The organism is Phytohabitans aurantiacus (genome assembly GCF_027923225.1).
Lineage (GTDB): Bacteria > Actinomycetota > Actinomycetes > Mycobacteriales > Micromonosporaceae > Phytohabitans > Phytohabitans aurantiacus.
On sequence record NZ_BSDI01000004.1, the window covers coordinates 285,636 to 371,275 of the forward strand.

An 85,640-nucleotide genomic window follows, 5' to 3' on the forward strand; every position below is an offset into this window, starting at 1 on the left:
GCAAACTCCATGATTACAAATGAGCCAGCAAGGGCCCGGTGCGCGCCCACACTGAACGGCAGCACCTGTACTGTGATCATCTTGCGGTCATTTGCTTCGACAAGTCGACCCAACTGACGCCGCATGACATCTTCACCACCGACCTGACGCCTCAGGACAGCCTCGTCAAGAACGACGACCAACTGTGGGGACGGGTTCCGCGTCAGCACCGCTTGCCGCGCCATCCGAACAGCGACCCGCTGGCTGTGGACCTCCTCATCCTGGTAAACACCATCGGCGGCTATGACCGCGCTGGCGTACTCAGCGGTTTGCAGCAGGCCAGGAACGATCTGTGCTTCGTAGTTGTAGATGCTGGTGGCTTCGGCTTCGAACCCGATGTAGGTCTCATAGGCGTTCGGTAGCACATCACCGTACGCCTCCCACCAGGCGCGCTGGCGGGCTTGACCGGCCAGCGCTTGGATGCGCGCCCGGGCATCCTGGGCAAGCGCGTAGACGTCGAGCAGCCGGTCCAGATCTTTGGGCCGGATGCCCGTATGGGCGGTCTCGATGCGGCTCAGCTTTGATTCTGACCACCCGAGCCCGGCAGCTACGTCCGCGACCGTGCGATCGCCACGCAGACGCCGCAGTTCGGCGCCGAGTTGACGCCGCAGAGTCGGTGGACTGGGCTTCACTGCCATCATGGACACGGTAACGCAAGCCCGTGCCTCTAAGTGCAACAGACAGGCCACAGATGCACTTGCATCTTCGGTTCGCAAGATGCACCCTGAAGGGGAGTTAAGGCGACAACGGAGTCGAGGCACAGCCACACCAGTCCACGACCGACGGAGGCAGCCTTGCTGGACGAACGTACCTTCGCCGCAGACCCGTCCGAGCTTCCCTGGCAACTGGACACCGGCCTGGTCTTCGTCGACGAGCGCCCCATCGTTTTCGCCCTCTACCGCCGAGGCGACCGTGACACCGCGGGTCAAGTGGTCGCCTGGCTGCTCGTACTGCCGGACGGCAACGCGATACTGCAGCCGACCGAAGGCACGCCGGCTCGGCCCATCCTCACCACGCTGCACAGCGTCCGTCGCCGGTGGATCCGCCTGCTGGACGCCGAGTTGGTACAGGTCGTCGGCAGGCAGGCGCAGCACATGCTCTGACACGGGATTCCGGAGCCGGACGGCGGGCCAGGTGGCGGCAACCACCGGCCCGCCGCCCCTTGTGCGGATCTCCGTCTACTGTTGCCGGGTGAAGGCCTTCATCCCGTGGCTCACCGTGCTGGCGGTGATCTTCCTGCTCACGATGCTGAAGCTGCGCCCGCTGGCCACCGCTGTGGCGGTGGGCTGGCTCGCGTACTGCGTGTGGACCTGGGTGCGGCCCAGAAAGCACGATCGGGCCGGGTAAAGACCCGACCCGATCGCTCAGTACTGGTATCGCTCAGTACAGGTGTCGCTCAGTAGCGGTAGTGGTCCGACTTGAACGGACCCTCGACCGGAATGCCCAGGTAGGACGCCTGCTCCTTGGTGAGCGTGGTCAGCTTCGCGCCGAGGGCGTCGAGGTGCAGCCGGGCCACCTTCTCGTCGAGGTGCTTGGGCAGCGTGTAGACGCCCACCGGGTACTGGTCGAGCTTGGTGAAGAGCTCGATCTGCGCGATCGTCTGGTTGGCGAACGAGTTCGACATGACGAACGACGGGTGGCCGGTGGCGTTGCCGAGGTTCAGCAGGCGCCCCTCCGACAGCACGATGATCGAGTGACCGTCATCGAAACGCCACTCGTCGACCTGCGGCTTGATGTTGATCCGCGTGACGTCGTCGCGCTTCGCGAGACCAGCCATGTCGATCTCGTTGTCGAAGTGGCCGATGTTGCCCACGATCGCCTGGTGCTTCATCCGCGCCATGTGCTCGGCGGTGATGACGTCGAAGCAGCCGGTGGCGGTGATGAAGATGTCGGCCGTCTCGACGACGTCTTCCATCGTGGCGACCTGGTAGCCGTCCATCGCCGCCTGCAGGGCGCAGATCGGGTCGACCTCGGTCACGATGACCCGGGCGCCCTGGCCGCGCAGTGACTCGGCGCAGCCCTTGCCCACGTCGCCGTAGCCGAACACGACCGCGACCTTGCCGCCGATCAGCACGTCGGTGGCCCGGTTGATGCCGTCGATGAGCGAGTGGCGGCAGCCGTACTTGTTGTCGAACTTGCTCTTCGTCACGGAGTCGTTGACGTTGATCGCCGGGAAGAGCAGGGTGCCGGCCGACTGCATCTCGTACAGCCGGTGCACGCCCGTGGTGGTCTCCTCGGTGACACCCTTGATGCCCTGGGCGACCCGGGTCCACCGCTGGTTGTCCTCGGTGAGCGAGCGGCGCAGCACGTCGAGGATGACGGCGTACTCCTCGCTGTCGGACGCCTCGGTCGACGGCACGGCGCCCGCGTTTTCGAACTCGGCGCCCTTGTGCACCAGCAGCGTCGCGTCGCCACCGTCGTCAAGGATCATGTTGGGGCCGTCGCCGTCGGGCCAGATGAGCACCTGCTCGGTGCACCACCAGTACTCTTCGAGCGTCTCGCCCTTCCAGGCGTACACCGGGACACCGGACGGCGCGTCGGCGGTGCCCTCGGGGCCCACCACGATCGCCGCGGCGGCGTGGTCCTGAGTGGAGAAGATGTTGCACGACGCCCAGCGGACCTGCGCGCCCAGCGCGACCAGAGTCTCGATCAGCACAGCGGTCTGGATCGTCATGTGCAGGGAGCCGGTGATCCGCGCGCCACGCAGCGGCTGCTCCGCTGCGAACTCACGGCGGATCGACATCAGCCCGGGCATTTCGTGCTCTGCGAGCTGGATCTCCTTGCGGCCAAAGGCAGCCAGGGAAAGGTCAGCGACCTTGTAGTCGCCCTCGGCGACGGTGCGCGGACGGGACTCGGCCGACGCGCCGGGCGCCGGAAGAGTGCTGGTCATGAAAGCTCCTGTCGTACGCGTCTACTGCACGACCCACTACCTTACGCGGACGGCATTCGGACCCGTACAGCGCGCGGGGCGATGGGTCTTGAGCGGCCTTTCCGCCCAGCTCCCACCGCCCCGCGCATCCCCCCGGTTTGGTTCCCCGCGCGTGACTCGGACCTTGATCCCGATAACACTGCGTACTCATAGAGTCACACTAAGCAACGTCGGTGTCAAGCTAAAACGCGAAATTTCGGCATACGCCCTATCTTCAGATGACCGCGCTGCGTGAGTTTTAGAGCGGGACCGACGCGACGAAGGCTTCGCCCGCGCCCGCCACTACCACCGGTCCGGCATCGGCAGCACCGAACGCCGCGAGTCCCGCCGGCAGCTTCACGCTCGCGGCGCCGTCGTCGGCGACGAGCTCACCGGCTACGGACAGGACCACGCGCGGCCCGGACACGTCGAGCGTCACCGGCCCACCGGCCTCCGCCGGCCGCACCCGGTGCAGCGCGAACTCGGCGACCGGCGTCTGCCACGTCACCACACCCGGTGCCACCGGGACCGCCGGCACGACCGGGTCGGCCAGTACCTCGAACCGCAGCACGTCGAGCAGCTCGGGCACGTCGACGTGCTTGGGGGTGAGCCCGCCGCGCAACACGTTGTCGCTGGCCGCCATGATCTCCACGCCGGTGCCCTGGAGGTAGGCGTGCAGGTTGCCGGCCGGCATCCAGATCGCCTCGCCGGGCGCCAGCGTGACGTGGTTGAGCAGGAGCGCCACCAGGACACCGGGATCGCCGGGGTAGTGGGCGGCGAGTCGGCGTACCAGATCAGGAGCGTCGGGTGCCGCCACCGCCGCCTCGACGAGCGATGGGCGATCGACCTCGGGCCACTCCAGCAACGCGCGCAGCGCGGTGCGCAGGTCGCCAGCGCGCAGCGCGGCGACCACCGGCTCCAACGTGGACACACCGAGTGCCGCGAGGCTCTCGGCCGCCACCGCGGGATCGCGGAAGCCGCACAGCGCCTCGAAATCCGAGATCGCCACGAGCATCTCGGGCTTGTGGTGAGCGTCCACATAGCTCGGATGCCCGGCCGCGAAGCGGGCCTGTGCCCGGGCCTCGTCGGGATGCGCCTGCAACGACAGCGGCGCGGCGGCCGCCAGGATCTTCATGAGGTACGGCAGGCGCGCGCCGAACCGGGCCGCGATGGCCGGACCGAGCAACCGGTCCGGCTCGGCGGCGATCCGGTCGGCGAGGCTCACCCCGTCGACAGTGGACGGATCACCCGGGTGGGCGCCGATCCACAGCTCCGCCTCCGGCCCGTCACTCGGCACCGGCCGCCCCTGGATTCCCGCGATGGCGGTGCGGGAACCCCAGGCGTACGGCCGGATCGGGCTGGCGAGCGCGTCCACGGTTCAGCCCGCCGCTGGCGCCGGCTCCGCGGCCGGTGGTGCCGGTACCCGGTAGATGTCGGGCTCCAGGTAGATGGCCCGAGCGATCGGCACCGCAGCGCGGATGCGGCCCTCGGCCGCGTTGATGTGGTCTGCGATCTCGTCGGCGGTCTCGCTCTCACGCACCGCGATCTTCGCGGCGACGAGCAGCTCCTCCGGGCCGAGGTGCAGCGTCTTCATGTGGATGATCCGGTCGACCTCGGGGCCGGCGAGGATCGCCTGCTCGATCTTGGCGACGTCTTCCGGCGTGCCGCCCTCGCCGAGCAGGAGGCTCTTGGTCTCGATCGCCAGGATGATCGCGATGGTGACCAGCAGGAGGCCGATCGCCGCGGTGCCAAGCGCGTCCCACAGGCTGCTGCCGGTGATCAGCGTCAGCGAGACGCCGATCAGGGCGAAGACAAGACCGACCAGCGCGCCGAGGTCTTCCAGCAACACGACGGGCAGCTCAGGGGCGCGCGCCCGGCGGACGAACTGGACCCAGGTCGCCTTGCCCCGCACGTGGTTGGACTCGACGATCGCGGTGCGGAACGAGAACGACTCCAGCACGATCGCCACCGACAGCACGACCACCGGCACCCAGTGCCACGAGGTGATGCCCTCGTCGTGGCCGCCGTGCCAGTGCTCGTACTTGTGGTACGCCTCGTACAGCGCGAACAGGCCACCGACGCTGAACAGCACGATCGACACGATGAACGCGTAGATGTAGCGCTCGCGGCCGTACCCGAAGGGGTGCTGCGGCGTGGCCTTGCGCTGCGCCCGGCGGCCGCCCAGGAGCAGCAGCGCCTGGTTGCCCGAGTCGGCGACCGAGTGGATCGACTCGGCCAGCATCGACGACGACTGGGTGAGGAGCCAAGCCACGAACTTCGTGACCGCGATACCGAGGTTGGCCAGCAGGGCCGCGACGATCGCCTTGGTGCCCCCGGAGGCGCTCATGGGTTGGAAAGCTCCTTCATCTCGGTGACGGCAGGCACCGCCATCGGGTCCAGCTCGTGGGCCAGCGCCAGGTAAACGGATGCGAAGTCAGGGATCGCGACGAGTGAGGCGAGCCGCTCCAGCGACGAGCCGCCCTCGGCGGTGACCACGTCGCAGCGCACGCCGCGCCGCTCGGCCAGGGTCTGCACGGCGTCGGCGCGCCGCTCCTCCACGGCCACCGGCTCGTCGGCGTCTTCTTCGGTGCCGAGGCCGCCGTCGCGCAGCAGTACCACGCGCAGCCGGGTGGCCTCGACCTCGTCGCCCGGGTCGGCGAAGATGTCGCGGGCCGACTCGACCAGCCCGCCGAAGACGCCGTCGAGCAGGCCGACCCGGCCCCGTCCGGCCTCGCCGAGGGCGCCCGCCACGACGGGGTACCGGGCGTTGGCCGACAGCGTATCGGCGAAGCGCCGCGCGGCCACGGTGGCCAGCGGCGACGAGCCCCACACGATCGGCACCGAGCCCGCGAGGCCCAGCGCGAGCGACTTCGCCGGGTTGACGAACGACTCGGCGGTCGGGCGGGACCGGTCGGCGTCGGCGTCCAGCCGGGTCGCGGTCTCGGCGAGGTCGGCCTCGTTGACCTTGACCAGGCCGAGTGCGCGAGCCGCCATCAGTACCGGAACGGTCAACGCCCACAGGCTCGCGCGGGCCGGCGCGCGCCGCGGCACCGCGATGAACGGCGCCCTGGCCCGCTCGGCAACCGACTGGAGCTCCGAGTCGGGCGCGCCCACGGCCACCAGCCGGGCGCCGCGCCGCGCTGCGGCGTCGGCGGCGCCGAGCGCCTCCGGGCTGCGGCCAGACGCGCTGACCGCGATGACGACGTCTGCGGCGCCGACCCAGCCGGGCACGCCCGCGCTGCGGTGCGCGATCACCGGCACGGGACAGCGCGGTCCCGCGACCGTGGCCAGCACGTCTCCGGTACGCCCAGCGGTGCCGACGCCCGCGATCACGACCGCGCGGGGGCGACCCTCGTCGATCAGCGTCGTCAGGTTGGCCTCAGCGGCCAGCGCCGCCGACTCGCGCACCTGCGCACCCGCCGAGGCGGTGGCCCGCAGCATGCCGCCCGGGTCGTTCTCCTGAAGGGCGGCGGCGTCGTCGAGAAGAGCCTCGTCGACCGTGCGCCGGCCACGAACGCTAGCGCCCACCGTCAGCTCCGTTTCGTGCCTCGTCGAGCAACAGCACCGGGATGCCGTCGCGTACTTCGAAGATCCGCTTGCACTCGGTGCAGGTCAGAGTCTGTGCGGCCGCGTCGAACTCAAGCGGAGCGTGATGCGTGTCCGGACACGCGAGGATCTCCAGCAACTGCGGGTCCAGGGACACCGAACTGCTCCTTCCAGGGCTCGATCGACCCATGATCTTACGGCAGCTGGGCAGCGGCCAATGACGGCAGCAAGCGCTCCACGTAGTCCGCGGTGTCCTGCCAACGGGTCACGGCCACGCAGGGAATCCCCATCGCCTTGACGGGGTAGTCGTTGCCACCCTCATCGAGCCTGTCACCGATGAAGAGCACCTCGTCACGGGCCACGCCGACGCGTTCGATCAGCCTCCGCATACCGTACGCCTTGTCGACACCCTTCTTGGTGACGTCGACGGACGTGGAGCCGCCGCTGCGCACCTCGAGGTCCGGCAGGCGCTCCGCGGCGTACGCCCGCAGGCGCTCCTTCTTCGAGCCGTCGGGGTCCCACGCGTACTTGGCGTCCGGCGGGGCTTTCTGGCCCAGCGCCGAGAACGTGATCTGGCTGCCGCGATCTTCGATGATGTCGCCCCACGGCTCGGGCTCCCAGAGCCCCAGCGCCTTGGCGCCCTCGGTGAGCACCTCGATGACCCGCGCCTTGGCGTCTTCGGTGAGGTCCTCCACGTACACGGTGCCCCAACCTCCGTCGAGCCACCGGTAGTAGCGGGTGCCGCAGGTGGGCATCAGGTGCAGGTGGGTACGCGCCTCGTCGTCGAGCTTCAGGTGTCGCAGGACCTGCGACTCGAACTGCTCGAAGCGGCCGCCGGAGATGATGCAGACGTCGACGCGGGCGACGAGCTGGGCGAGAAGGTCAGCCATCCGCTCGTCGATCTGGGACTTCGACACCGCCAGCGTGTCATCCAGGTCGAACGCCACGATCCGAACGCCCGTCAAGAGGTCCTCCAGTAGAAAGAGTGCGTGCCCGCCCCACACGGTAACGGCGCGCCACCCGCGCCCGCCGCGCGCCCTCGACCGCTGCTCCACTACTGTTTCCCGCAGGAGGTTCGACCGTGACGCATCCTCGCGCGGGCCAGCGTGCCGCCGCCGCCGACCTGATCGACGTTCCGCGCCTCGTGGCCAGCTACTACACCGCTCATCCCGACCCTTCGGTCGCCAGTCAGCGGGTGGCCTTCGGCACCTCGGGGCACCGCGGGTCGAGCACCCGGCTCAGCTTCAACGAAGACCACGTGCTGGCGATCAGCCAGGCGATCTGCGAGTACCGGGCCGGTCAGGGCATCGATGGGCCGCTGTTCGTCGGGCGTGACACGCACGCGCTCTCCGAGCCGGCCATGATCAGCGCGCTGGAGGTGTTCGCGGCCAACGGGGTACAGGTGCTGCGGGACAGCCGCGACGGATACACCCCGACGCCCGCCCTGTCGCACGCGATCCTCACCTACAACCGGGGCCGCTCGTCCGGGCTCGCCGACGGCGTGGTGATCACCCCGTCGCACAACCCGCCGTCCGACGGTGGTTTCAAGTACAACCCGCCCAACGGGGGGCCCGCCGGCTCCGACGCCACGAAGGTGATCGAGCAGAGGGCCAACGCGCTCCTCGAAGGGGGCCTCAAAGAGGTACGCCGGGTGCCTTACGCGCGTGCCGTCTCGCAGAGCGGCAAGTACGACTTCCTCGACGCGTACGTCGGCGACCTGCCCAACGTCGTCGACCTCGACGCGATCCGGGGGTCCGGGGTGCGGCTCGGCGCCGACCCGCTCGGTGGCGCCAGCGTCGCGTACTGGGGCGAGATCGCGTCCCGGTACGGGCTGGACATGACCGTGGTCAACCCCGACGTCGACCCCGCGTGGCGGTTCATGACGCTCGACTGGGACGGCAAGATCCGCATGGACTGCTCGTCGCCGTACGCGATGGCCTCGCTCATCGCGGCCCGCGCCGACTACCAGGTCACCACCGCCAACGACGCCGACGCCGACCGGCACGGCATCGTCACCGCCGACGCCGGCCTGATGAACCCCAACCACTACCTCGCGGTGGCGATCGACTACCTCTACAACCACCGGTATGACTGGCCCGCCGGCACGGCGGTCGGCAAGACGCTGGTCTCCTCCTCCATGATCGACCGCGTGGCCGCCGACCTCGGCCGCCCGCTGATGGAGGTGCCGGTCGGCTTCAAGTGGTTCGTCGACGGGCTGCTCGACGGCTCGATCGGCTTCGGCGGTGAGGAGAGCGCGGGGGCGTCGTTCCTCCGGCACGACGGCGGCGTGTGGACCACCGACAAGGACGGCATCGTGCTGTGCCTGCTGGCCGCCGAGATCACCGCCGTCACCGGCGAGACCCCGAGCGAGCACTACGCCGGGCTGACCTCACGCTTCGGCGCGCCGGCGTACGAGCGGATCGACGCGCCGGCAAGCCGCGAGGAGAAGGCCGTGCTCGCCGGCCTGTCCCCCGACCAGGTCACCGCGACCGAGTTGGCCGGTGAGCCGATCACCGCCCTGCTGACAGCGGCTCCCGGCAACGGCGCCGCGATCGGCGGCCTCAAGATCGTGACCGAGTCCGGCTGGCTGGCCGCCCGCCCTTCGGGCACGGAAGACGTCTACAAGCTCTACGCGGAGAGCTTCCGCGGCGAGGACCACCTGCACGAGCTCCAGGCCGAAGGCCGCGCCCTGATCACCGAAGCCCTCCGCACGTAGCCCCTCCGCGCCGCCAAGCTCCCCCACCCTGAAGTGATCAGGGCGTCCCTGAAGTCGTTAGAGCGACTTGAGGGACGCCCTGATCATGAGGGCGTGGGGCGGGAGCGGCGGAGGACCGCCACGAGCAGGGCGCTGCCGACGCCCACCAGGCCCAGGCCCGCCACCATGAACGCCGTACCGATGCCGGCCGAGTCGTCACCCGCGGTCGCCGCCGCGGGAGTGGTCGTCAGCTCCGCGCTGGGCTCGGCGTCCAGCGAGGGAGACGCCGACGGCGAAGGGGACGGCGACGGGGTGGTCGGCGACGGAGACGGTGATCGGGACGGCGATCGCGAGGGTGACGGCGACGGCGACTTGGTGGCAGGGCCGCCGGCCACGCCCAGGGCGCCGGTCGACTGGCCGATGGAGATCCCGGCCGCGCTGGTCGCGGTGCCCGTGACGTTCGCGGTGCCGCCCGGAACGCTCGCCCTGAACGCGACCCGGTACCGGACCGTGACGCTCTCGTCCCTGCACAGGGTCGGGTCGTCGGGCGAGCTGCGCGCGGTGGTGACGAGGCCCCCGCCGCCCGAGACGGACACCGACCGCCACTCGCCTGCGCTGAAGACTTCGGCGGCCAGCTGCTCGGCGGTCAGGCCGGGGAGGCTGATGGCGAGGCTGGTGCGCACGATCAGGCAGCCCCGGGTGCGCTTGACCACCGCGATGCTCACGGCGCCCGGCGATCCGCCGGCCCGCACGCTGGCCGGCAGCCGAAGGGTGACGCTGTCGTCCTTCGCCGGCGCTGCGAGGGCAACACCCGGCGCACCGATCACGGCAAGAACGAGCAGGGCGGGAGCCAGTCGCAGGAACCTCATTACTCCCACACGCTACAAGTCCAGGCCGGTCAAGACCATTACACGCGGCTCCGTGTAGTCGTCCATCGCGCTGCGTAGACCCTCGCGCCCGACCCCGCTCCCCTTCACGCCGCCGTATGGCATCTGGTCCGCACGGTACGACGGCACGTCCCCGATGATCACGCCGCCGACCTGCAGCGTGCGGTGCGCGGTGAACGCGGTCTGGAGGTTTCGGGTAAACACGCCGGCCTGCAGCCCGAACGCCGAGTCGTTGATCGCCGCGAACCCGGCCGCGTCGTCGGTGACCCGCTCGACCACCAGCACCGGCCCGAACACCTCCTCGGCCAGCACCTTCGCGCCAGCGGGCACGCCGGTCAGCACGGTCGGCGGGTACGTGGCGCCTTCCCGCCGGCCACCCACCGCGATGGTCGCGCCGCTCGCTACCGCCTCGTCGACCCAGCTCTCCACCCGCCGGGCGGCGTCTTCGCTGATCAGCGGCCCGACGTCGACGCCCTCGTCGGCCGGGTCGCCGGTCTTGAGCCCCTCGACCGCCGCGATGAGCCGGGGCAGGAACGCGTCTTCGAGCCACTCGTGCACGTACACCCGCTGCACCGCGATGCAGCTCTGCCCCGCCTGGTAGTTCGAGAACGTCGCGATGCGCTGCGCGGCCCAGTCGAGGTCTTCCAGCGCCGACCAGTCCGAGCACAGCAGCGCCGCCGCGTTGCCGCCGAGTTCGAGCGTGACGTGCTTGTGCGGCACCGCCTCGCGGATCCCGAACCCGACCGGCCCCGACCCGGTGAACGAGACGACCGGCAGCCGCGGGTCGGCCACCAGGGCGGCGGCGCGGTCGTTCGGCACCGGCAGCACCGAGAACATCCCCGGTGGAAGGTCGGTCTCGGCCAGGATCGAACCGAGCAGCAGCGCGCTCAGCGGGGTGGCCGGCGCCGGCTTGACAACGATCGGCGCGCCCACGGCGAGCGCCGGCGCGACCTTGTGCGCGACCAGGTTCAGCGGGAAGTTGAACGGGCTGATGCCCAGCACCGGCCCGCGTGGAAACCGGCGCACGACCGCCATCCGCCCGGCCGCCGCCGGATCGGTGTCGAGGCGCTGCAGCTCACCCGAGAAGCGCCGTGCCTCCTCGGCGGCCCAGCGAAACGTCGATACCGCGCGCGCCGCCTCCGCGCGCGCCCATTTGAGCGGTTTGCCGTTCTCCGCCGTGATCAGGCGCGCGACCTCATCGGCCCGCTCGGCCAGCGTCCGCGAGACGTGGTCGAGCGCCGCCGCCCGCGCGGCGGCGGGCAGCGCCGCCGCTTCGGCGGCCACCGACGAAGCGGCCGCCACGGCCCGTTCCACCTGGTCGGGAGTGGCATATGAGGTACGCCCAACCGCCGCACCATCAAAGGGATGGCGGATGTCCACCACCTCGTCGCTGACGTCCTGCCGACCGGCCACGTAGAACGGCGTTGGCTCCATAGTCGGCAACTGTAAACCACACGAAAACAGTGGCCGAGTACCTTGTATGCCTCGGATTTAGTAGCGAAGATGGCGAGTGGGATGCGATTACCGCCGTCAACCGGGAGCCCTCGATGACTGACAAGCCCGTGCTGCGCAACTTCGTCAACGGCGAGTACACCGATCCCGTCGACGGCCAGTACAGCGACCTGGTCGACCCCTGTACCGGAGAGGTCTTCGCGCAGGCCCCGCTGTCGTCGGAGCGCGACGTCGACGCGGCCATGAGCGCGGCGGCGACCGCGTTCGAGTCCTGGCGTGACTCGACGCCGGCCGAGCGGCAGCGCGCGCTGCTCAGGTTCGCCGACGCGGTGGAGTCCCGCGCGGCCGACCTGGTCGACGCCGAGGTGCGCAACACCGGCAAGCCCCGGCAGCTCACCACCGACGAGGAGCTCCCGCCCTCCGTCGACCAGCTGCGCTTCTTCGCCGGGGCGGCTCGCATCCTGGAGGGCCGGTCGGCCGGCGAGTACATGGCGGGGCACACGTCATATGTCCGGCGCGAGCCGATCGGGGTATGTGCCCAGGTCACGCCGTGGAACTACCCCCTCATGATGGCCATCTGGAAGATCGCTCCCGCGCTCGCGGCCGGCAACACCGTCGTCCTCAAGCCGTCCGACACGACGCCGGTCTCCACGCTGCTGCTGGCCGAGATCGCCTCGGAGTGCCTGCCGCCGGGCGTCTTCAACGTCGTCTGCGGCGACCGGGACACGGGCCGGGCTCTCGTCTCCCACCCGACGCCGCAGTTCGTGTCGATCACCGGCTCGACCCGCGCGGGTAAGGAGGTGGCCGCGGCCGCGGCGCCGGACCTGAAGCGCACCCACCTGGAGTTGGGTGGCAAGGCGCCGGTGGTGGTCTTCGACGATGCCGACCTGGCCGCGGCGGCGGAGGCGATCGCAGTGGGCGGGTACTTCAACGCGGGCCAGGACTGCACCGCCGCCACCCGCGTGCTCGCCGGCCCGGGCGTGTACGACGACGTCGTGGCCGCCCTGGTCGAGCAGGCGCGCGGCACGAAGACCGGCGCGCCCGACGACGAGGACGTGCTGTACGGCCCGCTCAACAACGCCAACCAGATGGCGCGGGTCAGCGGCTTCGTCGACCGGCTCCCGGACCACGCGGCACTGGGAATCGGCGGCTCGCGGGTGGGCGAGCGCGGCTTCTTCTACTCCCCCACCGTCGTCTCCGGGGTCCGGCAGCAGGACGAGATCATCCAGGACGAGGTGTTCGGCCCGGTCATCACCGTGCAGCGGTTCACCGACGAAGACGAGGCGGTGCGCTGGGCGAACGGCGTCGAGTACGGCCTGTCCGCGTCGGTCTGGACGTCAGACCACGGTCGGGCGATGAGAATGACGCGGCGACTGGACTTCGGGTGCGTGTGGGTCAACACGCACATCCCGTTCGTGTCGGAGATGCCGCATGGTGGCTTCAAGCACTCCGGTCACGGCAAGGACCTGTCCATGTACAGCCTGGAGGACTACACCCGGATCAAGCACGTCATGCACAACTGGGGCTGACCGTGGCATCGTCGGAAGAGCTGCACAAGCGGCGGGCGGCGGCCGTGGCTCGCGGCATCGGCAGCGTCGTCTCCTCCTATGTGGACCACGCGAGCGGCGCCATGCTGACCGACGTGGACGGTCGAGAGTGGATCGACTTCGCCTCGGGCATCGCGGTCACGTCGGTCGGCAACTCGGCGCCCCGGGTCGTCGAGGCCGTCCAACGGCAGGTCGAGCGCTTCACCCACACCTGCTTCATGGTCGCGCCCTACGAGTCCTATGTGGCCGTGTGCGAGATGCTCAACGCGCTGACGCCCGGCGACCACGAGAAGCGCTCGGCGCTGTTCAACTCCGGCGCCGAAGCCGTGGAGAACGCCGTCAAGATCGCGCGCCACGCCACCGGCCGGCCCGCGATCATCGCTTTCGACCACGCCTACCACGGCCGCACGAACCTGACGATGGCGCTGACCGCCAAGAACATGCCGTACAAGCACCGCTTCGGCCCGTTCGCCCCCGAGGTGTACCGGGTGCCGGCCTCCTACCCCTTCCGCGATGCTCTGCCCGGCACCGAAGCGGCCGCCCGCGCCATCGACCTCATCGAGAAGCAGGTCGGCGCCGACAACGTGGCCGCCGTGCTGGTCGAGCCGATCCAGGGCGAGGGCGGCTTCGTCGTACCCGCCGACGGCTTCCTGCCGGCGGTGGCCGCGTGGGCGCGCGGTACCGGCGCGGTCTTCATCGCCGACGAGATCCAGACCGGGTTCTGCCGCACCGGCACGTGGTTCGCCAGTGAGCACGAGGGCGTCGTGCCCGACCTGGTCACGACCGCCAAGGGCATCGCCGGTGGCCTGCCACTCGCCGGGGTGACCGGGCGTGCCGACCTCATGGACGCGGTCCACGTGGGTGGCCTCGGCGGCACGTACGGCGGCAACCCGATCGCCTGCGCGGCGGCGCTGGCCAGCATCGAAACCATGCGCGAGCTGGACCTGTGCGCCGCGGCCCGCTGGGTCGGCGCGACGGTGCTGCCCTGGCTGCACGACCTGGCCGGGCGGCACCCGCTGATCGGCGACGTACGCGGGCGCGGCGCCATGCTCGCCATCGAGATAGTGGTGCCCGGCTCGTCGACACCGGACCCGGCCGCCACCGCCGCGATCTCGGCCGCCTGCCACCGCGGCGGCCTGCTCACGCTGACCTGCGGCACGTACGGCAACGTGCTCCGGTTCCTTCCACCCCTGGTGATCGACGAGCCCACCCTGTATCGCGCCCTGAACATCCTGCAAGCCGCGCTACAGGGAGCGGAGGCCGGCTAGGACTGCCTCCAGAAGCTCCTCCGAAGGCCCGGTCGATGCCATCACCGGCTCGCGGGTCTCGATCAGGTTGGCGTTCAGCAGGTCGCCGAGCAGCACCCGCACCGTGCCGGCCGGCAGGTCGAGGTACGCGGCGATCTCGGCGACCGACAGTGGACGCTGGCACATCCGCAGGATCCTGGCCTGCTCGGGCGTCACGTTGCTGGGGACGACGCTGCCCCGCCCCACCACCAGCGTGATCAGGTCGAAGCTGCCACGCACCGGCTCGGTCCGGCCGCGCGTCATCGCGTACGGCCGCACGACGGGCCCAGCCGCCTCGTCGTACCAGACGTCGGGAGGGAACGGTGTCATGTCACGGTCGCCAGCCTCGTGAACGCCGGCAGGTGCCGGTCGGCGCGCCCGGCGAAGAGCGCCATCTCGTAGGCGATCACACCGACGTCTGAGCCGGCTCCGAAGATCACCGCGAGGATCGCCCCGCCCTTCGCCGCCGTCACGAACAGGAAGCTCCGTCTCATCTCGACAGTCACTTGCCGGACGCTGCCGTGTTCGGAGAACTGGCCCGCCGCCACCGACAGCGCGTAAAGGCCCGCGACCACGGTGGAGATCTGGTTCGCCACCGCGTCGGTCGTGCCGCGCGAGGCGGCGAGGAGCAGCCCGTCGGGAGACATCGCAACCGCGTTCTCCGCCGGGGCGACGCGGTCGATGACGTCGTCCAGGAGCATGGCGAGGTCGCCGGTCGTGACTGCGGGGTGAGCCACCTTGTCCCCTCTCGTGGTTTGTGATCGCCTATTCGCTCGGCCGCCGTGGCCAGGGGGCACGCCGCAATGGCTCACCGCCGGGACGGTCAGCGGTCATGGCCCGGAGCCGCGCCAGCAGGTCGCTGCGGCTGGTGCATCCCAGCCGTTGGCGCATCCGGGCAACATGGTGCTCAACCGTCTTTGCCGAGATGAAGAGCCGGTCGCCGATCTGCTTGTATGTCAGACCGGTCAGCACCAGCTCAGCCACCTCCTGCTCGCGCTCGCTGAGCCGGGTCTGCACCGGCTGCGCCGTTGCGTCCGGCATGTGCTCCGCGGCCGACGAGCGCGTCCCCTGCGGTCTCCCCTGGAACAGCCTCGCACAATCGAGCAGCGTCGTCATCGCCTTGCGGTCAGATGTGCGGATCGCGGCCTGGCCGGCGAGCCGGGCGGCGTCCCAGCACAGGCCAGCGCCGTGCAACCCACGGGCGGCCGCTTCGACCTTCGGCGTGTCGACGATCCCGCGCAGCACCTCGATCCAGCTCAGGGCCGCGGCGGCCACCACCGACCCGTACCGGGAGTGGTCGGCACCGTCGACGAGGGCCGCGACATGATCATCAGCAGCGGCCGGCTCCTCGGCCAGGATCGCCGCGTGCAGGCCGCTCCACCGCATCGGCGCGGTCCAGAGTGGAGGGTTTTCGAGCCGCTCCAGCAGCGCGTACGCGTCGTGCACGTGAGCGGCGAGCCGCGCCTGCTCGCCGAGGCGGGCCGCGGCCACGGCCAGCTCGCCGAGCGGCAGCAGCGTGAACAGGTCGACAGGGTGCCGCATGACCGCCTCGCGGGCACGTCCCCAGCCCCGATGCAGCGCCGCCAGGTCGCTGTTGCGCCGCGCGATCCCCACCTCTAGAGCCGCGGCGAAGAGCAGGTCGCGCGGTTCGAGCCGGGCCGCTCCGAGCGAGGCGAGCCGCTCCTCGGCAGCGGTGGTGCAGCCGCGCACCATGAGGATCCATGCCTGCAGCAGCCGGTGCCGGCGCGACATCAGCGTGGCGCCCATGTCGACGGCGACGGCACGGTCGAGCACCGACTCGCCGATGTCGAGTTCGCCACTGTGGAGTGCGACGAGCGCGGCCAGCGCGGCGGGGCTGTCGGGCAGCAGTACGGCCTGTCCGGCCGGCTCGAGGAGCGCGGACGCCTGCACCAATGTGGACAGTGCGCCGGTCGCCGAGCCGGTGAGCGACTCCCGGACACCGGCCGCCATCAGCGCGGCGGCGCCGGCGAGCAGGGTCGGTGGGCCATCGGGTGCCACCTGCGAGGCGCGACCCGGCTGGCCGGTACCAAGGAATCCAACCGCCGCGAAGGCCGCGGATGACGGCGTGCCCGACCAGCCGTACAGCTCCGCACTGCGGCCGAGCTGGCCGCGGTGCGCGAGTGCGGTCGCGGCGACGGCTGCGCCGGCGGCTCGGTCGGGCGAACTCTCGACGGCGACGAGCTGGTCGGCGATGCGCAGGCCGGCGTCCAGATCCCCGGCGAGCGCCGCGGCCAGCGCGCGGCGCGCGGCCGTCGGGCGCCCGGCGGCGGACGCGTGCGCGAACAGCTCCGCGGCCAGTGCCGGCTCGTCGGCCAGCGCCTCGTCAGCGGCGGCCTCGAACGCCGCGGCCAGGCCAGCACCGCCGACGCCGGCGGCCAGGACCGATCGTGCCAGCGGCAGTACCGTGCCGCCGCGCGCCAACTGCAGCTCCGCGAGCCGCTGCCACACGGCGGTGCGCTGTGCCGCCGGGCTGAGCAGGGCGACAGCGCGACGAGCCACGGGTACCGGCCGGCCGTCCGCACCGAGCAAACCGGTGGCTCGGGCCGCCTCCAGCAGCTCGTCGACCCTCACCAGGTCGGTGTCGAGCAGCGCGCCCAGCAGGTCGGCGGGCAGCTCCAGCCCGGTGGCGAAGGCGAGCAGCAGCCCGCGTACCTCGGCGGGGAGCCCATCGAGGTCGGCGCGGAACTGCACCAGCGCGGCCGGCGGCACCTCGCCGCCCGGCTGCTCCACGGCGACCGCGAGCCGTTCGACGAAGCGCGGCACCCCGCCGGCCTGCGTGTGGAGGTACCGGGCGAGCGCGGTGGTGGCGCCTGAGCCGAGGTACTGCGCGGTCTGCCGCTCGCTGAACGGCGCGAGCACGAACGGCCGGAGCCGCGTCACCAGGTCGCCGAGCGCCGGTGGCCGGGGCCACGGGCGGTACGCCAGCACGAGCCCGCCGCGCTGTCCGGCCACGTGTTCGGCCAGCTCGCGCAGCCGCTCCTCGGGCAGCAGGTGCGCGTCGTCGACGAAGAGCACGCCGCGGTCGCTGCCGGCGCGCTGGACCGCCTCGGCCAGCTCGCGCAGCAGCGTGCTCTTGCCGTAGCCGGCGGGCGACTGTATGGCGAGCCAGAGTGGACCGTCGTGCGCGGAGGCGAGCAGGGCGCGCGCCCGCTCGTCCGCGACGAATAGCGCCGCGGTCGTCATGCGGGCACTCACGGACGGCCTCCGACCAGGCCACGGATGCGCTGGCCCGAGCGCATGCGCGGCAGCTTCAACGGGGTGATCGAAAGGGGCGGCCGGGGCGGGGGCGCCGCGCCCATCTCACCCTCGTTCACGTATGAGGACGGCTCAGGGTTCGACATCCGGAGCGCCGGCGGCTCCGCGGTCCACACTGGATCTTGGTATTCCGTCACGGGCGGCGCCAGGATCTGCGCGGCGGCGAGCGCGGCACCAGCGGCGGCGGTGGATTGCGGGTCGGCGTCGACCACCACCGGCACCGGCAGCTCCGTGGCGATCAGCTCCGCGACCAGCGGCATCCGCACGGCACCGCCCGCCAGCACGACCGCGTCGACCTGTCCGGCGTCGACCCCGGCGGCGTGGATCGTGCGCACGAGCGTGTCGACGGTGTGCCGCACCGCCGGCCGGATCGCGCCTTCCAGTTCGGAACGCGTCACCGGCACCCGCAGATGACCGCGCGGCAGGTGCACCGGAACGTCCGTCTCCGGCTCGACGCTGAGCCGCTCCTTGGCTCGCGTGCACTCGCGCCGCAGCCCGTAGAGCGCCAGCCGGACCTGCGGGCCGTCGAGCTCGCGCAGCTCCCGGCCCAGCTTGCCCCGTACCAGGGCCGCGAGCGCGTCGTCGATGTCGTCGCCGCCGAACCGGTCGACGGGCGCCGTGCTGCCGAGCAACCGGAAGCCGACCGGATCGGCCCAGCCCACCACGGACGCCTCGTATCCGTTGCCGCCGAGGGAGTACACGCAGAGCGTGCCGCCCAGTACGCCGCGTGCCGCGTGCCGCTCCGCGGCCAGCACCGGCTCGGGCAGCAGCGTGACGTTGGCGAGCCCGATCTCCCAGAGGGCGCGGTGCAGCAGCTCGCGCCGGTACTTGCCCCAGCCCGCCGGGTGGCTGATCACGACCTGCTCGGCGACCTCGCCCTCGCTGGCCAGCACCCGTTCGACCACCCACATCGCGAGCACGGCGGTCAGTGCCTGCGGGGTGCACGGTTCGTTGCCGACCAGGAGCGGAACGTCGTCACCGATGCGCCGGCTGAAGCCCCGGGCGAGCCGGGTGGCGTCGGGGCGGGCCGGCTCTCCCACGGTGAGGGTGCCGTCACCCCCCATATGCAGCGCGGATGGCACGGCGTTGCCCCGATCCCCCAGCCGCACGACTTCGGGCTCCCCCCAGCCGTTCGCGTGCAGGCGGGAGACAGCGGCGGTCGTGCTCGTGCCACCGATGTCGATCCCCAGCACGTACGGCATACGCAATCTCCTCCCGAACGGTCCCTGACGTTCGTACCAGAGATGTCCGTGCCACTGGACCACCAATTTTGCCCCAACAGATCCCCTAATCCCCTAACGGTCGAGTACGGGGATGCCCTAACGGGGGCCCGGGACGACCCGGCGCCGTCCCCGATGCCCGGCAGGTCCCCCGGCCCATAGCGTTCTGCCCATGGATTCGTCTCAAACGCTGCACGACTTCGTGCTGAACCTGCTCACCAACGCGGAGGCGCGTTCCGCCTTCGAACTCGACCCCGAGGGTGTGCTGAACGACGCTGGCCTGGGCGACATCACGGCCGCTGACGTGCAGGACGTGGTGCCGCTGGTGGTCGACTACGCCCCCGTGCAGGGCATCACGTCGCTCGCACCGGTGCAGGATCTGGGCATCGGCGCCATCGACAGTGACCCCGCGAACGTGATCGGCCAGCTCCAGGCCGTGACCAGCCAGCTCACCGCGGGCGTGCAGTCGACCAGCGCGGACGCCAACGTCGCCGCGATCGGCGCGATCGCGGTCGACTCGACCGGGCTCGACGCGGTCACCACCAGCGTCCTGCCGGGCCTGGGCCTGACGGCGAACACCTCCGGCGCGGCCGTCGACCTGTCGGGTGTGCACGACGTGGCCGACACCCTGGACGCCGACGTCGTCAGCCCTGTCACCGCTGATGCCACCGGCACCGTCGACACGACGCTCGGCACCGCCGACGGCCTGCTGAGCGGCTCGCCGGTCGACGGCGTACTCGGCACCACCGACGCCACCCTCGGCACCGTCACCGGCACGCTCGACCACGCCACCGGCCTGGTCGACGGGCTGGGTCTCCCGGTCGACGTGCCGGACGTCTCCTCCGTCACCGGCGACTCCTCCTCGCTGGTGAGCGGCGCCACCGGCACCGTGACCGGCGCGCTCGACGGCGTCGGCGTTGGCGGGCTGCTCAGCGGCGACGCCAGCGTGCACGGCTCGGCCGACGCGAGCGCCCACGCCGACACGGGTCTGCTCGGCGCCACCGACATTCTCTTCTGAGCCGCCCTCCTCTGAGCTGCTCTCTTCTGAGGGGAAAGAAGCGGGGGAGGCCGAATCGGGTCCGGCCTCTCCCGCCCCTCTTGATAAATGAGGGGAAATCCGCACACTTGGTCCGGTGGCGAACGCACCGACGTGGCTCACCGTCCTCGACGAGACGGCCCGAGTGTGCGCTGCGCACGGCCGCACCGATCTGATCCAGTGGGTCAAGCAGAAGCGGGCCCAACTGGTCGACCCGAAGCTCCGGGTGCTCGTGGTCGGCGAGCCGAAGCAGGGCAAGAGCCAACTGGTCAACGCACTCATCAACGCGCCCGTCTGCCCCGTCGGAGACGGCCTGACAACCGCGATCCCCACGGTGGTCCGGCACGCTGAGGAGCCCATCTCGACGGTGGTCGAGGGCTCTGGCCGCGACACGACGTACGCGGAGATCGGGGTGCCGCGCGGGCTGCTCGCCGACGGTCTGGTCCTCATCGACACGCCCGGGGCCGACGGCGACGACCTTCGCGCGGCCGGCAACTCCGTCGCCGCACCCGCTCGCGCCGACGTTGTGATCATGGTCACAGACGCCACTCGCGAACTCTCGGTAACCGAGGTCAACCTGCTGCTCCACGTCGTGCGGTCACATCCCCAGGTCGTCGTCGCGCTGACCAAGACAGACATCGCGCCGCACTGGCGGCTGGTGGCGGAGCGCAACCGTCAACACCTCGCCAGCGCGGGCATCGCGGCTCCCCTGGTGCCGGTCTCCGCGACGCTGCGACTGGCCGCGGCGCGCACCAACGACAAGGCCATCAACGCCGAGTCAGGCTTTCCCGATCTGGTGGCACGGCTGAAGCAGTACCTGACCGCCAAGAACGACGTGCTCGCGCCCAGCGCTGTCGGCGTACTCACCGCCACCGTCATCGAGCAGCTCGCCGCGCCCCTGCGCGCGGAACTGTCCGCTAAGGACTCCGAGGAGCCGATGGCCAGGCTCTACGAGGCGCAGCGCACGCTCGACGAGCTGCGGCGCTGCTCGACCCGGTGGCAGAACACGCTGAACGACGAGATGACCGACCTGATGTCCGACATCGAGTACGACCTGCGCGAGCGGACCCGGCAGATCATGCGCAAGGTCGACGACGCCTTCGACGCGGCCGACCCGCTGCGCACATGGGAGGACTACCAGCAGTGGCTGGAGACGAGCCTCACCGAGGTCGCCGAGTCGAACTTCGCGTGGCTGCTCCAGCGCTGCGACTGGATCAGCGGCCGGGTGGCCGACCACTTCGTGCGGTACGAGGCCGACGTCGTCCCTGAGTGGCGGGTCAACATGCCGGACCTCACCCGCCACATCGGCACGATCGACCAGCCGAACATCGAGCGGTTCAGCGCGGTGCAGAAGGTGTTCACGGGGTTGCGCGGCTCCTACGGCGGGCTGCTCATGTTCGGTCTCGCCACGACGCTGGCCGGAATGCCGCTCATCAACCCCATCTCGCTCGGCGCGGGCGCGCTCTTCGGCGGCAAGACCATCCGCGACGAGGGCAAGTCGCTGCTGCGGCGCCGCCAGGCGCTCGCCAAGACCGCTTCGCAGCGGCACATCGACGACTTCTTTCTGAGGCTCAACAAGGAGTGCAAGGACACGGCGCGCTGGGTACAGCGCATCCTGCGCGACCACTACACCTCGGTGACCGAGCAGTTGCACGACGCGATCGTGCATTCACTGCGCAACGCCAAGCAGGCCGCCGACGCCGACGCCGCCGAACGCAACAAACGGCAGATGGAGCTGCAGCAGCAGATGCGCCGCCTGGCGACGCTCTACGAGCAGGCGCGGGAGCTGACGGTACGGCCGGAGGGTCACGCGGTGCTGGAGCCCGTCGCATGAGGGACGCACCGCTTTCCGAGTCGGTGTGGACCTTGCTGAACGACGCCCTGGAGCTGTACCGGGACAGCCGGCCGGCGACCGATCGGCTGCGGCACCACATGAACCGCTTCGGTGAGCCGCTCCGGATCGCGGTCGCCGGGCCGTGGCAGTCCGGCAAGTCCACATTGGTCAACGCGCTCGTCGGTGACGAGGTCGCCCCGATCGAAGCCCCCGGCGGGCAGGCGGTCTTCGCCTGGTACCAGGACGGCACCGAGCCGCACGCGGTGGCGTACCCGGCCGGCGCGGAGCTGCCGGTGACCCGGTCGACGCAAGGGCTGCGCGTCGACGTCGGCCGGTGGGATCCGGCGCCGGTCAACGACCTCGTGGTCACCTGGCCGAGCCGGGCCCTGCGGCACGCGACGGTCATCGACACGCCACCCGTGCCGTCCGCCTGCGACAAGATCCTTCGAGACGCCGACGCCGTGCTGTACCTGACCAGGGACGGCCGCGGCACCGACCTGCACGTCCTGGAGTGGCTGCAGGACGGCATGGTCGCCAAGGCGGCGCCGGTCAACGCGCTGATGGTCCTCTCCCGGGCGGACGAGACCGGCGGCGGGCGCATCGACGCGCTGCTCGCGGCCCGCCAGGTGGCCCGGCGGCACCAGCGCGACCCGCGGATCAGCGGGCTGTGCCTCGGCGTGGTGGCGGTGGGCGGCCTTGTCGCGCTCGCCGGGCGGGTGCTGACCGATACCGACTTCGCGGCGCTCGCCGCGCTCGCCGGCGCGCCCCGCACCGAGGTGGAGAACCATCTACTGTCGACAGACCGGTTCACGGTCGCGGAATTCCCCGCGCCGGTCAGCGTCGAGGTCCGCCGCGCGCTGCTCGACCGGCTAGGCATCTTCGGGGTACGGCTGGCGACGACGCTGATCCGCACCGGCACCGATACCCGAGCCAAGCTCGCCGCCGAGCTGGTACGCCGCAGCGGGCTCGCCGAACTGCGCGAGGCGGTCAGCCGGTGCTTCATCGACCGGCGCGACGCGCTACGGGCCCGGTCAGCGCTCGCCGCCCTCGAATCCGTGGTACTGGCCGAGCCCCGTCCGGGCTCCGACGCGCTGCTCGCCGAGCTGGAGCGGGTACTGGCCGGCGCGCACGACTTCCGCGAGCTGCGGCTGCTGGCGTCGTTGCAAGGCCAGCGGGTCGCGTTCGAAAAGGAGCTGACCGGCGAGGCCCGGCGGCTGATCGGCGAGAACGGCACCGGGCTCGCCGCACGGCTCGGCGTCGACCAGCGCGCCACCGCGTCCGAGCTGTGGCGGCTCAGCTCAGCGGCGCTCGGCCGCTGGCAGGAGCACAGCGAGGATCCGCTGTTCGATGCCGACCAGCGCCGAGCCGCCGAGGTAGTGGTGCGAACCTGCGAGGGCCTCCTCTACTCCCTCTCCTGACGCCCCGCCGCCCTGGTGATGGCGGTTTCGACGCCGGCCACGCGGTCGGCCAGCAGGCCCATCGCGCCGACCGCGCGGGTCAGCGGGTCGTCTTCCGCACCGCCCAGGGCCCGCTGCTTCAGGTACGCCGCCTTCACCTCGGCCCACCGCTGCTCCTGCTCCGGTGTCATCCGGCCCCGCAGCTCGGCGAGCTTCAGCAGGTTGGCCTCGGCGCCGGTGGTGAGCGTCTGCGCCTCGCCCACGTAGTGGTCGTCGATGACGGCTTCGAGCTCGTCGTCGTTCATGACCGGCACGATCCGCTCGGCGAGCTTGTTCATGTTCCGGTACGAGCCCTGGAGCTGGAACGGTGGCTCGACACGGGAAGCGTCGGCTTGTGCCGCCGAGGCGATGTACGCCTGGTTGTTGGCCAGTACGACGCGCTGAACCCGCAGCAGCTTGCGCAGTACCGAGAGGATCTGGTCCAGCTCCACCGCCGAGTACGGGTGGCTGAGCTGGTCCGGGCGCACCGACTCGTCGCCCTTCGCGAGCCGCACCAACAGCTCCACATCACCACGGTCGCGAGTGGACAGTGGCGACAGGACGGTGTTCGAGGTGAGCGAGTTCTCGATGTAGCTCAGGGCGAAGACGTCTTCCTTGCCCGACAGCACGTCACCGAGATTCCACACGTCGGCCCGGTTGGCGAGCATGTCCGGCACCCGGAAGCGCTGCCCCGACTCCGTGTACGGGTTACCCGCCATGCACACCGCGAACCGCTTGCCACGCAGGTCGTACGTGCGCGTGCGCCCCCGCCACACGCCCTCCATCCGGCGCTGGGCGTCACAGAGCGAGATGAACTTCTGCAGCAGCTCCGGCGAGGTGTGCTGGATGTCGTCGAGGTAGAGCAGCACGTTGTTGCCCGTCTCCAGGGCGAACGTGATCTTCTCGACCTCTTGCCGGGCGGTCGCGTTGGGCGCCTCCGCCGGGTCGACCGAGGTCACGTTGTGGCCGAGCGACGGCCCGTTCACCTTGACGAACATGAGGCCCAGCCGGCTCGCCACGTACTCCATCAGTGTGGTCTTGCCGTAACCGGGCGGGGAGATGAGCAGCAGCAGGCCCATCTGGTCGGTGCGCTTGGCGTCCCCGACGGCACCGAGCTGGCGGGCCAGGTTGGTGCCGATCAGTGGCAGGTACACCTCGTCGAGCAGCCTGTTGCGCACGAAAGCACTCATCACCTTCGGCTGGTGCTCCTCCAGCCGCAGCCGGGTGCGCTCGCCGGCGACCAGCTCGTTGCGCTGCCGCTGGTACGCCCGGAAGGCGGGCACCCGTTCGGCGCGGTACCGCCGGGTGCGGGACAGCACCTCGTCGAGGCGCAGCTCGATGCGGCGGTCCACCACGCGGGTGTGCGTGCCGAGCAGACCCTCCACAGTGGCCATCAGCTCGGCCGACGAGTCGTACCGGGGCACGTCCCTGTCGCACAGCTCAACGGCGACCGCCTCGGCAAGCTCGTGGTCGGTCAGGTCGGCGGCACTGTCCACGAAGGAGCGCAGCCACGCCGTGACGAGCTGCCGCCGGGCCGCGAGATCGTCGCCGAGCGCGCGCAGGTCCCGCTCGAACTCGCCGTCCGACGGGCTACCGAGCGCCCGGTGGAACCGGTCGAGCAGAGTGCGGGCGCCGGCGCTGGTGACGAAGCCGAACGGCGCGGTCGACAGCTCCTCGAAGAGGTACTCCCCCGCGAGGCCCGCGTCTGGCTCGTCGGGCAGGAACTCGTGGATCGCCTTGGACAGCTCACCGCACAGTTCACCGATCGCGTCGACCCGGCCGAACGCCTTGCGGGCACGGGCGAGCGAGGTGGCTCGCGTCGACCACGCGGCTCGCGCCTCGTCGCTCGTGCCGTACGCCCAGAAGAGCTGCGCGGCGGCTCGTGCGTCCGGCGGGTACCGGAGCAGGCCGGCGCCCGCGTGCAGGCGAAGCAGCGCGGCGAGGATCGCGGCGGCGTCGTGGTCGTGCACGCCGCGCTCGTACCCCTCGTCGTACCGGGACTCGGCGACCCGGCGTACCGAGTCGCGCAGGCCAGTCTCGGTGACGGCCGCCTCGTGCAGCGCGTCCAAAGAGGAGGCTTCGATCAGGATCGACGCCGCCAGGTACTCCGCCCGGTACATCTGCGGAGTCTCGGAGACCAGCAGCTGCTCCCAGAACGGCCGGGTGGCCGCGAATCCCTCATCCTCGACCGGGGACCGGTAGTCGGTGCCGGTGACGGCGAACGCCATCTCGCCGGCGTGCGGCACGAGCGTGAGGTCGATCGCCTGGGTGTTGACGGCGAAGCGGTGCCGGCCGAGCTGGATGGTCTCGCCGCCGTCCTGGTACAGGTCGAGCCGGTCACGCAGGCTCCGGCCGGCCTCCTGGCGGGCCGCCTTGATGCGACCCTCCAGCTCCTCACCGCGCACCTGATCGCCCAGCTCGCGCAGGTCACCGGCCACGCTGCGCAGCTTTGTGATCATGGGGTCGGAGGCGAAGTACGTGTTGACCTCGTCGATCGACTTGAGCGTGGCGACCCGGCGGGCGACGCTCGTGAGGATGCGTTCGGCCGAGTCGACAAGCCGGTCCGAACGGCGTGCCCGCTCGTCGAGCAGCGCCTGCTTGCGCGACGAGAACGCCTCGTACACGTCGGTGCGCTTCGCCGAGAGCTCGGTCAGGAAGTCGTCGAACTCGCTGAACCGCGACTCCAGGTTTTCCAGCTGCAGCAGCAGCCGGCCGAGCTGCTCGTCGCACCGCTCCGGCGTATCCGCAACAGCGAGCGCGCCGGTGACCGCCTGACCGAGAAGCGCGAACTCGGCCGCGAACTCGGCCCGCCCCTCGGTGGCGAGCAGCGCCTTGCGCCGACCGTCCAGTGTGGCCCGTGCCCGGTTGATGCCGGCGAGCACCTCGCCGATCCGCTCCAGGATCCCGGTGCGCACGGTCGCGTCGGCGATGTCGAGCGTGCCGACCACCTCGGTGAGCACCTGCAGGCCGTCGGACTGTGTGGACAGCCGCGTGGCGACGGGCTCGGCCTCCGCCACGGTCGCGATGGCCTCCGCGTCGGTGACCAGCCGCTCGATGTCGGCGTGGTAGCCGCCGAACGCGTCTTCCTGCTGGAGGAACCGCACCGCGCGCTCCGCCGCGGAGGCCAGCTCCTCCTTCAGCACCCTGTCTTGCTCGTCGATCCGCGCACCGTCCACATAGCGCAGTTCGCGGAGTGTGACCAGGCGCCCCTGCGCGGCGCGCAACTCGGCGAGCTGCCCCACCCACGCGTCGGCGCTCAACGGCGTCTCGCCGCGGGCCCGGCGTACCAGCGCCGTGATCTGGCCGGTGGCCTCCTCCAGCGCCGCGGCGGCCTGATCGGTGAGCGCCTGCACCTTTTCGAACTCGTCGAGCACCTGCTCGGCGGTCGCGCGCACCTCGGCGAGCGGCGCGCGCAGGTCGCCCAGCTCGCGCTCACCCAACCAGTGGTAGTGGTCGAAGATGCGGGCGCAGGCGGAGATCAGCCCTTCGAACACGCCCGTGGACGGGCTCATCTCGTCGACCATCCGGGCCACCGAGAGGCAGTCCGAGATCCCGCGTACCAGGTCGGCGTTGCCCACCCGCTCCAGCGGGCCGGTGCCCACCGGCTGCTTCGCCGCGTAGGTGTCTGACAGGTACGGCGTCTGCCACACCTGCATCGGGTGCACCCGGGTCGGCTCGTCCGAGGTGGCCCGGAAGACCACCAGCGTGCCGTCGTCGAAGATGGAGTAGCCGTGGCACGGTACCGGGTTCGCGACCTCTTTGCGGATCACGTTGTACGGCAACAGGAGCGAGCGGCCCTCGGCGCGGGCGTGGAAGACGTACAGGACGTCTTCGCCGTTGGTGGAGCGGATGACCCGCTCGAACTCCAGGCTCGTCACGTCGGTGTCGAAGGTGCGACTGACCCCGGTCGCCAGGTAGTACCCGCCCGGGAAGATGAGCCCGTGGTCTTCGGGCAGCCGCTGGCACGCCTGCCCGATGCCGTCGAGCCGCACGACGCCCTTGGTCCTGGTGTTGAACACCAGGTACCGCCAAGTGGTCTCCTTGTACGGCCGGATGCGCAGCAGGATCAGCGACCCCACCCGGGCATAGTGGATGTCGGCGTCGGCGAGGCTCTGCAACGGCTCTTCGACCGGCTCGCTGTAGATGCCCTCGCCGGTCTCGGTGTTGTTTTCCACCTTGACGGTCAGCGTGCCACCCACGGTCTCCACGAAGACGTCGCCGTCGATGGAGATGTGCGGGTGCCGGCCGGTCACGTGCTGCTCGCGGGTGGTCTCCACCCACTCGAAGTCGTGCGACGGCGGGAAGACGTGGTCGCGGTCGCCTCGACTGTCCATGTAGGACATCGAGCCGTCAGGATCGATCCGCCACCGCAGCACCCGGATGTCTTCGGGCTGCGGACCGGTCTGGAAGATGGCCAGCAGCCGCCCCTCCAGCCGGCGCAGCTGCATGAGCCGGGTCTCCCGGTAGTACCGGTACAGCTCGCCGAAGTCCCGCAGGAACTGCGGGTCGCGCAGGAAGGCACCGTCGCCGGGCTCGTCGAACCTGAACGCCTCGCCGTCACGGCTGAACGCGTGCAGCGAGAACACGTCGTCGACCGTGGTCTCCGGCTTCAGTCCAATGAAGACGTTGTAGCCGAAAAGCATCAGTCCACCGATCGACACGATGTCGCGCGGTACACAGTTGTTTTCGGTGCGGATGCGCTCGGTGCCGATCAGGCGAAGCTCGGCGTTGCCGAAGACCTTGAGGCGCTCGGCGTTGAGCGCCTCCGCCCGCCGGGCCAGCTCGGCGGCGCGCTCGCCGAGCCGGCCGCGCAGCACCTCGTAGGTGCCGGCGTCCAGATCGGCGCGCGCCGCCTCCTGCGTGACAGTCACTTCGAGTTGAGCTCAGCGATCGGCGCGTCGGCGAGGCCGAGGCGCTTGGCCGTGTTGAGCAGTTCCTTCAGCTTGTCGGCGTCGGCGCCGCCGCCCTTGATCTGCTGGGCCAGGAACGCCGACAGCGTGAGGTTCTGCACGTCGGCGGTGCTGAGCGAGCCGAGCACCTTGGCCAGATCCTGCGTGAAGTTGGCCGAGCCGTCCAGGTACGGCCGGGCCAGGCCCTGCGCCACATCGGAGTGCTGCACGAAGCCGTCGACGCTCTTGCCCGCCGAGATCGAGCTCATCAGCCGGTCGAAGAACACCGTTTCGCCACCGACGATGTCGATGTTCGCCCGCTCCAGGCCCTTGCCGACAACGGTCGCCTGTGCCTCGGCCACCTGCCGCTGCACGTCGATACTGGCGAGACGGATCTCCTTCTCCGCCTCCAGCCGCAGCCGGTACTCCTCGTGCTCGCGGCTCGCCTCGTCGAGTGCGGCCATCGCGGCGGCCTTCTCGGTGAGACCCTCGGCCTCGCCCTTCAGCTTCTCGCGTACCGCGTCGGCCATCGCGAGCGCCTTCTCCCGCTCGACGGCGGCCTCGGCCATGCCCATCTTCTCCGCACCCGCGGCCACCGCGAGGGCCTTCTCCCGCTCGACCAGGGCTTCGGCCAGGCCGACCTTCTCCTTGCCCTCAGCGGCCGCGAGCGCCTTCTGCCGCTCCACCGACGCCTCGACCAGACCGACCTTCTCGGCACCCTCGGCCGCTGCCAGCGCCTTCTCGCGCTCGACGGCCGCCTGCGCGCGGCCCAGCTTCTCGATGGCCACGGCGTCCCGCTCGCGCACCTGCACCTGGGCGAGGCCCTCGGCGGCCGCCTCGGCCTGCACGCCTTCGGCAAGCCGGATCTTCGCGCGGGTTTCCAGCTCGGCGGCCTGCTGCCGGGCCTCGGCCAGCACCAGCGACTCGCGGGCCTTGTGCTTCGCGGCCGCCTCGGCGGCCTCGGCGGCCTTGATGTCCTTGACCAGAGCCTCCTGCGCCTCGGCCTCGGCGTGGATCACGGTCGCCTGGCGGGCCCGCTCGGCCTCCTCGACGACCCGGAGGCGCTTGATGATCTCCTCCTGCTCGGCAACCGTCTTCTCTACCGCGATGCGCTCACGGATCACCTCGGCGATCGCCCGCTTCTCGGCCTCGACCTCCTTGTCCTTGGAGATCGTGGTGAGCTCGGTCTCGCGCTGCCGAGAGATGACCTCGAGCATGCGGTCCTTCTCGATCTTCTCGGTCTCGATCGCGATGACCCGCTCGCGGTTCTTCGCGGCGACCGCGATCTCGCGCGCCTTGTTCTCCTGCTGGATGCCCAGCTGCTCCTCGGTGCGCAGGCTCGCGCCCTCGGCCCGCTGCCGCTCCTGCGCGTGGGCCATGGAGATCTCGGCCTCTTCGCGCGCCCGCAGCGTCTCGATCTCGCGCCGTTGCTTGATCTCCGCCTCGGCCTGCTGCCGCTCCAGCTCCAGGATCGTCTGGCGCGCGTCGACGTTCTGGCGGGTGATCTCCTTCTGTTCCTTCTTCTGGAACTCGTTCGTCTTGACGTGCTCGATCGCGGTCAGCTCGGTGATCTTTCGGATGCCTTGCGCGTCAAGGATGTTGGCCGGGTCCAGTTTGGACATCGGCGTCTGCTCCAGGAAGTCGATCGCCGCGTCCTCCAGGCTGTACCCGTTGAGGTCGGTGCCGATCACCGCGATGATCTGGTCGCGGAACTCGTCGCGCTTGGTGTACAGGTCGACGAAGTCGAGCTGCTTGCCCACCGTCTTCAGCGCCTCGGAGAACTTCGCGTTGAAGAGCTCCTGCAACGTGTCCTGGTCGCTGGCCCGGGCCGTGCCGATGGCCTGCGCCACCTTGATGACGTCTTCGGTCGTCTTGTTGACCCGTACGAAGAATGAGATGCGGATGTCCGCGCGGATGTTGTCGCGGCAGATGAGGCCTTCGTTACCGGTGCGCTCGATCTCGATCGTCTTGACCGAGATATCCATGATCTCGGCCTTGTGTAGCACGGGCATGACGACCGCGCCGGTGAACGTGACGTCGACCTTCCGCACCTTCGAGACGATCAGGGCCTTGCCCTGCTCCACCTTCCGGAAGAGCCGGCCCACCATGAAGAGAAGGCCGATGAAGACGAGCAGCAGGACGGCGATGAGCACGCCGAACCCGGTGGTGATGACATCCATCAGTTGTTCCTTCTAACTGTGAGGGGCGACCGGCGTGACCCAGAAGAATTCGCCGTCGACGTCGTAGTCGTAGATGAGGGCCTGGCTGCCCGAGCGCAACGGGTCTTCGCCCGCCTGCCGGACCTGCACGATGGCTGAGGAGCCGTCGGCGGCGGTCACTTCCGCCTGACCGAAGCTGGCGCTGACCCGACCGGTACGGATCACGCAGAGCGCGCCGACGAAGTCGTTGCGAGACGCCTCCGGGCCGGCACGGAAGATTTTGCGCAGCGGCACCATCAACAGGCGGGTGCACAGCCACGCGAGGGCGAGAGCGATCACGAGTGTCACGGCGGCGAGCGCCAAGCCGCTGAAAAGGACGCCGCCGACAAGGCTGGCGAACCAGGCGAGCGCGATCAGTACGGACCCGACCACGGCGACGGGCGCGCCGCCGAGGCCCAAACCCCCGAGGAAGTCACCGAAGCCGTCGGCGTCTTCGATATCGGTTGTGCCGGCGAGAACCAGCACCCAGTACACGATGACGATCAGGAGGAGGATGCTGAAAAGGACGGTCGGAAACTCGAGCGTCGCCTCGACAAAGCCGCCCATCGCCTCGCGCCGCCCCCCGTTCTTCATCCAGCGGTACCCAGGATGATTGCATGCCTTGTCAACAGGCACATAGGGCGGTATACAAGGCGGCGCCCGAGGGAGCGCTGGGGGTCGCTCGCCTCAGGCGCCGCTGCTCGCGGGACCCTCTAGCGCGGGCCGTCCGGACGGGCCGATGTCGTGCTCTCCGGCCGGGGGTCGCGGTCGCCGGTCGGACCATCATCCTGGCCGCCCGGCCGATCCCCATCCGGACGGTCGGTGGAGCGCGGCGACGGGGTGCCGCTGGGCGTACCGCTCGGCCGGTCCTTCGGAGAAGCGCTGGGCCACCTGCGGAGCAGGTCGTCGCAGAACCTGTCCGCCCTGTCGCGGTCCTTCCCACCCGCGCGGTCGGCGAGTTCGTTGAACCGCTTGTCGTCGAGCGCGGCCTTGCGGTGGTCGCGGTCCCGCCCGATGTACTCGTGGCACAGCCTGACCAGACCCTCGGGACGAGCGGCGTGATCGGGACGCGGCGACGGCGTACCGGTCGGCTTGGTGGTCGGGCGCGGGCTTTCCGTACGAGGGCCGCCGAAGCCGGCGAACCCGAGCGGGCCCGAGCCACTCGTGGACGTGGCCGCGACGGCGACGCCGCCCACGCCCAGAACCGCGGCGCACACCGCGGCGACCTTCACGGTGACGATCTTTGCCAGTGCTGTCTTGAACATCGATTGCCTCTGCGCTTGGGAGTCAGGGTCGACCTGAGCCGCCCGGAACGCGGCCATCGCGGCCGCCTCCCCGATCACCGGTCCACCGGAATGCGGCGCGGCCGCTGCCGCCAGCAGGTCGGCGAGCCGGCGATGGCCGGTTTCTCGCGCGTCCCCACCACCGCGGAGCAGCCGTTCGGCGCTCGCGCGGTCAATCCGGTTTCCTCGGTTCGTGCTCATGTCACCTCCTTCAGCGTCGGCGGTTCGTTTTCTGTCACATCGGGTCCGAGCAGCTCAGCCAGGCGCTTCAAACCTCGGTACGTGGCGGTGCGCACGGCGCCCGATCGCTTGCCCAGTACGCGGCCGGCGGCTTGCGCGTCGAGCCCCAGTACCGCCCGCAGCAGCACCGCCTCCGCTTGGTCGCGCGGCAGTTGGGCGATGAGCGCGACAGCGTCACCGGTGGCCACCGAATCGAGCGCCTCTGCCGCGGTGTCGTGGTCGCTGGTCAGCTCGGCGAAATGCTCGGCCGGCGCGGCCACCGAGGGGCGCCGGCGCGCACTGCGAAGGTGGTCCATCGCACGGTGCCGCGCGATCGTGACCGCCCAACCCCGAAACTTGTCCCAGTCACCGCGGAACCGGCCGAGGTCGCGCGCGATCTGCAACCACGCTTCGGAGGCGACGTCCTCGGCGTCGTCGTTCACCAGCACGCGCAGGTATCGCAGCAGTACGGGCTGCAGTGTCCGGTACACGGTCTGGAACGCCGACTCGTCGCCGCGCTGGGCGGCGACGACGAGCGCGTTCAGGTCACGCGCGGCATGGAGGTCCGCCTCCAGCACATCCATCAGGCGCGACCTCCACGACGTAGCCCTCCTCCTACAGCGCCACCGCCCCCAAAAACGTCACACCCTCGACGCTGTGAACGTTTCGGGTGGCTATGGCAGCCCAAAACGTTCACAGCTCGGCCACTTCAAGTGCGGCGCGGATCTGCGCCGCGACAACATCGGGGCGGTTGCGCACCTCGAAAGCGGCAAACCGCAGAATACGGTCACCCGCAATCCACACGTCGTTCTGCCGGCGCATATCCGCCGCCCAATGCCGCACGTCCATGTGATGGGCGCCGTCCACCTCGACGTGGACTCGCCGCTCACGCCAATACGCGTCGAGGTAGCGGATCCGACCGCTGGCGTCCGTGCGGCGTTCTTGGAGATCCGGTATCGGAAGCCCATAGCGCCGACACAACCTCACGAGGTCGATCTCCGACAGCGCTTCAGCGCCGCCCTCAAGATCAGATATGGTCGCCGCCATCAAGCTGCGGCGGCGCACATTGCACATCGCGTCCAGGGCTTCGCGAAGCTCCGCCGGCGTGACGCGGCGTTGCTGGTACGCGGCAGCGAGCACCGATTGCGCGTCGGCGTCGAAGCGCATCCACTGCGCCGCGTCGACCGTATGGGACCAGCACGTCCACCGGGTCATACCGCCACTTGCCCCGCAAACCGCCCGCCCAGGCCGCCGCTAGACCCGCGAGGAGGGCCCCCTCACCCGCGGCGAGCACCGCCACCCACCACTGCTGTTCCCGGGTGACCGGCCCGGCCCCGGATATCAACACACCGCGGCACACGCGCCGCCATCGGCCGGTCGCGAGCAGGTGACGTACGCGGGCGCGCCCCAGTTCGGCCAGCGCCTGCCGTGTTGTGATTACGCCGGATTGGTGGAACAGGAGCCAGTCCAGGGTGCTGGCGTCGTCCTTGGGTAATCCCACACCGCAATCTCACTCGGCTGGGAGCGGCGCCGCTGCCCCGTCAGCGGCCGTCGAGCAAGGGCTGGTGCGGGTCCCAGGGGATACCGGTGCGGCGGCGGGCGATCGCGGAGAGGGCTTCGAGTACCACGCGGTTGCCCAGGTACGCGGTCACGTCTGCCTGGTCGTACGGCGGTGCCACCTCGACGATGTCGACGCCCACGATCGGCAGTTCGTAGCAGCAGCGGCGGACGGCGTCGAGCAGCTGCCGGCCCGTGAACCCGCCCGGCTCGGGGGTGCCGGTGCCGGGCGCCATGCCGGGGTCGACCACGTCGATGTCGACGGACAGGAACACGCCGTCGCAGTCGTCGACGGCGATGGCGTACGCCTCGGTCAGGCACTCGTCGAGGCCGCGCGCCACGATCTCGGTCATCTCGTACGAGCGCATGCGCTGCTCGGCCATCCAGGACAGCGTCTCGGGCTCTGGCCAGTACCCGCGCAGGCCGATCTGGAGGAACCGGTCGCCGCGTACCGCGCCGGATTCGATGAGCCGCCGCATCGGCTGGCCGTGGCCGTACAGCGAGCCGAAGGCGGTGTGGCCGGTGTCGGCGTGCGCGTCGAAGTGCACCATCGACACCCGGCCGAACCCGAGGTGCCGGGCCACCCCGGTCGCGTCCGGCAGCGCGATGGAGTGGTCGCCGCCGAGGATGACGGGGATCGCCCCGCTGGTGGCAACCGCCGCGACGGCCTCCTCCAGCGCGTGGAGCGACCGCTCGATGTCGCCGGCGAACATCTCGACGTCGCCCGCGTCGTACACGCGCAGGTCGCGCAGGGCGTCGACGCGCAGGGCGAGAGACGGGCGGGAGCCGTCGTGGGGCAGATAGCACGCCTGCCGGAGAGCCGATGGGCCGAAGCGGGTGCCGGGGCGGTGCGAGGTGCCGCCGTCGAAGGGCGCGCCCACGATGACGACGTCGGCGTCGGCGTACGACGCGGTGTCGGTGAGGTCGCAACGGTCGACGCCCAGGAACGTCAGGTCCGGCCCGTACATGGCTCCGTATCGGCTCACCGCTCCTGCATACCCCATGGGGAGCCGTATTCGGTGAGCAGATCCAGAAATGGGCGCGGCTCGAAAGCCTCGGGGCCGAGCACACCGGCGCCGGACCAGGTGCCCGAAGCGAGCAACTCGAGGGCGATCACCGGGTTGACGGCGGTCTGCCACACGACCGCCTGGTGGCCGTACTCCGCCATCGACCACTCGTTGTCGACGACGTGGTACAGGTACACCTCGCGCGGGGTGCCAGCCGGTGAGGTGCCGCGCACCCACGTACCGGCGCAGGTCTTGCCGCGCATGCGGTCGCCGAGCGTCGCCGGGTCGGGCAGGCAGGCGGCCACGACGTCGCGCGGCGCGACCGAAACGCCACCCACGCGCACCGGCTCGGTGCCGTCGAGGCCGAGCTTGTGCAGGGTACGCAGGACGTCGATGAACTCTGTGCCAAGGCCGTACTTGAACGTGACCCGGCTGGCCTTGACCCAGCGCGGGATCAGCAGCACCTCTTCGTGCTCGACGTTGACGCACTCGACCGGCCCGATGCCCTCGGGAAAGTCGAACACCTCGGGCTCGGAGAACGGCTCGGTGGTGTGCCAGCCACGCACGGCGTCCCAGATGACGGGCGGGTTCAGGCACTCCTCGATGGTCGTCCAGATCGAAAATGACGGTGCGAAGTCGTAGCCGTCGACGACGAGGTTGGCACCGTCGCGCACCCCGATCTCGTCGATGGTGGCGAAGAGTTCGTCGGCGGCGTACCGGGCGAAGACGTCGGACAGGCCCGGCTCGACGCCGATGCCTACGAGCGCCAGCCGTCCGGCGGTTTCCCATGCTTCCGCCTGGGCGAACTGCGCGTCGCCCAGCTTGACGCCGCACTCCTCGTGGGGGCGGTCGGGGTGCGGGCGGGACAGCGACATCGCCATGTCGAGGTAGTGCGCACCCGCTTGGAAAGCGCCCTCGAAGATGGGCATGACGAACCGCGGGTCGACCGCGTTGAGCACGTGCGTGATCCGGTGCTCCCGGCACAGTGCCGCCACCGCACCGGCCGACGAGGCGTCGACCTGCGCCGGGATGAACCGGTCGTCCACTGTGGAAGCGGCACGGCCGGCGCGAGCCGGATCGTAGTCGGCCACGACGACCGACTCGAAGAACGACCGCCTCGCGGCGATCGATACCACCGCCGAACCGACCCCGCCGGCGCCGAGCACGAGGATGCGCATCAGACGGCCACCGCCCGGCGCCGCCGGACCATCGTGCCGAGCACGAGCAGCAGCGATACCAGGAACATGGCGGTGCCGACCACGTTCACCTGCGGCGGGATGCCCCGCTGGGAGGCGCCCCACACGTACATGGGGAACGTGACCGTGGTGCCCGAGTTGAAGTTCGTGATGATGAAGTCGTCGAACGAGAGCGAGAACGCCAGCAGCGCGCCCGCCACGATCCCCGGAAACGCCAGCGGCAGCGTGACGCGGCGGAACGTCTGCCACTCGCTGGCGTACAGGTCCATCGCCGCCTCCTCCAGCCGGGTGTCCAAACCGGACAGCCGCGCCTTGACGGTCACCACGACGAACGAGACGCAGAACATGACGTGGGCGATGACGACGGTCCAGAAGCCCAGCGGCACGCCCCCGGCCACGAAAAGGGCGAGCAGCGACGAGCCCATCACCACCTCGGGCGTAGCCATCGGCAGGAAGATGAGCAGGTTGGTGGCGCCCCGGCCACGGAAGCGGTGCCGCACCATGGCGAACGCCATCAGCGTGCCCAGCAGGGTCGCCACGACGGTGGCCACGAATCCAATCTGGACGCTGCGCACGACCGCGTCGCACATGTCGCCGGGACCGCACGGGTTCTTCCAGTTGTCCAGGGTGAACTCGTTGAAGTCGTACGAGAGGCGGCTCGACGGCCGGTTGAACGACAGCCCGACCACAACGGCGATCGGCAGAAAAAGGTATCCGAGGACGAAGACCCCGGTGGCGAGAATCCAGTGGTCGGCGATCCAGCGCCCGAGCCGCTGCAGGGTACGGTGCATCAGACCACCTCGTCCGTGCCGGCTCGTTTGATGTAGACGAAGACGATCGCCAGGATCGCGGCCATCAGGATGAACGACAGCGCGGCCGCCTGCGGATAGTCGAGGCGTACGAGGAACGCCGAGTCGATGACGTTGCCGATCATGTACTCGTTGGGTGTGCCGAGCAGCTCGGCGTTGATGTAGTCGCCGGCCGCGGGAATGAACGTCAGCAGCGTGCCGGCGACCAGGCCGGGCATCGACAGCGGCAGGGTCACCTTGGCGAAGGCGCGGGCCGGGCTCGCGTACAGGTCGTTCGCCGCCTCCAGCAGCCGGCCGTCGAGCCGGTCCAGATTCGCGTACAGCGGCAGCACCATGAACGGCAGGAAGTTGTACGTGAGGCCGAGCACCACCGCGATCGGGGTGGCCAGCAACCGGCCGCTGGCGTCGAGCAGGTGCACGTCACGCAGGAAGCCAACCAGCGCACCGTTGTCCGACAGGATCGTCTTCCACGCCAGCGTGCGCACGAGGAAGCTGGTGAAGAACGGCGCGATGACGCAGACGAGCATGAGGTTCTTCCAGCGGCCGGACTTCTGCGCGATCGCGTACGCCAGCGGGTAGCCCAGAAGCAGGCACAGCACGGTGGCGATGCCGGCGTACACGAGCGAGCGCACGAAGTGTGGCCAGTACTGGGAAAGGGCGTCGGCGTAATTGCCGAACGCCCACGTCATCGCGTAGCCCTGTTCGAGGGAGCCGCTCGGGTCGTAGAGGCTGGTGACACCCAGCTGGAAGATGGGCACCGCGAAGAAGAGCAGCAACCAGAGGCCGCCGGGAAGGATCAGCAGGTACGGCGAGAGCCGGCCGCGTCGACGGGAGAGCGTGCTCATGGCACCGGCTCCAGCAGCGGCTGGGTCGCGTCACCCGCACCGGGCTCGCGGCGCAGCAGGAAGGCGTGGCGGGGGTGCCAGTACGCGGCCACGTCGGCGCCGAGCGGGATCTGCTCGGTCACCCCGCTGTTGGGCGCGAATACCGACAGCTCGGTGCCCCAGGCGGTTCGCACGAGGTACTGCGTGCTGACGCCCACATAGGACGAATCCGTGACCACGCCGGTGACGTATTGATGGCCAGCCGGAACCTCGTCCACCAACGCCGCCAGGCGGAGCTTCTCTGGGCGTACTCCTAAATAGACGGACCCCGCGTCGGCCCGGCAGCGGCCGGCGGGCAGCGAGAAACGACTGCCGTATGCCGTCACTTCCACGTCGTCGCCGGCCTTTCCGGCGACGTCTCCCGCGAGCAGGTTGGACTGCCCGAGGAAGTTGGCGACGAACGGACTCGCCGGGTATTCGTACAGCTCGGCCGGCGCGCCGAGCTGCTCGATCCTGCCGGCGTTCATCACCGCGACCGTGTCAGCCATCGTCATGGCCTCTTCCTGGTCGTGGGTGACGTGCACGAACGTGAGCCCCACCTCGGTCTGGATGCGTTTGAGCTCGATCTGCATCTGCCGGCGCAGCTTGAGGTCGAGCGCGCCGAGCGGCTCGTCGAGCAGGAGCACCTGCGGCTCGTTGATGAGCGCGCGGGCCAGCGCTACCCGCTGCTGCTGGCCGCCGGAGAGCTGGGCGGGGCGGCGCTTGCCGTACCCGTCGAGCTGCACCAGAGACAGCATGCGCGCGACGCGCCCCGCCACGTCGCGGACGCCGCGCCGCCGCAGTCCAAATGCGACGTTCTCGAAGATGTCGAGGTGCGGAAAGAGCGCGTAGCTCTGGAAGACCGTGTTGACCGGCCGTTTGTAGGGTCGCAGGCGGCTGATGTCTTGGCCGTCGAGCAGCACCTGGCCGGTCGTCGGCTCTTCCAGGCCGGCCACCATGCGCAGTGTCGTGGTCTTGCCGCAGCCGGAAGCGCCGAGCAGGGCGAAGAACGAGCCCTGCGGCACGGTGAGGCTGAGGTCGTCGACCGCTGTGAAGATGCCGAACTGCTTGGTCAGATTGACCAGCCGAAGGTCGCCCATGCCTACGACCCGATGGCTTGCTGGAACTTCTGCGTGTACGTGCGTTCCTGTGCCTCGTCAAGGGCCATGAATGCCTTGGTGCGGCCGAGCGTGGCGGCGTCCGGGAAGATGAGCGGGTTCGTCGCCAGCTCCGGGTCGATCTTGGTGATCTCTTCCTGGGCACCCTGGACCGGACAGATGTAGTTGACGTACGCGGCCAGTTCGGCCGCCACCGCCGGCTCGTAGTAATAGTTCATGAGCTTTTCGGCGTTTGCCTTGTGGGTGGCCTTGTTGGGCACCAACATGTTGTCGGACCAGAGCATGACGCCCGAGTCCGGCGCCACAAACTGGATTTTCTCGTTTTCGGCGGTCAGCTGGAGCACGTCGCCGGACCAGGCGATGCACGCCGCGATGTCGCCCTTGGCCAGGTCGGGCGCGTAGTCGTTGCCCGTGAACCGGCGGATCTGCCCGGACGCCACCGCGCGCTTCAGCTTCTCCAGGGCGTCGTCGAACTGCGCCTCGGTGAACTTGTTGGGATCGTGCCCGTTCGACAGTAGGAGCAGGCCCATCGTGTCGCGCATCTCGGTCAGGCAGGTCACCTTACCCTTGAGGTCGGCGCGGGTGAGCAGCTCGTCGACGGTGCGCACCTCGCCGGTCACGGCGCCGTTGTACGCGATGCCGCTCAGCCCGGACTGCCACGGCACGGCGTGCTCGTCGCCTGAGTCGAACGACCGGCCGCGCAGCGACGGGAGCAGGTTGGCCTGGACGTTGGGGATCGCGGCCTTGTCGAGCTTCTGGATCCAGCCGAGCCGGATCACGCGCCCGGCCATCCAGTCGGTCAGCACGAAGATGTCGCGGCCCGTCGACTGGCAGTTGGCGAGCTGGTTCCGGACCTTGCCGAAGAACTCGTCGTTGTCGTTGACGTCTTCGGTGTAGGTGACCTGGATGCCCGTGCTGCTCTGGAATGCTTCGAGGGTGGGTCGCTTGGACTCGTCTTTCTCGTCGACGTCCATGTACTGCGGCCAGTTGGAGAACGCGAGCTTCTTCTCGGTGCTGGAGAGGTCGTCGCTGACGCAGCTAGCCTCTGACTGCTTGGTGCCCTCGGTGCCGCAGGCGGCGAGCGTGCCCCCGGCGGCGACGGCGAGGGCACCTTTCATCAGGGTGCGCCGCCTGACGGCGGCGAGTAAGGAGGCGACTTCTGGTGACGGAGAGCGATGGTGGGGGTAGCGCATCGACGGCTCCCATGGTTGCGCGGTGAGACGCCGATCCTGACATGGTGACCATCGCCTCACAAGGGATTCCGTCGTAGATCTATGATTCTGCAACGAAATACGTTAGTAACATCGACCCCACGGAAAGGTGCGGCATGGTTCGCGAGGGAGCCAGCCACGCGCTGCTCGACGACATCGCCAAGCAGATCATCGAGCAGCTTCAGGAGGACGGGCGGCGCCCGTACGCCACGATCGGCAAGGCGGTCGGCCTGTCCGAGGCGGCGGTCCGGCAGCGGGTGCAGCGGCTGCTCGACGCCGGCGTCATGCAGATCGTGGCGGTCACCGACCCGCTCCAGCTCGGCTTTCCGCGACAGGCCATGATCGGCCTGCGCACCACGGGCGACCTGGAGACCATCGCCGACCGGCTCGCGGAGATCGACGAGGTGGACTACGTGGTGATCACGGCCGGCTCGTTCGACCTGCTCACCGAGGTGGTCTGCCGCAACGACGACCACCTGCTGGAGATCATCAGCCGGCTCCGCGAGGTGGAGGGCGTGGTCGCGACGGAGGCCTTCGTGTATCTGAAGCTACGCAAACAGACATATACGTGGGGAACCGCCTGACTGCGGATTTCGTTGCGTGTTTGTGCTTGAGCGACGAGATCCCTTGCCTCTCCCGCTTGAGGTATGCGGTAATCGTTGGCATGGGGAACGCCACTGATCACCTCTGGATGCACTTCACCCGGATGGCGAGCTACCGCGACGGGGAGGTGCCCACGATCGTCCGCGGCGAGGGCGCCTACGTCTGGGACGCCCAGGGTCGCCGGTACCTCGACGGGCTCGCCGGGCTCTTCGTGGTCAACGCCGGCCACGGGCGCACCGAGCTCGCCGAGGCGGCCGCCAAACAGGCCGCCGAGCTGGCGTTCTTCCCCCTCTGGTCGTACGCGCACCCGTCCGCGATCGAGCTGGCCGAGCGCATCGCCACGCTGGCACCGGGCGATCTCAACCGGGTCTTCTTCACCACCGGCGGCTCGGAAGCCGTCGAGGCGGCATGGAAGCTGGCCCGCGCCTACTACAAGCGGGTCGGCAAGCCCACCAAACACAAGGTGGTCAGCCGGTTCATCGCGTACCACGGGACGTCGATGGGCGCGCTGTCGATCACCGGGTTGCCGGGCATCAAGAGCGACTTCGAGCCCCTGGTACCGGGCGGGATCAAGGTGCCGAACACGAACTTCTACCGGGCACCGGAGCACGGCGACGACCTGGAGGCGTTCGGTCGCTGGGCGGCCGACGAGATCGCCCGCGCCATCGAGCGCGAGGGGGCGGACACGGTCGCGGCGGTCTTTCTGGAGCCGGTCCAGAACTCTGGGGGCTGCTTCCCGCCGCCGCCCGGGTACTTCCAGCGGGTACGCGAGATCTGCGACGAGTACGACGTACTGCTCGTCTCCGACGAGGTGATCTGCTCGTGGGGGCGGCTCGGCGCGTACTTCGGCGCGGAGCGGTACGGGTACCAGCCAGACATCATCACCACCGCCAAGGCGCTCACGTCGGGGTACTCGCCGCTCGGCGCGATGATCGCCTCCGACCGGCTGATCGAGCCGTTCCTCGCCGAACAGGGCATGTTCGCGCACGGGGTGACGTTTGGCGGGCACCCCGTCTCGTGCGCGGTCGCCCTGGCGAACCTCGACATCTTCGCTCGCGAAGACCTCGTGGGCCACGTCCGCTCCAATGAGGACGCGTTCCGATCCACATTGTCCCGTCTGAGCGACCTGCCGATCGTCGGGGACATCCGGGGCGATGGGTACTTCTACGGGATCGAACTGGTCAAGGACAAGGCGACCCGGGAGACGTTCGACGACGCCGAGTCCGAGCGGTTGCTGCGCGGCTTCCTCTCCACCGCGCTCTTCCAGGCCGGCCTGTACTGCCGTGCGGACGACCGCGGCGACCCCGTCGTGCAGCTCGCGCCGCCACTCATCGCCGAGCAGCCGCAGTTCGACGAGATGGAGCAGATCCTGCGGGCCGTGCTGACGGAGGCGTGGCAACGACTGTGAACCTCTGGCTGTCCACAGTGGGCTCTCTGGAGCCCCGGCCATCGCTGCCGGGGCCGATCGTCGCCGACGTCGCGATCGTCGGCGCCGGATACACGGGGCTGTGGACGGCGTACTACCTGGCGCGCGCCGAGCCGTCGCTGCGGATCGCCGTACTGGAGAAGGAGTACGCCGGGTTCGGGGCGTCCGGGCGCAACGGGGGCTGGTGCTCCGCGCTCTTCCCCACGCCCGCGTCACTGCTCGCTCGCCAGCACGGCAGGGCGGGCGTCGTGGCGATGAGGCGGGCGATGGAAGCCACTGTGGACGAAGTGGGGCGGGTGGCGGTCGCCGAAGACATCGACTGCGACTGGGCCAAGGGCGGCACGGTGACGCTGGCCCGGACGCCCGCACAGCTGCGCCGCGCCGAGGCTGCCGTACAGGAAGCCGACGACCTGGTGCTCCTCAGCGCCGACGAAGCCGCGAAGCGGTGCGGCGCCACGCGGGTGCTCGGCGGCACGTACACGCCCAACTGCGCGGCCATCCACCCGGCTCGGCTGGTGCGCGGTCTCGCACGGGCGGTCGAGGACCGTGGCGTCACGATCTATGAGGGCACGCCGGCACTGCGGCTGCGCAAGGGCGCCGTCGACACGCCCGCCGGCACGGTACGGGCACCCGTCGTCATCCGCGCCACGGAGGCGTACACGCCGGAGCTGCCCGGGATGCGGCGGGCGATCGCGCCGATCTACTCGCTGATCGTGGCGACACCGCCGTTGCCGGACTCGTTCTGGGCGGACGCGGGACTGGCCGAGCGGGAGACGTTCTCCGACTTCCGGCGGCTGATCATCTACGGGCAGCGGACCGCCGACAACCGGCTTGTCTTCGGCGGGCGCGGGGCGCCGTACCACTTCGGGTCGCGGACACGGCCGGCGTACGACCGGGAGCCGCGCGTCTTCGCGGGACTGCGCCGCACGCTGGCGGAGCTGTTTCCGGCGCTCGGCACCGTGCCCATCACGCACGCGTGGGGCGGTGCGGTGGGCATCCCCGCGGACTGGTCGGCCTCGGTGGGGCTCGACCGCACCACCGGGCTCGGCTGGGCGGGTGGGTACGTCGGCGACGGTGTCGGCACCGCCAACCTCGCTGGGCGTACCCTCGCCGACCTGGTCCTCGACGTCGACAGCGAGCTAACCGCGCTGCCCTGGGTGGGGCACCGGTCGCCGCGCTGGGCGCCCGAGCCGCTGCGCTGGGTCGGCGTCAACGCCGTCCGCAAGCTCGTCACCTGGGCCGACGCCGCCCGTCTTTAGGCGACTCGCTTGAAGGCGGTGAGCTTCGAGGCCAGGTCGCGCAGGGTCGGGGCGAACGCGGCCCACGTCGACGGGGTCTCCGGGTTCCAGGCCAACGCCTGGTTGGCCTTGATCGCCGGCAGGCTGGCCACCGTCGGGTACCTGGCCAGGTCGGTGGTGAAGTACGAGGCGTTGCGGGAGTCGTAGAGCAGCACGTCGATCGGGTACTTGCCGGCCTGCTCCCAGGACAGCACCTCCCAGTGGGGCTCAGCCGCCGGCACGGACGGCTGGACGAACGGGACGCCCTGGTTCTGGAGGTACGCGAGATCCGAGAAAATCTTGGCGTTGCCGAGGTAGAGGTTGTCCTTGTTGCCGCTGACGAACGCGACCCTCAGGTCGGGCCTCGCCTTCGCGGCGTCCGCCAGCGCCTTGCTCGCCGCCTCGAACTCCGCCTTCGCCGCCTGCGATGCCGTGAGATCGGCCCCGAGCGAGACAGCCAGATCGGCGAACCGGTTGATCACCTTATCGACCGGCACCTCGTACTGGTTGATCCCGACCGTCGGGCAGAGCGGCTCGATCTTGCTGACCGCCTCGTCTGGCACGTACCAGAGCTGGCCCTTGGTCTGCATCGGCGCCACCAGCAGGTCGGGCTGGAGCGCCGCGAGCTTTTCGATGTTGAAGTCGCCCCAGGTCTGGCCGACCCAGGTGAGCGAAGCCGTGTCGACGTTGCCCTTGAGGATCTCCGACGCGTTCGTCTCGCCGAAGGTGCCCACCGGCCGCAGGCCGAAGTCCCAGAGCGTCGCGGCGGCGCTGATCTGAGCGACGATCTTGGTGGGGCGGCTGTCCTTGGTGGCCTTGGTGCCGCGGTCGTCGGTGAACTCCCACGGCCCACCGCCCTGCGCGCCGCTCCCGCTGCCGCCCTCATCCTCCGAGCCGCAACCAGCGAGCACGAATAGCGCCGCGCTCCCGACCAGCAGACCTCGCCGACTCAGTCCAGTCATTAGGGCAGGCTAAGCTAAGTCGCCACCACGTGTCGAGGAGGGATCTTGTGACCGGGACCGCAGCTCGCCGGCTCCTCCTCGGGATGGTCGGCGCTGTGGTGGCGCTAGCGGCCGTCACCGCCACGTCGATCGCCGTCGGCTCCAAGTCCATCCCGCTCGGCACCGTCGTGACGGCCATGACCAGCTACAACGGCACCCTCGACGACCACGTGATCGTGCACGACCTGCGGCTGCCGCGCACGCTGCTCGGGCTCGCCGTCGGCGCCGCGCTCGGCCTCGCCGGCACGCTCATCCAGGCCCTCACCCGCAACCCGCTCGCCGACCCGGGCATCCTCGGCATCAACGAGGGCGCGGCGCTCGGCGTGGTCGTTTCGGTCGCGGTCACGGGCCTCACAAGCCCTCTCGGGTACATCTGGTTCGCGTTCGCCGGCGCGGCGGTGAGCGCTGTCATGGTGTACGCCGTCGGCGCGCGCGGTCGAGAAGGCGCCAGCCCCGTGCGGCTGGTACTGGCCGGCATCGCGTTCACGTACGTGTTGCACGGAATCACGTTCGCGATCCTGCTGACCGACACCGCCGCGTTCGACCGGTGGCGCAACTGGTCGGCCGGATCGCTGGCCGCCGCCGACCCCGACGCGCTGATGGGTGTACTGCCGTTCCTCGCCGTCGGGGCGCTGCTGGCCCTTGCCCTCTCCCGCTCACTCAACGCGCTCGCCCTCGGTGACGAGGCAGGGCAGGCGCTCGGTGTGCACCGTGGACGCACGCGGCTCCTGGGCGCCGTCGCGGTGACCCTGCTGTGTGGGGCGGCCACCGCAGCCGCTGGCCCCATCGGATTCGTGGGCCTCATGGTGCCGTACCTCGCCCGCATGATCACTGGACCCGACTACCGCTGGCTGTTGCCGTACTCCCTCGTCCTCGCCCCGATCCTCGTGCTCGGTGCCGACATCCTCGGCCGCGTGCTCGCGCGCCCCAGCGAGATCGGCGTCGGCGTGATCACCGCGTTCGTCGGTGCGCCCCTGCTCATCGCCATGGTCCGCCGCCGGGGAAGGTTGCCCCAGTTATGAGGACACGGCTATGAGGACTGTCCGCCCAGCCGTCGTAGGCGGCATCCTGCTGGCGCTCTGCGCGGCCGTCGCGGTGGTCGCCCTCGGCACCGGCGACTACCCCATCTCGCCCGGCGGAGTACTGCGGACGCTGGTCGGCGCCGGCACCCCGGCGACCGACTACATCGTGCTCGACCTGCGGCTGCCCCGCGTACTGACCGCACTCGCCGTCGGAGCCGCGCTGGGCGCCAGCGGGGCGCTCTTCCAGAGCCTGACCCGCAACCCGCTGGGCAGCCCTGACGTGGTCGGCTTCACGACCGGCGCCAGCACCGGCGCGCTCGTGATGATCATCCTGGTCGGTGGCGGCCTGGCGCAGGTGGCGCTCGGCGCGATCGTGGGCGGTACCCTCGCCGCCGCGGCGGTCTACGTCCTCGCGTACCGGGGCGAAGCGCACGGCGACCGCCTGGTGATCATTGGGGTGGGCGTACAGGCGCTGCTCAGCGCCGCGATCACGTACCTGCTGGTGCGCGCCGACATCGTCGACGCGCAGCGGGCCGCGCTGTGGCTGATGGGCAGCCTCAACGCCCGCTCCTGGGGGCACGTGGTGATCGCCGGCAGCGCCGTCGTGGTGCTCCTGCCCGTGGCGCTGCTGCTCGCCCAGCGCGCCCTGATCCTCGAAATGGGAGACGAGACCGCGCGAGCCCTGGGCGTACCGGTGGAGCGCGCACGGCTGGCGCTGATCGCCACCGCCGTCGGGCTGGCCGCCGCCGGTACCGCGGCCGCTGGTCCGGTCGCGTTCGTGGCGCTCGCCGCACCCCAGCTCGCCCGGCGCCTGACCCGCGCGTCCGGCCCGAACACCGTGCCGTCGGCGGTGACGGGCGCGGCGCTGCTGCTGGTGAGCGACTTGGTCGCACAGCGCGCCCTGGCTCCCACGCAGCTCCCGGTCGGCGTCGTGACGGCTTGCCTGGGCGGCGCGTACCTGATCTGGCTACTGGGCTGGCGCCGCCGCGTCCGCGCGACCACTGCGTGACCCTCTCTCGTGATCAGGGCGTCCCTCAAGTCGCTCTAACGACTTCAGGGACGCCCTGATCACGAAGGAAGGGGGTTAGTGAGCTGGGGGGATCACGCGGAGGTGGCCGCGGCGGCCCTGCTGGTGGGGGTGCGGGTGCGGATCGGGGAGTTCCTCGTCGTGCCGCTGTACTGGGCGAGCGGCCTCACGCACGGCCTCGGCCAGCGCGACCAGGTCGTCGGTGGTCGGGGGCGGGGGCGCGAACTCGCCGTCGTGCCGCACCAGCTCCCATCCGCGCGGGGCGGTCAGGCTGCGGGCATGCTGCTCACATAGGTCGTATGTGTGCGGCTCCGCAAATGCCGCCAAAGGCCCCACAACAGCCGTGCTGTCGTTGTAGACATAGGTCAACGTGGCGACGGCTTGGCGGGGGCAGCCGTTTCGGGAGCAGCGCCGTGGTGACCTCACGGCGGCACGTTATCTCTCCTACCCGCTTCAGCGCTCAGGATGGCGCTGCGACACGCCGGCCGCGTGAGTTGGTCGGCGCCGAGTGCGACTACATTCTTGACGTGAGCAGTCCCGAACCTCGGCGCCCGGGCGCCGGTCGCCGCACCCATCGTGACCGGCACGGGCGCGGCCTGCGTGGCCGCCTGGTGCCGGCGACCGTGCCGCTGGCCCGCACCAAGGCGGAGATCTTTGACGATCTTGTGCTCGACACGGTCGAGAGCCTGGAACGGCGGTTCGCCAAAGAGCTGGCCGGTGTCGAGTTCGCGGTCGAAGATGTGCCGCCAGATCTGAACGTCTACGACTCTGACGTGCTCGAAGACGGCGAGGTGCCGCTGGCCAGGCTGCTGCCGGCGCGTCCCGGGCGGCAGGAGGTGCCGCCCCGGATCGTGCTCTACCGCCGTCCGCTGGAGTTCCGGGCCATGGATCGTGACGACCTGGCCGATTTGGTGCATGACGTGATCATCGAACAGGTCGCGAACCTGCTCGGTGTGGACCCTGACGAACTAACCTGAGCCGGAATTCGGGTCGTTCGCCGTCGTTGGTCGCCACGGGTCCCTTACCGACACAAAGGTCACCTCCCACGCCCCCCGCGGGGTCTCAGGCCACCCGTCGCTTGAGCTTGCGGCGCTCCCGTTCGGAGAGTCCGCCCCAGATGCCAAACCGCTCGTCGTGCCCCAGCGCGTACTCCAGGCACTCGGCCTTGACCTCGCACCGCGAGCAGATGCGCTTCGCTTCGCGGGTCGATCCGCCCTTTTCCGGGAAAAACGCCTCCGGGTCGGTCTGCGAGCACAGCGCGCGCTCCTGCCATTCCGGCGCGTCCCCGATCAGGTCGGCCGCCTCCAGTGGGCCGTCCATCAGCATGCCTCCTTCTTGCGCACCGGCCGCGTTGCCGGCGCAACCCCCCACGCGGAAGGCGTGTCATTTGTCCGAACAGTGCTGGTTTACCCTATCTTATTCGTACAACCGCAGCTCTATTCGAACAACCCCAGTGAAATTACACGCGTGTAATGCGTGCGTCGTCAAGCGGAACCTGATAAATAGGGTCCGCTTTCCGGCGCGCCGCGGAAGACTCGCGGTACGCCTACCGATTCACCCCCCGCCGGGGTAACGCCCCGAGCCGGTATCACCGGGAGAGATACGCCGTGGTTCGCTCGCGCGCGGGACGGCCGGCGGCCGCGGCGATCGCGCGCAGTTGCGCGACCGTGCGGGCGGAGCCGTTGTCGGAACCGGCCATCCTGGAGATCGTCTCCTCCATCAGCGTGCCGCCCAGATCGTTGCAGCCACCCTTGAGCATCGCCACGGTGCCCTCGTCTCCGAGCTTCACCCAGGAGCACTGGATGTTGGCGATCCGGCCGTGCAGCAGGATCCGCGCCATCGCGTGGACGGCACGGTTCTCCCGCCAGGTGGGGCCCGGACGGGCGATGCCGGCGAGATAGATCGGCGCGTTGGTGTGCACGAACGGCAGCGCCACGAACTCGGTGAAGCCACCGGTGCGGTCCTGCACGTCGGCCAGTACCCGGAAGTGGCCGAGCCACTGACGCGGGTGGTCGACGTGGCCGTACATCATCGTGGAGCTGGACCGGATGCCCAACTCGTGCGCGGTGCTGATCACCTCAACCCAGGTGGCCGCCGGAAGCTTGCCCTTGGTCAGTACCCAACGCACGTCGTCGTCGAGGATCTCCGCGGCGGTACCCGGAATCGTGTCGAGCCCTGCCTCGCGCAGCATCGTCAGCCAGTCCCTAATGGACATACCGGCCTTCGACGCGGCGGTCACGATCTCCATCGGCGAGAACGCGTGCACGTGCATCCCCGGCACCCGCTCCTTGACCCCCCGCACGAGGTCGGCGTACGCGGTGACCGGCAGCTTCGGGTCGATGCCGCCCTGCATGCACACCTCGGTCGCGCCCGCTCGCCACGCTTCCTCGGCCCGGTCGGCGACCTGCTCGACGGAGAGGCGGTACGCGTCGGCGTCGCGCTCGCGCTGGGCGAACGCGCAGAACCGGCACCCGACGTAGCAGACGTTGGAGAAGTTGATGTTCCGGTTCACCACGTACGTGACATCGTCGCCGACCGCCGCCTGGCGCAACTCGTCGGCGATCCGGCACAGCTCGTCGAGGGCGGCGCCGTCGGCGTTGAACAGCGCCACGGCCGCGTCTTCGTGCGCGGGCAGCAGCAGGGCCGCCGGGTCGGTGGCCGCCAGCTTGAGCCCCGCGAGCACATCCGAATCCGTGGACGGTGTATCGGGCGCCGTCACGTGGCCGGCCACCGCGGCCCAGTCGCCGTATACGTTGTCGAAGTCGCCCCGGCGGTCGCCCGTGCGGCCGGTGGTGTCGATCGTTTCGTGCAGGTCGGTGCGGCCGGTGGGCACCGAGTCATCCGGCTCCTGCCAGGGGCGGCCCACCAGCGCCGCATCGGGGTTCGCCAGGCCGTCGGGCAGGGCCAGCGCCGACACGTGCGGCATGATCCGAGGGTCGAGCCACGGGTCGCCGCGCTGGACGTACTCGGGATAGATGGCCAGGCGCTCGCTCAGTGCGAATCCCGCGGCGGCCGACCGCTCCCTCAGCTCGTCGATCTGCGGCCATGGCCGCTCCGGGCTGACGTGGTCGGGGGTGACCGGCGAGACGCCGCCCCAGTCGTCGATGCCCGCGCGCAGCAGGAGGTCGTACTCGCCGGCGATGAGGTTCGGCGGCGCCTGGATGCGGGCGCGGGGGCCGAGCAGGATCCGCGCGACGGCGACCGTCGCGGCGAGATCGGTGAGCTCGGCGTCGGGCATGCCGCGCATGGCGGTATCGGGCTTGGCGCGGAAGTTCTGGACGATGACTTCCTGGATGTGCCCGTACTCGCGGGTGACGCGGCGGATCGCGAAGAGCGAGTCGGCGCGCTCGGGGAGCGTCTCGCCGATGCCGATCAGGATGCCCGTGGTGAACGGCACTCCGACCCGGCCGGCGTCTTCGAGCACCCGTAGCCGCACCGCCGGCTCCTTGTCGGGCGAGCCGTAGTGCGGTCCGCCCGGCTCGCTCCACAGTCGCGTCGCGGTGGTCTCCAGCATCATGCCCATGCTGGCGGCGACCGGCTTCAGCCGCTGGAGGTCCGCCCACGAAAGGACGCCGGGGTTGAGGTGCGGAAGAAGGCCGGTCTCTTCGAGTACCGCGATGGCGCACGCCCGCACGTAGTCCAGTGTGGACTCGTAGCCGCGCTCGTCGAGCCACTTGCGGGCGGCGGGCCACCGCTCCTCGGGCCGGTCGCCGAGCGTGAAGAGCGCTTCCTTGCAGCCCTGCTCGGCTCCCGCACGGGCGATGTCGAGGACCTCGTCGCGCTCCAGGAAGGCCGCCGGCAGCCGGTGCGGCACCGTCGCGAACGTGCAGTAGTGGCAGCGGTCGCGGCAAAGGCGGGTGAGCGGGATGAAGACGTTCTTGGAGAACGTGATGACGCCGGGGCGGCCGGCGTCGCGCAACCCCGCGTCGCGGATGCCTCCCGCTATGGCGAGCAACTCGTCGAGGGCATCGTTTCGAGCTGCCAGCAAGGTGGCGGCCTCGTCGACGTCGAGCGCCTTGCCGTCGGTGGCCCGGCGCAACGCCCGGCGCAAGCTGTGATCCACCACCCGTGTGAGCCTAGCCCTCGCGGTGCCCCAGGCCGCCCAGACGGCCTGAGGCACCGGTCACAGCCCCACCGTGATCAGGGCGTCCCTCAAGTCGCTCCAACGACTTGAGGGACGCCCTGATCATGGGAAAGGCGGGCTAGCGCTGCTGGTAGATCTGGGTCGGAGGCTCGTCGTCGCCGTGGCCCTGCGCGGAGGGCGGCGGGGCGTAACCGGCGGACGGCTGCTGGCTCGCCGGGTTGATGAGCTGGGTGTGACCCTCCTCCGGCTGGCCGGGCGGAGGCGGCGGGGCGGGCGTGGCCGGCGGCGGCGTGGGCACAGCCGGAGGTGCCGACGTCGGGTACGCCTGGGGTGCCGGGGGCGCCGACGTGGGGTACGCCTGCGGGGCCGGCTGGTGCGGGTAGGGCTGCTGGTACTGCGGCTGCTGAGGCTGCTGCGGGTACTGCGCGGTGGGCTGGGCGTACTGCGGGTAGCCCTGCTGCTGCGGGTAGCCGTACTGGCCAGGCTGCGCCGGGTAGCCCGGCTGCTGGGGGTAGCCGTACTGGCCGGGCTGCGGCTTGGGCTTCGGGATGAAGTACAGGCCGCGACCGACCCGCACCAGCGCGTACGCCGCGACGCCCAGCACCGCCACCCAAGCCACCCGGAGCAGGAACGCCTCGAAGCCGGCCCGCGCGGTGATCTCAGTGATGATGACCACCACACCGACCAGCAGGCCGAAGATCACACCGAAGAACGCCGCCACGGCGTACTCGATCAGCGCCACCAGCGTGATCAGCTTGGCCCGCGCGACCGGCGGGTTGATGTGGTTGGCGAGCAGCACCGCGAGCAGCGGCAGGCCAACCGTCGTCAGGTTGATGAACCCGCTGAAGCTATTGGCCGACCGCATCGTGAAGTCGTTGTTGTCGAAGTCGACCGGGATCAACAGGTCGAGCAGCGCGACGAAAAGAAACACCGCCGTGGCGCCCAGGAGCACCAGGGCGGCAAGCTCGCGCAAGGGCTTTGTCAACTTGCTGGCCGGCGTCCCGTCGGTCGGTGCGGCCGCTGGTTCGGTGGTCAAGACTCCCCCAGGGGGCGGGTGGCGGACATATCGGTATGCGCCCGTGAGCCTAGCGGCCCGGGGGTAGCGGCGCGTGACATGAGGGCGTTAGGCGAGGATGTCGACATGCGGATCGTGGTACTGGCCGGCGGCATAGGCGGCGCGCGCTTCCTCACCGGCGTGCGAGCGTACGCCCGGCAGAACGGCGCCGAGGTCACCGCCATCGTCAACGTCGGCGACGACGTCATCATGCACGGGCTGCGCATCTGCCCCGACCTCGACAGCGTCATGTATACGCTCGGCGGTGGCGCCGATCCGGAGCGTGGCTGGGGCAGGGTCGGCGAGACCTGGACCGTCAAGGAGGAGCTGGCCGCCTACCAGGCCGAGCCCACCTGGTTCGGGCTCGGCGACAAGGACATCGCCACGCACCTCGTGCGCACCACCATGCTCAACGCCGGTTACCCGCTGTCCGCGGTCACCGAGGCGCTGTGCGCGCGGTGGCAGCCCGGCGTCCGCATGCTGCCGGCGACCGACGACCGCCTGGAGACCCACGCGGTGGTCACCCTGGACGGCACGCAACGCGCCATCCACTTCCAGGAGTGGTGGGTACGCCATCGCGGCGGCGTCCCCACCGAGAGGTTCGTCTTCGTCGGTGCGGAGTCCGCCAAACCCGCGGCCGGCGTGCTCGACGCGCTAGCCTCGGCCGACCTGGTGCTTGTCGCGCCGAGCAACCCGGTGGTCAGCATCGCGCCGATCCTCGCGGTGGGCGCCCTGCGCGAGGCGGTCACCACCGGCACCGCGCCCGTCATCGGGTTCTCGCCCATCATCGGTGGCGCCCCGGTGCGCGGCATGGCCGACAAGTGCCTCGCGGTAGTGGGTGTGGAGTGCAGCGCGGCCGGTGTCGGCGGGCTGTACGGCGCGCGCTCGGCGGGCGGCCTGCTCGACGGGTGGCTGGTCGACTCGACCGACTCCACGGCGGAGGTACCCGATGTGCGGGTCCGCGCCATTCCACTGTGGATGTCCGATGAGGACGCGACCGCCGAGATGGTGCGGGCGGCGGTGGAGCTGGCATGAGGCTGGAGATCCTGCCGGTGACGGGGATCGGAGACGTCTCCCCCGGCGCCGACCTGGCCGCCCTGATAAGCGAAGCGGCGCCGTGGCTGCGAGACGGCGACGTACTCGTCGTCACGAGCAAGATCGTGTCCAAAGCGGAGGGTCAGCTCGTCGACATCCCGGTCGACGGGCCGGCTCGGCAGGCCGCGCGTGACGAGATCCTCGCCGCGGAGACCGCGCGAGCCGTGGCCCAGCGCGGCCAGACGCGCATCGTGCAGACCCACCACGGCTTCGTCATGGCGTCCGCCGGCATCGACGCGTCCAACGTGGACCGTTCTCAGGTCGTCCTGCTCCCCAAGGATCCAGACGCCTCCGCGCGCTCGCTGCGGGCGGCACTGCGCGAGCGGTACGGGATCGACGTCGCCATCATCGTGTCCGACACGATGGGGCGGCCGTGGCGCAACGGGCTCACCGATGTGGCGCTCGGCGCCGCCGGCATCGACCCGATCCGCGACCACCGCGGCGAGACCGACCCGTACGGCAACGAGCTGCACATCACGCAGATGGCGGTGGTCGACGAGCTGGCGGCGGCGGGCGAACTGGTCAAGGGCAAGGTTGGCCAGGTACCGGTGGCGGTGGTCCGCGGCTACCTGGAGCGGCCCGGCGACGACGGGCCCGGTGCCGTGGCACTCGTGCGGGACGCCGCGGCAGACCTGTTCTCCCTCGGCACCGCGGAGGCGCGTGCGGCGGGGCTTCGCGAGGCCGCGACCCTGGCACCGGGCGACTCCGACGGTGACCCGGAAGCCGTCGCGCGGGCCATCGCGACCGTCGCGGCGGTGGTCGCGCCCGGCACCGTCTTCACCCACGTGCCTGGCGAAGGCGTCCACGCCACGCCACCCGGCGAGGCGCCCGAGGCTCTGATCCGCTTCGGCGAGGACATCCAGCGGCTCCGAGCCGCCCTGGCGGCGGAGGACGGACCCGTCCGGATCGTCCTCACTCATCCGTAGGCGCGCTACAGCACCCAGCGGTTGTGAGTACTCGCGGTGCTCACTACCGGGCTCCCCGGCGCCGCACATGATGGCCAGGCAATCCACATCCAGCGCCGGGTAAGTCCCGGCGTGACCGGAGGAGGAGCCTGTGAAACGGATCCTGTCAGTCATGGTCGCGGCAGCCGTCGTCGCGATCTCAGGTCTCGTCGCGGCGCCGCCCGCGCAGGCGGCGCCGGTGGGCCCGGGCGTGACGCCGCTGGCCAGTACCTGGCAAAACGTCCAGCTGGTCAACGTCCGGTACAACGAGTGCCTCGACCAGGTCGGCGGCGGCCAGACCGAGGACACCCCGATCGGCCACTACCCCTGTGGCAGCGCCGACAACCGGCAGCGCTGGGCCGTCGTCTACATCGGCGACAAGCGCATCTGCTCGTACAAGAACTGGCTCAACCAGTGCACCGAGACGATTCTGGTGAGCCTCTTCCAGCTGCGCAGCCACCAGAGCGGCATGTGCGCGCACCCCAAGGGTGGGGGCACCGGCAGCGGCACGATCATCGTGCAGCGGTGGTGCATCTTCGACAGCCTGCGCGACATGTGGGTGCTCGATCCGGGGCCGAACGGCGGCTACTTCTTCCACAGCGCCAAGGCGTTCGACGACGGCCAGCACATCCGGGCCATCGACGCCCCGCCGTTCTTCCAGGACTACCGGGTCCGGCTGTGGACCCACGACAGCGCCACCGCGCCGAACACCGCGCAAGAGTGGCTGCTGCGGCCCTGACCGCCCACTAGTTGATCAGGGCGTCCCTCAAGTCGTTAGGGCGACTTCGGGGACGCCCTGATCACGGCGGGGTGAGGAGGGCGCGGCCCAGCGGGGTCAGCGTGTGGCGGACGGTGTTGCGGTCGCGCCGGCTGAGGATGAGGCCGGCGTTGCGGAGCACCGTGGTGTGCTGGCTGGCCGCGGCGGGTGAGATGCCGAGCCGGCGGGCCACCTCGGTCGTCAGGGCACCGTCGCCGACCACATCGAGCACCTGTGCCCGGGTGCGCCCGACCAGAGCGGCGAGCGCCGCCTCACCCGAGGCGCGGCCGGCCAGCCCACCCAACCTGTCGACGGGGTAGACCAGTACCGGCGGGAGGGTCGGGTCGACAAGGGTGATCGCGGCGCCGCAGCAGAAGAACGACGGCACCAGGAGTATCCCGCGCCCGTCGAGGCGCAACTCGCGCTCGGACGGGTAGTTGGACACCTCCAGTACGCCGTCGCTCCACTGGATACCCGGGTGGAGCCCGGCGAGCAGCCCTTCGGCTCCGGAGTCGAGCATCGTGCGGGCCCGGTGCGCCCGGTCGGCCTCGACCGCCGCCCGGATCTGCGGCAGGTAGGGCGTGATGGCGACGTCCTGGTACCGCTTCATCACGCCGGTGAGCTGCACGAGCGCCGGAATCTCGCCGCGCGGCAGCCCTGGCGGCGGGCTCGTCATCAGGCTGAGCTCGCGGCGAAGCCGCCGCTTTGGCGTGGAGCGGACCGCGTCCAGGCCGGCGTCGAGCCCTTCGATGCCGTCGTGGGGCGTCAGGAAGTCTGGAAAGTACCCATGTGAGGGGTTGACCGCGGCGAAGCTCCGGATCTCCGCGACGCCACGGAGCCCTTCGCGCACGCCACCCCGCCAGCCGGCCAACACCGGGTCGAGCGAGGGGCGGCGGAGCAGGTGCAGGCTCAGGACCAGTTCCCACAGCGGATCGGCGCCCGGCGCTACGCGCGTCCGGGCGACGTCGTCGCGAGAGAACACGATCCGAAGCAAGCCGTTACTGTACCCACAGTAAATGACCTGCATGTTTCAGCTACGGGTGAAAGTTCTCGACGGTGGGCGTCACCGACCGGCATGCTCATTCATGGCCCGGGACGGTTGGTTACCACGAGGGTCCGCGGCCCACATCCGTCCGCGGAGGTGCCGCCGCCCGGGCCGTCCAGAGGGCGACCCGATGATCCTCATCGGTGACGTAGAAGCCCTCGGCCAGCCCTTCCACGTTGTGAAACGGTGCCAGGTCGGCGACCAGCTTGGCCGGTACCCGGATGTTGTCTGGCCGGTCGAAGCGGATGTGCCGGCTGGTCACGTCGCCGCCGGACGGGTGGTCGTCTAGCAGCACCGAGCCCTTGCCGAGCGCGTCGATCGACCCGATGATGGCGTCGTAGGTGCCGTCCGGGCCGGTCGTGAGAGCGCGGAAACCCGTCAACTGGTCGGGCGGCGTGGCACCCGTGACGGCGTACGCGCGCACCACCTCGGGCCAGGTGCGGGCGTCAGCGTCGAACATGCCCTCGACATCCGCGATCTCCACGATGATCGGCTCACCCGCCGCCGTCACCGGAAACCGCAGGCCCAGCAGCAGCGTGCCGGCCGGGGTGAACACCGCGCCTTCCACGTTGACCGGCAGGTCGCCCGGCGCGAGGCGGGTCACCCAGCTCTTCTCCCGCTCGGTCCCGCGGTTGATGCTCTCGACGATGAACCGGTCCTGCACCCGGTCGCCCGGCGGTAGCGGCTCGATGTCGGCCGCCGCCAGCGCGTCGTTGATCGCCCGGTGCAGGCGGAACTGGTTTCGCACGATCTCCAGCCGGGCCGCACCGGGGTGGCCCGCGTCGGCCTCGCGGAAGCGCGCGAAGAAGGCGCGCTTGGGGCGCAGCGGGCCGCCCTTCGACCCGAAGTGCGAGCCCACGACGTACACCCAGCCGTCGCGCCGGGCCAGCGCCTCGCCGTCTTCGGTGCGGCCGGTCTCGATGCCGGCGTCGAAAGCCGCGTGGTGCGCGGTCCACTCGCCGTCGTGCTTCTGCACGAGCAGTGCCAGGCACTGCTCGACAGACCCTTCGTCGAGCACCGTCCAAAACGCCCGGCGTGCGCCGTGCGCGGCCAGCACTTCGGGCGCCTGTACCGGAAGCAGATCACTAGCCTCGTTACACCCGACCATCAGTTCAGTGCTTACTAGTTCGCTCATTCCGCGCCGCCCTTAGGCGGCGTCTGGACCGGCCCGACCTGGTCGACCCAGTCGGTGGGCGCGGAGGCCGGTCCAAACGCCGCCGCGGCGCTCCACTCGCTCACTTGTCGCTCACCGGAACTCGTCGGCGAGTCTGGAGACGATCTGCTTGATGTCTTGGGCGCGGTCGCGGGGGCAGACCAGTACGGCGTCGGGGGTGTCTACCACGACCACGTCGTGCAGGCCGAGCGTGGCGATCAGCCGCCCGGACTGTGGCACCACCACGAGCCCGGTGGAGTCGTGCAGCAGTACACCCGGCTTGTTCTCCGCCGGCTCGGCACCCACCACCACGTTGCCGTCCGGGTCGGCCGGAAGCACCTCGCCGAGCGTGTCGAAGTCGCCAACGTCGTTCCAGCCGAAGTCACCCGGCACGGTGCCGACCAGTCCGGCGGCGGCCGCGCCCTCCATCACCGCGTAGTCGACCGAGATCTTCGGCAGCGTCGGCCAGACCTCGCCGAGCACGTCACCGCGCGCCGGGGTGTCCCACGCCGCGGCGATCCTGATCAGCCCGGCGTGCAACTCGGGCTGCTGCCGCGCCAGCTCGGCGAGGAAGACGTCGACCCGCCAGACGAACATGCTGGCGTTCCAGAAGTACCGCCCGGAGTCGACATAGGACACCGCGACGTCGTACGCCGGCTTCTCCTTGAACTCCTCGACCATCCGCATCGGGCCACCGTCGATGGACCCGCCGCACTGCAGGTATCCGTATCCCGTCTCCGGGCTGGTCGGCGTGATGCCCACGGTCATCAGCAGACCGCGCTCGGCGCCGGCGACCGCCTGCCGCACCGCCTCGACGTATCGGTCCGGGTCACCGATCAGGTGGTCGGCGGCGAACGAGCCCATCACCGCGCGGGGCTCGCGCCGGGCGATGACGGCCGCGGCGAGCGCGATGGCCGCGCACGAGTCGCGTGGCGAGGGCTCGACCAGGATGTTGTCTTCGGGTACCCGAGCCAGCTGCCGCGCCACGGCCGCGGCGTGTGACGCTCCGGTGACCACCAGTGTCCGCTCCGGGGTGGTGAGCGGCGCCAGCCGCGCCACCGTCGCCTGCAGCAGTGACGCCGAGGAGCCCGTGAGCGGATGCAGAAACTTGGGGTGACCGGAGCGGGACAGCGGCCACAGCCGAGTGCCACTGCCACCCGCCGGAATGACGGCGAAGAGCATCAGCCCATCATGCCCTCCCCGCCGTGAGCGGCGCGTGAGGGCCAGCGGGTGAGGATCAGCCGGCGGCGCGGCGCCAGGCCGCTACGTGCACCTCGGCGCTCGACTCCCAGGTGAACTCCTTGGCCCGGTCGAAACCGGCCTTGGCCAGCGCGAGCCGGCGCGCCTCGTCGTCGAGCAGCGCGCCCAGGTCGTCTGCGATCTGCGAGGGATCTTCGCTCGTGTAGGCCACCGCGTCGCCACCGACCTCGGGCAGGGACAGCCGCGGCGTGGTGAGCACCGGGGTGGCGCAGGCCATCGCCTCGAGGATCGGCAGGCCGAAGCCCTCGCCGTATGACGGGTAGGCGGCCACCATGGCACCGCCGAGGAACCCGGGCAGGTCGGCGTATCGCAGGTAGCCGGGGCGGAGCAGGCGCAGGTGCGCGGGCACCTCGGCCACCGCACGGTCGATGTCGTCGTCGTGCCCCTGCCCACCCGCGATGACGAGCGCAGGCGGCTCGGTGCGGTCACGCACCGCCTGCGCCCAGCCGCGGATCAGGTTGGGCACGTTCTTGCGCGGCTCCTTGGCGCCCAGGAACGCGACGTATTCGCTGCTGCCCAGCCCCAGACGGGCCCGGACGCGAGCCTTCTCCTCGTCGGTCGGCGGGTGGAACGCCGCGTGGTCGACGCCGTGGTATGCCACGTCGATGCGGGTCGGGTCGGCGTCGAGAAGCCGGATCAGCTCGTCGCGGGTGGCCTTGCTGGGCACGATCACCCGGTCGGCGCGGCGCAGCGCGGTCTTGATGGCGCTGCGGAAGAACGTGCGGCGCGACTTGTCGTAGTGCTCCGGCTCCGTGAAGAAGGTCGCGTCGTGCACGGTGACCGTGACCGGACACCCGGCCCGCAACGGGCAGGTGTAGAAGGGCGAGTGCAGCACCTGCGCGCCGGTCTGCTGGGCGAGCAGCGGCAGGCCGGTCTGCTCCCAGGCCAGGCGCGCCGGACGGTGTGTCACCGCGGCGGGAGCGGGGATGACCTCGGCCGCGGGCAGCATCCGCCCGTATCGCTCGACGTCGGTGCGCAGAGCCACGACGGCCAGCTCGATCCCCGTGCCAATCATCTTGCCCAGCGAGCCGAGCAGGCCGTCGACGTATCTACCGACGCCACCCCTGTCGGCGGGGACGCTTGTGGCGTCGACGAGCACGCGGGGCGGGCTACCGGCGGTCACTGGACGACTCCTCAGCTGTAAGTCCTCGGTCGTAAAGCTGTGTCTAACAACACTTACGTAGAGCCTACGCCGAACGGATCGGCCATCGTTGTCTACGACGCGACGGTAAGGCGTTTCCTGAGGGGGTATTGAGCATGCTCGTCAAGGACCCGACACGCCCTGTCGTCACGTGGTACGACGACGCGACCGGTGAACGCGTCGAGTTGTCGGGCGCCACGCTCGACAACTGGGTCGCGAAGACCGCCAATCTTCTCGTCGATGGGCTGGGGCTCGGCGCGGGCGACCGGGCCGCTGTGCTCCTGCCGCCGCACTGGCAGACCGCCGCCGTGCTGCTCGGCTGCTGGGCGGCGCGGCTCACCGTCGATACGGACAGGCCGATCGACGTTCTGTTCGCCGCCGCCGACCGGGTCCATGAGGTCGGCGAGCTGCCGGCGGGTGACCGGTACGTGCTCGGCTTCGCGCCACTCGGTATGCCGATGCGCTCGGTGCCGGACGGGTTCGTGGACTATGTCGCCGACGTGCGCGGCTACGGCGACCGGTTCGCCCCGTACCCGTCGGAGTGGCCGGGCGACGACCCGCTGCGCCGCGCCGTCGAGCTGGGAATCACCGAGGGTGACCGGGTACTTGTCGACGCGGCGGCACACCCCGATCCGCTCGACTGGCTGTACGCCCCGCTCGCCGCCGGCGCGTCGGTGGTGCTGTGCGGAAACCTCGACCCTGCCAAGGTGGCCGACCGGGAAACCGCGGAGCAGATCACAGTTCAGCTGGTATGACCTCACGCAGCGTGTCGCCGGCGTCCACCACATAGAAGGCCGCCCGGTCGCTCAGCCACGGCTTGCCGTCCGCCTCGTGATCGGAGAGCACCTTCTCCTGGATGCCGAGGATCACGTAGCGCGAGCCGTCCGGGTTCCCTTCCCGCCAGTCCTGCCCATAGATCGCGTCGACCAGCCGGTCAAGCCGCCCCGCCACCAGCGCGTCGCCCGAAACCCAGTCCCCCGGAAGCCGGTACCAGAAGGTGCGGGTCACCTTCGCCAAGGGGTTGACGGCATGGTTGCCGTCGATCCAGACGCCTAGCGTGTCGGTGATCGTCAACCGGAGGTACTCGTACACGTCGGTGAGACGCGCCAGCGGCCACTTTCGGATGTCGGCCGACCCGTCAGCGCTTTCTGACGAAAGGCTCGAACGCGGTCAGCGACTCGGGGTTCGCGAGGGCACCCGTCGATGCCGCTTCCGGCACAGGCGTCCCCGTAAGGATCTTCTTCACCGGTACTTCCAGCTTTTTCGCGCTGAGCGTCCGCGGCACCGCCTTGACCTGGTGGATCTCGTCGGGCACGTGCCGGGGTGACAGGGCGGTGCGCAGCTCTCTGGCGATCTTGGCACGCAGCTCGCCATCCAGCTCCCGGCCGTCGGCCAGTACGACGAAGAGCAGCAGCTCACCCGGGCCGCCCGCCGGGTCCTCCAGGTGTACGACCACCGAGTCGGTGACCTCGGAGAGGCCCTCGACCACCGAGTAGAACTCGGACGTGCCAAGCCGGACGCCGCCACGGTTGAGGGTGGCGTCGGAGCGACCGGTGATCACGCAGCTGCCCCGCTCGCTGATGGTGATCCAGTCGCCGTGCCGCCACACGCCGGGGTACACGTCGAAGTACGCCTCGCGGTAGCGGCGGCCATCCGGGTCGCCCCAGAAGCTCACCGGCATGCTGGGCATCGGGCGGGTGATCACCAGCTCGCCGAGCTGCCCGATGACCGGCTGCCCCTGCGCGTCGAACGCCTCTACCCGCGCGCCCAGGCAGCGGCAGGACAGTTCCCCCTCGTAGACCGGCACCAGCGGGACACCGCCGACGAATCCGGTGCACACATCGGTGCCGCCGGACAGCGACTGGAGCTGCACCGTCGGGCTGACCGCCTCGTACACCCAGGCGAAGCCCTCCGGCGGCAGCGGCGCGCCCGTCGAGCCGATGCCCCGCAGCCGCGGGTCTGCGGCTGGTCTCAGCTCCGCCTTGCGGCAGGCGAGCAGGAACGGCGCGCTCGTGCCGAAGTAGGTGACCTCGGCTTCCTCGGCGAGCCGCCACAGCGTGCCCAGGTCGGGGTGGGCCGGGTCGCCGTCGAAGAGCACGATCGCCGCGCCGGCGGCCGGACCGGACGCGAGGAAGTTCCACATCATCCAGCCGGTGGTGGTGAACCAGAAGAACCGGTCACCCGGGCCGAGGTCGTGGTGCAGCGCGAGCATCTTCAGGTGCTCGACCAGGATGCCGCCGTGCCCGTGCACGATCGGCTTCGGCAGGCCGGTGGTGCCTGAGGAGTAGAGCACGTACAGCGGATGGTCGAACGGCACCGGCTCGTACGCCATCTCCTCGACGGTGCCGGGCGTGGTGTCGGCCCATTCCCAGGCGCCGCCGGCCAGGTACGGGATGGTCACGGTGTGCCGCAGCGAGGGCAGGGCCGACCGGATCGCCGCCACCTCGGCGCTCCGGTCGATGGTCTTCGCGCCGTACCGGTACCCGTCGACCGCGACCAGTACGGTCGGCTCGATCTGCTGCCAGCGGTCGACCACGCTGCGGGTGCCGAACTCGGGTGCGCACGACGAGAACACCGCGCCGAGGCTGGCGGTGGCCAGCATCAGCACGTATGTCTCCGGGATGTTCGGCGCGTACGCGGCCACCCGGTCACCCCGGCCGACGCCCAGTTCGCGCAGCGCGGCCCGCGCCCGGCGGACCTGCTCGCGCAGGCCGGCCGCTGTCAGCGTGACCGGGTCGCGGGTCTGCGAGTACCCGAGCACGATCACGTCATCGTCGGCGACGCCGGGCATCCGCAGCACGTGCTCGGCGTAGTTCAGCGTGGCGCCGGGAAACCAGCGGGCGCCCGGCATGACCGGATCGACGAGCGTAGCGGTCGGCTGATCGTACGCGATCACGTCGAAGTAGTCCCAGATCGATCGCCAGAACGCCGGAAGATCGTCGACCGACCACTGCCACAGCGCCTGGTAGTCGGCGAACGCCAACCCGCGGTGTTCCCGCAGCCAGCGCAGGTAGTCACCGATCCGAGCCCGGTCCAGGACGTCGGCCGGCGGGGTCCACAGCACCGTGCCCGCACTCATTCCGCCATCTTGCCCTGGGTGCCGGCACACGCCGGAACCGGTACGGTGCGCGCATGCGACATCTATGGAGTCTGTTGGCCGGCGTCGTGGCGGCGCCGCTCACGTGGGTGCTCGTCTCGCTGGGCCAGGGCGGCTCGACGCGTACCGTCGCGGGCTGGGTCGAGGCCCGCACGTTCGACACCGTCGACCTGATCGAGCCCGCCGCGTACCTCGCCGTCGCGGGCATCCTGCTCGGACTGCTCGGCACACTTCGGTGGTCACCGGTGGGGCCGGTCGTCGCCGGACTGCTGCTCATCGCGCCGTACGGCGGCATGTTCGCCGACCCGCTGGCGGTACGCGACGCGGTGCCGGACACCTGGAAGATCCTCGGCGACCCGATCCCGCTGCGGCTCCCGCTCGACAACGGCACCCTGCTGCTGATCGGTGCGCTGCTGGTGATGGCGGCGTTCAGCGCGCAGCGGTGGCGGCGGTGGCCCGTGCCGGCACCGGCACCGGCACCCGAACCGCTCGTCGAAGAACCGGCCGACGCGCCCACTCTCGAGTCGCCCCCGGTCATACCCGATCCCGTGCCCGCTGGCTCGATGAGCTCCACTTCCACGGATTCCACCAAGCGGAACGGCGATTCGCCCTGGAACACCCCGCCGAGCAGGGCAGGTAGCGAGAAACCCGAGTCGTAGCAGGCCAGAGGTTTGCCGGACCGGGGTACGGTGCCACTCGCATCCAACATCAAGGAGGGCAGATGCGGCACGTCGGGTCACTGCTCCTGGCCCTGGTCCTGGCACCCCTGGCATGGGTGCTGACCGGCGTCGGGCTCCTCAAGTACAACGATGTCCGGGTGCAGTTCGAAGACGGGCTGAGCGTGGACATCCTGCTCGGCCTGCTCGCTCTGCTCGGCGCCGGCGCGCTGTACGCGGTACTCGTGCTGGCGCGCCTGTCGCCGATCGGGCCCGCGCTGGCAGGTGCCGCTTATCTCGGCGCGGCTGTCTGGTACGCCGTCGAGCCGGCGTCGTTCCTCGACGTGTTCCCGTACGAGGTGGGTGACGTCGACCTCGGGCTGCCCATCCCGGCGGCCGGGCTCTCGGCGGTGCTCGCCGTGCCACTGCTCGCCACGCTGGTGAGCCCGCGGCGCTGGCGGCGGTACGACCGGCCGCCCGCGGCACACGCCGGCGCCGGCCCGTACCCGGTGCCGCCTGGCGCGCCGTACGGACAGCCCGGTGCCCCCTACGGCGCCCCACCCGGCTACCCGGCGCCGCCTCCGCAGGGCGACTACCCGGGCGTGGGCGTCCCGGTGCCGGCCGGCGGCCTCGGCATGTCGAGCCCGGTGCCCACGCCGCCGGCGCCACCCGGCTACGGCCCGCCCGCCACGACCGCGTTCCCAGCGGCTGGTTTCCCGCCGGCCAGTTCCCCGCCGGCTGGTTTTCCGGCGACCGCGTACCCGCCGGCCGGCTCTCCGGCCGCCCCGACGACCGCGTTTCCGCCAGTCCCAACCCCGGACTATGCAAGGCCGCCGGCCGCGTACCCGCCAGCCGGCTCTCCAGCCGCCCCAACGACCGCGTTCTCGCAGGTCCCGACGCTCGCACCACAGCCGGCCGATCCGGCGCTCGCCTCGACCCAGCCGGTGTCGCCGCCAGCCCCCGCTGCCCCAGCCCCGCCGGCTCCGGCGCCGGCCTCCGCCCCGCCCGCGCCGCCTACACCCGCGCCGGGGCCGGACGCCGCCGAGCCGACGACGACCGTCCTGCCCAGCGGAGCCGGCGGCGGCTTCGGCGTCAGCGACGACCGGCCGACCAAGCGCCTCGACACCGACGCGACGCAGCTGGTCAAGGGCCCGCCCCCGCCGGACGCCTACCCGCGCCCGGCCTGGTCGGCACCGACCCCGCCGCCGATCACCCCACCCAAGCCACCGAGCGCCGAGCCCGACGACGACCCGGAAGCCACCCAGCGGCACCAGTAACCCCCTTCGTGATCAGGGCGTCCCTGAAGTCGTTAGAACGACTTGAGGGACGCCCTGATCACGAAACGAAGAGAGCGGTCAGCGGAGGATGGAGCGGGCCATCACGATGCGCTGGACCTGGTTGGTGCCCTCGTAGATCTGGGTGATCTTGGCGTCTCGCATCATCCGCTCGACCGGGAAGTCGCGGGTGTAGCCGTACCCGCCGAGGAGCTGGACGGCGTCGGTGGTGATCTCCATCGCGGCGTCGGAGGCGAAGCACTTCGCAGCCGCGCCGAAGAAGGTCAGGTCGGCGTCGCCGCGCTCGGACTTGCCGGCGGCCGCGTAGGTGAGCTGCCGGGCGGCCTCCAGCTTCATGGCCATGTCGGCGATCATGAACTGGATGCCCTGGAAGTCGCCCACCGGCTTGCCGAACTGGGTGCGCTCCTGCACGTACTTCGCCGCGAAGTCGAGCGCGCCCTGCGCGATGCCCACCGCTTGGGCGGCGATCGTGACGCGGGTGTGGTCGAGCGTCCGCATCGCGGTGGCGAACCCGGTGCCCGGCTCGCCGATCATCCGGTCGGCCGGGATGCGCACGCCGTCGAGGTACACCTCGCGGGTCGGCGAGCCCTTGATGCCGAGCTTCTTCTCGGGCGCGCCGAAGCTGACACCCGGGTCGTCCTTGTCCACCACGAACGCCGAGATGCCGCGCGACCGCGCACCCGGCTCCGTCACGGCGAAGACGGTGTAGAAGCGCGACTCACCGGCGTTGGTGATCCATCGCTTGACGCCGTCGAGCACGTAGTGGTCGCCGTCCCGCACCGCCCGGGTCGTCATGGAAACGGCGTCGCTGCCCGCTTCGGGCTCGGACAGGCAGTACGAGAACATCGCCTCGCCGCGCGCCACCGGCGGCAGGAAGCGGCTCTTGAGCTCCTCGGAGCCGGCCAGGATCAGCGGCATCGTGCCGAGCTTGTTGACGGCGGGGATCAGCGACGAGGAGGCGCACGCCCGGGCGACCTCTTCGATCACGATCGCGGTGGCCAGCGCGTCCGCGCCCGCGCCGCCGTACTGCTCGGGGATGTGCGGCGCGTGGAAGTCGGCCGCGCGCAGGGCCTCGTAGGACGCCTTGGGAAATTCTCCCGTTTCGTCGGCTTCTGCCGCGTTCGGCGCGACCTTGGCGTCGCAAACCGCGCGAACCGCCTCGCGTACCGCCTCGTGCTCCTCGCTCAAGCTGTACGCGTCGAAGGGTTCTTGTGTCGTCATTCCGGCTCCCCTTTGGCGATCTTCCTACGCGGGTGTGAGGATACCGACGAACGTTCAGATGCTCTTTACCGGCGCGTAGGCTCCTCCACTATCGTCGCTGTGCACCCGGAAAGCCTGAGATACTTGTCGCATAGCTTCCTATATGCCCAATAAGCCGGCGCCGACTCAGGCGTCCCCACCCACACCGCGACGCGAAGCGCCGCCAGTGCGAGCGGAGAACAAAGGCGTGACGATCCCGTACCCGAGCTCACAACCCCTCCCGGCGATCGGCGCGGTCACCCCGCCGTCCGGTGGGGCGCGTCCCCGGCTCGCCTTCCTCGGCACCGGCTACCTCGGCGCGACCTACGCCATCTGCTTCGCGGAACTGGGCTACGAGGTGCTGGGCTTCGACGTCGACGAAGCGAAGATCGCCAAGCTCGCCGGTGGGGCCGTGCCGTTCCACGAGCCCGGGCTCGACGAGCTGCTGCGCCGCAACCTGGCCGCCGGCCGGCTCCGCTTCACGACCAGCTACAAGGAGACCGCCGACTTCGCCGACGTGCACTTCATCTGCGTCGGCACCCCGCAGCGCGCCGACGGCATGGGCGCCGACCTGGTCTACGTCGAGGCGGCCGTCACCGGGCTGGCCCAGCACCTGACCCGCAAGGCGCTGATCGTGGGCAAGTCGACGGTACCGGTGGGCACCGCCGAGTGGATCGAGCAGCTCGTCGGCAAGCACGCCCCCGCCGACCTGGGCGTCGAGGTCGCGTGGAGCCCGGAGTTCCTCCAGGAGGGCTTCGCGGTCGAAGACGTGCTCCGCCCCAACCGGATCGTCATCGGCGTGAAGACCGAGTGGGCGAACGCCATGCTCTACGCCGCGCACAAGGGCGTCTTCGACCTGGCGGCCACCGAAGACCGCGAGGTGCCCCTGGTGGTCACCGACTTCGCGACCGCCGAGCTGGTCAAGGTGGCGGCCAACGCGTTCCTCGCCACCAAGATCTCGTTCATCAACGCGATGGCGGAGGTCTGCGAGGTGGCCGGCGGCGACGTGACGCAGCTCGCGCGCGCGATCGGATACGACCCCCGGATCGGCAACCGGTTCCTCCAGGCGGGCGTCGGCTTCGGCGGCGGCTGCCTGCCCAAGGACATCCGCGCCTTCCAGGCCCGCGCGCAGGAGCTGGGCGCGGGCGAGGCCCTCCGCTTCCTGCACGAGGTCGACCTCATCAACCTGCGCCGCCGCACCCGGGTCCTCACGCTCGCCGCCGAGCTGCTCGACCGCCGCTCCGGCCCCGCCGGGCCCGACCTGTCCGGCACCCGCATCGCCGTACTGGGCGCCACGTTCAAGCCCAACTCCGACGACGTACGCGACGCGCCGTCGCTCGCCGTCGCCGGGCTGCTCGCCAAGGCCGGCGCCGACGTCCGCGTGTACGACCCGGAAGGCATGGAGAACGCGCGCATCGCCCAGCCGGACCTCACGTACGAGCCGTCGATGGCCGACGCCGTGCGCGGCGCGGATCTGGTGTGCGTGCTCACCGAGTGGGCCGACTTCCGCAACGCCGACCCGAACGCGATCGGCGAGCTGGTGGCCGCCCGGCGCGTGATCGACGGCCGCAACTGCCTCGACGCATCACTGTGGACTCACGCCGGTTGGGAGTACCGCGGGATGGGCCGCCCGGAGCGAACCATCCGACACTGATCCGCCCCGTTCGGAAGGCGCCGTCTCTGTTCAAGAGCACCCGTCATTAGGCATGCTTCTCTGAGAGTCCACAGTGCTGGGCCCTGCCGGAGAGAGGTGCCATGGCGACGTACCCCTGCCCGTCGTGCGGCCGGGAGATCGAGCCGGCGCCGCAGTGTCCCCGCTGCGGCGCTGAGCAGGGCCGGTGGGCCGAAGAGCTGACGCGGATCGACCGCTCGATCGCCGACCTGAAGCGCGATGAGAATCGGATCGCGAAAGAGCTGAAGCTCAACGCCCAGGCTCTGCAGGCCGCGCTCTTCCAGCGCGACATCCTCGCGCACGCCAACCAGCAGCGTGTACAGCAAGCCGCCAAACCGCGCCGGGTGGTGCGCACCCGGGTCGGGCGCCGGCCCCCGACAGCGACACCGCCGAACGCCGCGCCCAGCGGGCCGCCGCGGATGCCCCGGCAGTCCCCGGCGGGCACGCCGCCTCCCCCGCCACCACCTCCGCCCCCGCCACCGTCCGGCACCCGCACAGGGCCCGCCCCCGAGGCCGCCGGCCAGCCGGAGGCGTCGACCCGCGAGGTGCAAAACATCTTCCTCGGGCTCGGTGCGCTGCTGCTCGCCGTCGCCGCAGTCGTGTTCGCGCTGGTGGCACTCAGCTCGTTCGATGACATCAGCCGCGTCGGGATCCTGCTCGGTGCCACGGCACTGATGCTGGTCGCGCCGCCCGCCGTCGCCCGCCGGGGCCTGACCTCGACCGCCGAGACCATCGCGGCGGTCGGGCTCATGCTCATCCCGCTCGACGGGTACGCGTTGTGGACGGTCGACGCGCTCCACTCGGAGACCGTGCCGGGTGCCGTCGTCGCGGGCGTGATCTTCGCGATAACCGCGCTCGCCGCCGGCTGGTACGCGGGCGTGACCGGGTTCAGCGTGCCGCGGTACGCGACCGTGCTCGCCCTCCAGCCGATCGTGCCGTTGCTGGCGTACGAGTGGATCTCGGGGGCGACCGGCTGGGCGCTCGCCTTCATCGCGGTCGCCGCGCTCGATCTGGCGCTCGCCCGGCAGTTCGACCAGCGCGGGCTTGGCACGGCACCGCTGCTGAGCACGGCGGCACCGGCGAAACCGGCCGAGCCTGGCGTCAGCGGCGAGCCCGCCGGAGGTGACGCGACCGGCGAGCCGGATCGGCCCGAAAGCGCGCCGGAAGAGGCCGACGCGGTGGTCACGCCCGCCAGCCAGCCCGCACGCACGGCGGCCGTGGCACCGGCGATCTGGCTGCGGCAGGCGACCTGGGGCCTGCACGGTGTGGCGGTCGCCATCGCGCTCATGTTCGCGACGATCGCCACGGTCGAGGCGGGCAGCGTGCCGGGTGCGGTCAGCGCCGGGCTGGCCCTGGTACTGGCCGCCGCGCTCGGGTTGGCCGGTGCCCGGAGCGTCGACCGGTACTCGCTGCCGGACCTCGCGGCCGGGATCGTCACGCTGGCCGTCATCGGCGCCGCCGGGCGCGTCGTCTCGGTCGCGGTACCGGGGCGGGCGCTCCTGCTGATAGCCATCGTGATCGTGCTGACCGGGTTCGGCGTACGGGCACTGCCGGAAGCCGCTCGCCGGGGACCGCAGCTCGCCTCGGCCGGCGCGCTGATCGTCATGGGCCTGGTGGTCGCCGGCACGGCCGTACGCGCCGCACTCGCCCCGGTACAGGCCGCGCTGCCGGTGTGGAAGGCGGATCTGTCCGCGTACCCGGACAGGCTGTCTGACGCGGTGGGTGACATGGGGTGGCAGCTCGCGGTCAGCGCGCTGCTCCTGACCATCGCGGCGGTCCTGTCGCTGCCGCAGGAGGGGCGGCGCGCCTCGGCGGTGGCCGGCGCGGCGCTGACCGCGGTCGCCGCACCCGCTTCGCTCGGGCTGCCCTGGGGCGCCGCGCCGTGGCTGCCCGTTCTCGCGGCGATCGGCATCGGCGCGACCGGCCTGTACGCGCGCACCAGGGTCGCGGCCCGAGCCCACATCGCCGGCGCGGCCGTGGTCGGCCTGGTCGGTGCCGGCGCCTCGCTCGCCAGGCCGGCCCTGACCGCCGGCGTCCTCGCGGTGCTGGCGCTCGCGGGCGCTCTGATCGCGATCGCCGCACCGTGGCTCTCCGAACAGACCGACGTCCTGCGCGACGAGCCGGTGCCGGCGCAGCTCGTCCGGGGCGGACCGGACGCGCCCGAGGTCGGCGAGTGGGCAGCGGGCGGCGCCGCGTTCGCGCTGCCCGGCGCCGTCGCGGCGGGCGTGGCGGCGATGACCGGCATGACGGCGACCGCCGTGCTGGCGGCAGCCTTCGTGGCGGTGTGCGCGACGCTCGGCTACGCGGCGCTGTCGCAGGTCGCCCGCCGCCACATCAGCCTGCCGCTCACGCTCGGCACCGGCCTCGGCGCGCTCGCGGTGACGGCGGCGGCGTTTGGCGCGCCGGGCGCCACGGTCGCCGACGCGTGGGTCGGCGCGCTGCTGCTCGTCGGCGCGGTGCTGCTGGTCCTGGCGCCCTCGATCGACGCCGGCCGGCGGGCCGACCGGGTGCTGGACGGCGCGGACTTCGCCGCGGCGGCGGCCACCGCGGGCGTGATCGGCACGTTCGCCCGGATCTCCGCGATCCTGTTCCCCGACGCGATCCTCGCGGTCAGCGCGCTGATCGTCGTGCTGGTCGCCGTCAGCGTGCGCGCGATGCCTCCCGAGTGGCGGCGCGGGCCGGTGCTCGGCGTGGCCGGCAGCGGTGCCGTGATCGCGATAATCGCCGGATACGCCGCGCTGAGTGGCGGCCTGCGCGTGCTGGCCACGCCGGGTGCGCTGTGGGATGCCGACCTGAACGCCTGGCCCACGACGCCGGACGGGGTCGGCTGGCAGGCGCCGGTCGCACTGGCCCTGCTCGCCGCCGCCGCGGCAGTCGTGCTGCCCAGGCCGTGGGCATACGACATAGCGGGCGTCTGCGTCGGCCTCGCGACCGTGGGCGCGCCGGTGGCGCTCGGACTGCCCTGGTGGTCTCCCATGCTGGTCGGCGGCGCGGTCGCGACGGCGTACGGCGTGGCGTCCGTGATGGCGAAGGACCCGCGCGCCGGACTGGCCCGCACGGCGGTGGCCGCCGCCGTGGCGCTGCACGCCGTGGGCGCGAGCCTGGTCCGCCCGTGGACCACCGCGGCGGCCCTGGGCGTGGTGACGCTGGTCGGGCTGCTCGTCGCGGTCCTGGCCCGGATGCAGGCCGACGACATGCCGCCACATCTGGGGCAGATCGGCGGCCTCGCGGCGGGTGGAGCGCTGCTGGCGCTGCCCGGCATGCTCGCGGCGGGTGCCGCCGAAGCCGGCCGTCCCGCTTCGCTGGTGCTGGCCTCCGCCGTGGTGGGCTCCGCGATCGGGCTCGGGCTGGTCGCGCTGGCACGCCGGCATGTACCGCGATACCTGCCCTACGCCACCGTTGGCATCGCCGGCGGGGCCACGATCACCGCGATCGCCTCGCTGCCCACCGGACTGTCCACCGGCGTGTACGCGGCCGCCGCCGCACTTCTGGGCGTGGTGGCCGAACTGCTGCGCGGTGCCACCCCGGCCCCCGAGACCATCGTCGAGCCCACCCAGCGCTGGTCGGTGCGGCTCGGCGGGGTATGGCGGCGCATCGAGGGCTTCGAAGGGTTCCGCGGCCGCTGGGCGGTCAGCCCCGCGATGGGCGCGGTACTTGTCGCAGCCCTGCCGACCGCCCTGGCTCTCGCCGGAATCGCCCCGATCCTCATCGACTCGCTGATCGACCCGCACCAGACCCTGTATCACATCTGGGAAGGGCCACCGGCGGTGCTCACCCAGGTGCGACCGGGCGCGGACCCGACCGACGTGCTGGCCGCGCTGCTGCTGACGATCGCGGCGGCGCTGGCGGCCATCGGGTTCGGCGGGCGGCGGATCGCCCGCGCGATCCCGGTCGTACTGCCCGGCGCGGCGATCACGCTGCTGATCGCGCCACTGTCGCTGGGCGCCGAGTGGCCCGCGTCCACGATGGCGGCCCTGGCCGTCTTCACGCTGTCGATGCTGGGGCTCGCGGTGACCCCGCCGCCGCCACCGTCCGAGCGGGCCCGTCCGTTGCGCGTGACCCGGCTGGTGGTCTTCGCGATCGGGCTCGCCGCGGGCGGTGCCGGGCTCGCCGGCAGCCTCGCCGAAAAGCCGCTCACCCTCGTCACGCTGGGCGGGGCGGTCGCGGTGGGCGCCACGGCAGCGATCGTCGGGCAGACCCAGCGGGCCCGCATCCTGGGCTGGCTCTTCGCGGCCGTGTCGGCAGAGGGCTTCGTGCTGACCAGCGCGCTGATCGCCGGGCTGGAGCCCGAGTGGTCCGCGTTCGGGGTACTGGCGGTGGGCGCCGCGCTGCTCGTCGTCGCGGCGGTACTGCCACGCCTGCGCCAGCCGGAGTCCTACCGCGAGGCGGCCACCGTGGAGTGGAGCGGGTACGCCGCCGCGCTGATCGCGCTCGCGCTGGCGTTCGACTCGCCGCGGCACGTGGCGGCGCTGCTGGCCGCCTGGGGCGCGGTACTGGGCGTCGCGGCCACCCGTCCGGGGCGCCGCACGATCGAGCGGCGCATCCTCTTCTGGTCGGCGGTGCTGTGCGAGCTGATCGCCTGGTGGCTGCTGATGGGCCTGTCCGACGTGGGCGTACCCGAGGTCTACACCCTGCCGTTCGCCGCGTTGGCGCTGCTCATCGGCCTGATCGAGCTGCGCCAGCGGCCCGACCTGAGCAGTTGGACGGCGTACGGGCCGGCGCTGGTGGCCGCGTTCGTGCCGACGCTGGTGATCGCGCTGACGACCGAGGCGACCGCGGTCCGCGAGGTGAGTCTGCTGCTCGGCGCCGTGGCGACGTTGATCTTCGGGGCGTTCACCCGGCAGCAGGCGCCGCTGGTCGTCGGCACGGTGGTCACGGTGATCTCCGCGCTGCACGCGTTGACGCTGGTGGGGCTGTCGTGGCTGCTGCTGATCCCGGTCGGCCTGCTGCTGATGATCTTCGGCGCCACGAACGAAAGCCGTCGCCGCACCCAGGAGCGCTTCCGTGCGGTAACCCGCATGCGCTAGTGATCAGGGCGTCCCTCAAGTCGTTAGGGCGCCTTGAGGGACGCCCTGATCACGGCAGGGTTCGGGCGGCGGCGGCCTTCATGTCGCGCTTGAGCTCCTGCGGCAGGGAGAACGTCAGCCGCTCCTCGGCCGTCGTCACCTCGGTGACGTCGGCGAAGCCGCGCTCGGCGAGGTGGTCGAGCACCTCGGTCACCAGGTCGTCGGGGACGCTCGCGCCCGAGGTCACCCCGACGGTCGTCGCGCCCTCCAGCCACTCCTCCTGGATCTCGGAGGCGTAGTCGATCAGGTATCCGCCCCGGGCACCGCCGTCGAGGGCCACCTCGACGAGGCGTACCGAGTTGGACGAGTTGCGAGAGCCGACCACGAGCACCACGTCGCACTCCGGAGCGATCTCCTTGACGACGTGCTGGCGATTCTGCGTGGCGTAGCAGATGTCGTCGCTGGGCGGCGACTGGAGCAGCGGCAGCCGGGTCTTGAGTCGCGCCACGGTCTCCATCGTCTCGTCGACGGAGAGCGTGGTCTGAGAGAGCCAGACGACCTTGTTCGGGTCGCGGACGGTCACCTTGTCGACGCCGTCAGGCCCGTCGACGAGCTGGATGTGGGCGGGCGCCTCACCGGCGGTACCGATGACCTCTTCGTGCCCTTCATGCCCGATGAGCAGGATGTCGTAATCCTCCGCCGCGAACCGCCGAGCCTCGTGGTGCACCTTGGTGACCAGGGGGCAGGTCGCGTCGATCGCCTTCAGCGACCGCTGCTTCGCCTGCTCGTACACCTCGGGCGCCACGCCGTGCGCCGAGAAGATCACGGTCGAACCCTCGGGCACCTCCTCGTTTTCCTCAACGAAGATCGCGCCCCGCGCCTCCAGGGTCGAAACCACGTGCTTGTTGTGCACGATCTGCTTACGGACGTAGATCGGCGCCCCATACAGCTTGAGCGCCTCCTCGACTGTCTGAACAGCGCGATCGACGCCGGCGCAGTAGCCGCGCGGCTTGGCCAGCAGCACACGCTTACGGGTCTCGGTCACCCCGCCATCGTACGTGGCGCACCTGGACCGGGCCGGAGCTGCGACCAGGACCACACCATAGGCTCACGGGGTGACACAGCCGGAGATACCTCGCAGTACACCCGAGGAGCCGTGGCCGGTCCGAGTGGTCAGCCAGAAGCTGAGCGCGTGGATCGCGAAGCTCGGCTGGGTGTGGGTCGACGGCCAGGTCGCCCAGATCAGCCGCCGCCCCGGCGCGAGCACCGTGTTTCTCACGCTCCGTGACCCATCCGCCGACCTCAGCCTGACCGTCACCACCAACCGTGACGTTCTCGACCTCGGCGCCCCCGCCCTCGAAGAGGGGGCCCGCGTGGTCATGCACGCCAAGCCGGAGTTCTACGCCGCACGGGGCACGCTCAGCCTGCGCGCCGACGAGGTCCGCCAGGTGGGGCTCGGCGAGCTGCTGGCGCGGCTGGAGAAGCTCAAGAAGCTGCTCGCCGCCGAGGGCCTGTTCGCCCGCGAGCGTAAGCGCCGCCCACCGTTCCTGCCGAGCCGGATCGGTCTGATCACCGGCAGGTCCTCCGCGGCCGAGCGCGACGTACTGACCAACGCCAAGCGGCGCTGGCCGGCGGTCGAGTTCCGGGTGATCAACGTGGCCGTGCAGGGGCCGACGGCGGTACCGCAGATGATCGACGCGCTCAAGGTGCTCGACGGCGACGACACGATCGACGTGATCATCCTGGCCCGGGGCGGCGGGAGCGTCGAAGACCTGCTGCCGTTCTCGGACGAAGCGCTGTGCCGGGCGGTGTTCCACTGCCGCACGCCGGTCGTGAGCGCCATCGGGCACGAGACCGACACGCCGCTGGTCGACTACGTCGCCGACGTCCGTGCGTCCACCCCCACCGACGCCGCCAAGCGGATCGTGCCTGATCTCGCCGAGGAACTGCGGCTCATCAAGCTCGCGCGGCACCGCCTCGACCGCGCGGTCACCGGCATGCTCGACCGCGAGGAGCACCGCCTCGACGCGATCCGGTCCCGCCCCGTGCTCGCCCGGCCGGACGTGATGGTCGACCAGCGCGCCGCCGACGTGGCGGCACTGCGCGACCGGGCCACCCGCTGCCTCGACCACCGTCTCCGGGGTGCCGGCGAGGAACTGCGGCACACCCTCGCCCGCCTCCGCGCGCTCTCCCCCGCGGCGACGCTCGAACGGGGGTACGCGATCGTGCAGCGCGCCGACGGCCACGTGGTCCGCGCGGCGGCCGACGTCGCCGAGGAGGACTCGCTACGGGTGCGCCTGGCCGAGGGTGAGCTGGCGGCTAGGGTGGTTGGTCATGGGTTCGAGCAAGGGTCCGGCCATGGGTGAAGCACAGCTGAGCTACGAGCAGGCCCGCGCCGAGCTGGCTTCGGTGGTCGAGCGGCTGGAGGCCGGTGGCGGGACGCTGGAGGAGTCGCTCGCGCTCTGGGAGCGCGGCGAGCAGCTCGCCGACGTGTGCCAGCGGTGGCTCGACGGCGCGCGCGAGCGCTTGGACGCCGCACGCGCCGCCCGCGACACGGCCTGACCGCCGCCTTGGACGCCGCACGCGCCGCCCGCCCGGAAAACTAGACAGCCGCCGCCAGCTCGCGCAGCTCGTCTTCGTCGGCCTGGCCGACCACGATCACCGTCCGGTCGGGCTGGAGCAGCACGAGCGCCGTCTCGCCCTTCCGCGCGCTGTACCGCTGCCAGGTCTCCCCGTCGACCTCCGCCGACCCTTCCGGCCGGCCGCTCTCCGAGAGCTCCGCGGGCAGCAGCCGCTCGGCCGGCACGCTGCTCTGGATGAGCTGCAACCCACCGTCGTCCGGCGTCACGTACCCGATTCGTAGCGTCCGGCCGCCGTCGCCCTGCTGGAATGCGGCGCTGATCGGGATCCAGTCGTCGTTTAGCCCGGCCACGTCGCTCACCGGGAACTCGCCCGCCACCCGCGCCTGGTCGATCGCCGCCGCCGTGTCGACCCGTACCGGCTGGTCGCCGCCCTGCACCACCCTGTAGATGAGCACCACGACGAGTACCGGCACCAGCAGCACCACGAGCGACAGTGCCATGTCGCGGGGCCGCCGCTCGCTACGCGTCGGGCGCGGCACCTCCGTCTCCGCCTCCATGTGACCATCTTGGCAGCCCTGGCCGGGGCGGCTCATGACAGTATCTGTGTAAGGACTGCCCGCAGCGCCGCGAGGAGGACCCGGCATGAGCACCGCCCGCACCCCGCAGGATCTCGACCGCAACCTGGCCCTGGACCTGGTACGGGTCACCGAGGCGGCCGCCATGGCCGCGGGCCGTTGGGTCGGCCGCGGCGACAAGGAAGGCGGCGACGGCGCGGCGGTCGACGCCATGCGCAAACTCATCAACTCGATCCAGATGCGCGGCGTCGTCGTCATCGGCGAGGGTGAGAAAGACAACGCACCGATGCTCTTCAACGGCGAAGAGGTGGGCGACGGCACCGGCCCGGAGGTCGACGTCGCGGTCGACCCGATCGACGGCACGACGCTGATGAGCAAGGGCATGCCCAACGCGCTGGCCGTGCTCGCGGTCGCTGAGCGCGGCGCGATGTTCGACCCGAGCGCCGTCTTCTACATGGAGAAGCTCGCCGTCGGTCCCGACTGCGCCGACGTCATCGACATCAACGCGGGCGTGGCGGAAAACCTGCGCCGCGTCGCCAAGGTGAAAAACTCCACAGTCTCCGACGTGACCGTGTGCATTCTCGACCGCCCGCGACACCAGGAGCTCGTGCAGGAGGTCCGCAAGACCGGCGCGCGCATCCGGTTCATCTCCGACGGCGACATCGCCGGTGCCATCTCCGCCGCGAGCGAACAGTCCGATGTAGACGTTCTATTGGGCATCGGCGGCACACCCGAGGGCATCACCGCGGCGTGCGCGCTCAAATGCATGGGCGGCGCGATCCAGGCCAAGCTGTGGCCGCGCGACGAGGCCGAGCGCGAAAAGGCGCTCGCCGCGGGCCACGATCTTGATCGGGTACTGACGACAGACGACCTGGTAACCGGTGACAACGCCTTCTTCGTCGCCACCGGCGTCACGACGGGCGACCTGCTCCGCGGCGTGCGTTACCGGTCCGGTGGCGCGTACACCCAGTCGATCGTCATGCGCTCGAAGAGCGGCACGATCCGCGTCATCGACTCCTACCACCGCTTGGAGAAGCTCGCCCGCTACTCCATGGTCGACTTCGACGGCACCCCGCTGGTCGAGCTCGACTGAACGAAGCGCGATCAGGAGCGGAGGAACGCCTCCAGGCCGGCCAGGTCGTCGGTGTTGATGTGGTCCACGCCCGCCGCGAGCAGCTCGCGCCATACCGCCTCGCGCGCCGGCCCGGGCACGTCCGGGGTCGCCCAGAAGCGGACCCGCTGCCCGCTGGCGTGCGCGATGGCGACGGCCTGGTGCAGGAACTGGCGCTCGCCCGCCGGCATCTCGCCGACGCCCTGCCACGTGAACACACCGGTCCAGTTCTCGCTGAGCAGCGGCATGAACGAGGCCGGTACGCCGGTGCCGAGGTCAGGGCCGCGCCCGTCGTAGAACGCGTACCGCACCCGCTGCGACGCCATCAGGTCACGCGGCCGGTCGCCGCTGATCACGACGGTGATCGCGCCCTGCTTGACCTCGCCGTTGACATACGTCGTCAGCATCTTGCGGTACTTGCGCAACACCCGGTCGAGTTTGGTGTAGGCGTTCACACCGTCGTACTTGATGTCGATCAGGAGCTGGAGCTGCTGCTTGCTGCCCCGGAAGACCTTGCCCTTGTTGGCTCGCACGATGCGGGCCAGCGGGTCGAGGTAGAGCTTCTGGAGCGTCAGCGCGGGATCCAGCTCTTCCGGTGCGTGCGCCACCAGCAGCTTCCCGTCGACCAGGAAGATGTCGGCCTCGACGCTGGTGAAGCCGTGGCTCAGCGCGTCATACAGCGGGCGCTCGTGCAGGTAGTCGTTGTGAGCGTGTGCGTTGGGCAGCGGCGCCGGCCGGTGTCGACCGCCCGCCTGCGCCGGCGCGGCGCCGACCAAGGCGCCGATCAGCGCGCCAGCCAACGCCAGCGCCGCCAGTTTGCGATGGAGCATGCGAGTCCTCCCCTGTGCATCGATGTGCAGGACGCATCGACCCTACGAGAAAGGGGCAAACTTTCAGCCAGCGTCGGAGGAATGCCCGGGGAAGAGATGAGCCGCCGGGTCGATGACCACCGCGGCGTTGTTGACGGCGGTCGCCGCCTCGCCGAAACCGGTCGCGATCAGGCGCACCTTGCCCGCGTACTCGGTGATGTCGCCAGCGGCGAAGACGCGCGGCAGGTTGGTGGCCATTGTGGAGTCGACGCGGATGTGGCGCTTGTCGAGCTCCAGTCCCCATTCGGCGAGCGGCCCCAGGTCGGCGGTGAAGCCGAGCGCGGCCACGACGGTGTCGACCGGTACGGTCTCGGTGCCGCCGCCTTTGACGCTGATGTCCGCGCCGGTCACCCGCTCGGTGCCGTGCAGCTTGGTGACTTCGGCGTTCACCACGATGCGCACCGGGAGCTGCTGGACCCGGGCGACGGTGGAAGCGTGGGCGCGGAACTTCTCGCGGCGGTGCACGATCGTCACCGAGCGGGCGAGCGGCTCCAGCGCGAGCGCCCAGTCGAACGCCGAGTCGCCACCGCCGACTATCAGCACATCCTGGCCGGCGAGCTCGGCGAGGCGGGGCACGAAATACACGAGGCCGTCGCCGTCGAACGCGTCGGCCGCGGGCAACGGGCGCGGGCTGAAGCTGCCCAGTCCGGCGGTGATGAGCACGGCACCGCAGTGCAGCTTGTCGCCCCGCGACAGGGCGAGCACGGGCCGATCGTCCAGATAGGAGAGTTCCTCGGCGCGCACGCCCAAGATGTACTCCGGTGTGAACTGGTCGGCCTGGGCGACGAGGTTGGCGACCAGGTCGCGACCCTTGATGTTGGGAAAGCCGGCGACGTCGAAGATGGCCTTCTCCGGATACATGGCGGTGACCTGGCCGCCCGGCTCGGGCAGCGCGTCGAGCACCGCGACGGAGAGCCCTCGAAAGCCTGCGTAATAGGCCGCGAACAGGCCGGTCGGACCGGCACCGATTATCGCGACATCAATCTCACGCATCTGTCACCGTCGCTTTCGCTCGCGGTATCACGCTGCTGAGCAGACGGTAGGCACAGTCACGACCAGCGGGCAAGCACCATCGCGGTCAATAGGTGACCCCCGAGACCGACCGTCGTGCACGAAAGATGATGGCGGCGATCATTCCGCCCAGAAAGCCGAAAAGGTGACCTTGCCAGGAGACCCGGGGGTCCGTGGGCAGGAGGCCGATCAACTGCCAGCCGTACAGCAGGCCCACCAGCAGTACGACGCCGAAGTTCCACCACGTGCGCTCGACGATCCCGCGCATGAGCAGCAGGCCGAAGTATCCGAAGATGACCCCGCTGGCGCCGACCACGATCGTGTTGGGGCTGCCGGTGAACCACACACCCAGCCCGCTCACGAAGATGATCAGCAGCGTCGAGTACAGGAACCGGCGCACCCCCGCGGCCAGCACGAACGTGCCGAGCAGGATCAGCGGCACGCTGTTGCTGTACAGGTGCTCGAAGCCGTGGTGCAGCAGCGGCGCGAAGAACACGCCGTCGAGCCCCTCGATGCGGCGTGGCACGATGCCGGCCGCCGTGTCGAACGGGTTGTCGAGCCACCCGTCGATGGCCTCGATCGCGAAGAGCACCGGGATGGCGGCACACATCGCGACGAACGCCCGTCCGATGGAGGCGTAGAACGCCTCGGTGCCAAAGCGGTTGGCGTCGGTCTGGTCGTAGGCCACGCTCACGTTGCTATCAGGTCAACGGCGTACCCGCCACCGACGCGAGGCGCACCTCAGACAGCTCGACCGTTTTCCGCGCGATTGTCCGGGCGAACGTGGACACCTGCGTGTACACGCCCGGGTAGTTCTTGCGCGCGCAGCCGTACCCCCAACTGACGATGCCGACCTGGATCCACTTGCCGGCGTCGTCCTTGCGCACCAGCGGACCGCCGGAGTCGCCCTGGCACGCGTCGATGCCGCCCCGCTTGGTGTCGCCGGCGCAGAGCATCTCCCTGGCCGTGAAGCCGTACCCGGCGTCCCGGTACTGCCGCCCGCAGGTCCGGTCGGATACGAACGGCACGTCCACCTCGCGCAGGTGCCGCTGCTGGCTGGTCGAGCCCTCGCGGGTGGCGCCCCAGCCCATCACCCTGAAGGTGCCGCGGTCGTAGGTGCGGTCGGTCGCGAGCGGGAGCAGCGGCAGGTCGAGTTCCTCGGCGAGCTGTACGAGGGCCCAGTCGTCGCCCTCGGTGGCGTCCCGGAAGTCCGAGGCCCGCAGGACGTACCGCGACTTGACCCGGATGGCGTCCCGGTCGTGCAGGTCGGTGCTGCCGGCGGTGACCGTGATACTGCTGTCGTACCCGGTCCCCTTGACGCAGTGCGCGGCCGTGAGCACGACGCGCGGCGCGGTCAGCGCGCCACCGCAGCCCATCGAGAGGCGGACGATCCAGGGGTACGCGTCATCCGGCGCTGTCCTACCACCGACGATCTCCTCGCGACCGCCCGCATGCGCGGGACCCGCCACGAGAGTCCCCACCGCCGCCGCGACTGCCAACGCGCCGATCCACCGCCACGCCCCCATGTGCATTCCTCCCGAATTCCGCCGAGTTTGCCCATTATGGACGGACTAACTCCGGCAACCCGGGAGCAAAACGCCAGGAAGGGCACGCACCGAACCGGTGCGCACCCTTCCCAACAGTCAGTAACTCAGCGCCAGCCCAGACTTAATACCAACCCACACTCTGCGAGTGCGACCACGCACCGCAGGGGGTCTTGTACCGGCCCTTGATGTACCCGAGGCCCCACTTGATCTGCGTGGCCGGGTTGGTCTGCCAGTCGTCCGCGACCGAGCTCATCTTGGTCGGCGGCAGCGCCTGTGCGATGCCGTACGCGCCGGACGAGGAGTTACGGGCCTTGTGGTTCCAGCCGCTCTCCTTGTCCCACAGCTTGTTCAGGCAGGGGAACTGGTCGATCTTGAAGCCGGCCCCGATCATCAGCGCGCACCCGGTCTTGCGGTTGCCGCTGAACTCGTTGCACGACGCGGGAATCGGGCCCGTGTACGGCTTCGTCGCGGTGTTCTTCTCGGCTTCTTCGCGCTTCTTGCGGCTCGCGGCCTCTTCGGCCTTCTGCGCCCGCTCCGCTTCCGCCTTCGCGGCTGCCAGAGCCTTTTCACGGGCGACTCGTTCCGCCTCCCGCTGCTGCGCGGTGGCGATCATGTTTTGCCGGTGCCGCTCCTTGATCAGCTCCATCTCCTGCTGATCGGCGTTGGCGGCGAGCTGCGCACTGATGCCTTGCTGCTGGACTTCCCGGTCCTGACCCAGGTAATACCCGCCAACCACGCCCACGAGAAGCAGCACGACAGCGAGTGCCCGGATGCCGAACCGGCTCCACAGCCGACTCACGAAGAGGTCCCTTCGTCGGGGGCAAGGTCCCGGCGCGGACAGCGGCTGGGGGGCCGATGGTCCGAACCGTGGGCGCCTCGCACCCCCGACGAATGGTGCCGGTGGTGCGCGAGCGCCCGCAGGACACCATTGCGCACCGTGAGGCCGAAGGGAAACGGCGGGCCACTATTGTGACTTGCACCACGCCATTTATCGGGGCGAAAGCGGACCTAACGCGGGATGTCTTCGAGGAGATCGGTGACTACCTCAGCGATCGGTGACCTCTCGGACCGCGTCAGTGTGACATGGGCGAAGATCGGGTGACCCTTCAGGGCCTCGATCACCGCGGTCACACCGTCGTGCCGGCCCACCCGCAGGTTGTCGCGCTGGGCCACGTCGTGGGTCAGCACCACCCGGGAGCCCTGCCCGATCCGCGAGAGGACGGTGAGCAGCACACCACGTTCGAGTGACTGCGCCTCGTCGACGATGACGAACGCGTCGTGCAGGCTCCGGCCGCGGATGTGGGTCAGCGGCAGCACCTCGAGCATGCCGCGCGACATGACCTCTTCCATGACGTTTTCGTGCACGACAGCGCCCAGCGTGTCGAAGACCGCCTGAGCCCAGGGCGACATCTTCTCCGACTCCGAACCGGGCAGGTAGCCCAGTTCCTGGCCACCGACGGCGTACAGCGGCCGGAAGACGATGACCTTCTTGTGCTTGCCGCGCTCCATCGTGGCTTCGAGGCCGGCGCAGAGTGCGAGCGCCGACTTTCCGGTACCCGCCCGGCCACCGAGCGAGACGATGCCGATCTGCTCGTCGAGCAGCAGGTCCAGTGCGATCCGCTGCTCGGCGGAGCGCCCGCGCAGGCCGAACGCGTCGCGATCGCCGCGAACCAGCCGGACGTTCTTGTCGGGGTAGACCCGTCCGAGAGCCGAGCCGCGCGGCGAGTGCAGCACCAACCCGGTGTGGCAGGGCAGGCCCGCGGCGTCGTCGATGCTCAGCGCCTCGCCCGCGTACAGCTGATTGATCTCTTCTTCGCCAAGCTCCAAATCGGACATACCGGTCCACGTCGGGTCGCTGGCCTGCCCGTGCCGGTACTCGTCGGCGTCCAAACCGACCGACGCGGCCTTGACCCGCAGCGGCATGTCCTTGCTCACCAACGTGACGTCGCGCCCCTCGGCAGCCAGGCCGAGGGCGACGGACAGGATGCGCGCGTCGTTGGAGTCGTTGCGGAAACCCTGCGGCAACACGTCGGAATCGGCGTGGTTGAGCTCCACGCGCAGCGTGCCCCCGACGTCGTTGACCGGCAGCGGCTCATCCAGGCGGCCGTGCTTGATGCGCAGCTCGTCGAGCATGCGCAGGCACTGCCGGGCGAACCAGCCAAGCTCAGGGTGGTGGCGCTTTCCCTCCAGTTCAGAGATGACCACCAGCGGCAGCACCACTTCGTGCTCTGCGAACCGGTAAAACCCAGCCGGGTCGGACAGAAGCACGGAGGTGTCAAGCACATACGTCTTGATCGCGGTGGATTCCTGATCGGCTCGGGGATTGGTACGGCGAGTCGTCACAGGCCAGCTCCTGGCGGGCGTGCACCCGGACCACCCGCGTCGCGCCGCTTCCGGCACCCGGTGGACACGGGGTCGGATGCGGGCCCCGTGGCAAAATCGCAGGTCCGGGCCGGCCGGATGGCTTGGGATGACCCCGCGCCATGGAATAAAAGCTAACCGCCCAAAGCCAGCTTGGGTAGTACGTAGGTCACGGCGCGCCGAGCGGCCCTGACTCGGTACTCAGCTCGACGGACGCGTCCGTGACGAACGGGTACGCTGGCGCCCGTGCGGCCGAACGACCAGGGCGAAACCCGCCCGTCCCGTCCCTTCACCGCGGATCAGGCGTGGCACCACACCGCCGCGAGCCCCGCGAAGACCGTCCTGTTCTTCGACTTCGATGGCGTTCTCTCACCGGTCGAAGACGACCCAAATGCCGCACAGCCGGTGCCCGAGGTGACGGCTGCCGTCGCCGGTTTGGCCGAGCACGTGCGGCAGATCTCGCTGGTGTCGGCCCGTCCGGTCGACTTCCTGCGCGATCGGTTGCCCACGCTGGACATTCCGACCCTGGAAAATGTCGACTTCTTCGGTCTGTACGGCCTGGAGCACAGCCGCGGCCACGGCGAGACCATCACCGAGCCCGACGCGCTGCCCTTCGTGCCGGCCATGGCCGAGCTTGCGGAGCGAGCCAGGGTCGAGCTGCCCGAGGGCGCCCTCGTCGAATACAAGCGGCTCTCCGTCGCGCTGCACTACCGCACCAGCCCACACCTGGCGCAGCAGGTCGAGGCGTGGGGGCGCGCCGAGGCGGAGCGGCTCGGCCTCAAGGTGCAGGGCGGTCGCATGGTCATCGAGCTGAAGCCGCCCGTCGACCGCGACAAGGGCATGGTCGTCCGGGACGCGGTCGGTGACGCCCGCATCGCCTGGTACTTCGGCGATGACGTGTCCGACATCAAGGCGTTCAACGCGTTGCGTGCCCGTGAGGCCGAAGACCCCGGCTTCTTCGGGGTCTGCGTCGCGGTCGCCAACCCGGAGACCGGCCGAGAGGTGGCCGGCGCCGCCGACCTGACCATCGACTCACCGCAAGCACTCGGCAAGTTCCTCGCGGCGGCGCTGCAATCGCTGCGTTAGGCCCAATCGCTGCGTCAGGCGCCGTAGCGGCGCTGGCGGTTGCCGTACGACCGCAGCGCGCGCAGGAAGTCGATGTGCCGAAAGTCGGGCCAGTTCATGTCGCAGAAGTAGAACTCTGACTGTGCCGACTGCCACAGCAGGAACCCGGAAAGCCGCTGCTCACCGCTGGTCCGGATGATCAGGTCGGGGTCCGGCTGGCCGCGCGTGTACAGATGCTCCGCGATGTGGTCGACGTCGAGCACCTCGACCAGCTCTTCGATCGTGCCGCCCGCCTTCGCGTGCTCGTGCAGCAGTGAACGCACCGCGTCGGCGATCTCCCGCCGGCCTCCGTATCCGACGGCCAGGTTGATCTCGACGCCACCGGTGCGCCCGATCGTGCGCTCCTGGGCGGCCTTCAGCGTGGTCGCTGTCTCGGTCGGCAGCACGTCGAGCGCGCCGACCACTCGCAGCTGCCACGGGTTGCCCTCTTCGGCCAACTCCGTCACGAGGTCTTCGATGATCCGCAACAGCGGGTCGAGCTCGCTCGCCGGGCGCCGCAGGTTGTCGGTCGCCAACAGGTACAGCGTGACGATGCCGACACCCGCCTGGTCGCACCAGCCGAGCATGTGCTTGATCTTCTCGGCGCCGACGCGGTGGCCGTCATTGGGGTCGACGTAGCCCATTTCCCGGGCCCACCGGCGATTCCCATCACACATGACGCCCACGTGCTGGGGCACCGGCTTGCCCGTGAGCTTTTTGGTCAGCCGACGCTCGTACACCGAGTAGATCAGGCTTCGCAGATTCACCCATGCAGAGTAGGGCTTACGGCGACAAACAACTACCTGCCGGCCGCAATCCGACCAAGAGTACGGCTATCGAGCAGCCCGTCTCCCAGCCCGAGATCGACCAGAGCGGCGAACACCCGTTGATCCCCGTCGGCCGCGCGGATCGCACGGTCGACCACCCACCGGCGGCTCGCGAGCCACGCGGCCGCCCGGCTGTGCCGCAGGTGCCGGCCCAGCCTCTCGCGTAGCGCGTCCGCGTATCGGACAGCGGCCTCCTGACCCGCGGTCGCCGCCACGCCGGCAAGCGCGCCGGACAGCACCGCGTAGAAGATCCCCTCGCCGGTGAACGGGTTGATCAGCGAGAGCGCGTCGCCGGCCAGCACGATCCGGCCCCTCCCGGGCGGTGGGCGGCGCGTCGACAGCGGCAGGTGGTGCGCGCGCAGGCCGGACACCGCCGCCGGATCCACGCCGGGCAGCAGCGCGAACAGCCGGTCGAGCAGGTGCGCGCGGCTCACCGGACGGCCGCGCAGCAGCTCGCCGTACCCGATGTTCGCCGACCCGTCCCCCACCGGAAACGACCACGCGTAGGCCGGCCAGCCCGTCGCCGTGGTCACGATGAGCTGCTCGACCTCCGGTCGAGCCGGTGCGTAGCCGCGGATCGCGAGCGCGAGGTGGCCGGGCGGGTTGGGCGCGAAGCCCAGCGCCCTGCGCACCACGGATTCGGCGCCATCGGCGCCGACCACTGCCCGCGCCGCGAACTCCCCGTCGATATCCACCAGGTCGTCGCGCACATCAATATTGCGTACCGTATGCGTCCGCACCTCGGCACCGATGGCCACCGCCGCTGACAGCAGGCGTGCGTCGAAGACCTTCCGGGGCACCGTGTACGCCGGCCGAGGCAGCGCCCTGGCGACCGCGCCGCCTCCCGGGCCCACCATCCGCAGCACCGGCACCGGTGCGTACCCGGCGACCGCGTCGGGCACGCCGAGCTCGGCCAGCACGTCGAGCGCGTGTGCGGCGATCCCGTCGCCACACGCCTTGTCACGCGGAAACCGGGCCCGGTCCAGCAGCAGTACCTGGGCACCCGCCCGCCGGGCCGCGATCGCCGCACACGATCCGGCCGGCCCGGCACCGACGATCGCGACGTCGTAGACCGTCATCGCGCCCGGCCCATGCCGTAGAGGGCGAGCCCAGCGGCGACCACGAGCGGGCCGCCGTCCCGGATCAGTCCGTCGACACCGAGCAGCCACCAGCACAGCGGCAGGTCGAAAACGAGCACGCCCAGCGTGATACCCGCCATCAGCCACCGTGCCCACCGTTGCCCGCGCAAAAGGAAGATCGAGGCGAACAGCACGGCGTAGCTCACACCGAGCGCCACCACGAACCACACCGCGATCACCGGCAGGGCGTACAGCCTGCCGTCGAAGGCCTCCCCGATCGACACGAGGCAGGGAACGAGCATCAGCGGCGCGTACGTGAACGAGGCGACCCGGGCGGTGAGCAGCCAGCCGGTGACCTGCGGGCGGCGCGGTGCCGCCTCCTGCCACGTGATGCCCTTACGGTCGAAGACGAGCCGGTTCGGGTGGCGAACCAGGTACTCCTGGATCGACGGCCAGCGGTAGAGCAGGACGACGATCGTGGCGCACAGCAGGGCGAGCGCCACGAACGCGAGGACACCGGGCAGCGGCGGCAGGCCGTCGCGCGGTACCAGCAGGCGGCCGACCGCGAAGACCGTGGTGACCGCGAGGATCAGCCCGAACGGCTTGGAGCCGGCACGCCCGCGGCGCACGTGCCATACCAGGATCAGGAAGCCGAGCGACCGCAGCAGGGCCCACGCCGTGCGTACACCGAGCGTGAATCCCTGCTCGTCGGCGTACCACCAGTTGAGGGCCTCCACCGCCGCGGTCGCCACAGCCGTGACCACGAGCAGCGCGGTGAGCACGCGAACGGCGGCCGGTCTCATCCGGCCAGCTTCCCCGTGATCAGGGCGTCCCTCAAGTCGCTCTTACAACTTGGGGGACGCCCTGATCATGGAACTACGCGGTGTTCAGGCGGGACTTCAGCGCGTCCAGTTCTGCCCAGAGGACTGCGGGGAGCTTGTCACCGAACTTCTCGAACCACTCGGTGACCTGGGGGATCTCGGCCTTCCACTCCTCGGCGTCGACCCGCAGCACCTCTTCGAGGTCGGCACGGGTCAGGTCGAGGCCGGAGACGTCGAGCGCGTCGGCGGTCGGTACGAAGCCGATCGGCGTCTCGACGGCCGCCCCGCTGCCCTCCAGCCGCTCGACGATCCACTTGAGAACCCGCGAGTTCTCGCCGAAGCCCGGCCACAGGAAGCGGCCGTCATCGCCGCGGCGGAACCAGTTCA

General features: G+C 70.5%; 75 protein-coding genes and 1 pseudogene (1 of these 76 only partly in view). 26 read left to right on the forward strand and 50 right to left on the reverse strand.

What is annotated here, in order from left to right; genetic code table 11:
- On the reverse strand, nt 1-680 hold the 5' portion of the coding sequence (locus QMG73_RS05945) for a helix-turn-helix domain-containing protein (RefSeq protein ID WP_281892952.1). 175 nt of this gene lie to the left of the window's left edge; the window shows 680 of its 855 coding nt (coding positions 1-680); the start codon lies at nt 678-680; its stop codon lies off the left edge, out of view.
- A 153-nt stretch (nt 681-833) separates the two neighbouring features.
- On the opposite strand from QMG73_RS05945, the gene QMG73_RS05950 reads away from it, so the two are divergent.
- Nucleotides 834-1,142 (forward strand): hypothetical protein, encoded by a 309-nt coding sequence (locus QMG73_RS05950; protein ID WP_281892954.1) that lies wholly within the window; start codon nt 834-836, stop codon nt 1,140-1,142.
- Between the two features lie 88 nt (nt 1,143-1,230).
- Nucleotides 1,231-1,386, forward strand: coding sequence for a hypothetical protein (locus QMG73_RS05955; RefSeq protein WP_281892955.1), 156 nt, complete (start codon nt 1,231-1,233; stop codon nt 1,384-1,386).
- A 49-nt stretch (nt 1,387-1,435) separates the two neighbouring features.
- Here the strand turns inward: QMG73_RS05955 and ahcY are convergent, their stop codons facing one another.
- The 6 genes from ahcY to QMG73_RS05985 all read right to left on the reverse strand — a co-directional run bounded on the left by ahcY (nt 1,436) and on the right by QMG73_RS05985 (nt 7,458).
- Nucleotides 1,436-2,929, reverse strand: coding sequence for an adenosylhomocysteinase (gene ahcY / locus QMG73_RS05960; RefSeq protein ID WP_281892956.1), 1,494 nt, complete (start codon nt 2,927-2,929; stop codon nt 1,436-1,438).
- 277 nt (nt 2,930-3,206) lie between these two features.
- Nucleotides 3,207-4,322, reverse strand: coding sequence for a mannose-6-phosphate isomerase, class I (gene manA, locus QMG73_RS05965; protein WP_281892957.1), 1,116 nt, complete (start codon nt 4,320-4,322; stop codon nt 3,207-3,209).
- 3 nt (nt 4,323-4,325) lie between these two features.
- Nucleotides 4,326-5,294 carry a cation diffusion facilitator family transporter gene (locus QMG73_RS05970; RefSeq protein WP_281892958.1) on the reverse strand — a complete coding sequence of 323 codons (969 nt, stop codon included), beginning with the start codon at nt 5,292-5,294 and terminating at the stop codon, nt 4,326-4,328.
- A complete protein-coding gene (locus QMG73_RS05975; protein ID WP_407676751.1) occupies nt 5,291-6,475 on the reverse strand; it encodes an SIS domain-containing protein in 1,185 nt (394 codons plus the stop codon). The genes QMG73_RS05970 and QMG73_RS05975 overlap by 4 nt, the downstream gene beginning before the upstream one ends.
- Complete coding sequence (locus QMG73_RS05980; RefSeq protein WP_265250972.1) at nt 6,465-6,650, reverse strand: Trm112 family protein; 186 nt, start codon at nt 6,648-6,650, stop codon at nt 6,465-6,467. The genes QMG73_RS05975 and QMG73_RS05980 overlap by 11 nt, the downstream gene beginning before the upstream one ends.
- Before the next feature lie 37 nt (nt 6,651-6,687).
- Complete coding sequence (locus tag QMG73_RS05985; protein ID WP_281892959.1) at nt 6,688-7,458, reverse strand: HAD-IIB family hydrolase; 771 nt, start codon at nt 7,456-7,458, stop codon at nt 6,688-6,690.
- 116 nt (nt 7,459-7,574) lie between these two features.
- Between QMG73_RS05985 and pgm the strand changes: the two genes are divergently transcribed.
- On the forward strand, nt 7,575-9,209 hold the full coding sequence (gene pgm / locus QMG73_RS05990; protein WP_281892960.1) for a phosphoglucomutase (alpha-D-glucose-1,6-bisphosphate-dependent): 1,635 nt from the start codon (nt 7,575-7,577) through the stop codon (nt 9,207-9,209).
- 83 nt (nt 9,210-9,292) lie between these two features.
- Here pgm and QMG73_RS05995 read toward each other — a convergent pair whose 3' ends face one another.
- Both QMG73_RS05995 and QMG73_RS06000 read right to left on the reverse strand, forming a co-directional pair.
- Complete coding sequence (locus QMG73_RS05995; protein WP_281892961.1) at nt 9,293-10,057, reverse strand: hypothetical protein; 765 nt, start codon at nt 10,055-10,057, stop codon at nt 9,293-9,295.
- Nucleotides 10,058-10,069: 12 nt separating this feature from the next.
- Nucleotides 10,070-11,509 carry an aldehyde dehydrogenase family protein gene (locus QMG73_RS06000; protein ID WP_281892962.1) on the reverse strand — a complete coding sequence of 480 codons (1,440 nt, stop codon included), beginning with the start codon at nt 11,507-11,509 and terminating at the stop codon, nt 10,070-10,072.
- Nucleotides 11,510-11,622: 113 nt separating this feature from the next.
- Here QMG73_RS06000 and QMG73_RS06005 point away from each other — a divergent pair, with 113 nt between their 5' ends.
- Both QMG73_RS06005 and gabT read left to right on the forward strand, forming a co-directional pair.
- Entirely contained in the window at nt 11,623-13,056 is a 1,434-nt protein-coding gene (locus QMG73_RS06005) for a gamma-aminobutyraldehyde dehydrogenase (protein ID WP_281892963.1), read from the forward strand.
- Nucleotides 13,057-13,058: 2 nt separating this feature from the next.
- Nucleotides 13,059-14,342: a 4-aminobutyrate--2-oxoglutarate transaminase gene (gabT, locus tag QMG73_RS06010; protein WP_281892964.1), complete on the forward strand. Its 1,284-nt coding sequence runs from the start codon at nt 13,059-13,061 to the stop codon at nt 14,340-14,342.
- Here gabT and QMG73_RS06015 read toward each other — a convergent pair.
- Genes QMG73_RS06015 through QMG73_RS06030 form a run of 4 tightly spaced genes read right to left on the reverse strand, consistent with a single transcriptional unit; the run spans nt 14,319 to nt 18,838 of the window.
- Nucleotides 14,319-14,690, reverse strand: coding sequence for a DUF742 domain-containing protein (locus tag QMG73_RS06015; RefSeq protein ID WP_281892965.1), 372 nt, complete (start codon nt 14,688-14,690; stop codon nt 14,319-14,321). The genes gabT and QMG73_RS06015 overlap by 24 nt on opposite strands.
- Nucleotides 14,687-15,097 carry a roadblock/LC7 domain-containing protein gene (locus QMG73_RS06020; RefSeq protein WP_281892966.1) on the reverse strand — a complete coding sequence of 137 codons (411 nt, stop codon included), beginning with the start codon at nt 15,095-15,097 and terminating at the stop codon, nt 14,687-14,689. The genes QMG73_RS06015 and QMG73_RS06020 overlap by 4 nt, the downstream gene beginning before the upstream one ends.
- Nucleotides 15,098-15,125: 28 nt before the next feature.
- A complete protein-coding gene (locus QMG73_RS06025; protein ID WP_281892968.1) occupies nt 15,126-17,576 on the reverse strand; it encodes a helix-turn-helix transcriptional regulator in 2,451 nt (816 codons plus the stop codon).
- The gene (locus QMG73_RS06030; RefSeq protein ID WP_281892970.1) at nt 17,573-18,838 is read right to left on the reverse strand and encodes an Hsp70 family protein; all 1,266 of its coding nucleotides are present in this window, start codon (nt 18,836-18,838) and stop codon (nt 17,573-17,575) included. The genes QMG73_RS06025 and QMG73_RS06030 overlap by 4 nt, the downstream gene beginning before the upstream one ends.
- Before the next feature lie 190 nt (nt 18,839-19,028).
- Here QMG73_RS06030 and QMG73_RS06035 point away from each other — a divergent pair, with 190 nt between their 5' ends.
- From QMG73_RS06035 to QMG73_RS06045, 3 genes are all read left to right on the forward strand, one after another.
- Nucleotides 19,029-19,874: an IniB N-terminal domain-containing protein gene (locus QMG73_RS06035; RefSeq protein WP_281892972.1), complete on the forward strand. Its 846-nt coding sequence runs from the start codon at nt 19,029-19,031 to the stop codon at nt 19,872-19,874.
- Nucleotides 19,875-19,989: 115 nt separating this feature from the next.
- Entirely contained in the window at nt 19,990-21,726 is a 1,737-nt protein-coding gene (locus tag QMG73_RS06040; RefSeq protein ID WP_281892974.1) for a dynamin family protein, read from the forward strand.
- Nucleotides 21,723-23,144, forward strand: a complete 1,422-nt coding sequence (locus tag QMG73_RS06045) for a P-loop NTPase family protein (protein ID WP_281892976.1) — start codon at nt 21,723-21,725, stop codon at nt 23,142-23,144. Before QMG73_RS06040 ends, QMG73_RS06045 begins: the two co-directional genes overlap by 4 nt.
- On the opposite strand, the gene QMG73_RS06050 is transcribed toward QMG73_RS06045, so the two are convergent.
- From QMG73_RS06050 to QMG73_RS06105, 13 genes and pseudogenes are all read right to left on the reverse strand, one after another.
- Entirely contained in the window at nt 23,129-28,033 is a 4,905-nt protein-coding gene (locus QMG73_RS06050; RefSeq protein WP_281892978.1) for a DNA repair ATPase, read from the reverse strand. The two genes, QMG73_RS06045 and QMG73_RS06050, sit on opposite strands and share 16 nt — an antisense overlap.
- Nucleotides 28,030-30,231 (reverse strand): flotillin family protein, encoded by a 2,202-nt coding sequence (locus tag QMG73_RS06055; RefSeq protein WP_281892979.1) that lies wholly within the window; start codon nt 30,229-30,231, stop codon nt 28,030-28,032. Before QMG73_RS06055 ends, QMG73_RS06050 begins: the two co-directional genes overlap by 4 nt.
- Before the next feature lie 12 nt (nt 30,232-30,243).
- Nucleotides 30,244-30,843 (reverse strand): hypothetical protein, encoded by a 600-nt coding sequence (locus QMG73_RS06060; protein ID WP_281892980.1) that lies wholly within the window; start codon nt 30,841-30,843, stop codon nt 30,244-30,246.
- A gap of 119 nt (nt 30,844-30,962) precedes the next feature.
- Nucleotides 30,963-31,733, reverse strand: a complete 771-nt coding sequence (locus QMG73_RS06065; RefSeq protein ID WP_281892981.1) for a hypothetical protein — start codon at nt 31,731-31,733, stop codon at nt 30,963-30,965.
- Nucleotides 31,730-32,335 (reverse strand): RNA polymerase sigma factor, encoded by a 606-nt coding sequence (locus QMG73_RS06070; protein WP_281892982.1) that lies wholly within the window; start codon nt 32,333-32,335, stop codon nt 31,730-31,732. The genes QMG73_RS06065 and QMG73_RS06070 overlap by 4 nt, the downstream gene beginning before the upstream one ends.
- A gap of 109 nt (nt 32,336-32,444) precedes the next feature.
- On the reverse strand, nt 32,445-32,966 hold the full coding sequence (locus QMG73_RS46225; RefSeq protein WP_309299434.1) for an endonuclease domain-containing protein: 522 nt from the start codon (nt 32,964-32,966) through the stop codon (nt 32,445-32,447).
- 178 nt (nt 32,967-33,144) lie between these two features.
- Nucleotides 33,145-33,252 (reverse strand): annotated as a pseudogene (locus tag QMG73_RS46305) (DUF559 domain-containing protein); the annotation flags it as partial.
- Nucleotides 33,253-33,292: 40 nt separating this feature from the next.
- Nucleotides 33,293-34,294, reverse strand: coding sequence for an agmatinase (gene speB, locus QMG73_RS06080; protein WP_281892983.1), 1,002 nt, complete (start codon nt 34,292-34,294; stop codon nt 33,293-33,295).
- Nucleotides 34,291-35,493 carry a saccharopine dehydrogenase family protein gene (locus QMG73_RS06085; protein ID WP_281892984.1) on the reverse strand — a complete coding sequence of 401 codons (1,203 nt, stop codon included), beginning with the start codon at nt 35,491-35,493 and terminating at the stop codon, nt 34,291-34,293. Before QMG73_RS06085 ends, speB begins: the two co-directional genes overlap by 4 nt.
- Nucleotides 35,493-36,302 carry an ABC transporter permease gene (locus tag QMG73_RS06090; RefSeq protein WP_281892985.1) on the reverse strand — a complete coding sequence of 270 codons (810 nt, stop codon included), beginning with the start codon at nt 36,300-36,302 and terminating at the stop codon, nt 35,493-35,495. Before QMG73_RS06090 ends, QMG73_RS06085 begins: the two co-directional genes overlap by 1 nt.
- A complete protein-coding gene (locus QMG73_RS06095; protein ID WP_281892986.1) occupies nt 36,302-37,165 on the reverse strand; it encodes an ABC transporter permease in 864 nt (287 codons plus the stop codon). Before QMG73_RS06095 ends, QMG73_RS06090 begins: the two co-directional genes overlap by 1 nt.
- Entirely contained in the window at nt 37,162-38,283 is a 1,122-nt protein-coding gene (locus tag QMG73_RS06100) for an ABC transporter ATP-binding protein (RefSeq protein ID WP_281892987.1), read from the reverse strand. Before QMG73_RS06100 ends, QMG73_RS06095 begins: the two co-directional genes overlap by 4 nt.
- Nucleotides 38,284-38,285: 2 nt before the next feature.
- Entirely contained in the window at nt 38,286-39,419 is a 1,134-nt protein-coding gene (locus tag QMG73_RS06105) for a polyamine ABC transporter substrate-binding protein (RefSeq protein ID WP_281892988.1), read from the reverse strand.
- A 209-nt stretch (nt 39,420-39,628) separates the two neighbouring features.
- Between QMG73_RS06105 and QMG73_RS06110 the strand changes: the two genes are divergently transcribed.
- The 3 genes from QMG73_RS06110 (at nt 39,629) to QMG73_RS06120 (ending at nt 42,800) form a co-directional block, all read left to right on the forward strand.
- Nucleotides 39,629-40,096, forward strand: a complete 468-nt coding sequence (locus QMG73_RS06110) for an Lrp/AsnC family transcriptional regulator (RefSeq protein WP_281892990.1) — start codon at nt 39,629-39,631, stop codon at nt 40,094-40,096.
- A gap of 80 nt (nt 40,097-40,176) precedes the next feature.
- On the forward strand, nt 40,177-41,523 hold the full coding sequence (locus QMG73_RS06115; protein ID WP_281892991.1) for an aspartate aminotransferase family protein: 1,347 nt from the start codon (nt 40,177-40,179) through the stop codon (nt 41,521-41,523).
- A complete protein-coding gene (locus tag QMG73_RS06120; RefSeq protein WP_281892992.1) occupies nt 41,508-42,800 on the forward strand; it encodes an NAD(P)/FAD-dependent oxidoreductase in 1,293 nt (430 codons plus the stop codon). The genes QMG73_RS06115 and QMG73_RS06120 overlap by 16 nt, the downstream gene beginning before the upstream one ends.
- Here QMG73_RS06120 and QMG73_RS06125 read toward each other — a convergent pair.
- A complete protein-coding gene (locus tag QMG73_RS06125; RefSeq protein ID WP_281892993.1) occupies nt 42,797-43,780 on the reverse strand; it encodes an ABC transporter substrate-binding protein in 984 nt (327 codons plus the stop codon). The genes QMG73_RS06120 and QMG73_RS06125 overlap by 4 nt on opposite strands.
- Before the next feature lie 95 nt (nt 43,781-43,875).
- On the opposite strand from QMG73_RS06125, the gene QMG73_RS06130 reads away from it, so the two are divergent.
- Both QMG73_RS06130 and QMG73_RS06135 read left to right on the forward strand, forming a co-directional pair.
- Nucleotides 43,876-44,841, forward strand: a complete 966-nt coding sequence (locus tag QMG73_RS06130; RefSeq protein ID WP_456107247.1) for a FecCD family ABC transporter permease — start codon at nt 43,876-43,878, stop codon at nt 44,839-44,841.
- A 10-nt stretch (nt 44,842-44,851) separates the two neighbouring features.
- Entirely contained in the window at nt 44,852-45,850 is a 999-nt protein-coding gene (locus QMG73_RS06135) for a FecCD family ABC transporter permease (protein WP_281892995.1), read from the forward strand.
- A 75-nt stretch (nt 45,851-45,925) separates the two neighbouring features.
- On the opposite strand, the gene QMG73_RS06140 is transcribed toward QMG73_RS06135, so the two are convergent.
- A complete protein-coding gene (locus tag QMG73_RS06140; RefSeq protein WP_281892996.1) occupies nt 45,926-46,294 on the reverse strand; it encodes a DUF3499 domain-containing protein in 369 nt (122 codons plus the stop codon).
- Between the two features lie 101 nt (nt 46,295-46,395).
- Between QMG73_RS06140 and QMG73_RS06145 the strand changes: the two genes are divergently transcribed.
- Nucleotides 46,396-46,845: a metallopeptidase family protein gene (locus QMG73_RS06145; protein WP_281892998.1), complete on the forward strand. Its 450-nt coding sequence runs from the start codon at nt 46,396-46,398 to the stop codon at nt 46,843-46,845.
- 85 nt (nt 46,846-46,930) lie between these two features.
- Here the strand turns inward: QMG73_RS06145 and QMG73_RS06150 are convergent, their stop codons facing one another.
- From QMG73_RS06150 to QMG73_RS06160, 3 genes are all read right to left on the reverse strand, one after another.
- Entirely contained in the window at nt 46,931-47,188 is a 258-nt protein-coding gene (locus tag QMG73_RS06150; RefSeq protein WP_281893061.1) for a WhiB family transcriptional regulator, read from the reverse strand.
- Nucleotides 47,189-47,456: 268 nt separating this feature from the next.
- Complete coding sequence (locus QMG73_RS06155) at nt 47,457-49,934, reverse strand: bifunctional FO biosynthesis protein CofGH (protein ID WP_281893000.1); 2,478 nt, start codon at nt 49,932-49,934, stop codon at nt 47,457-47,459.
- A 136-nt stretch (nt 49,935-50,070) separates the two neighbouring features.
- Nucleotides 50,071-50,988: a hypothetical protein gene (locus QMG73_RS06160; protein ID WP_281893002.1), complete on the reverse strand. Its 918-nt coding sequence runs from the start codon at nt 50,986-50,988 to the stop codon at nt 50,071-50,073.
- Between the two features lie 105 nt (nt 50,989-51,093).
- Between QMG73_RS06160 and cofD the strand changes: the two genes are divergently transcribed.
- From cofD to QMG73_RS06175, 3 genes are all read left to right on the forward strand, one after another.
- On the forward strand, nt 51,094-52,041 hold the full coding sequence (cofD, locus tag QMG73_RS06165; RefSeq protein ID WP_281893003.1) for a 2-phospho-L-lactate transferase: 948 nt from the start codon (nt 51,094-51,096) through the stop codon (nt 52,039-52,041).
- Nucleotides 52,038-53,027: a coenzyme F420-0:L-glutamate ligase gene (locus QMG73_RS06170; RefSeq protein ID WP_309299436.1), complete on the forward strand. Its 990-nt coding sequence runs from the start codon at nt 52,038-52,040 to the stop codon at nt 53,025-53,027. Before cofD ends, QMG73_RS06170 begins: the two co-directional genes overlap by 4 nt.
- Before the next feature lie 130 nt (nt 53,028-53,157).
- Entirely contained in the window at nt 53,158-53,784 is a 627-nt protein-coding gene (locus QMG73_RS06175) for an RICIN domain-containing protein (RefSeq protein ID WP_281893005.1), read from the forward strand.
- A 61-nt stretch (nt 53,785-53,845) separates the two neighbouring features.
- On the opposite strand, the gene QMG73_RS06180 is transcribed toward QMG73_RS06175, so the two are convergent.
- The 4 genes from QMG73_RS06180 to QMG73_RS06195 all read right to left on the reverse strand — a co-directional run bounded on the left by QMG73_RS06180 (nt 53,846) and on the right by QMG73_RS06195 (nt 58,383).
- A complete protein-coding gene (locus tag QMG73_RS06180; RefSeq protein WP_281893006.1) occupies nt 53,846-54,796 on the reverse strand; it encodes an ArsR/SmtB family transcription factor in 951 nt (316 codons plus the stop codon).
- Nucleotides 54,797-54,905: 109 nt separating this feature from the next.
- The gene (locus tag QMG73_RS06185) at nt 54,906-55,982 is read right to left on the reverse strand and encodes a hypothetical protein (RefSeq protein ID WP_281893007.1); all 1,077 of its coding nucleotides are present in this window, start codon (nt 55,980-55,982) and stop codon (nt 54,906-54,908) included.
- Between the two features lie 111 nt (nt 55,983-56,093).
- Entirely contained in the window at nt 56,094-57,182 is a 1,089-nt protein-coding gene (locus tag QMG73_RS06190; RefSeq protein ID WP_281893008.1) for a mannose-1-phosphate guanylyltransferase, read from the reverse strand.
- A 55-nt stretch (nt 57,183-57,237) separates the two neighbouring features.
- Entirely contained in the window at nt 57,238-58,383 is a 1,146-nt protein-coding gene (locus QMG73_RS06195; RefSeq protein ID WP_281893010.1) for a glycosyltransferase family 4 protein, read from the reverse strand.
- 134 nt (nt 58,384-58,517) lie between these two features.
- Between QMG73_RS06195 and QMG73_RS06200 the strand changes: the two genes are divergently transcribed.
- Nucleotides 58,518-59,156, forward strand: a complete 639-nt coding sequence (locus QMG73_RS06200; protein ID WP_281893011.1) for a TIGR03089 family protein — start codon at nt 58,518-58,520, stop codon at nt 59,154-59,156.
- Here QMG73_RS06200 and QMG73_RS06205 read toward each other — a convergent pair.
- Both QMG73_RS06205 and QMG73_RS06210 read right to left on the reverse strand, forming a co-directional pair.
- Nucleotides 59,137-59,493 (reverse strand): hypothetical protein, encoded by a 357-nt coding sequence (locus QMG73_RS06205; protein ID WP_281893013.1) that lies wholly within the window; start codon nt 59,491-59,493, stop codon nt 59,137-59,139. The genes QMG73_RS06200 and QMG73_RS06205 overlap by 20 nt on opposite strands.
- A 46-nt stretch (nt 59,494-59,539) precedes the next feature.
- Complete coding sequence (locus tag QMG73_RS06210) at nt 59,540-61,480, reverse strand: acetoacetate--CoA ligase (protein WP_281893014.1); 1,941 nt, start codon at nt 61,478-61,480, stop codon at nt 59,540-59,542.
- A 53-nt stretch (nt 61,481-61,533) separates the two neighbouring features.
- On the opposite strand from QMG73_RS06210, the gene QMG73_RS06215 reads away from it, so the two are divergent.
- Nucleotides 61,534-62,157 (forward strand): hypothetical protein, encoded by a 624-nt coding sequence (locus QMG73_RS06215; RefSeq protein ID WP_281893015.1) that lies wholly within the window; start codon nt 61,534-61,536, stop codon nt 62,155-62,157.
- Nucleotides 62,158-62,219: 62 nt separating this feature from the next.
- A complete protein-coding gene (locus QMG73_RS06220; RefSeq protein WP_281893017.1) occupies nt 62,220-63,431 on the forward strand; it encodes a hypothetical protein in 1,212 nt (403 codons plus the stop codon).
- 78 nt (nt 63,432-63,509) lie between these two features.
- On the opposite strand, the gene QMG73_RS06225 is transcribed toward QMG73_RS06220, so the two are convergent.
- Nucleotides 63,510-64,670, reverse strand: coding sequence for an acyl-CoA dehydrogenase family protein (locus tag QMG73_RS06225; RefSeq protein ID WP_281893019.1), 1,161 nt, complete (start codon nt 64,668-64,670; stop codon nt 63,510-63,512).
- 226 nt (nt 64,671-64,896) lie between these two features.
- Here QMG73_RS06225 and QMG73_RS06230 point away from each other — a divergent pair, with 226 nt between their 5' ends.
- Nucleotides 64,897-66,342: a UDP-glucose dehydrogenase family protein gene (locus QMG73_RS06230; RefSeq protein WP_281893020.1), complete on the forward strand. Its 1,446-nt coding sequence runs from the start codon at nt 64,897-64,899 to the stop codon at nt 66,340-66,342.
- A 101-nt stretch (nt 66,343-66,443) separates the two neighbouring features.
- The gene (locus tag QMG73_RS06235; RefSeq protein ID WP_281893021.1) at nt 66,444-71,387 is read left to right on the forward strand and encodes an SCO7613 C-terminal domain-containing membrane protein; all 4,944 of its coding nucleotides are present in this window, start codon (nt 66,444-66,446) and stop codon (nt 71,385-71,387) included.
- 49 nt (nt 71,388-71,436) lie between these two features.
- Here the strand turns inward: QMG73_RS06235 and QMG73_RS06240 are convergent, their stop codons facing one another.
- Nucleotides 71,437-72,411: a 4-hydroxy-3-methylbut-2-enyl diphosphate reductase gene (locus QMG73_RS06240; protein WP_281893022.1), complete on the reverse strand. Its 975-nt coding sequence runs from the start codon at nt 72,409-72,411 to the stop codon at nt 71,437-71,439.
- Between the two features lie 70 nt (nt 72,412-72,481).
- Between QMG73_RS06240 and xseA the strand changes: the two genes are divergently transcribed.
- Nucleotides 72,482-73,732, forward strand: coding sequence for an exodeoxyribonuclease VII large subunit (gene xseA / locus QMG73_RS06245; RefSeq protein WP_281893023.1), 1,251 nt, complete (start codon nt 72,482-72,484; stop codon nt 73,730-73,732).
- Entirely contained in the window at nt 73,725-73,928 is a 204-nt protein-coding gene (locus QMG73_RS06250) for an exodeoxyribonuclease VII small subunit (RefSeq protein ID WP_281893024.1), read from the forward strand. Before xseA ends, QMG73_RS06250 begins: the two co-directional genes overlap by 8 nt.
- Nucleotides 73,929-73,968: 40 nt before the next feature.
- Here the strand turns inward: QMG73_RS06250 and QMG73_RS06255 are convergent, their stop codons facing one another.
- Complete coding sequence (locus tag QMG73_RS06255; protein WP_281893025.1) at nt 73,969-74,505, reverse strand: DUF4245 domain-containing protein; 537 nt, start codon at nt 74,503-74,505, stop codon at nt 73,969-73,971.
- Nucleotides 74,506-74,590: 85 nt separating this feature from the next.
- On the opposite strand from QMG73_RS06255, the gene glpX reads away from it, so the two are divergent.
- Nucleotides 74,591-75,616: a class II fructose-bisphosphatase gene (gene glpX / locus QMG73_RS06260; RefSeq protein WP_281893026.1), complete on the forward strand. Its 1,026-nt coding sequence runs from the start codon at nt 74,591-74,593 to the stop codon at nt 75,614-75,616.
- 11 nt (nt 75,617-75,627) lie between these two features.
- On the opposite strand, the gene QMG73_RS06265 is transcribed toward glpX, so the two are convergent.
- From QMG73_RS06265 to QMG73_RS06290, 6 genes are all read right to left on the reverse strand, one after another.
- The gene (locus tag QMG73_RS06265; RefSeq protein WP_281893028.1) at nt 75,628-76,464 is read right to left on the reverse strand and encodes a phosphatidylinositol-specific phospholipase C/glycerophosphodiester phosphodiesterase family protein; all 837 of its coding nucleotides are present in this window, start codon (nt 76,462-76,464) and stop codon (nt 75,628-75,630) included.
- Nucleotides 76,465-76,527: 63 nt separating this feature from the next.
- A complete protein-coding gene (locus QMG73_RS06270) occupies nt 76,528-77,496 on the reverse strand; it encodes an NAD(P)/FAD-dependent oxidoreductase (protein ID WP_281893030.1) in 969 nt (322 codons plus the stop codon).
- Between the two features lie 85 nt (nt 77,497-77,581).
- Complete coding sequence (locus QMG73_RS06275; RefSeq protein ID WP_407676752.1) at nt 77,582-78,202, reverse strand: rhomboid family intramembrane serine protease; 621 nt, start codon at nt 78,200-78,202, stop codon at nt 77,582-77,584.
- A 13-nt stretch (nt 78,203-78,215) separates the two neighbouring features.
- The gene (locus QMG73_RS06280) at nt 78,216-79,040 is read right to left on the reverse strand and encodes a S1 family peptidase (RefSeq protein ID WP_281893033.1); all 825 of its coding nucleotides are present in this window, start codon (nt 79,038-79,040) and stop codon (nt 78,216-78,218) included.
- A 142-nt stretch (nt 79,041-79,182) separates the two neighbouring features.
- Nucleotides 79,183-79,860: an aggregation-promoting factor C-terminal-like domain-containing protein gene (locus QMG73_RS06285; RefSeq protein WP_281893035.1), complete on the reverse strand. Its 678-nt coding sequence runs from the start codon at nt 79,858-79,860 to the stop codon at nt 79,183-79,185.
- 209 nt (nt 79,861-80,069) lie between these two features.
- The gene (locus QMG73_RS06290) at nt 80,070-81,404 is read right to left on the reverse strand and encodes a PhoH family protein (protein WP_281893037.1); all 1,335 of its coding nucleotides are present in this window, start codon (nt 81,402-81,404) and stop codon (nt 80,070-80,072) included.
- 264 nt (nt 81,405-81,668) lie between these two features.
- Here QMG73_RS06290 and otsB point away from each other — a divergent pair, with 264 nt between their 5' ends.
- Complete coding sequence (gene otsB / locus QMG73_RS06295; protein WP_281893038.1) at nt 81,669-82,508, forward strand: trehalose-phosphatase; 840 nt, start codon at nt 81,669-81,671, stop codon at nt 82,506-82,508.
- A gap of 14 nt (nt 82,509-82,522) precedes the next feature.
- On the opposite strand, the gene QMG73_RS06300 is transcribed toward otsB, so the two are convergent.
- From QMG73_RS06300 to QMG73_RS06315, 4 genes are all read right to left on the reverse strand, one after another.
- A complete protein-coding gene (locus tag QMG73_RS06300; RefSeq protein ID WP_281893039.1) occupies nt 82,523-83,293 on the reverse strand; it encodes an isoprenyl transferase in 771 nt (256 codons plus the stop codon).
- Between the two features lie 32 nt (nt 83,294-83,325).
- Nucleotides 83,326-84,432, reverse strand: coding sequence for a geranylgeranyl reductase family protein (locus QMG73_RS06305; RefSeq protein WP_281893041.1), 1,107 nt, complete (start codon nt 84,430-84,432; stop codon nt 83,326-83,328).
- Nucleotides 84,429-85,235, reverse strand: coding sequence for a hypothetical protein (locus tag QMG73_RS06310; protein ID WP_281893043.1), 807 nt, complete (start codon nt 85,233-85,235; stop codon nt 84,429-84,431). Before QMG73_RS06310 ends, QMG73_RS06305 begins: the two co-directional genes overlap by 4 nt.
- A gap of 73 nt (nt 85,236-85,308) precedes the next feature.
- A partial coding sequence (locus tag QMG73_RS06315) for a phosphoenolpyruvate carboxykinase domain-containing protein (RefSeq protein WP_281893044.1) occupies nt 85,309-85,640 on the reverse strand: 332 nt, incomplete at its 5' end.

Excerpts from the sequence above, each read along its gene's own strand:
- ahcY (WP_281892956.1), bottom strand. The coding sequence starts at position 2,929 with ATGACCAGCACTCTTCCGGCGCCCGGCGCGTCGGCCGAGTCCCGTCCG.
- QMG73_RS05970 (WP_281892958.1), bottom strand. The coding sequence starts at position 5,294 with ATGAGCGCCTCCGGGGGCACCAAGGCGATCGTCGCGGCCCTGCTGGCC.
- QMG73_RS05995 (WP_281892961.1), bottom strand. The coding sequence starts at position 10,057 with ATGAGGTTCCTGCGACTGGCTCCCGCCCTGCTCGTTCTTGCCGTGATC.
- QMG73_RS06000 (WP_281892962.1), bottom strand. The coding sequence starts at position 11,509 with ATGGAGCCAACGCCGTTCTACGTGGCCGGTCGGCAGGACGTCAGCGAC.
- QMG73_RS06005 (WP_281892963.1), top strand. The coding sequence starts at position 11,623 with ATGACTGACAAGCCCGTGCTGCGCAACTTCGTCAACGGCGAGTACACC.
- QMG73_RS06015 (WP_281892965.1), bottom strand. The coding sequence starts at position 14,690 with ATGACACCGTTCCCTCCCGACGTCTGGTACGACGAGGCGGCTGGGCCC.
- QMG73_RS06030 (WP_281892970.1), bottom strand. The coding sequence starts at position 18,838 with ATGCCGTACGTGCTGGGGATCGACATCGGTGGCACGAGCACGACCGCC.
- QMG73_RS06035 (WP_281892972.1), top strand. The coding sequence starts at position 19,029 with ATGGATTCGTCTCAAACGCTGCACGACTTCGTGCTGAACCTGCTCACC.
- QMG73_RS06045 (WP_281892976.1), top strand. The coding sequence starts at position 21,723 with ATGAGGGACGCACCGCTTTCCGAGTCGGTGTGGACCTTGCTGAACGAC.
- QMG73_RS06055 (WP_281892979.1), bottom strand. The coding sequence starts at position 30,231 with ATGGATGTCATCACCACCGGGTTCGGCGTGCTCATCGCCGTCCTGCTG.
- QMG73_RS06060 (WP_281892980.1), bottom strand. The coding sequence starts at position 30,843 with ATGAAGAACGGGGGGCGGCGCGAGGCGATGGGCGGCTTTGTCGAGGCG.
- QMG73_RS06065 (WP_281892981.1), bottom strand. The coding sequence starts at position 31,733 with ATGAGCACGAACCGAGGAAACCGGATTGACCGCGCGAGCGCCGAACGG.
- QMG73_RS06070 (WP_281892982.1), bottom strand. The coding sequence starts at position 32,335 with ATGGATGTGCTGGAGGCGGACCTCCATGCCGCGCGTGACCTGAACGCG.
- QMG73_RS46225 (WP_309299434.1), bottom strand. The coding sequence starts at position 32,966 with ATGACCCGGTGGACGTGCTGGTCCCATACGGTCGACGCGGCGCAGTGG.
- QMG73_RS06085 (WP_281892984.1), bottom strand. The coding sequence starts at position 35,493 with ATGCGCATCCTCGTGCTCGGCGCCGGCGGGGTCGGTTCGGCGGTGGTA.
- QMG73_RS06090 (WP_281892985.1), bottom strand. The coding sequence starts at position 36,302 with ATGCACCGTACCCTGCAGCGGCTCGGGCGCTGGATCGCCGACCACTGG.
- QMG73_RS06095 (WP_281892986.1), bottom strand. The coding sequence starts at position 37,165 with ATGAGCACGCTCTCCCGTCGACGCGGCCGGCTCTCGCCGTACCTGCTG.
- QMG73_RS06100 (WP_281892987.1), bottom strand. The coding sequence starts at position 38,283 with ATGGGCGACCTTCGGCTGGTCAATCTGACCAAGCAGTTCGGCATCTTC.
- QMG73_RS06105 (WP_281892988.1), bottom strand. The coding sequence starts at position 39,419 with ATGAAAGGTGCCCTCGCCGTCGCCGCCGGGGGCACGCTCGCCGCCTGC.
- QMG73_RS06110 (WP_281892990.1), top strand. The coding sequence starts at position 39,629 with ATGGTTCGCGAGGGAGCCAGCCACGCGCTGCTCGACGACATCGCCAAG.
- QMG73_RS06115 (WP_281892991.1), top strand. The coding sequence starts at position 40,177 with ATGGGGAACGCCACTGATCACCTCTGGATGCACTTCACCCGGATGGCG.
- QMG73_RS06125 (WP_281892993.1), bottom strand. The coding sequence starts at position 43,780 with ATGACTGGACTGAGTCGGCGAGGTCTGCTGGTCGGGAGCGCGGCGCTA.
- QMG73_RS06135 (WP_281892995.1), top strand. The coding sequence starts at position 44,852 with ATGAGGACTGTCCGCCCAGCCGTCGTAGGCGGCATCCTGCTGGCGCTC.
- QMG73_RS06150 (WP_281893061.1), bottom strand. The coding sequence starts at position 47,188 with ATGGACGGCCCACTGGAGGCGGCCGACCTGATCGGGGACGCGCCGGAA.
- cofD (WP_281893003.1), top strand. The coding sequence starts at position 51,094 with ATGCGGATCGTGGTACTGGCCGGCGGCATAGGCGGCGCGCGCTTCCTC.
- QMG73_RS06170 (WP_309299436.1), top strand. The coding sequence starts at position 52,038 with ATGAGGCTGGAGATCCTGCCGGTGACGGGGATCGGAGACGTCTCCCCC.
- QMG73_RS06185 (WP_281893007.1), bottom strand. The coding sequence starts at position 55,982 with ATGAGCGAACTAGTAAGCACTGAACTGATGGTCGGGTGTAACGAGGCT.
- QMG73_RS06190 (WP_281893008.1), bottom strand. The coding sequence starts at position 57,182 with ATGCTCTTCGCCGTCATTCCGGCGGGTGGCAGTGGCACTCGGCTGTGG.
- QMG73_RS06200 (WP_281893011.1), top strand. The coding sequence starts at position 58,518 with ATGCTCGTCAAGGACCCGACACGCCCTGTCGTCACGTGGTACGACGAC.
- QMG73_RS06210 (WP_281893014.1), bottom strand. The coding sequence starts at position 61,480 with ATGAGTGCGGGCACGGTGCTGTGGACCCCGCCGGCCGACGTCCTGGAC.
- QMG73_RS06215 (WP_281893015.1), top strand. The coding sequence starts at position 61,534 with ATGCGACATCTATGGAGTCTGTTGGCCGGCGTCGTGGCGGCGCCGCTC.
- QMG73_RS06220 (WP_281893017.1), top strand. The coding sequence starts at position 62,220 with ATGCGGCACGTCGGGTCACTGCTCCTGGCCCTGGTCCTGGCACCCCTG.
- QMG73_RS06225 (WP_281893019.1), bottom strand. The coding sequence starts at position 64,670 with ATGACGACACAAGAACCCTTCGACGCGTACAGCTTGAGCGAGGAGCAC.
- QMG73_RS06235 (WP_281893021.1), top strand. The coding sequence starts at position 66,444 with ATGGCGACGTACCCCTGCCCGTCGTGCGGCCGGGAGATCGAGCCGGCG.
- QMG73_RS06250 (WP_281893024.1), top strand. The coding sequence starts at position 73,725 with ATGGGTGAAGCACAGCTGAGCTACGAGCAGGCCCGCGCCGAGCTGGCT.
- QMG73_RS06255 (WP_281893025.1), bottom strand. The coding sequence starts at position 74,505 with ATGGAGGCGGAGACGGAGGTGCCGCGCCCGACGCGTAGCGAGCGGCGG.
- glpX (WP_281893026.1), top strand. The coding sequence starts at position 74,591 with ATGAGCACCGCCCGCACCCCGCAGGATCTCGACCGCAACCTGGCCCTG.
- QMG73_RS06265 (WP_281893028.1), bottom strand. The coding sequence starts at position 76,464 with ATGCTCCATCGCAAACTGGCGGCGCTGGCGTTGGCTGGCGCGCTGATC.
- QMG73_RS06270 (WP_281893030.1), bottom strand. The coding sequence starts at position 77,496 with ATGCGTGAGATTGATGTCGCGATAATCGGTGCCGGTCCGACCGGCCTG.
- QMG73_RS06280 (WP_281893033.1), bottom strand. The coding sequence starts at position 79,040 with ATGGGGGCGTGGCGGTGGATCGGCGCGTTGGCAGTCGCGGCGGCGGTG.
- QMG73_RS06305 (WP_281893041.1), bottom strand. The coding sequence starts at position 84,432 with ATGACGGTCTACGACGTCGCGATCGTCGGTGCCGGGCCGGCCGGATCG.
- QMG73_RS06310 (WP_281893043.1), bottom strand. The coding sequence starts at position 85,235 with ATGAGACCGGCCGCCGTTCGCGTGCTCACCGCGCTGCTCGTGGTCACG.